The organism is Bartonella sp. AP258QHHD, from assembly GCF_042196145.1.
Taxonomy (GTDB): domain Bacteria; phylum Pseudomonadota; class Alphaproteobacteria; order Rhizobiales; family Rhizobiaceae; genus Bartonella.
This window is the reverse complement of record NZ_JBHIPR010000054.1, coordinates 1-113,147: the sequence shown is the minus strand read 5'-3', so window position 1 is coordinate 113,147 and position 113,147 is coordinate 1. Positions and strand designations below refer to the sequence as shown.

Genomic DNA, 113,147 nt, shown 5'->3' with positions numbered 1-113,147 from the left:
AAGATGAGAGAATCTTACGTTATTCAGGGTTCTCATTCAATATGAATAACGCTAGATTATGATTATAAATCAATATCTTGTTATATAAAAAAACCTAATCCGTAGGAGATTGTTGGAAATGTTGGAACTATCCTTGGTACTTTTGCTGGGCTTAGCAACATCAGAGCGAAAGAAAATATCGTACGAGTAGGGCAGCGAGATGGATACAAACTCTATGAGTATAACTACAGGGGCTATCCAGAGCGTTATCGCGGGGTGATGGCACAAGATGTTTTGAAGTCAAAACCTGAAGCTGTTTTCTTGCATAAGGCAATAGGTTTTTTGCATGTAGATTATAGCAAGCGTGGCTGTGAGATGGAAAGGGTGCAGTGATGGAACAAGAAAACACAAATTCTCTTTTAAAGTTGTTTGATCCAAAATTTTTGCGTCCTTTAATGTATCAGGTTATACCGCAGTTACCTAGATATTTATTGCAACAACGCTCGATGCCTCCAAGCACGCCGTTGGAAGGACGATACAAGCCAAGTTTTTTAGAACGGGCTGCTTGTCGCACAGACCCTTTTGATGCGAGCAATGGGGATAATACTCCGCAAAAATTGAGTCCTACAGAGCTTATTCGTGGTTCTCAAGCAGGGACAGAACAAGCTGGGAAAAAAACGCCAGCAGAATTGATTATGTCTACAGATGATTTAAAGCGCCAAATGCCTCCATTGCCGGATGTTTCAAAGGATACTGTTAAGGTACAAGAGGCGCCAGAGCAACAAAAGTATGACTTCTCAGAGCAGGGAGGTGTTGCATCAATGATTCCTCAATCTCCACTTGTTGGGAACATTGATCAGTCTAGTGGGGATGAAGCTGGGCGACAGCAAAAAAATGTGATGGATTATATTGCTCAACTTAATGAGAAATCTATAGCGGAAAACTCTTTGAAAAATGATTCTGGAAATGATGAGGAAAAGCTTTTTGATGCACCTATAGGAGAAGAAAAACATTTGAATGCACACTTACCAGAAGAGGAGCATTTAAAAGCAAATGATATGCCAGAACAGGCAACCGATTATGTAAACGCCGTTGGGAACTTTATTCATAAAGATGCAAATCCAAGCAGCTTATGGGAGCGTTTTAGAAAATCAGAATTTTCCGAGCATCTCATGGATTTTTTTGCGGGGTTAGCATCAGGAAAAACACCACAAGAAAGTTTTTCAAATGCATCTATCCTTATGCGGCAGGGCAACAAGGAACGCGCACAACATAAACAAACTTTGCAATTTTTACGCTCTAAAGGGTATAGCGATGAAGATGCGCAAGCACTCACGCAATATCCAGATCTTGCCATGAAAATCATAGGCAACACGTTAAGCCCTCAAGAAGGCTATAGAACACTACTTAAAAGGCTTAATCGGGGGATTATGAATCTGTACCAACCGAATTGCAGAAATGGACCAAAGCAGGCGGGAAGCGTTTACAAGGTCTTGTACACCGGCGTGTAGCAGAGGCAGGACTATGGGCGAAAGGGGCTTATGTTTCTTCCAATTATCAAACAGTAGAAACGCAAGCACCAACGGGGGTTTTCAAAGCAGAAGCATTGGCACCGATTATTGGTTCTTTCTCAGGTCTTGGTGGATTTTTAGTGGGCAATGGACCCATTCAATGGGCTTTAGCCGCCATTATGGTTTTAGCCGCATGTACTGGTATTTTCTTTGTTGCTAAACGCTTTCAGGAGCACCGCCTATGATCTTATGGATGAAAAGAAACTTGATGGTAACAGGTGCGGCTTTAGCCGCTTTTTTTATTGCCTTAGCAAGAGCTTTTACTCTTGGGAAAAAAGCAGAGCAACAAAAGCAAACAGAAAAAGCTTTAAAAGCAGCCACAACACGGCTGGAGGTGGAAAGTGAAGTTAATCAAAAAAGTGATGCTGATGTGCATGCTGCTCTCTCTGACTGGTTGCACGACAAATAAATATGCTTCTTCTTGTGTTGGTTGGTTACCTATTTATTTAAGCCGGCAAGATCTGAACGCCATCAGTTCCAATTTAGCAAGAGAGATCTTAAAGCACAATAATCTAGGTGAATGCTTGTGTGGGTGGAAACATGGCTAGAAAAAAAACACAAGACGATATAGAGCTTATAGAATCAGAAAAAGAAATGATCATCACCTATCAAAGCGTGAAAATGATATCTCGCTTGATGAAGTGGATAGTATTTTTTCTTTTTTTGCTTATTCTTGATTTTGCACGCCTCATGGATGCGATAGACAACATCTTCGCTCATTTGAAGCAGTGGTTCTCAAAGAATTAGAAAAACTGTCATACAAGCAAAAACTTCGAAAAATTCTTTTTACTATGAATTGGAGATCCAATCATAAGCGTAGTTCAGAATGCAAACCAAGTCGTAAGAGCTCTAGTGTTTTGGTATTCGGCTTTCGATAGATCACAACTAAATCTGGCTTGATATGACAATCACGACAATTGCGCCATTGACCTGTTAGCGCATGATCTCTCCAATGCGCTTTTAGCGGTTCATTCTCCGCTAACGCTTTGACCACAAGCAGCAAATCCTTCTCTAGTGTATTAGCATACCTACCTTTGCTTTCACGTTTAAGGTCAGACCGGAATGAACGCGTATAGACAATATAGCAAGCTTAGGTTTTCTTTTCAGATTTACGCATTTCGGTTCTATCTTCCCGTATCATGGTCCTTAAGCTGTCTAATGATGTATGTTCGACGCATCCCATTTCGGCATCCTCGATAGCTCGTAATGTTTCCGGATTTGGTTGAAAGATCCAAGCGGTAATGTTCGATCTCTAGCAATGCGCGTCATAAACATGCGTACTGCATCCGATACAGTTAAACCCGTAGACTTAATAACTGCACTTGCAATTTCTTGAACTTGATCAGGTATGCGGGCTTGAATTTTTCCCATTTCTAAATCCCCTATTCAATTGTAGTACAATGTACTGCACGTTAAGTCTATGTCAAGAGTTTCAACAATAGCTTTTCACAAGAGAACTTAGCAAAATTCAAAAAATTATTAGAGAAAGTTAGAAGAATAAGATATGTTTTGTAGAAGAATATTGGAAAATCCTATTCCCTAACCTTTATTTATGAACCCCATACTTAAAAAAACATATAAATCAATGTGATATATGAATAAAAAAGAGCATAATATCACTAAAAGAGTGTTATAGAAATGATGTGTCATGACGATTCTACCACTCGATAGTGCTTCGATAAGAGAGGCAATAGCGCTTCTTGAACAAGGGAAGTTAGTAGCGTTACCAACGGAAACTGTTTATGGATTAGCGGGCGATGCAACCAATGGGAGGGCAATTTCTTCTATTTACTCTACAAAGGGTCGTCCACAAATTAATCCTCTTATTGCGCATGTTAGCGGCATCGAAATGGCGGAACGTTATGTTAAAATTGACTTTCTTTCACGCCAATTAATAGAGGAATTTTGGCCAGGGCCTTTGACATTGGTTTTGCCTTTAAAGGAACAGCATAATATCCATCCTTTAACAACCTCTGGTTTGAATACCTTGGCTGTTCGTTTTCCAGACAGTCGTTTTGCGGAAGTGGTACAACATTTTGGCCGTCCACTTGCTGCTCCTAGTGCGAATCAATCGGGGCGTCTTAGCCCTACTTCAGCTGAGGCTGTTTTTGCATCTTTGGGGGAATCTGTTCCTTTGATATTGGACGGAGGACCTGCTAAAATAGGGCTGGAATCAACGATTATTAAAATTTGTGGTGAAAATATTTATCTTTTGCGTCCAGGGGGGCTTGCGGCTGATAAAATTGAAGAGGTTGTGGGGAAGCCTTTAAAACGGATAGATCAAAGGGCGGCGATTGAAGCTCCTGGGATGTTAAAATCGCATTATGCTCCCAATGCTACGGTTCGTTTGAATGTAGAAAAGGTGGAAAATGGTGAAGCGCTTTTAGCATTTGGTTCAAAGCGTGTTATGGGGGCTGAAAATGCCGTTTCTATTTTAAACCTTAGCGAAGATGGAAAGTTGGAAGAGGCAGCCTCTCATTTATTTCAATATATGAAGGAATTAGATTCATTTAAAGTGAGATGTATCGCAGTAGAACCTATTCCATCATACGGATTAGGAGAGGCTATCAATGATCGTCTTATACGGGCTGCGGCTCCAAAGGAGAAATGAACATGGAGCAGGAATTAATTGAAGGGTTTAGGGAAATTGTTGGTGCTAAGCATGCTATAACGGATCAAGCTTTGATTGCACCGTATTTGCTTGAAGAGCGTGGGCTTTTTCATGGAAAAACACCTTTACTTTTACGTCCATCTTCTTGCGCAGAGGTCTCATCGATTATGCAGTTAGCGAGCAAAACGCGCACACCGATTGTGCCACAGGGTGGAAATACAGGGCTTGTGGGGGGACAACAACCAGATGAAGGAGGAGGGAGCGTTCTTTTATCCATGGAGCGATTAAATAAGATTAGAGCTATAAATCTTGAGGGAAATTTTGTTGTTGTAGAGGCTGGTGTTATTTTACAGGATTTACAGAAAAAAGTGGATGAATCAGGTCGTTTTTTCCCTCTTTCTTTGGCATCTGAAGGTTCTTGCCAAGTAGGAGGAAATCTTTCGTCGAATGCTGGAGGGACAGCTGTTTTAGCTTATGGCAATATGCGTGATCTTTGTCTTGGTTTAGAAGTTGTTTTACCGGATGGGCGTATTTTAGATGATTTGCGTTTTGTTAAAAAAGACAATAGCGGTTATGATTTAAAAGATCTTTTTATTGGTGCAGAAGGCACATTGGGAGTTATAACCGCAGCCGTTTTGAAGATGTTTCCAAAAATAAAAGGAAAAGCTGTTGCTTTGGTGGGATTATATAGTCCGGCGAAGGCCTTAGAGTTTTTATCTCTGGCTCAAGAATATGGAGGAGGGATGTTGACAGGTTTTGAGCTCATGGGAAATCCCAGTTTGCAAATGGCTTTAGATTATAAGATGTGTGAGAAGCCTCCTCTTCAGCGGAAACATGAATGGTATGTATTAATGAACATTTCATCGTTGCAAGGCAATGATGAGGCGTTATCGGTATTGAGTACTATTTTAGAAGAAGCTTTAAAGAACGCGGTGATAGAAGATGCAGTTGTTGCGCAATCTTTAAAACAGCAAGATTTTTTTTGGCAATTACGAGAAAGTATATCATCAGCACAAAAGTTAGCAGGAGGGTCCATTAAGCATGATATTGCAATCCCACTTGCTTCTATTCCTGATTTTATTGCTGAGGCAGCGCTCATTGTTGAAGATATTGCTCCAGGAGCACAGGTGATTTGTTTTGGACACATGGGCGATGGAAATTTACATTATAATATTACACAACCTGTAGGAGCTGATACGACAGTGTTTTTGCAGTTATGGTCAACAATGAATCATCGCATTCATAGTTTAGTGGTGGACTATAGAGGTGCATTTTCTGCTGAGCATGGAATTGGTCAGCTTAAGCGCGAAGAACTTCGTTCTTTTAAATCGCCTGTCGCATTGGATATTATGCAAGGGATTAAAAAAACACTCGATCCTTTAGGGATAATGAATCCTGGAAAAGTATTATAATTCAAGAATGGTGATCATGCATTTTTGTTTAGATTTTAATAACCAAAAAAGAAACCAGTTGTTTTTTATTCAAACTTTTAATAATCCAATGAGAAAAAGCTGCTAAAGGGTGTATGTTATTTAAGATAAATTGGGATAATGTATATGGCTAATCAATGCTTTAATCAGGCAAAAGCGGTGCTTGAATTTCGGTTAGATCCGTGCCATTTGCCACAAACGACGACATATTTTTCATCCAAAACGGGTAATCAGGTTATTTGTTCGTTAAATGAGCGTGGTGTTTCTTTTAAAACGGATATGCCTTCAAGCTTATCGCATTTAATACCCCCTTATCATTTTCAAGGAATTGCAGCACGTACCGTAAAAACGCGTTCAGGAGAAAGAGCTGTTTCATTAGAATTACTTCATGCCGATGAGGAAGCTTGTATACCGCTTTTGGTTTCCAGAGATTTGAATAATGTTCTTCTGGATTGGCGGTTATGGGCGGATACTTATGGCCTTCCCATGCTTATGATCAATGAAGATAATCGCATTCTGGTTGTAAAAGATCGTTCTGATTTACATCGATTTTTTGGTACAACAGCACATTCTAAACAAAAGCATTTTTTACTTCGTTATAGCAATCCGTTAGGCTTGCGTTTGGTGATTGCGAATCGAATTGCACTCCAGTAAATTAACATGCATTCATTTTTGTACGACCGTCAGCATTTATCTTGTTGTGCTGTAAAACATCGTTGTTTGGGGAGGTAACATAAGGCATGTAAACTTCACACATGAAGTGTTGTTAGAAGATATGGCGAATATTCTTAAGTTTGCTTGTAGGTCTTTGTGTAAGTGCAGCATATGAGTGGGAAGCAAGAGGAACCCGCTTAATGAGAATTCAGACCTTTACAGACGGGATTTGGTGTGACTTTTGGTTCTTGAAAACAAAGAGAAAGTCAATGATTGTAAATGAGAGTTTTTTGACACCATACATTGGCAGCAGGAATCGATGATATAAAACGCTTTTTTCAGAGAGGTAAAAACGGTTTTCATAACAATAGAAACTGTTTTTTTGCGGTATAATTTTGGGTTTTTGCCACATTATTAAAAACACCAGAAGATTACTGGAAGTGTTTTTGAATTTTTTTTTATAAATCATTTCTCCATGTTGAATGAAAGCTTTGAATATTGCAGAATATTCTTATTTCATCTCTCTTTTATAATCAAAATCATTTAGATAGAAAGGGTTATCGTAATATTGAGAATTGGAAAATACAATGATGGTATAGGTTTTTATTTTTATTCCAGAAAGCTGGCAGAATGGATTTATACTATTTGCAGGTAGTGTCGTAAAATGGGAATGATAAGCATGAGAGATATTGTTTAAGAATTTGTATGTGAATAACATAACTATCTTTTTTGGGCATTTTATTTTTCGTAAAAGCGGAATTTCACTAAAAACGCGATAAATAAAAGGAATGATAGTATATACGTTTTTCCTCAGGATTTTATAAGAAAGAAAGTGTTTATAAAAATGATGAGAAAATGCGTTTAAAGTAAAGACAACAGTAAAATGATTATTTTATATTACATCTTCAGATTCAGAAAATTTTCCTATTTTATCATGAGTAGATATCCTATTTACAATATTTGATTGTTCAAAGGAAAGCACACTTATTTTTTCAAAGTTATGGTCAACGTAAAACAGTGAGAAAGTTTTTGTATCATGCTCTTATATAAAATAAGAAAATCGTAAAAAAAGAATATTCAAAGGATTTAATTTTCTCGCGCAACGGCTCTCCATCCGATATCTCGACGAACAAAACCTTCTGGCCAATCAATACAATCAACAGCTTCATAAGCACGTTTTTGTGCATGCGTAATCGTTTTTCCTGTTGCAGTTATATTGAGTACACGTCCACCATTTGCAATGAGTTCTCCATCACGCAACACTGTACCAGCTTGAAAAACTTTCACATCGGGAAGAGTGTTTACTTGATCAACGTTACGGATAACAGTACCTTTTTGGGGAGAGTCTGGATAACCACTAGCAGCCATAACAACGGTGAGAGCTGTTTTTTCAGACCACCGAAGAGGCTTATTTTCAAGTTTTCCTTGAGATGCAGCAAGAAAAATTGGCAAAATATCATCTTTGAGGCGCATCATTAAAACTTGACATTCAGGATCACCGAATCGTACGTTAAATTCAATTAATTCGGGTCCTTTTTGCGTTATCATTAATCCGACGAAGAGAATACCTTTAAAGGGGGCGCCCATTTCTTTCATGCTTTTTAAAGCTGGTTCAACAATTTCTTTGAGAGTACGATTCACTATTTCTTGGGTCATGATGGGCGCTGGTGAATAAGCACCCATACCACCGGTGTTTGCTCCAGTATCCCCATCACCTACACGTTTATGATCTTGAGCAGATCCAAAAGGAAGAGCAACTTTACCATCACAAAGGCAGAAGAAGCTTGCTTCTTCACCTTCAAGAAAAGATTCTACAACAATTTTGTTTCCTGCATCTCCAAATGTACTTTTGAAGCAGGCATCAACTGCGTTAAACGCTTCTTCCATAGTTGTTGCAACCACGACACCTTTGCCAGCTGCTAAGCCATCAGCTTTAATAACAATGGGAACACCTTGTTGCTGAATGTAAGCTTTAGCTTTAGAGGCATCATTAAAGCATTGGTAACTTCCTGTAGGAATGTTATTCTTCCGACATAAATCTTTTGTAAAGGCTTTTGAACCTTCTAGTTGAGCAGCTTTTTGAGTAGGACCAAATACACAGATGTTAGCGCTATTAAGAGAGTCTGTTATACCCGCCACCAAGGGTGCTTCTGGTCCTACAATTACAAGATCAATAGAATGTGCCTTACAAAAATCAATAACAAGGGGATGGTCATCAATGTTTAAATTAATATTTTCACCAAATTCTGTTGTTGCAGGATTTCCAGGAGCACAATATAACTTTGTTAGCAGTGGTGATGCTGCTATTTTCCATGCTAAAGCATGTTCTCGTCCACCTGAGCCAATAAGAAGAATATTCATTGCTTGCTCCTCTCATAAAAGATAATTAATCTCATCCCCTTCTCATAAGAATGAAATGTCTCTATCGCAAGACCAAAGGTAAATCATTTGATGAAAAAAAATAAAAATATCGCGCATGTTCAGTCCTATGATAGCCAAGGACGGGTTATGGATGCATCTTCCAAACAATGGGTCTACAGCTTCCTTCCCCGTTCTTTATGGTTTTATGCGCAATTGGCGCGTTGGGATCGACCTATCGGTTGGCAATTGTTGATGTGGCCTTGTTTTTGGTCAACAACAATGGCTTTTTTCTCTTATAACATGCATTACGATACTCTTTTATCAATGTTTCTTCATTGGGTTTGGTATCTTTTTCTTTTTTTTCTGGGGTCTATTGCTATGCGAGGGGCAGGATGTACTTGGAATGATCTTATTGACCATAAAATTGATGCTCAGGTAGAAAGGACACGTTCTCGCCCATTGCCAACAGGTCATGTGAGTCGGTTTCAAGCGAGAGTTTTTATCCTTGTGCAATGTTTTGTTGGTTTAGTCGTTTTATCACAATTTAATAGGTTTAGTTTTTTTCTAGGTATTTCGTCATTGATAGCTGTTGCATTTTATCCTTTTATGAAACGCGTAACATATTGGCCGCAGTTTTTTTAGGCGTTGCATTTAATTGGGGGGCATTAATGGGGTGGGCTGTTGTCTTTGGAAGTTTAAGCTGGGCACCAATCTTGCTTTATGTGGGATCAATTTTGTGGACCATAGGATATGATACAATCTACGCACATCAAGATAAAGAAGATGACATTACTGTTGGTGTCCGTTCTACGGCTCTTCTTTTTGGTAAAGCAACCAAGCGTGCTTTAGTATTTTTGTATGGTGGTTTTGTGATGTTCGTTAGTCTAGCATTTTATTTAGCTGGAGTTCCTGTTCTTAGTTTTTTGGGGATTTTTGTGGCAAGTATCCATATGTTTATTCAAATTAAAGTCATTGATATAGATGACAGTTCACAATGCCTCAGGCTTTTCAAATCTAATTCGCTTATTGGTTTTGTGATTTTTGCTGGTTTAGTATGTGGGGGTATATGGATGATATTTTATCCTGCGGTCTAAAAATAAGTTAGCTAAAATCATAGTTTCTACTGAATACAGTATGTTTTTTTTTAATAAGCTTGTTGCTAATCTATTTTTAAGCAATACAGTAGAAAATATCACCAATTAACCTTTACAGTGAAAATAAAATTCTTCTATTTAAATAAAATAAATCATCTTCTTTTAGAATTTTTCGAATAAAAAATATTTGTTTAATTGTTGCGAAGAAAAAATCTTCATAACGATGAAGTTTGAAGGATTAGGGATAAAGTTTTTGTCTTTTCCAATCGCTGTGTTCAACACAATCCCGTGTAAAAAGCAAACGATCATGTAAACGAAATGGGCGATCGCACCAGAACTCTATAGAAAGGGGTTTAACACGAAACCCAGACCAATAAGGTGGTCGTGGAATATTGCCTAGAGCATAACGCGCAGTATATTGAGCAATTGCTTTTTCGAGCACAAAACGATTGTCTAAAGGTTGAGATTGTTTAGAGGCCCATGCACCAATTCGACTACCACGTGGTCGCGATTGGAAATAGGCATCGGCTTCCTGTTGACTTACTTTTTCAACGATTCCTCTAATTCTGACTTGACGACGGAGTGATTTCCAATGAAAACCTAAGGATGCTTTCATTGATTTTAAAATTTCTTGTCCTTTACAGCTTTCATAATTGGTATAGAAGACGAATCCTTGGGGACTGTAGTCTTTGAGGAGAACCATACGAACATTAGGGAGTCCTGTTTCGTCAACTGTTGCTAATGCCATAGCATTCGGATCATTTATTTCACTTATCGTTGCCTCTTCAAGCCACTTTGCGAAAAGTTCAAAAGGTTTTTGCATTTGCATAAAATGATCATCTGTTGGTATTTTTTTGCTCATAGTTTCTCCAAATATCAGTGAGCATGGGTGAGGCATTTTCTCATTTACTTTATCATCAAGAAGTCACAGTACCATTTTTTCTTATTTTCAAAAAGCCAATGCTATCGTGTATTTCTATGGTAGTTTAATTATTTTTTACTTTAGCATAGACTACAAGGAGCTATATTAAATAAATATCTCATTTTATCTGGTATTTTAGTTTATTGATAGACATATAAAGAGAAAAGAAGAAATTATTCTTTAGAATAGACTGATGAAGCTATAAGGGATATTGAACAACGTATCAGTTGATATTTTGAAAACGAAGAAATTGAAAAGAGGGCAATATGCGTGATCCCTACACGATTTTGGGTGTGGCACGTACCGCAAAATCGCAAGAGATTAAATCGGCATTTAGAAGATTAGCGAAGAAATATCATCCAGACCATAATAAAGATGATACAAAGGCTAAAGAGAAATTTGCTGAAATTAATCAAGCCTATGAAATTATAGGTGATAAAGATAAAAAGGCACAATTTGACCGCGGTGAAATTGATATGGAAGGAAAACCGCTTTATCAAGCCTATGGTGCTGGTGAAAATTTTAGCAATAAACAAAATCCCTTTTCAGGAGGAGCAAAGGGATTTGATTTTTCCTCTTCAGGTGGTGCAGGTTTTGATACGAGTGATATTTTTCGGGATCTGTTTGGAGGAGGTGGTAGCTTTTCGAATTCCACACACTATAACCGTCCCCAACAAGGAGCACATGTTCGTGCTAATCTTGCCATAACATTAGAGCAGATGGTTGGCGCAGAAAAGGTGGAGGCTGTTTTTCCAAATGGGAAAAAGTTAAAAATTAAACTTCCAGATTATATTGAAGACGGACAGGTTATTCGTTTAAAAGGTCAGGGAGAAGCGGTACCTCACGGGCAAGCAGGAGATGCGTTAATAACCATTCAGATTCAAAAACATCCTCGTTTTCGGGTTGAAGGAAGAGCACTCCATCTTGATTTACCAGTTTCTCTTAAACATGCTGTTTTGGGAGCAAAAGAAGAAGTTGAGACGTTGGAGGGGCGTGTGGTTTTAACGATTCCTGCGTGGTCAAGTTCTGATCGCGTTTTACGGTTGAAAGGGAAAGGGCTTCGTTTAAAAAATGGTACAAGAGATGATCTTTATGTGCATGTTCGCATTATGTTGCCGGGAGATGAAAATGCCGCCGCACTAGAACAGTTTTTGCAAATGCAACAAGATTAATTTTAAAAATTTTATATATAAAAGCGTAGTTTTTGTTTGATTTTAAACCAATTGCTTGAAGAAAAAGTTGACCTGTGTCATAGGCAGGTGAATAATACTAATTTTAAGTAACAATGGGGCAGTGCTGATGGCTAAGGGTAATGGTTTATTGTACGGTAAGCGTGGTTTAATTTTGGGGTTGGCCAATAATCGCTCCATCGCTTGGGGAATCGCTAAAGCGGCAAGTAGCGCAGGGGCAGAGCTTGCTTTTACCTATCAGGGTGAAGCAATGAAAAAGCGTGTCGAGCCTTTGGCTGAAGAATTAAAGGGATTTGTTTGTGGACATTGTGATGTTTCTGACAGTGTCTCTATTGATACGGTCTTTAGAGAAATAGAGAAGAAATGGGGAAAACTTGATTTTTTAGTTCATGCTATTGGTTTTTCTGATAAAGATGAATTAAGTGGTCGTTATATTGATATCAGCGAATCAAATTTTATGATGACCATGAATATTTCCGTTTATTCCCTAACAGCTCTAACGAAGCGTGCAGAAAAATTGATGCCAGATGGTGGTTCAATCTTGACACTAACCTATTATGGTGCAGAAAAGGTTGTTCCCAATTATAATGTAATGGGGGTTGCCAAAGCCGCTCTTGAAGCGAGCGTGAAATATTTAGCGGTAGATTTAGGTCCCCAAAATATTCGTGTTAATGCTATATCTGCTGGACCAATTAAAACGTTAGCGGCTTCTGGTATTGGTGATTTTCGTTATATTTTAAAATGGAATGAATATAATGCTCCATTACGTCGTACGGTAACAATTGAAGAGGTTGGTGATTCTGCGCTTTATTTTCTTTCAGATTTGTCTCGTTCTGTTACCGGTGAAGTCCATCATGTCGATTCGGGTTATAATATCATAGGTATGAAAGCAGTTGATGCACCAGACATTTCTGTCGTTAAAGAATAAAGTTTGGTTATAAGATTTTATTAGACAGCAGTAATTTGACCAAATTTAAGGTGTCCAAGAGTATTTGGGAGAAAAGAGCTGTTTTGTGTATAGCACACAACATACGTTATCGTTGTATATATTTGACAGAGAAATGGATCTTTTTTCATGTCGCATAATACATTTGGTCATTTGTTTCGTGTAACAACATGGGGTGAAAGTCATGGTGCTGCTCTTGGTTGTGTCATTGATGGTTGTCCACCTGGAATTATTTTTACTCTTGCAGAAGTTCAAGCTTATCTTGATAAACGCAAGCCAGGACAATCAAAATACACAACGCAGCGCCGAGAACCAGATGAAGTAGAGGTCCTTTCAGGAGTTGTTGTTCAAGACGATGGAACGACATTGGTGACAACAGGTACACCAATTTCTCTGTTGATTCGAAACACAGATCAACGCTCTCAAGATTATGGAGCAATTGCTCATCAGTATCGTCCAGGACATGCGGATTATACTTATGATATTAAATATGGCATTCGTGATTTTCGAGGCGGGGGACGTGCTTCGGCACGGGAGACGGCAGCACGTGTTGCAGCAGGTGCATTTGCTCGTAAAATCGTTCCTGGTTTGATTGTACGAGGAGCAGTGATAGCAATTGGTCCTCATAATATTAATCGTGATCGTTGGGATTGGTCAGAGGTCGATAATAATCCTTTTTTTACAGCTGATGCAGAGATGGTTCAAATTTTTAGTGACTATATCAGTAAACTCCGTAAAGAGGGGACATCTGTTGGTGCGGTTGTTGAGATCGTTGCAGAAAATGTTCCGGCAGGTTTAGGAGCCCCTATTTACGCAAAGCTTGATCAAGATATTGCCTCGTTACTTATGTCGATTAATGCGGTAAAAGGTGTGGAAATTGGTGATGGTTTTGCGGCAGCCCGCTTGAGGGGAGAAGAAAATGCGGATGAAATGCGAATGGGAAATGATGGAAAACCGCTTTTTTTATCAAATCATGCGGGAGGTATTTTAGGGGGAATATCGAGTGGACAGCCAATTGTTGCGCGTTTTGCTGTAAAGCCTACTTCATCAATTTTAACACCTCGTCGTTCCATTGATGTTGATGGTCATGATATAGACGTTATAACAAAGGGACGTCATGATCCATGTGTTGGGATTCGTGCCGTTCCTGTTGGTGAAGCGATGGTTGCTTGTGCTATTGCTGACCATTATCTAAGACATCGCGGTCAAGTTGGGTGATTGAAAAGGTGAACAATGGCGTATGATGAAAAAAAAATTGTTTCTGCACTTAAAGCTTTTGAACGCGGTGAAATTGTTGTGGTGACAGATGATGATGACCGTGAAAATGAGGGTGATTTAACTGTTGCTGCAGCGCATTGTACAGAAGAAAAGATGGCGTTTATTCTTCGTCACACAACAGGTATTGTGTGCACACCTATGCCAAAAAAAGAAGCAAAACGGTTTAATCTTTCTCCTATGGTACCAGATAATAACTCTGCACATGGGACGCAATTTACGGTTACTGTTGATTTTAAACACGGCATAACAACAGGGATCTCAGCACATGACCGTACATTAGCTGTACGTAATCTTGCGAATTCAAATGCAAGTGCGGATGATTTTGTTCGTCCAGGGCATGTTTTTCCTTTAATTGCGCATGAAGGGGGAGTGCTCATGCGTTCAGGTCACACGGAGGCCGCTGTTGATTTATGTAAATTAGCTAATTTGCCGCCGGTTGGTGTTATCGGTGAGTTAGTTAATGATGATGGAAGCGTTAAACATGGCGATCAGATTATGAAATTTGCGCAAGAACATCGGTTGCATATTATAACGGTTGCAGATTTAATTGCTTACCGCCAACGTAAGGAAATATTGATCAAGCATGTTGGAGAAATGCCTATTGAAACATTCGTAGGTCCCGCTATTGTTCAAAGTTATCAACTCCCTTGGGAAGTCGTTCAGCATATTGCAATTATTTTTGGTGATGTCCGTGAGGGTGAGAATATTCCTGTGCATTTACATCATGAAAACATTATAAGTGACGTTTTTTGTCAAACTTCAGATATTATGGTGATGATGCGGCGTATGATGGAAAAAGAAAAACGTGGCGTATTTATTTATTTGCGTGAAGGATCTGTTATACAATCAACTGTTGGTATTCAAAACATGACAAGAAACAGTTCAGAAAACCATGTGCAGGCGATTGCACGCGAAGAAGAATGGCGCAAAATTGGTTTAGGATCACAAATTTTAAAATATTTAGGAATAGGCTCTGTTATTGTTTATGCTTCTAAAGAGCATCATTATGTAGGTTTGGAAGGTTTTGGAGTTCGTATATCCAGAACAGATATTTTTTGAGGTTCATATGAAAAAAGAGATACAAGAGGGGGATATTACGACCTTAAGCTTTGAGCAAGCGCTTAAGCAACTTGAAGTTATTGTCGAAAATTTGGAACGTGGCGATGTGCCTTTGGAACAATCCATTGATATTTATGAACGCGGTGAAGCGCTTAAAAAGCATTGTGAAAAACTCTTAAGAGTTGCTGAAGCTAAAGTTGAAAAAATCCAGCTTTCAGAAGAAGGTTTTCCAGAAGGAGTGGAACCACTTGATGCTAAATAATTTAAATCTTTTTGGATATTTATTGTGGGACTTAAGAGAAGCAATAACCTTAGTTTATAAACAGAAAGTTTTATTGATTTCTTTTTTATAAAATAAGTTAAAAATGAGGAAATTATAGCTCATCTCAAATAGAAAAGAGCATTTTCAGTAAAAAAGATGCAAAACTGTAAATAAAAGAGTAGAGAAGATATATTTTTATCATTGTGTTTTCTTGAGTTAAGATAATAGGAAGGATTTTTTTTGTCTCAGGTCTTAACACCATTGCTTGACCGTGTTTGTTTTCCGCAAGATTTGCGGGCATTACCTGAGTCTGATTTGGTACAGTTGGCTGATGAGTTGCGGACCGCAACAATTGATGCGGTTTCTGTAACAGGTGGTCATCTTGGGGCGGGACTTGGTGTTGTTGAGCTCACTGTTGCATTACATTATATTTTTAATACACCAGAGGATAGGATTATTTGGGATGTTGGTCATCAAACCTATCCACACAAGATTTTAACGGGGCGTAGAGAAAAAATTCGCACATTACGTCAGGAGGGCGGATTATCTGGTTTTACAAAACGTTCAGAAAGTGTGTATGATCCATTTGGAGCGGGGCATTCGTCTACTTCTATTTCAGCGGGGCTTGGTATGGCAGTGGCAAGTGCTTTGAAAGCAGAGACAAGACGCAATATCATAACTGTCATTGGTGATGGTGCAATGTCTGCGGGCATGGCTTATGAAGCCATGAACAACGCTGGTGCTTTGAATGCACGCTTGATTGTTGTTCTTAATGATAACGATATGTCTATAGCACCACCTACAGGTGCTATGAGTGCACATCTTGCACGATTAGTGTCTCGTCCTTCTTATCGTCATTTGCGTGAACGCGTAAAGATGTTGAGCGAAAAATTGCCAAAGTTTTTTTTGGATAAAGCTCGTCGTTCAGAGGAATTTGCGCGTGGCCTTTTGGTTGGGGGAACTTTATTTGATGAGCTTGGCTTTTATTATGTTGGACCCATAGATGGGCACAATTTGGGGCATTTATTGCCTGTTTTTAAAAATGTTCGTGAATATCCTAATGGTCCTGTTTTGGTGCATGTTGTAACCCATAAGGGAAAGGGATATCCACCTGCAGAGGCCTCGTCTGATAAATATCATGGTGTTAATCGTTTTGATGTCACGACAGGAAAACAGGTAAAAGCATCAAGTAATATTCTACCCTATACCAAGGTATTTTCTAAAGCTTTAATAGAAGAAGCTCGCCATGATGATAAGATTGTTGGCATAACAGCAGCGATGCCAACAGGGACAGGCCTTGATTCTTTTGCGAAAAAATTTCCTGAAAAAATGTTTGATGTTGGTATCGCTGAGCAACATGCCGTAACTTTTGCGGCAGGACTTGCTTGTGAAGGGTATAAGCCTTTTGTTGCAATTTATTCTACTTTTTTACAGCGTGCTTATGATCAAATTATTCATGATGTATCAATTCAAAAATTACCGGTACGTTTTGCTATTGACCGAGCAGGTTTTGTGGGGGCAGATGGTGCAACACATGCTGGAAGTTTTGATATTGTTTTTTTGGCCACTCTTCCTGAGTTTGTTGTTATGGCACCTTCTGATGAGCTTGAACTGATGCATATGGTGCGTACAGCTGCAGCTTATGATCAGGGACCAATTTCTTTTCGTTATCCGCGTGGTGAGGGGATTGGTATAGATTTACCGCAACGTGGTGAGTTATTAGAAATTGGAAAAGGGCGCGTTCTGCGTGAAGGAAATAGAATCGCTTTGGTTTGTTTTGGAACGCGGATGTCAGAAGTGTTGCAAGCTGCTGATGCGTTGGAGGCTGAAGAATTGTCTACAACGGTTGCAGATGCACGGTTTGCAAAACCTTTAGATAAAGATTTGATGCGTCGTTTGGCACGTGAGCATGAGGTATTGGTGACAATTGAAGAAGGGGCAATCGGTGGATTTGGAGCGCACATATTACAATTTTTAGCGCAAGAAGGGCTCTTAGAGCATGGTTTGAAAGTTCGTACACTAAAATTTCCTGATGAATATTTGAATCATGGTTCACCAGAAAAAATTCTTTCACGTGTCGGACTTGACGCTATGGGTATTTTAAACACGGTTTTTGCTGTTTTGGGACGCGAGATTCGAACAGGATAGAAAATTCGAGTATGAGATGGCTTCCAGAAAAAGACTCGATATTTTTTTAGTTGAAAAAAACTTTTTTACGACACGTTCACGCGCACGTGATGCAATTATGCGCCAAACTGTTAAAGTTAACGGAGAAATCGTTTTTAAAGCTGGGCAAATCGTTTTTGATGATGCAGAGATTACCGTTTGTGATCCAGCGCAGAATTATGTTTCTCGGGCAGCGTTAAAATTGATTGCTGCACTTGATGCATTTCCAATTGTAACGGACAAAGTGACAGCCATTGATGTTGGTGCATCAACAGGTGGTTTTACGCAAGTTCTCTTAGAGCGTGGAGCAGATCATGTCATTGCCGTTGATGTTGGGCATCATCAATTTGATAAACGTTTATTGGGCAACAGTGCTATAACGTTATTAGAAGGCTTGAATGTCAGAGATTTTAAACAGGAACATTTAGGTGGGCGAGAAATTGATCTTATCGTTTCAGATGTTAGCTTTATTTCGCTCAAACTTGCGTTGCCTCCCGTGTTGTCTTTAGCCAAGAAGGGTGCCCAAGCTGTTTTACTGGTAAAGCCTCAGTTTGAGGTTGGTCGTAAACACTTTAGTAAGGGAGGAATATTAAGTCCATCAAGTGCTAAGGAAACTGCTGAGGCGCTTTTTGTTTGGTTAAATACACAAACAGGGTGGAGTGCAAAAGGTTTAATTTCTTCCCCTATTACAGGTGGTGATGGCAACGTGGAATATTTACTATTCGGAGAAAAACAAGAGTGAATGACAATGTCATAATCGATCATATCGGAGCAAATGGTTATGGTATTGCTAAGACGTCTCACGGCTTCGTTTCTGTTCCTTTTACTTTACCAGGAGAGTGTGCTGAAATTACTGTTCATGGAAAATATGCAACATATATAACATTAAAAGAAAAATCATCAGAACGCATTGATACTCTTTGTCAGCATTTTGGAGAATGTGGAGGGTGTACTCTTCAGCATTGGCATATGGATGCTTATCGCGTATGGAAACAACAATTGGTTGTTGAGGCGCTTAAAAAGTATGGACTTAATAATGTTGTTGCGCCTTTAATAGAATGTAAACCTTATAGCCGACGGCGGATTACTCTAACAGCATCCATGACCCCACAGGGGCAAAAAGTTGGTTTTAACCGTTATCTCTCTCATGAGATTGTAGCTCTTGAGGAATGCCCAGTAAGCCGTCCAGAGCTTATTTCTCAGTTGCATAATATCAGAGAGCTCTGTGCTTTTCTAAAGAGCTCTGCAAAACGGTTTCATGTTACGATAACATGTGTTGAAAATGGTTTAGATGTTGCTTTAAGCGGTTGCATTATACACCATGAATCACTTCGTCAGAGAATGATCAGTGCTGCTCTTTCATATGGGATTATACGTTTATCTGTTGACGGTGAAGTTTTGGTTGAACGAGAAAAACCAGAGATTTACTTTGGAGATGTCCGTGTTGAATTTCCTTCTGGTGGTTTTCTGCAAGCAACTTGTGAAGCTGAAAATATAATGGGCAATATTATTTTGACTCATTTAAAAAAAGCAAAGAATGCTGTTGATTTGTTTTCAGGGGTAGGAACATTTACCTTGCGTATGGCAAAAAAGATGAATGTTCATGCAGTAGAAAATAATGAAGATGCATTAAGAAATCTAAATACAGCAGCACGTTTTGCGACTGGTTTAAAAACGGTCACTTGTGAAAAACGTGATCTTTTCCGACATCCCCTTTCTGTAAAGGAACTTGAATGTTTTGAGAGTGTTGTTTTTGATCCTCCCCGTGCTGGTGCAGAGCAACAAGTACGTGAATTAGCGAAGACAACAGTATCACGTGTTGTGGCAATTTCTTGTAATCCTACTACATTTGCTCGTGATTTATCTCTTCTTGTTGCAGGGGGGTATACTGTAGAAAAAATCATACCGATTGATCAATTTTTATGGTCACCACATGTCGAAGTTGTTGCTGTTTTGAGAAAAAAGAAAAAAAAGAAAGGTTGGAAACTTTAGCCTGAAAGTTTTTTAATACTATGAAGATTTTTTAAAAGTTGACCTGTGTATTATTATAAAATTTCTCCAAAATTTATCTATAATAATAACCTTTTTCTCGTTGAGCTAAGAGCACTGAATGTAGAAAGTGCTTTTTTCTTTTAAGCTTTTTTATTATGAAATATAAAAGACAAGTTACCCCACACAAAAAAACACACAAAAGACTAATATCTTACGAAAAAGATGTGTCTGAATAAGCCTGTGCCGTCGTTATATTTGCCATCCCCTAATGTTTCTTAAAACTCTTGGTACTTGAGACGGCCCATAAGAGGAATCTTTAGTCTTTTCTTGTACAGTTTTTATCCATATAACTCTCCCCGCCTGTAACGTATAAACGAATGATTTTGATTGATCCAACAGACACAGATTTAAAATGAGAGAATCTTGCGGTATTCAAGGTTCTAATACAATATGAATAACGCTAGATTATCTTTATAAATCAATTCATTGTAATCTCCCCCTCACAAAATGGTCATAATAGACGAGAAGGAGGCAATACTGGGAAGGAATGAGCAAGCTTATTCCTCTATAAGCGCAGTTCCACCGATTGTCATATTATTGATTCGAAGATGAGGTTGACCAACACCAACAGGGACATTTTGCCCTGCTTTTCCGCACATACCAATACCATTATCTAGTTTACTATCATTACCAATCATTGTGATACGTTTCATAGCATCCGGTCCATTTCCAATAAGAGTTGCACCTTTGATTGGTGCACAAATTTTGCCATTTTCTACTCGGTATGCTTCAGTACATTCAAAGACGAATTTTCCAGAAGTAATATCAACTTGTCCTCCACCAAATGAAACAGCATAGATACCACTTTTAAGTGAAGAAAGGATTTCTTCAGGTGTTTTATCTCCTCCTAGCATGATTGTATTGGTCATTCGTGGCATTGGTGCATAAGCATAAGATTCACGCCGTCCATTTCCAGTTGATTTACCTCCCATAAGCCGTGCATTAAGCCTGTCTTGCATAAAACCAACGAGCTTTCCATCTTCAATGAGAACGTTATATCCTGAAGGGGTCCCCTCATCATCAACAGTGAGAGAGCCACGGCATTGTGGAATTGTTCCGTCATCAACAACTGTAACACCTTTTGCTGCAACTTGTTGTCCTAAAAGTCCAGCAAAAGCGGATGTTTTTTTACGGTTAAAGTCACCTTCTAAACCATGACCTACGGCTTCATGGAGCATAACACCAGGCCATCCGTTGGCTAAGACAACATCAAAAGATCCAGCAGGTGCTGCTTCTGCTTCTAAATTTGTTAAAGCCATACGTAAGGCTTCATCTGCGGCTTTTTTCCAATTGTCTTCATGAATAAATTGGTTAAATGCTTGTCTCCCTCCACACCCATAAAAACCATTTTCACGTCGATTGCCTTCAGCTACGACCACAGATATAGAAAGTCGCACAAGGGGACGAATATCACGAACCAAATAACCATCTGCACGTAAAATTTCAACATGTTGTAGCGAGCCGGAAAGAGAAACAGTCACCTGATGCAATTTATCATTTTTAGCACGTAAATAGGCATCAATTTTTTGCAAAAGAGCACTTTTTTCTTCAAATGATGGAGCATCAAGGGGATTATGCGGTTGATAAAGCCTTTTGTTTGTTTGTTGAGGTGCTATGCTATAAGTCCCTGCATGATTATTATAGGTAACAGCTTTAGCAGCTTCACTGGCACGTTTGAGTGCAGCAGCTGATAACTCACTAGAGTGAGCATATCCAGTAGCCTCTCCAGCAACAACGCGTAGTCCAAATCCCATATCTTGATGAAATGAGCCGTTTTTAAGCTGTCCATTATCAAATAAAAGAGCTTCGCTTTCTGTGTACTCAAGGTAAAGCTCACCATCATCAGCATGATGAAGTGTTTCCTGTATAAGTGATTGCACTTTAGAGGAAGCAATATCAAAATGATCAATCAGCGATTTCATAAGAATTATCCTATTTTTATGGGGGCTCAGAAGATTTTTATCAATCTAATTTTAAGAATCTTTCAAAATATACGATGAGATTTTGATTGTTTAAAATGTATTGATTTCATTCATGTCGGTAAGGTTGCATAGGCGTCGCCAAGACCATGAAGGTCAACAAAACCTCCAATCCCTTGTTCCGGAGTTGTAAAGATAAAATAGGTTGCCATTTTTCCTTTTAAAAAGAGCTGCAATATGTCTTCTTTAAGAAAGGCTTCAGCAACACAATTATCACCAAGACAACGACGATATTCCATTCTGCCCATATTTTTATCGTCAATTTTAATTCCAACGCCAGGACGTAATTCAACGCGAATCGGAACAAAAACACGCATCAAAGCACCTTGCTTTTGAGGAAGTTTATAAAATGTAACGCGCAAGGTAATATCTTGACGCCCTTGTGTGTGAACGTTTTGTACAACTTCACACTGTATGTTAGGTGTACCTGGTGGTAGAGAACACACTTTTGTCCATGCACCATAGGTTTGCGGAGCAGGGACATCTTGTGCATAGGGTGTTTGTGCAAATGCATGACTGATAAAACTACTATAAAGCGTGTAAAGAACAGCACCAATAAAAAAAGTTTTTTTGAGTAATTTATAAAGTATCACAGAAAATCCTATCCGACTCAACACCCACAACCATGCATAGATTTACATAAAAAAATGAATTCCCCATAAAAAACCATAACACAAAATCAGTATTTACCCAAATATATTAATTCATATGATATATTTTTATGATACATTTGTAATGTGGAGAGAACGTTGATTGAAAAAATGTATTTTTATTGCCAATATTTCCATTTACTTTTAGGGGATACGTGCGAAAGAGATATTTCATATTTTCTCAAAAATACGATTGGTCTTAATGGGTCATTTCCATACGCTAGATAATATTTGTCAGATAATATTGGATTTGTGAATGACAGAAATGGAAAAGGGCTTTGAGTGGAATGTCAGTTTCAGAAGAGTTATCGGTTGTGAATGGTAAATCAACGCCACCAAAATCCGGTATTGGTGATTACATCACATTATTAAAGCCACGTGTTATGTCTCTTGTGGTCTTTACGGCTCTGGTTGGTTTGCTTGTATCGCCTGTTCCTATCAATCCGTGGTATGGTTTTTTAGCAATTTTATGTATTGCTGCTGGTGGCGGTGGTGCGGGAGCACTGAACATGTGGTATGATGCTGACATTGATGCTGTGATGGAACGGACTAAAAAGCGTCCTATTCCCATGGGTAAAATCAGCTCCCAAAAGGCATTTATTTTTGGCATGGTTCTTTCTATGCTCTCGGTATTGGTTATGGGGAGCTTCATTAATTGGTTTGCGGCATTTTTTCTTGCGTTTACGATTTTCTTTTATGTCGTTATCTATACAATTTGGTTAAAGCGTATCACACCACAAAATATTGTTATTGGTGGTGCTTCTGGGGCTTTTCCACCAATGATTGGATGGGCCGTGACAACAGGGACAGTGAGTATTGATAGCTTTTTATTATTTTTAATCATTTTTATGTGGACCCCCCCTCACTTTTGGGCTCTTTCTTTATTTTCATCTCTTGATTATGAGGCTGCAGGTATCCCTATGATGCCTAATGTACGAGGTGAACATTCAACAAAAAAACAGATTTTATTTTATACTGTTTTGATGGCATTGTGTGCTGCTGCTCCTTGCTTTACTGGTCTTGGCGGAATTTTTTATGGTATTTTTTCAACAATTTTAAGCATTATCTTTATTTATTTTGCCTATCGTTTATGGAAAGCTGATACACATAATGAAACTATTTTGATGGCCAAAAAAACGTTTTTCTTTTCGTTACTTTATTTGGCAGCTATCTTTGGAATTCTTTTGATTGAATCTCTTGTTTGGTATTTTATCGCTCTTTAGTTGCGTAAAATGAAAGAGCAAATTTTAAAAGAGCTTTTCTTCAAGAAAATGCTGTAAGAAAACACGATAGAGTGTGTTCTTATGCAAAAGATGATATTGCACGTTTTTTTACATTGCTTATTCATGTATAATAATAGGTTGTTTGAATATATAGCTAAAACTATAGAGATTAAGGATGATTTATGTCTGGACTTCCCCCTTTAACGATACGTCTTTGTGGTCCACGTGGATTTTGTGCAGGGGTTGATCGTGCTATCCAGATTGTTCTGCTTGCATTAAAAAAATATGGTGTTCCAGTATATGTTCGTCATGAAATTGTACACAACCGCTACGTAGTTGAGGGATTACAGCAACGGGGTGCTGTTTTTGTCGAAGAACTTAATGAGATTCCAGAAGAACATCGCAATCAACCAGTTGTTTTTTCTGCTCATGGTGTACCAAAATCTGTTTCAGAAGAAGCACAATACTATAATTTGTTTTATCTCGACGCAACATGTCCGTTGGTCTCGAAAGTTCATAAACAAGCGATACGACATCAACGTCATGGTCGTCATGTTATATTGATTGGTCATGCTGGTCATCCTGAGGTGATAGGGACAATGGGACAGCTTGAAGAAGGGGTTGTGACGCTTATTGAAACGATAGAAGATGCTTTGCATTATCAACCCAATGATCCAGATAAATTAGGATTTGTTACACAAACAACGCTTTCTGTTGAAGATACTGCAGGAATTATCGATATATTACAACAACGTTTTCCTACATTAGCAGCACCAGCGGCTGAATCAATTTGCTATGCTACAACGAATCGACAAGATGCGGTTAAAGCAGCGGCAAAGGGGAGTGATTTGTTTTTGATTGTTGGAGCACCAAACTCTTCTAATTCACGACGTTTAGTAGAGGTTGCCGAAAAGTCTGGTGCGCGGCAAGCTATTTTAGTTCAGCGCGCTGATGAAATTAATTTTGAAAACCTAAAATCTCTTTCTATAGTCAGTCTTTCAGCAGGGGCTTCGGCTCCTGAAATTATTATTGATGAAATTATTTCAGCATTTCGTGAGCGTTATGATGTCACAATAGAATTAGCTGAAACAGTGGTAGAAACGGAAAAATTTTTAGTGAGTCGCGAATTACGCGACGTCATTTTAACGTCTCAAGATATGGCTTTCGTTAATGGTCAAGCAAATAATGCAAAAAATGAAAATCAGAATACAGACATGTCTACAACGAAAGCAGAATAATGGCCGTTTATACAGATATTCACCCAAATGATTTAAAAGTGTTTTTAACACGTTATGCAATAGGATCACTTTTGTCTTATCAAGGTATAGAAGAGGGGATTGAAAATTCTAATTTTATGTTAGAGACAACACAAGGGCGATTTATTTTAACACTTTATGAAAAGCGTATTTCAAAAGATGATTTACCTTTTTTTTGTCGCTTGATGCAGCATTTAGGACAGCGTGGAATTCCTTGTCCTCAACCTGTTATTCAAAATGATGGAATGATGATCTGTGAACTAGCAGGACGTCCTGCTGCTATTATTACTTTTCTGGAAGGAGAGTGGATCCGCCAGCCCAATATAGATCATTGTGGCGAAGTGGGGACGGGGTTAGCACAATTACATTTAGCAGGACAGGATTTTACACTCAGTCGTAAAAATACTCTTTCTGTTATGGATTGGAAGGTATTGTGGCAACGTTGTCAAACCAAAGAAGATGCATTGTTAAAAGAATTTGGACAAAAAATTGAGTTGGAATTGGCTTTTTTACAGGAAAATTGGCCATGTAATTTACCAATAGGCATTATTCATGCAGATTTATTTAATGATAACGTTTTTTTTGTGAATCATCGTCTTTCTGGGATGATAGATTTCTATTTTGCTTGTAATGACTTTTTTGCTTATGATTTAGCGATCTGTTTAAATGCTTGGTGCTTTGAGCCTGATCATTCCTATAATCTTACCAAAGCACGTAAGTTATTGGAAAATTATCAAAAAATAAGACCATTGATCCCTTTAGAATTGGACAAGATGGTCTTATTAGCTCGTGGTGCATCTCTACGTTTCTTACTCACACGTCTATATGATTGGTTTAATACACCGCCTAATAGCTTTGTTATTAAGAAAGATCCATGGGAGTATTGGCATAAGCTTTGTTTTTTCAGTAATGTAAATTCGCTAAGTGAATTAGGTTTTTAAATTTTATGGCAACTCAACAAAAAGTCGTTGAAATTTATACAGATGGTGCTTGCTCAGGGAATCCTGGAGTTGGAGGATGGGGAGCAATTTTACGCTGGAATGGTCATGAACGGGAGCTTTATGGCGGTAAGATCCATACGACAAACAATCAAATGGAACTCATGGCGGCAATTTGTGCATTAAAGGCGCTTAAAGAGCCCTGTTTGGTCGATCTTTATACAGACTCAGTTTATGTACGTAACGGTATATCTAAGTGGATTGAAGATTGGAAAAAGAATAATTGGCGCACTGCATCAAAAAATCCTGTTAAAAATATGGAGCTATGGCAAGCTCTTGAGGATGCTAGTTCTTGTCATACAGTTAGATGGCACTGGGTAAAAGGGCATGCGGGACATCCAGAAAATGAACGCGCAGATGCCCTTGCTCGCAAAGCAATTACTCAATATCGTGAAAATGGACGTTTTCCAGCATAATTGCTTTTTGAGAGCTTTTTCTTTTATCACGGAGACGCAAGAGGGGTTGGCTGCGTATGGAATATGAATGTTCCACTTAAGGCGTGATCTTTAAAAGCAACTGTATAAAAAATTTTTTGGTTTATTTCTTCTGGTGTGAAATAGAGTGGAGCACTGAAGAGTGTATATTCTGCGTTATCACTGACTTTTCTTGCTGCTCCAATTTGCATTTCTCCTCCATCTAAAAAGAGAGAGGAAGGAGTGGTTTTGTTGTTATTTTGTATTTTTATAAGAAGGGTACTATTATTTTTTTCAGCACTTATTTTTAGTGCATTCTGCGTCATGCGGGGCAAAGAATTTTGCGCCTTTTTTAAGAAGGAAGCAGGAAGCTGTTTATTTTTAAGAGCAGATGGCGAAAAATCAAAGTTAACAGTAAATGGAAGACAGATTTTGTGACATAATCCAAGAGTGAAAGCACCACTTAAATTTTTGCTTGAACCAGAAAGATTGAAGGGCAATATTACTTTATCTTTATAACCTAATGACCAATCATTTTCTGTTTCAAAAAGCTGTGGAGTAGGATAAAAGATTTCATAAGAAATCTGTTGGTTGAAATTAAAAAATGGTGCCATGCCAGAATTACCTGGATTACGCCAGTAAGTTTTCCATCCTGGTTTAAGCTCAATTTCAATAATGCCTTCTCTTATTCCAGAAAGAGAAGGTTCAGTGATCGCTAATCGGATACGACCACCATCTGATTCATACCAAGATGTTGCGAAAAGCTGGAGTTTTTGTTCTGTTTGAGCATTTACAGGAATGTTAAGTAATTCTAAAACTATGAATGTTAAGCTTAAAGTAACTAAAAGCTTTTTATAAAAGAAAGTTGCGATATTTTGTAAATTTGTAAATATATAACTTTTTTTCATTGGAGTTTTATTTTCCTAGTGTGCTAAATGAACAAATTTTTATCATGTCAATTATGGAGAATAACAGATTAATGAAGCGGTGTAATGGCTTTTTAGGTGGACAATTACTCATAGCAATGCCTGGGATGAATGACAAACGCTTTATTCGTTCTGTTATTTATATTTGTGCGCATTCTGATGCCGGTGCGATGGGCATCATTCTCAATCAATTGCATCACATTGATTTTCCAGAGCTTTTGCTTCACTTAGGAATCATAGACAGTGGCCAAAAAAAGTCTTTCTGAACCAATAAAACAGTTTCCAGTTCGCTATGGTGGTCCTGTTGATCCTTCGCGTGGTTTTGTCCTTCATTCAGATGATTATGCTTGTGAAGAAACTGTTTTTATTGCGGATAAGATCTGTTTTACTGCGACAATTGATATATTAAAAGCGATCAGTTGCGAACAAGGTCCGCAACATGCACTGGTCGCATTAGGCTATGCTGGATGGAAAGCGGGGCAACTTGAGGCAGAAATTTCTACAAATGGTTGGCTAATCAGTTCTACATCACCTAGTTTTCTTTTTGAAAGCGATTTAAGCTGCAAGTATGATAAAAGTTTAACACGCATGGGTATCGATCCAACTTATCTTGCTTCTGAAATGGGACACGCGTAGAGTTTTTTCTAAGCTTTTTAACTTTACACGTTATTTTATCCCTTATGTTTTTATTTTATAAGGGAAATGGCTCTGAACGAGCGTAATTAATTCTTCTATGGCAATCGGTTTCGTCACAAGTGTACTTTGAACATATTTACAGCCTTCTTGACGGAGGAAGATTGCTTCTTTTTCATTTTCAACACCTTCTGCGATAATTTGCAAATTAAGATCTGTTGCCATATTAATGATAGACTTTAGAACAATTTTCTTCTTAAGAGAGTCGATTGAGATAAGTGAACGATCAAGTTTAACCATATCAAATGGATAACGTACGAGATAGGTCAGAGACGAATAACCTGTTCCAAAATTATCGAGTGCGAGATTCATTCCAAGTGTTTTAATTTGTTCAAGAAAGTGCGCTGATTGTTCAGGATTATTTCTTAAGACAAATTCAGATATTTCAATCATCAGACGCCCTTTGTGGAGCGGATGGCGAAGCAAAGCGGCACGCAATTGACTGATAAAACGAGGATGAATCATTTCTGCGCTTGGTAAATTAATTGAAATAAAGAAAGATTGTTGGGAAAACTTTTCTTGTACATTTATAAGATCAATAATGGCATTATCGATGATAAATTGTGACAAATCCATAACAATTTGTTCATTTTCTACGATTTTTATGAAATCAGAGACATTTAAATTTCCATAAGTGGGATGATGCCATTCTACAATTGTTTCAAAACCAATAATATGTCCGTCTGATAAATTAAGAATAGGATGGTAGAGGATTTTCATCTCATTACGTTTTATGGCATAATGGACATCTTTCTCCAGAGTATTATGTTCGAGACCCAAAGTGCGAAAATTAGGACGAAAAGGTTCAATATGGTTCCCACCCATTTGTTTTGCGCGAATCATCGCTAACTCACTATCATTAAAAATATCTTTAGCCGTCGACCGGCTTTCACTCCATGTAACCAATCCGATAGAGGTTGAAAGGATTATTTTATTTTCTGAAAGTGAAATAGGTGCTGAAATTGTTTTGTGCAAATGATCTGCAAATGCTGCAATTTTTTGTGGTTCGGTTTCACTGAGTAAAATAATTGCAAAGCGGTCTGCTGAAAGACGCGATAAGGTGTCTTGAAAGTTAATGAGACGATTTAAACGACGTGCGATTATAAGCAGTACAGTATCCCCAACTGCTATGCCTAATTTGCGATTAATTTGGCGAAAATTGTCAAAATCAATCATAAAGACAGTTGGTCTAATTTTGATATTTGCTTTCGCTAAAGAGGTATAATTTTGTAGTCTATCAAAGAAAATTTGTTGGTTAGGAAGTCCAGTTAAGCTGTCGTGGATTGCATCATGCAATAAGCGTTCTTCGGATTTTTTATGGTTAGTAATATTGACAATAGTTCCAATGACACGTGTGATTTTTCCATCTTTTTGCATAGCCGGACGTGCACGAAGAGAAAACCAATGATAATAACCACCACCGGAAGAAAGCCGAAAAATTTGATCAATGCGCCCTTTTTTATTTTTAAGAATGATATCCAATACGGCTTGAAAGCGTTCACGATCATCATGGTGCAAGGCTGAAATCCAGTTGCGCATAGGTCCATTGAGGTTATGAATTTCAGTACCAAAAAGGGTTGCCATGTTTGGATGTACAACAATACGATCACGCTCAATATTCCAATCCCAAATAATATTTCCAGCTCCCTTTGCTGCGAGTACTTGTTGTTCAAGGTCGGAAAATATTCCTTCATGGAAAGCGTCATTAGAAAAAGTTTGTTGCAGGACAGTAAAGCTTATGAGAAGAACAATGAGCACTAATCCTCCCGCTAATGCTGGCTGGATAATATCATTGTTTAAATGTCCAGCTATGCAGGCATAGGCTCCAACGCACCAAAAGCTAATGAGCAACCATGTTGGAATAAGCATAATGGCGCGGTCATAGCTTCTGATTGAGAAATAGATGATTAATATTATACCAAGCACAGCGGTAAGGCCAAAAGACAAACGCGCAATTCCAGCTGCTCTGATGGGATCATAAATAGCAAAGGCTCCTAGACTGCAAAACGCAATGGTCCAAGCGATAGCACCGTAACTAAAATGATAATGCCAGCGGTTAAGGCTGAGATAGGTAAAAAGAAAAATGAAGAGTGTAGCAGTAAGTGCTACTTCTGTACCAGCACGCCAGATTGGTTGGGTTGTGAGTGTAACTGCAAAGAATTTATTTAAAAAGTTGAAGTCAATACCAATATAAAAAAGCACTGCCCAAGCAACTGCCGCTGTTGCAGGAAACAGCCCTGTTCCACGGACGACGAAGAGAACAGTTAACAAAAGCGCTAAGAGACCTGATATCCCAAGAAGAATACCATGATAAAGCGTATAAGAATTAATTGCATCTTTATAAGCTTCAGGTTGCCATAAATAGATTTGCGGTAGATTTGCAGAGTTAAGTTCGGCCACAAATGTAATAACAGCACCAGGGTTAAGGGTAATACGAAAGATATCAGAGTTTGCACTAAGTTGACGATCGAGGGAAAAACCTTCGCTTGGCGTTATGGATTGAATCCTTGATGATCCAAGGTCTGGCCAAAAAAATCCAGAACGTGCCATGCGGTAATGGGGGGCAACGATGAGACGATCAACTTGTTCATCTGTTGGATTTGCAAGAGAAAAAACTGCCCAATTTCCGGAAAATTTTTCATTTTTTGCCTGCACTTCAATACGCCATACAATACCATCTGGTCCTGGTGCTGTACTTGTTTGAAAAATAGAGTTGTTTGTATGGTGAATTTCAATTGCTTTTGAGAGATCAAGAGCAGCATCTTGAGAAGAAATTTTAACTGGTTCAATTGCTTGTGCTGATGTAAGATGGACAAAAGAACTAACGACTACAATGAAAATGATGTCAATTATTTTACGCAAACTCTTCACAATGTCCCACTCTCAATATTTTAGGATGTTTAATTTTCATTTCGACTTTTGAGAAAAAACGTCCACCTTTTATAATTTATTTACATAATAAATTGTTATCACTTTTTCTTAAGTTATGTGATTTTATATACAAATAGACCACACACCCATTTGCTTCAATGGAACCTGAAGCGAATGAAGTTTTATATTTTAAAAGGGCAAAGTTAAACCATGAATTTCCAGATTTCACGGATATACCTTCACTTATTAGAATCTTTATCACATGAAGTATGAATTGGGTAGTTTTGTACGCCTATTTGCCCAATATTTCCAAAACTTATTTAATGAGGAGAGCTTTTGTGGTAAATTTTATGATAAAATATGTGATGTTATTGTGATGCTGCTTTGAAAAGAAGTTTTTACTTTAGCTTGTATGAAAGAGTTGACGTTAAATCATCAAAATTTATGAGGGGTCCTACAGGTCCGACAGCAGTTAGTGTTGGAGTGGAGTTTGTAAAAAGACGATGTGCTAAATCAGTTAATCTTTTAGGAGTGATGAGATTGAGGCGTTCAATTGTTTCCGATATTGGAATTGGTCGACCATAAAGGAGTATTTGGCGAGCAATGAGATGTGCTTGACTAGAGGGATTTTCCTGTGACATTGTCAGATTTGCACGATATTGCGTTTGTGCTCGTTGCAGTTCGTTGGCGTGAATATTTTTGCTGACCTTGGAAAGTTCATCAAGAATCACAGGAATAAGTTCTTTGAGCCCTTCTTGTCCGGTAGCTGCGTGAACACCAAAAAGCCCAGTATCTGAAAATCCCCAATGAAAAGCATAAATAGAATAGCATAATCCACGTTTCTCTCTTACCTCTTGAAAAAGACGTGAAGACATACCACCACCAAGAATGATAGAAAGAATTTGGGCTGCATAAAAATCACGCGCGTGATAAGCACGTCCTTCAAACCCTAGAACAACTTGTGTATCCATTAAATCGCGATATTCACGAAAGTCGCCACCGACATAATTTGCAAGATTAGTAAAAGGTGCGGTTGAATGGGAGCGAAAAGTACCAAGACGACTTTCAACTTCTCGCAAGAAACTTTCGTGCTTTACAGCTCCTGCAGCAACGACAATCATACGATCTGCACTATATTGTTTATTGATGAAATCATGGAGATCAGTAGATGTAAATGATTGAATAGTTTTAGCTGTTCCTAAAATAGAGCGTCCAAGGGATTGATGACGAAAGGCTGTTTCTGTAAAGTGATCAAAAACAATATCATCAGGAGTGTCATGGGCAGCACCAATTTCCTGAAAGATTACTTGTTTTTCTCGTTCTAGTTCATCGTCGTCAAATTTTGAATGCATTAAAATATCGGCTAAAATATCTATAGCAAGTGGGATATCGCTTTTAAGAACACGTGCAAAGTAAGCTGTTGTTTCAATACTGGTTGTAGCATTGATTTCACCGCCAACATCTTCAATATCGGTTGCAATTTGAAAAGCAGTACGGTTTTCGGTTCCTTTAAAAGCCATATGCTCAAGAAGATGAGCAATACCATGCTGTGTGGAGGTTTCATTGCGTGAGCCCACTTTAACCCATATTCCGAGGGCAACACTATCAATTTGTTGCATTGTATGTGTGGCGATAGTCAAACCATTACTAAGGCGACATATATCTACATCCATGTATTTAGAACTCCATTAAATAAGCTAAATACCTCATTGTAAGGGTATCAGAATATTCTTGATTTAAATTAATGCAGCTAACTTTAATAAGATGCACGCGATTTTAAAGAAATATAATCTTTTACTATTTTTTCATCATTAGCAAGATTTATAAAATGTTCTTCGTGTTTCATTACATCATTGAGATGAGATGGCCATGGAGCATGAAGGCCACAAGCACTTTTAATAGTATCAGGAAATTTAGCTGGATGAGCCGTGGCAAGAACGATCATTGGAATATGCGGTTTTTTGTTTTCACGCGCTACTTGAAGAGCGACCGCTGTATGTGGATCAACAAGATAGCCACTTTCCTTATAGACACTATCAATTGTTTGAGCTGTTGCAGCCATGTTGCTTTTTCCAGCGGAAAATAGGGAACGAATATTTTTGAGTTGCTTTTCATCAAGAGTAAAGAGACCCGTTTTTTTCAAGTTTTCCATTGCATTGCGAATCCACATTGGATCACGATTGCCACTTTCAAAGAGCAAACGTTCAAAATTAGAAGAGACCTGAATATCCATAGAAGGTGATGTTGTATGGACTATTGGTTGTGTTTTGTAAGTACCACTGGTCAATGTACGTACAAGGATGTCGTTATCATTCGTTGCGATGACCAGTTGAGCAATGGGTAATCCCATACGGGCTGCGACATAACCTGCAAAAATATCACCAAAATTTCCAGTAGGAACAGTAAATGAAACAGCTCTATCAGGTGCTCCTAAAGAAAGTGCAGATGAAAAATAGTAAACAATTTGCGCCATGATACGCGCCCAATTTATAGAATTAACACCTGAAAGTGCTCTTTTTTTACGAAAATTGTGGTCATTAAACATTGCTTTGACAAGAGCTTGGCAATCATCAAAATTTCCTTCAATGGCAATGGCATGAACATTGGAACAATGATTGGTTGTCATTTGCCGTTGTTGAACAGGCGATACACGTCCTTTAGGAAATAAAATAAAAATATCTGAGTGTTCTTTTCCAGCAAAAGCCTGTATTGCAGCTCCTCCTGTATCACCTGATGTTGCAGCAATAATCGTTGCACATCTATTTTTTTCAGTCAAAACATAATCCATCAGTCGAGAAAGAAACTGCATTGCTACATCTTTAAAAGCTAAAGTAGGACCATGAAAGAGTTCAAGGATAAATTCATCTGCTCCAGTTTGTCGTAACGGACAGATTGCTGGATGGTGAAAGGTTGCATAAGATTCAGCGATCATATTTTCAAAAGCTGTATATTCGATTTCGTTATTCACAAAGGGCCACAGAATAGTTTTAGCAATTGTTGTATAGGACTGACCACGAAGTGCTCGTAACGCATCAAATGATAGCTGAGGAAATTTATCTGGCAAATAAAGTCCCCCATCACTTGCCAACCCTGTCATGATTGTTTCCGTAAAGCTTAAAGCAGGAGCTTCACCTCTCGTGCTGATATATTCCATAAGTCTTATCCTTTTTTTATTTCTGGCAAATTGATGAAGTTATTTATTTCACGTTTTTCATAATATTTAAATTATTAAATGGATAGAGCTTCTTTTCTTCTTTTTAATTCAATAATGAAAGGAAATAGCCTTAAGCATTTTTATTTTTGAGATATAAACGCCAAATGTTCACAGAAAATCTGTTACAGTCAAAATTTTTTTCTCTATTATTCATTCACTTAAATTTTACAACGTATCTTCACTTGTACACCTTCTTAAATAATAAAATTAAATAGATAGAATGGTATTTATTGAAGAACTTTTGTATAAAACTCAATCATTCATAGTTATTTTATGCTCTTAATACTTTGTAACAATTAAATCTGCTAAACTGAATGTTAAAATGATACATCTCAGAACTCACATTGGAAGATTTATAAGGTAATTTTATGGCATTTCGTGCGCAAATCTATACTTTGAATAATCTTTTTTAGCTTAATTTATCACTTTGTGTAATAATAGATATTATATTTGTGCTATACAGTATGGTAACCTAAAGTTTATCCATAGAAAACATACAACAGCCTGCTAAATGATGGGAAGCAGGCTGTAAAGTATTTTCATTTTAAATAGAAAAAAATAACTAAGTATCTTTGAATTATTTGCCTTTAATTTTTCCTATTGCCCATCCGATTATCCCGCTAAATATGGCCATAACAGATCCAGTCAAGAATCCAAAACCCAAAGCTCCTACTGTAGAAAAAACTCCTAGCGTAATTGGTTCAAACACTTTCTCAAATTTTCCTTCAAAGGCAGATTCACTTTTTGCTTTATGAGTGAAACTTGGGACATAAAGAGCAGCTATATCGATAGCTTTTTTCTTTCCTTGTTCTATTAAAGAGACAGTTTCCCATTGAGTATCATTTTTCAAATGATTGGCATGAACATTTATAACTTGTGAAAGCAGAAAAGCAACTGCTATAAAAATATTTAATACGTAAGTTTTCAATACTTTAATCATAGTTTACCACCAATACTTTTATTTTAATCTGAATTGAATAGATGCATCGGCAGAATTAGTGCACATTGAGAGAAACAGAAGCATTTAAAGCTTTTTTCACTCTTAGTGTGATAATTCATTAGTTTTTGTCATCAACAATGGATAAACACGGAATATGTTCATAGTTTATATTTCATATGAGAAGGTCTTATTCTGATGAAATTTCAATTTTAACGAGATTTAAAATACAATATTATTTTACTTATTATCCATCCTAAAAACATGCCTATCGTACTTGATGCATATCCAAGTGCCATCCCCATACCAAAAGCCCCGAGTGTAAGAGGTTCAACAACCTTTTCAAATTTTCCTTCAATAGTAGCTTCATTACCCACTCCACGATTTAGACTAGGTCTATAGAGAGAAACGGTATGGACTGCATCCTTTCTTTTCTGTTCTATTGCAGAAACAAAAATATTCTCACGATGAGTACTATTTTGTAAAGAGTTTGCATGCACATTTACAACCTGAGAAAGAGAAAAGGCAGAAATAATGAAAATACTTAATATATGATTTTTAAATAATTTAATCATAATTTACCTCAAATATTTATACTATTCAATATATATGCGTAAATTTATACTTAATTTATACTTTGGATATTTGGATGTAATCTACAACATTTATATTTTGTAGCATAATGAGCTTCATTATGTAATTATTTACAATGAATTATAGCCACATAATAAAGCTATTATTATAGAGTTCTAGACGAGGTTGAATTATTTGAACATCAATACTATGTCCTTTATCCAACTTATTATCGATCCTATAAAGCTCATTACATGTCCAGTAAACAATAGCCCCATTCCTATAGTCATAGGCTCAACGACCTTTTCAAATTTTCCTTCACCTATTGTTCCATGTTCTGTTTGATAATTTACAGACGGAGCATAGAAAGCAGTCGTAGAAACTACATCGGATTTCGCATATTTTACTTGTTCCATTGGGAAAACAGAAAATTCCTCTTTTGGAGTATCGTTTTTCAAATAGTTTGCATTAACATTTACAGTTTGTGAAATAAAAAAAGTGCTCACTATAAAAATGCTTAAAATATAATTTTTAAATATTTTTACCATAACTTTACCTCAAATATTTTTAAGTTATATATGTAAGAAATATACATAATGTTTATGTATATCACACTATATACAAGCCATATAGTTCAATATGTATTTTTAGTCAATAATAAAAATACATATAAAAATATAACTATAATTTTTTATAAACGTTATTGTAAAAAAGTAACAGTCATAATTACAAATTATATTTTTTAAAAACTTTATACAATATTTTATTATGTGTTATATATAAAATAACATATGGTTATCGTATAATTTTTATAAAATGACATTAATATATTTTTTAAATACATTTATAGATAATAAAATTGATCAAAATTTTTACATATTAAATATATAAAAAATTATTTATTATCGATAGTATAATAGAAAAAATGAAAATTATGATGTGGTTATAAAAATATTATTAACAATTAAAATATGAATGGACACGCTAAAATTTTATTATTTATAGTATTTATTATAGATAGTCATTATTGTAGAATGTGTGTTCTATAGATATTATTAAATTATTATTCAATGGTTATTTAATTGCATCGTGATATCAGAATAATAATTCTTACTTTACTATTAAATATATACATTTATCTTATAGATAATAATATGTTATAGATACTAAAAAATGTACAATTTTCTCATAGTGTAAAGTAGAGCTCGAATTGGATAGAGATAAATGATATTATCTTTTTATCGCCAATGTGAACAGCATATTACTATGATGCAAGGCAGTGTATAGAAGAATATAATTTAGACATATTTATGAGTGCCGAAAGATCAGCATTAGATAATATTTTCAACACTTTCTTCTTTCCAAACTGAAAAGCCGCTTTTATTTTTAGAAAGTGGATTACTTTTGAAAAGATCTGATTTCATTGCTTATTTAAAAAGGCTATTAAGTGCTTTCGGAAAATTTTAAGCAACTATTGGTATCGCTGTCGCTTGTTTAACATGATTATATGTTTCATATTTATGTGCTTTTTTAAAGAAACCGTTCTCAAGGTACTCAAGCCTATTTTGCAATGATAGATATGATGATAAAGCCCCCATAATATAAAATTCTTAGGGCATCAGAATTTTTGACGTTTATAAAGAAGAAAGATGGCATTGCCATACACTTTTCTCGCTCCTAATGTTGCTACAATTTTTGCCTTTTGAGATGATTCATTAAAAGGCATTTTTATTTCTTTATTTATTTAATTCAGCATATCTAGGTTTGAAATGAGAGAATCTTACAATATTCGGTTTTTTTGCTTAATTTGAATCATGATAAATTATGATTATAAATCAATATATTGTCTGTAAATTACTTGGTATGAAATATTTTTTATAAAATGCACATCTTCATAAGAGTGTATTCTTTTTGTTTTTTGTAATCTTAGGGAGGTTGTACCAATTGATGCTGTTAAAATACTATTTAAGCAGCAAAGTAAATAAGCCTTCAACAAGTTTATGAGATTTGGATTGAGTAAATATAAGCCTTTGTAACTCAACAAGGACGCATTTGTCATTTTCAATAAAGTCTTGTGTTCCATAGATTCCGCGAATTTTAATATTTTTTCCATGATTAATAGGCACATCCCTTACAATTTTACCATAGTATGTGATTTTTTTGATCAGATGAAAGAGGCTAGCAATTCTCACATCTTATCGAGCAAGGCATCGTAATATTCCTTTTTTGACAAATATAATAATTTATCAGGATGAGCTGCTGAGGTTGGGAGTGGGATATCGGAGTTGAGATAGATAAGCAGGGTTTAATTTTCATGAGTTGGCACCCCTGTTTTTGGCTTTTTTTAAAGCACGTGCAATGGTTAACAGACTTATGATTTCAATGAGGCGCTATATTTTTCCTTCACATTGAGATGCAATTCACCCGTGTCGTGAATTACGCATTTATTGAAGTTATTATAAAAGGAGCAGCGAGAAGAGCAGGACATTTGAATAAAAATGCTTCTTACAAGAGTTTACAAATTGATATATTCAAGAGATTTTTTATAATAGATCTCGCCATACTGCCATTGCTTCTAAGACTTCTCCTAAATGAGCATGTTTTGCAATAACTGTTTCTGCACCAGCTTCTGCAAGTGCATTAGAGTGGCCAAGATAGCTATGTGATCCTCCCGTAAAGCCGATGACACGCATGCCTGCTGCTATGGCTGCGTGTACACCATGAAGTGAATCTTCTATAACGATAGTGTTTTGGGGCTCTGCCTGTAATTGTTGTGCGGCAAAAAGGAAAACATCAGGGGCCGGTTTCGTTCTTTTTGTTCCAACTTCAGGTGCTGAAAATATTTTACCTTCAAAAAGGTCATAGAGATCAACCGTGATGAGCATCTCTTTTATATCTACGCTTTTTGCATTAGAGCAGATACAGTAGGGATAGCGTGTTTGGATAATTTCTACAGCTTCTCTTACATCATCAATAGCCCGTAATTTAGTTTTTATTTGTGTACGAAAAATATTAGTCATTTGATCTATGAGATGAGCAGAAATAGGTTTTTCTGTTTCCTGTTCAACGTGTTTAAGAATATCGCGAAAGATAAGCCCTGCAAAACGCTCACTCAATTCTTCGGGTGATATTTCATATCCTGTTTGTTTGAGCAATTGAGATCCAATTTTTGCTGCAAGATATTCAGAGTCGACGAGAACTCCGTCACAATCAAAAATAATAAGATCTATCTGAGGCATAAGATATTCCTTTACATGTTACGAGATGGACAACTTTCATGAAAACGATATTGAGAAGATCTTATTTCATAAAAATACGCTTTGAAAATGATTCTTAATTCTTTTACGAAATAAAAGATATGGGAACAGTACATTGAAAAAAAAATTAAGGTTTCATTCATATGAAAGTTTTTTTTTACTAAAAAAACAAAAACAATCATCAATTTTGTAGAACTTTAACGATACGTTTACGCTATTTTGTAAATATAGATGGGTAATGCGGGCCTATAAACTATTTTGGTTGATTATAGGGCAAATTCAGTTAATTTTGTTGGGTTTTTCATGACAGTTATTCAGCTTCAAAAAGATTTCCTTCGTACTCCCTCACAAATGCCATGGCGCAATAAAATTTTTAAAGGAGATTGTGTTTCCGTTTTAGAAAAACTTCCAAAACATTCTGTTGATATGATTTTTGCGGATCCACCCTATAATTTGCAATTGGATGGAGCTTTATACCGTCCAGATCATTCGCTTGTTGATGCGGTTGATGATGCATGGGATCAGTTTGAGAGTTTTGCTGCTTATGATGCTTTTACTCGTGCATGGTTGCTTGCTTGTCGTCGTGTATTAAAACCCAACGGAACACTTTGGGTTATCGGATCTTACCATAATATTTTTCGGGTTGGGACGGCATTACAAGATTTAGGTTTTTGGATGCTTAATGATATTATTTGGCGCAAGAATAATCCGATGCCTAATTTTCGAGGGCGCCGTTTTCAAAATGCTCATGAGACGCTTATTTGGGCCGTGCGAGATCAAAAAGATAAAAAGTACACATTTAATTATGATGCCTTAAAAGCGGCAAATGAAGATCTACAAATGCGTTCAGATTGGCTTTTCCCTCTCTGCACTGGAGCTGAACGTTTAAAGGATGATTCGGGGCGTAAATTACATCCAACACAAAAACCGCAAGCGTTATTAGCGCGTATTATTATGGCTTCTAGTAAACCTGGTGATGTTATTCTCGATCCGTTTTTTGGTTCGGGAACAACAGGTGCTGTTGCCAAGCTTTTAGGGCGTGATTTTGTTGGGATTGAACGCGAGCAAGATTACATCGATGCAGCATGTGAGAGAATTGCGGCGGTTCAACCTTTAGCGCAACCAGAACTAGCGATTTTGGATAGAAAAAAAGCAGAACCGCGCGTAGCATTCAACAGTTTGCTTGAAGCAGGTTTACTCTATCCTGGAGAAGTTCTGTATGATCGTAAGAAGCAAGTATCTGCTATTGTAAGAGCTGATGGTACGATTATGCATGGTGGTGAAGCGGGCTCAATTCACGCAATGGGAAGAAAGGCTCAAGATTCGCAGAGTTGTAATGGTTGGACCTTTTGGTATTATGAGGAAAATGGACGGTTGAAGTCCATAGATCATTTAAGAATGATCATACGTTCACAAATGTTAAAAACGGGTGTTTTATGAACTAAGCTGATCGCTTCATTCTATTGACCACCAATATACCTGATCTTGATTGAGATGGACGTGAGGGTGTTTTAGCCTTTCTTAGATGTTTTTTATTGACACACTAAATCTCGCTTGTAAGCGACAAGCGAGTATTTTATGCTTCTTTTAGAAGAAATTAAAATGAGAAATTTTCAATCTATGTTCTCATTTTAGTTCCAAAACAGTAAAATTTCAATATAAGCTTATAAAAATGAAATATCAGAATTAAAAGGTTCATTCAGAAGTTCAAAATTAAGTGCTTTTTTGAATACGTACATCTGTAAAGTGCATATAATATATTGATTATAAAGATAATTTAGCGCAACTCATATCGAATTGCCCTCGGAATATCGTCAAGTTTTCTTATTTCAAATTTGTTCCATATTGAATCGATGAAAATTACTTTCTTGCATGTCATAAACGGGGTTGGCGTGTGAATAAAAATTGTTAACGAAAGAACTAAAAGTACCTCTTATAATCCGTTTCACGTACCAAGGGATGTTGAGGGAGCTGGTAAATATAACGATGGTGCTAACTTGCTCCGTCATAAGCGAAAAAAGGATAGATCCTGAAATTTAAATCTAAAGCTTCTAAGCGTTTCTATCGCTCCTTAATTTTTGTCTGTAGCAAAAATTGGTTATTTCATTTTTTAAAATTTTTCTTTTACAGATTAATAAATGATCGCTAGAGATACAAAAGTCTCCATTAGAAAACATTTTTATGAATAGGGAAGGTTATTTAAATCTAAAAGAATTGGGAAGTGCTACGGAAATGGCTTTTTTCATAACAGTAGGTAATGCTTCTTCGGCAAGATGTTGAATGTTACACCACCAACCATTTTCACAATTCATTTCATGAACATCTTCGGTATAGTAAACATCAAGTTTTAGAGAAAAGTGAGTAAAAACATGCGTAATTTGTCCTTTGAATTGCCAATTGGCAGTAAAGGGTGCGTTTTGTAGCCCATTTTCGTTGTTTATGCCAATATTGTTAGGAATTTGGGTCATTCCACCAAGGAGCTTTTGCGTCTGTCGTTTTTCCAAATAAATTTGTTTCTTTTTATTAAGGACCACAAAAGCAATACCTGTTTTTGAAGGGCGTTCTTTTTTAGGGGCTTTAACTGGAAAAGACTCCGGTTGTTGCATCTTTTCTGCTTTGCATAAACATTGAAGAGGGCAGGTATAACAAGATGGTTTGCGTGGAGTACAAATTGTTGCTCCCAAATCCATCATTGCTTGAGCAAAGTCACCAGGACGATTTAAAGCAGTAATTTTTTGTGTTTTTTCTTTAATTTCAACTTTTGCTTTTTGCAATATTGAAGTGATAGCAAAAAGTCGCGCTACCACACGTTCGACATTACCATCAACCACTGCTACAGGGTGGTTAAAAGCAATCGCAGCAATGGCTGCGGCAGTATAATCTCCAATACCGGCTAGAGTTCGCAATTCTTTTACAGATTGTGGAAATTGTCCCGCGTAGTTTTCAACAAGCTGTCGCGCACATTTTTTAAGATTACGTGCGCGTGAATAATAACCAAGTCCAGCCCATGCTTTCATGATATCATCTTGGGAGGCTTTTGCTAAAGAGGAAAGATCAGGCCATAGTTTTAGAAACTTTTTAAAATAAGGCTTAACTGTTTCAACGGTTGTTTGTTGAAGCATGATTTCAGAAAGCCAAACTTGATAAGGATCAGGACGGATACCTTGTTTTTGCTTTTCGGGGGTAATCCGCCATGGAAGATGTCTGTGATTTTGATCGTACCAAGCAAGGAGGTGCGAAGAAATTTCATACATGATTGCTTTCAAGCATAGGGAGATATAAAATGCAAAAGAAAAAATTATTTATTTTGTAATTCATGTTTTTTGCTCTTTTATTGTCAAGGCTCTGGTGAGAAAAGGCTTTTTATTTTGTTGATATTTCATAAATTGAGGAGGCAACAATTTTTAGATGAAACAAATGATTTTAATTTAGTAAGCGGTTGAACAATGATCTAAAAATGAGAAAACAACTTAAAAAACGTATCTTTAATTCTCTTTCTGAGGCGGTATACAAAATACTTGATCCAGTTTTACGCAAACGGACAGGGCTTAATGTAGCGCTTATAGAACATTGGCCACAGATTGCGGGCTATGATATCAGTGAACATACAATGCCGCTTAAAATTATTTGGAAACGTCGTGCAGATCAAGATGAAGTTTTTCAGCCAGCAACACTTGTTGTCGCATGTGAAGGATTTGCTGCGTTAAAATTGATGCATGAAACAGAGGAATTACTTCATAGAATTAACGGATTTTTTGGCTATATTGCTATTGATCGCATCAAGATTGAGCAAAGGAGTATGTCGGTTTTTATGAATCACTTGCCTCTAAAACCGCCTTTGAGTGAACAAGACAAAAAATGCGTGGAAAAAATGCTTGAAGGAATTGAAGATAAAAGTTTGCACCAAGCACTTTATCAACTTGGCTGTTGCATTTTTTTGGAAAAAAATAATAAATAGAAAGATATTTTATATATTTTTCTTTAATATATGAGAAAGCATTGGATTCCTATTCGTTAATAACAACAGAAAAGTATTATTTATGGTAAAATATCGTTCTTTTTTATCTTTCGGGATAATTTTTCTCTTCATAACGATTGTACAAAACAGTGTAACAGTTGCTTTAGCGCGTGATCCCAAATCAGTGGCAACTGTTGATATGGCAGAGCTTCTCCAATCGGGTAAAGTAAAGGATCGCTTTGAGGGAGAGGCGGATGCACCAGTCGTCATTGTTGAGTATGCTTCGTTGACATGTACCCATTGTGCGCATTTTTATAATGATATACTTCCCCAAATTCGTAAAAAATATATCAAAACAGGAAAAGTAAAACTTATTTTCCGAGAATATGCTTTTGATCCTCGGGCAACAGCAGGTTTTATGTTGGCACGGTGTGCACCGGAAGATCGCTATTTTCCTTTGATAGAAGTTTTATTTCAAAAACAAAATGAATGGGCTTTCGGAAAAAATGCTCTAACACCATTGAAGAAAATTGGCTTAATGGCTGGTTTTACAGATGAAAGTTTTACTGCGTGTTTGAAAAATCAGTCCATTTTAGATGAAGTAAATGCATCTTTTGAACGCGGTAAAGAGCTTGGTGTCACAGCAACACCTACTTTCTTTATTAATGGTAGTAAATATGAAGGTGCCATGAAAGTAGAAGAATTTTTTTCGGTGATTGATAGTTTTCTAAAAAACTGAATCTTAATCTTCCAGAAGATGGATAGTGATACTTTTGGTCATTATCTCTTTTGGAAGGATTAATATTATGCATTTATGAAGCGATATCGTTGAGCCAATTTTGAATCAAATCATTGCTTTTAAGTGAGCCTGGGTTGAATGATGTTTTGAAGCTGATATGGGAGGATTTGTACAGTGAAAAAATGGGTTTATAGTTTTGGAGATGGAAAGGCAGAAGGAAGTGCAAGTGAGCGTAACCTTCTCGGAGGTAAAGGGGCTAATTTGGCAGAAATGAGTAATCTTGGTTTGCCCGTACCACCCGGATTTACGCTGACAACAGAAGTTTGTAATTTTTATTATGCCCATGACAAATCATATCCAGAAGAGCTACAGGAATCTGTTAAGCAAGCACTAAGATACGTTGCTGAACAAACAGGACGTGAATTTGGGAATGAACAAAGACCACTTTTGCTGTCTGTTCGTTCAGGGGCTAGGGCTTCTATGCCAGGGATGATGGATACAGTGCTGAACCTTGGCATGAATGATAAAACTGTAAAAGCAATTGCTTTACAAGCCAATAATGAACGTTTTGCTTATGATAGTTATCGGCGTTTTATCCAAATGTATTCTAACGTTGTTTTGGGGCTAGACCATTCGTATTTTGAAGAGATTCTTGATGAAGTAAAAGCATGCAATGGTTACACTATTGATACAGAAATGACAGCAGATGATTGGAAGAATGTTATTATTTCTTATAAAGCCTATGTTGAAGAAAAATTAGGAACCCCTTTTCCACAAGATCCTGAACAACAGTTATGGGGGGCAATTGGAGCCGTTTTTTCAAGTTGGATGACAGCACGTGCAGTTACTTATCGCCGTTTACATAGCATTCCTGAAAGTTGGGGAACGGCAGTTAATGTGCAAGCTATGGTTTTTGGTAACATGGGAGAAGATTCGGCAACAGGTGTTGCTTTTACACGCAATCCATCGACAGGGAAAAAAGAACTTTATGGTGAATTTTTAGTTAATGCGCAAGGGGAAGATGTTGTGGCGGGCATTCGAACGCCTCAAAATATTACAGAAAGTGCGCGTATTGTTGCTGGTTCAAATAGACCGTCGTTAGAAAAAATTATGCCTGAGGCTTTTTTGAAATTATGTCAGATTGCGCAGAAGCTTGAGCAGCATTATCGGGATATGCAAGATCTCGAATTTACCATTGAAAAAGGTAAATTATGGATGCTTCAGACTCGTTCAGGAAAACGCACGGCTCGTGCGGCTCTCAAGACGGCAATTGAAATGGTTGAGGAGGGGTTAATAAACCGTGAAGAGGCTGTGATGCGTATTGATGCAAAGTCGCTGGACCAACTTTTGCATCCAACACTTGATCCTAAAGCAGAACGTTTTGTTATAGGACGTGGTTTACCTGCTTCTCCTGGAGCCGCAACTGGTGAAATTGTTTTTACTTCAGAAGAGGCAGAAACTGTGTCGGCGGAAGGTCGCAAAGTTATTTTGGTCCGTGTAGAAACAAGCCCAGAAGATATTCATGGTATGCATGCTGCAGAAGGAATTTTAACAACGCGTGGCGGTATGACAAGTCACGCTGCTGTTGTTGCGCGGGGGATGGGAAAACCATGTATTTCTGGTGCTGGCAGTGTGCGGATTGATTATAACACAAATACGTTGTTTGCCTCAGGAGAAAGCTTAAAAAAAGGTGATGTTATCACAATTGATGGTGGAAGTGGAGAAATTTTCAAAGGGAAAGTTGCAATGTTGCAGCCTCAGCTTTGCGGAGACTTTGCAAAATTAATGGAATGGGCTGATGGGATGCGACGTATAAGAGTTCGCGCTAATGCTGATACACCATCTGATGCCCGTATGGGGCGCTCTTTTGGGGCTGAAGGTATAGGTCTTTGCCGTACGGAGCACATGTTTTTTTCTGATGAACGTATCGTTGCCATGCGTGAAATGATTTTAAGTCATGATGAAAGTGGTCGTCGTAAAGCACTAGATAAGCTGTTGCCAATGCAGCGTTCAGATTTTAGTGAATTATTTGAAATTATGTGTGGTTTACCTGTTACTATCCGCTTGCTAGATCCACCGTTACATGAATTTTTGCCTAAAACGAAAGCAGAAATTCTTGATGTTGCAACAGCTATGGGTGTTTCTGCTGAAGTGCTTGCTGAACGCACTCAGCAGTTGCACGAATTTAATCCTATGCTTGGATTACGAGGATGCCGTTTAGCTATTACTTATCCTGAAATTGCAGAAATGCAAGCGCGGGCGATTTTTGAAGCAGCAGCAGAAGCTGCCCAAAAATCTGGATCTCCTGTTATGCTTGAAATTATGGTGCCACTGGTTGCACTAAAATCTGAACTCGATTTTGTGAAAGCGCGTATTGATCAGGTTGCTGAGGAAGTGATGAAAGAAAAGGGAAGCACTATTCAATATATGGTTGGGACGATGATTGAACTTCCAAGAGCGGCGCTTCGAGCAGATGAAATTGCTGAAACTGCTGAATTTTTTTCATTTGGAACAAACGATTTGACACAAACTACTTTTGGGATTTCCCGTGATGATGCAGCTCCTTTTTTGGCAACCTATTTTCAAAAAGGTCTTTTAGAGCAAGATCCTTTTGTGTCTATTGACCGTGATGGAGTAGGGGAACTTATTACCATTGCTGCACAGCGTGGACGCTCAAAGCGTGCAAAAATAAAATTGGGAATTTGCGGTGAACATGGAGGCGATCCTGCCTCTATTGCTTTATGCGAAGAAAATAACCTGGATTATGTTTCGTGTTCTCCTTTTCGAGTGCCAATTGCTCGTTTAGCAGCAGCTCAGGCCGCAATAGCAAAAAGGATGTAATGGGTTAATATTTTTTGTTGTATCGTTATTACTGAAATAAATTTTTATATATTCTTTTATTTTCTTTAATAAAGGGAATAAAAATGCTTCTAAAATGTACGGTAAGTTGTGTTACGCGAGAAAGTGTTTTTTTAGAGGTTTATGAGAGAAAATATAAAGCACAGGATAGACAAAGATGTATTATTAATGCACTTTTTATTGGCGAACCTCTTGATAGAGAGAAACGTGTTATTGTGCAGTCAATTTACGCGTTTGCTTTTTTATAGGGGAATGAGCTCCTCACGCAAAATAGAATGCTCCAAACAAATGCATTTTTTTTGCGCATCATGCTGTTTGAGATAGACATTTCTCAATGGATGCCCCATTTTACATTGATATTCGTGGAATGGGGATTATGTAAAACTCCCCGTAAGTTTATAAAAATCTTCCCAAAATTTATAAACTCCATTATGCACTCCCATCTTTACATTTATAAAGGAATATCAAAGTTACACAATCTATTGATTTATAAAGATAATTTTTTATTTCTCATATTGAATGAAAGCTGTAAATATCATAAGATTTTCTTATTTCGACTTCTTTTATAATGAATCAATCAAAACCATGTTTTTTGTATGTTACAGGCGGGATGAGCGTCTGTAGATAAAAAAATAAAGCAAGGATATGCCTCTTATGAAACGTCTCAAGTGTCAAGAGCTGTCACAAATTGAAGGTAGGTACAGTGTGTAATGGTGCCGGCTTGCTTCTTGACAAAAAGCGTAAAGATGATGCGCGGCGCGTGCAGTGGGACTACTATTATTATTCATGGGCGTTGTTGCGAAGTGGTTTTAGGTGCTTTAGAGATGTTTTTTAAGAAAGCCCGTGAATGGCAATCCAAGTATATTCCGTTTGGGACATTTTGTTTTAGGTGAGGGGGAGTGAGACCAAAAAGACATGTGATAAAGTAAGAGCATGAGGCAATAGGTAATTTCCGTTATTTTAAAGATATTGCTTTAGATGTCTTTGAAAGGCGTAAAGCTGAATTAAAAGGAAATGACAAAGATGAAAACTGGTTTTTACCTTAACTTTTCATATTTTTCCCAAATTAGGCTGTTTTCCTGTTTTAAGAGATTATACAAACAGAGATGCGTAATATTCTTGCCTCCATTTGGCATATAAAAGCTATAACAGCTGAGAGAAGTACTAAACTGTCTTAACATTTTTTTCAAACATACTGCTGCGGTAAGTTTGGATGTTGATTTATAGGCAATACTAAACGCACACGCTCTCTTAAGAAGACAATGTCATAAAACACATAACTTTCCAGCAATAGATTAGAGAGAAGTGCCGGTTTTTTATCAGACACTTTGCAAAACAACAACCATAACACAATTAGCTTTACGTCTATTTATCCTTACAGGTGTTTGCACAAATTCTTTGCATCATATTTATAAAGATCAAATTGACGATAATATATGGACAATTCGTGGTTCGATAATATGAAAGGTTTACATGATACTACAAAAATTTCGTGTCCTTTTATCATCAGAGGCAATAAAAATGCTAGAACAAGCGCGTTTGCTATTTTGCAATATTCTTTTTTCTGCAATCGGTTGTGGTTTTTTTGAAGAAAATTATACGGCTCAATATGTAATGTGTAAGAAAACCATTCTGATTGATTGAAAATAAGAGGGCTTGAGATGAAGGAATGTTTGAGGGGAGCATTAAACAAACGAAAGATGAATTATCATTATAAATTAAGAGATTATTATGATTAGCTTCAATTTAATAAACCAATTTCACGCATTTTCATTAAAATTGTGTGATTAATTTTACCTGTTACAGGAAGATCAAATGTTTTTTGAAACTGTTTTAAGGCTTCTATCGTCTTTTGATCTTCTATTCCTGTGACAATAACCTCCTCATTCCCAAAAATATGTAAAGCTTTTTGCACTTGTATAATATCTTCAACAGAAGGCTCTAAAATAGCTTCTTTTAAGTGTGTCATATTTTTTGTATTGTTTGTTTCTATTTCGCTTTGCTTAATTAATATCGCGATTTCATCTGCTGCGGGATTAGATAGAACATTCTTTTGCATTCTCTGAGCAGTTTGCTGTTTCCATAAAGTGATGGCTCGGCGTGTTTTAGGTCCTTCCAGTCCATCTAATGGTCCATCATAAAGTCCTAATTTTGCTAGTTCTTTTTGCTTTTCCAGCATGCTTGCTGATTGAGAGGGTAAAGGTGAATTTGTGTGCTTATGACTTTGAGAATGTACAGAAGTTACACGGGAGAGTTCTTGTGATTTTTCTTCTTTTTCCGATAAAGTAGAGCTCTTACCTATACTTTGAACAGAGGAAAATTTCATTTGAGTTAAAATATTTTGATGCGTTGTCATTTGCGAAAATAAAGCATTAAATGAAATAAATAAAAAACTAATGCTAAAAAGAAAAGATCCAACAAAAAATAAAGTATTTTTTCGTGTATAGAAATAAAGAGTTTTTGCACTCCAAAAAATAAAGTGAAAAATTATAAGAAGAAGTGTTATAACAATACTACTATAGTATTTACGGTGTTTTACAGTTTTTTTTCGGTAGGTCTTTCGTTTTGTTGCCATTACTTTTATTTTCAGTTGCGTTTATTTTTTACAAAGAAACAAATATAAATTAGGAAACGAATATGAATCAGTTTTTACTTCCAGCCAGAGAGAAGTGCATTGACATTATTGATTTTTCCTTTCAAACTCCTAAAATGAGCGGCTTCATTATATCAATTTATAAGTTGATAAATCAACAAGAGTTCTTATCAACGTTTATTCATTTTATTTTATACAAATCTTTAATGTGTATAAAGAGAGCACCAAATGATTAGCATTCAAGATCATTTTGGTGTTTGCAAACTGCATTATCACATATAATTATCTAAACAATAATGCCACGTTATTCTTCATTTTGGGGCATATGTTTGCCTATTATTTAAAATAAAATTGAAAATATTTGCCTATAACGCTAAAAAGATGACAATCATTATCTATTCTTTATAATTTACATATAGATGGTTACTTATCCATAAACGGTTTGGTAATAATAATTATCTCTTAATATTATTATATTTTGGTATAAATTCCTTCTATTAAATAATTTTCATAAGTATTAATTAAATTGATGTTTACAATGTTATAGAAAAAACTGGCTTGAGATGTAATCATAAGAGATGCAGTTATTTTTTGATGTTTTTATTGACAGGTTGACTATTTTCATAACATTCCAGTAAAAATTTTATAGATAATATAAATATTTTATCGACACTAGAGTCAGAATAACAGAGTTTACTCTTTTTAGCTTTTTCAACTAAGCTAAGATGGTGGACTATTATTTAAAATAATTATGTACACAACACGATTATCTCTCTCATTTTTTATCATAGTATGTTCATTAACATGACCAGCTTGTAAGTGTATAATTTTGATGTTAATTTTTTACTGAATAGACAATGTATCCCATTTTATACAGCGGAATTGTGCCATATTTATAAAAAAGCCAATGATATAGATCCAATACATGAATACTCAATTTTATAAAAAGCACATTTTATAAATTGTTTATAAAGCAACAGTGTATAAAATGCTTCTTTTATTGTATTTACCACTGCGGTACATTGATTGTCCATGATACGTTTTTTAATCAAATTATCATTTTTTTTATTTTTTATTTTTGTCATTATTTCATTTTTTGTAGCAGATCCAAGCAGTAACCATTCTTCTAGCCCCCAAAATAATGAGACAACAACGAGCGATGTGATTGTTGCTTTTAAGGAAGCCTTAAATGACTTAGGCGCATTTTGTGACCGTAATATAAAAACCTGCAAAGTAGGAAAATCCTTTTTAAGTTCACTTGGTGAGCGCGCATATTACGGTGCAAGAGCTGCTTATGAATATTTAGGGAACATATTAGGAAACAAAAATGATATCAGAGACTTCCCCTAATGTTTCTTACAAAATCGAAATACAAGAGTTCTTACAAAACCATGCAATGTTATCTTGAAATAAGGATTTTTAACGTTCTTCGTGTTATTTATGTTAGGAAGAATAAATATTTATTTTTTATAAGTGTATTCAAGAATGATTATTCAAACGAAACAGGACTAAAATAATGGCGGAAACAATCGGTAATATTATAGAGAACTTTTCGCTTTTGGATAATTGGGAAGATCGTTATCGTTATGTCATCGAGCTTGGCTATGAATTGCCACCTTTTCCAGAAAGCGCTCGAAACGATGCTCACAAAGTTCCTGGTTGTGTTAGCCAAGTGTGGCTTCTATCTTCACGTAATAACTCAAAAGATCCAATATTGACGTTTCAAGGTGATTCCGATGCTCATATTGTGCGTGGACTCATTTACATACTTCTTGCTTTTTATTCAGGCAAAAAAGCTTCTGAAATTCGCAATTCTGATGCTCAAGAGCTCTTTGAAAAACTTGGTTTAAATGAAAATCTTACACCACAACGATCAAATGGTTTGAAATCAATGATTAAACGGATTCGTAACGAAAGCTATATGTAATCCCCTTGGTAGAAATTGCTATATATACAAAAGCTTCACACAAAACATGTATACTAAAATCAACTTTATGCACGAAACCATTTTTTCGCAAAATAAGATTATTTAGTTTTTTTCCGTTTGCTTTTGCGTCCAAGCCCCATTTCTTTGGCCAAAGCCGATCGTGTTTTTGCATAATTAGGCGCCACCATAGGGTAAGAACTATCTAACTGCCATTTTTCACGATATTCCTCTGGCAACATTCCATAATGTGTCATGAGATGACGCTTTAGAGATTTAAACTTCTTTCCATCTTCAAGGCAAATGAGATAATCAGGAAATACTGAACGCTTCGGATTAACGGCAGGCCTTTGTTTTTCAACTTCGACTTCTGTTAACTCTAGATTCCCTGCTTTACGAAAAGCAGCATGGACATCAGCAATTAAACTTGGCACTTCAGTCGGTCGAATAGAATTATTACTCACGTAGGCAGCAACAATATCAGCAACCAATGTAATAACTAAATTGCTTTCAGTCTCTAAGACTGCACGATGTTCCATTCTTGTTTCCTTTAATTTAAAATTGAGTAATTCAAAATCGAGATATAGTGCATATACTCATGATATAAAGATCTCATGCACATGAGTTTCATATTGTACAAAAATCTTTTTTGTCAATTCAATTATTCTATAAAATTGCCAAAACACAAAAAAATCAAATAAATACCTATTTTTTGTCATAATATACAATAAGAAAAACGAAATTATTACATGCTAAAATATATTTTTACCCTATAACATATCATACATAATATATAATACATCACAAATATAAAAAAATATATGATAAAATTTATTTATTTTTTTTGAGAACGTAAAAATAAAATTACTAATTATAAAAATATAATATATAAATTATTATATTTTGTTTTGAATACTTATAGTTTAGTAAGTTTATGTTTAATAAGTTTTAAATTTGTTTTTATTATTTATATTTATAAAATTTAATAATAAAAAACATGATATATTATAAATATGACATAATAGTATTATTTATAATATAAAACTATTCATTAAAAGGAGATAGGACATTTTTATTTTTTATACAGTAATAATAATATTTTAGATATATTTATTCCTTTCTGTAAAATTATGCGATTATACTGTTTCAAAAAAAATCAATTCTTTTTCTAATAGTTTAATTGTTTTACCAGTCACTTTCATTATAAAAGTGGTGTTATATCCCTAGAAAACAATAGCTGTGATATGTAATGAACAGAAAGGTATTAGTTTTAAAAATTATCATGGTGCTATTTTTGCAAGTGAATAGAACTTATAGGTTTTTACACTTGCATCAATCATTGTGATTCTAACATATAAACGAAGCTATTAACATATTTTAATATAGGATTGTGTATGACTCGCACTTTTGCAATTCCTCCCAAAGCATCTAGAATCACTCATAAGGAAATATATCATGGTATTTTTCGTGATGATCCCTATCATTGGCTACGTGCGTCTAACTGGCAAGATGTTTTTAAAGATCCTAACTGTCTTGATCCCAATATTCGACATTATCTTGAAAAAGAAAATGCTTATCAATCAGCTCAAATGGCTGATACAAAACCATTACGAGATTTGCTTTTTACCGAAATGAAAAACAGGATCCAAGAGAATGATAGTTCTGTTCCTATAAAACATGGTCCTTTTGCTTACGGATTCTCTTATGTTACCGGAGGCCAACAACCACATTATTTTCGGACACCAAGGAATGGCGGAGAAAAAAACGTGTACCTTAATGGTGATGTCTTGGCAGAAGGCAAAGAATATTTCAAATTTGGTTCAGTTCAAGAATCTCCTGACCATACACATGTGGTATGGACCTATGATGACAAAGGATCAGAATTCTATACAGCTAAAATTCGTAATTTTGAGACATTGTCTGACTGTATGGACACAATTACTGATACATCTGGTCAAATTGTATGGGATGCTAGATCTGAAGGTTTTTTCTATACTAAGATGGATAAAAACCACCGACCTTCAGAGCTCTATTATCACCAATTAAACACAGATCAATCACAAGATAAGCTTATTTTTCGTGAAGACAATCCAGGTTTTTTCTTAGATGTAAGCGGTTCTAAGCTTAATGATGTTATTTATATTAATATTCATGATCATGAAACATCCGAGATCTGGTTAATTCCTGCTGAGGCGCCTTTTACTATTCCCCAATGTGTACGGAAACGACAAAAAGGTATTGAATATTCACTTACAGAAGGTGGTGATGTCTTTTATATTCTGACCAATTTAGATAATGCAAAAGATTTCAAAATTATGGTAGCGCCATATACATCTCCACAATCAGAAAATTGGTCTGAGTTTGTTCCACATCAGCTTGGGTGCCTAATATTATCCCATGATGCTTATCAAGATTTTCTTGTCTGGATCGAACGTTTTGAGGGGCTTCCACGTATAAAAGTAATGGAACGTACCACTAAACAAGTTAATTCCATTGCTTTTACTGAAGAGGCTTATTCTTTAGGTCTGCAAGGAGTTGCAGAATATAACAGTCCAACTATTCGTTTTTCCTATTCGTCTATGACAACACCTGATCAAGTGTTTGATTATGAGATGAAAAATTGTAAACGAATGCTTTTAAAAACGCAAATAATTCCCTCTGGGCATAATAAAGATGCATATGTAACACGACGTATTACAGCAATAGCAGACGATGGTGAGAAGATTCCTATTTCACTTTTTTATCACAAAAATACTCCCCTTGATGGTGGTGCGCCTTGTCTGCTTTACGGTTATGGTGCTTATGGGATCTCTATACCTGCCAGTTTCAATAGTAATGTACTTTCTCTAGTAAACAGAGGTTTTATTTACGCTATTGCTCATATTCGCGGAGGAAAAGAAAAGGGAGTAGAATGGTATGAGAAAGGAAAACATCTCTTTAAGCACAATACATTTACAGATTTTATTGCTTGTGGGCGTTACCTTGTAAACAATAAATTCACTTCTCACGACCGGCTGATTGCTCATGGTGGTTCAGCAGGGGGGATGTTGATGGGAGCCATTGCCAATATAGCTCCACAGGATTTTGCTGGGATCGTAGCAAATGTGCCTTTTGTTGATGTCTTAGCGACAATGTTAGATGCTTCATTGCCACTCACTCCTCCAGAATGGGCCGAATGGGGGAATCCTCTTGAATCAGAAGAAGATTATAAGCTTATTGCTTCCTATTCCCCTTACGATAATGTCAAAGCTCAAAACTATCCCCCTATACTTGTGATGGCAGGATTAACAGATCCTCGTGTAACTTACTGGGAGCCTGCAAAATGGGTGGCAAAATTACGAGACCTAAAAACAGACGATAATGCAATTTTATTACGTATTAATATGGATTCAGGGCACGCTGGTGCAGCTGGACGTTTTTCAAAGCTAGAAGAAGTTGCCTATATCTATGCATATATTCTAAAGATAGCAGGAAAAGACTTTTGCTAATCCATAATATTTTGGTATGAAAGTCTCCGATAATTTATTGGATTATAGGGACTTTCATACACTAAAAAATTATTGAGACAGTTTAAAATTCACATTCTTCATAAAGTTTCAAAACATAGTCCCAATTAATTAAATGGTCTACAAAGGCTTCGAGGTACTTCGGTCGAGTATTGCGATAATCAATGTAATAGGAATGTTCCCACACATCGACACCCAAAATAGGGTGAGCATTGTGAATTAAGGGATTTTCGCCATTAGGCGTTTTCATAATTTCAAGCTTGCCATCTTTAACAGCAACCCACGCCCATCCAGAACCAAATTGGGCACTAGCAGCAGCAATAAAATCAGCGCGGAATTTGTCGTAACCACCTAGATCAGCGTCAATAGCTTTTGCTAACTTTTCAGGAAGTTTTTGGCCACCACCATTTTTTTTCATCCAAAGCCAAAAGTGGTTATGATTGTAATACTGCGCTGCATTATTAAACAAACCAATATTTTTTCCAAAACTTTTTTTAACAATATCTTCAAGGCTTTCATTTTCTAAGCCTAACTCTTTCACAAAATTATTGGTGTTGGTAAGATAAGCGAGGTGATGCTTATCATGATGATATTCAAGCGTTTCGCGTGACATATAAGGCGAAAGGGCATCGTAATCATAAGGCAACGGGGGCAATTCAAAAGCCATTTAAAAATCTCCTCGATTCTAATTGTTAAGCTTATTTCATAAGCCTAATTTGCCATTTACCGCATTTAAAAGCAAATGTTGAATACCTAGTTTGTATGAAATAGTTTTAATGTCTCTCTTTTTGTAAAAGAAGCTTTTAGGAAATGTATATTCATCAATCAAAAAGGATATTGGTCTACATAAAGATTGCTTCTGAAGATTTTTTACATCTATGAGTGGGTAATAAATATCATTATCTTTTGAATAAAAAGTAAATGGAAATAGCTATTATTCCTTGTTTTTGTATCTCTATTTTTTCAAATACCATATAAAATGTTTTTAATTTTTGCAAAACTCTTCCAGTTTATGGGTGTATCATAATGTTTTCAACAGAATAATAAGTGTTATTTTTTAGGAAATATTTTTCAATGTGCTTGATTTTATTTTATGGTGCTACCCATGAATAATATAATGTAAAAATTAGTGGACATTACCATCTTTATGCTTAATGCAAGAGCACAGCAGCACTATCATACACTTACCGGTTGCCAATGTGGAGACAGTTTTTTTAATTGAGCAAGATGGGATTTTAATATATCAAGAAAAGTAAATCATATGCAAATTTATTAGATACATGAGTAAACTGCAAGATTTTCATTTTCTGTTCCTAGAAAATCAATACAAAGAGCAAAATAATTGATGGATAAATGGTTCCTACTTATGTTAAAATCACAACTGTATATCAGTTTCTGCTACGAATTTGTATCGATGGCAATGCCATACAAGACTCAGAAATTTTATGATAAAAAAGTAAAGTCTTTGATTTTCAGATATTGCGTCCAATCACAGGAATCGCTATAAGGTGCAGGAGTCGCTATAAAGCGTGTTTTTTTGGGGTATAGCCAAGCGGTAAGGCACCGGTTTTTGGTACCGGCATTCCCTGGTTCGAATCCAGGTACCCCAGCCAGTTCCGGTAAAATGTTAATAAAAGTTCGGCTTGAGAGTGGATCAATCCCCTTAACTATCTATTGCTATTCATAGAAAGTCTGGTAAGCTGAAAAACACCTATTTGTAGCGGGTTAGCTCTAAATATGGTAAGGTTCTCTTGCTATAGCTATCGCTTAAAGAGCTCTTTTAAAAGATTCTTTTCTATAAGACGAGGGGTAAATGATTTATGCGCACTTGCTTTAGAAAAACTATTTGGCTGGATTTTGCGCTCTATAGCAACACCAGCGTGCAATTTTTCGTATTCCACCATCTTCATTACGTCGTACAGCATAACAATAACGCTGATCAGGAAATATATTTCGTTGCATATCGCGTACAATATGAGCAGTATGGCCATAGGGTGCTACACAATCAATAAACCATACGTATTTTCCATTCTGCCAATTGGCATCAGGTAAAAATTCTCCCTTATCAAGCATAGATTGATGATTTTTCTCATCTAAAAAAGCCCAAGTGATAAAGGCACAAAATTCTCCACATTCATTTTTATAGAGCTTGTATTGCCCAGTCTGTAAAGCTGGTCCTAAATTTCGTTCGATATCCCAGATTCGCCAGCGGCGGTATAAGGGAGATGTGAGCATTAAAACAACCATAGCTCCTAACGCTGTAAGAGGATCTATGAGTGAAGGTGATGAATTTTCATTTACAGACATTATCTTTCCTTTAGAGATTGTTCTAAAACTTTGGTAATAGGTTCAAAGAAATAGGAAATGAGACGCCGTTTTGAGGTAATGACATCCGTTGCCACAGTCATGCCAGGGATAAATTTAAGATGTTTGTTATTCAAAGTGATGTGATCTTGGTCAATTTTGATTAAAACAGCATAGACACCATTAATTTCTTTATTATAGCGCGCTGTAGCGCCTACATTAACGACTGTACCGTGGATAACACCGAAACGTTCAGGTGGAAAGGCAGAAAACTTGATGTAAGCACGTTGACCCTTTTCTAAAAAACCAATATCTCGATTATCAAAAAACGCTTCAACAATGAGACCACCTGCATCAGGGACAATACGCATAAGCGTTTTACCAGCTTCTACAAAGCCGCCCAAAGTATGGATACTTAAATCATCGATATGTCCATCAACAGGCGCATAGAGTGATAAGTGGTCAAGATGGTATTGAGTGCTATCAAGCTTTGCTTTTAATCCTTGAAGATTCAGTTCTGTTTCACGCGAAAGTTGCCGATAGCGGGCGATTTCATCGGAAATGAGACTTTTCCGTTGTTGGCGGAGGGTGTTTATTTCGGCGGCATTTTCTTCCAAACGTCTTTGATTGGTTAAAATTTCATGCTCGACATTTTTAAAATCATGTAAACGCTCTAAATAAACGGCTTGGCTAATGACTTTTGTTTCCATCAGGCTTTTTGCAGCTTTTAATTTTCCTTGGCTTAATTGACGATCATCTTCCAACCTATCTAATTGCGCATGTTGTGTTGCACCGCTGCGCTCGACGCGGTCCGCCTGTGCTTTTAGCGCTCTTAATTTATCTTGGAGAGATTGAAGGGTAGCGCTAATGAGTTTTTCCCCTTCTATTCTTGCAGTCGTGTTGCCAGAAGGAGGAGCTGGCAGATAGGCAAGCCCTTTGGTTACAAAATCTTTATCCAAAGGATTGCTTTCAGCAAGAAGTGTTGTAGGTATGTTATAAAGAAAAGAATAACCGGTATTCCACGGTAGGTTTGTGCAAATCAAAAAGGCCACACAGTATGGAGTTGTCCAGCCTTTTTATGCAAGCAAATGGGAAAATAACGCTCACTTTACAGCATTTTCTTAGAACTGATAACGTATTCCACCAGAAAAGCTCGCTCCTGTTATACCCGTTTTTTGTAGCTTTTGTTGGTAACTAACATCACCATGAAGTACGATATTGTGGGAGAGTTGTGCATTGATGCCCAAACCGCCTTCAATGGCAGTTCCGGCAGGATCAAGGTCAAATTCCTTACCAATCTGTATTTTCCCATCATCACTAAAGGTTTTAAGAAAGTTCACTTTTCCATAAAAAGAAAAGGGATAATCACTTTCGGCAGAAACAGTTTTAGTTAAACGTCCGCCAATCCGAACCAACCATTGGGAAGGATTTTTCATATCAATTTCTAGATTATCAGCATCTTTCATGGTGTCAAACGACAATTGTTGATAAACAATTTGTGCTTGTGGCTCAAACTCTATCCCTGCCATTCCTGTAGCAAATTCTTTTCCAATGGTAACCAAAGCGCTCAAGGTTTTGGCACCCTTCAAGTTTGCGGCATTCTTGATATCAGCCGTAGTGATATTTCCATCGATCATGCCATAGGAAGTTAGGACATCGACATATAAGCCATTGTTGTGTTGTATACTGCCATAAGCTGTAACCGCCCATTTATTGAGTGTGCTTTTGTCTGCACCCTCCATATCCTTAGGTGTGAAAGAGAGTTTCCCATAGGTTCCCATAAGTCCAAAATGCATGGTGATATTTTGGCTTTCCATTGCAGCTAATGCACCACCTGCTTGTACGGCAGCATAGCGAATATCAGCGCCATAGCCATATTTGAAGGGACCACGCTCAGAGGTTAAGGTAGCATTGCTACCATAGGGTGAAAAGAAGAAAGAATAATTTTGTGTTGTACGGATATCAGCTAACAATTTGCTTTGCTTAGTAATGTCGGTAAAACCAGCGTAGAAGAGAGCGTTAGGCATCACGATATAGCTTGCCACTTGCGGTACGACAGCTTCCACATGTGGACCAGGGACAGAGCCACCGGAACCGCTACCGCCACCGGAGTCAAGAAATGCTTTATGCAAGCGAAAATCCCAGAAGTTTTCATTTTTTTCATCAAAGAGGTTTTGCTCAATATTGGCTGTGCCATGGCGTGATTCTGGTCCATAAGCAGTTAGTGTGTATTTATAAGGCAAACCATCTCTTGTGATATAACCATTGGCTAATTTGAAGGAGTCTTCCATCGCTTTTCCAGAGACTTGGATAAGGGAAATACCGCCTGTATTCGAGGGGGCCGCAGCATTTTCTACACTGTTTTTATCCCCTACATCACTCTTGATATAAACTGTTGTTGTACCTGATGCATCGCCATGAATGAGAACGCGATCGGTTTTTTGATCATCTACAGCAACCCCATCGTTCCATGCCATGTTAAAGTGGATTTCTGCGTTTCCAGAAGCGTTATAGATCTCTGGAGTATCTTTTTTACCAGAACCGATATGTAATGTGTGATAATGGTTTTCTACTGGCTTTTCAAAAACAATTTTGCTGTCATTGAGGTTGAGTGCAGAAACATCAGAACGTGATCTTTGAGTGATATCAAGTAACTTGCCCGCATCATCTTTTTCTTTTGTGCTGGTGTTCACAAACCATGTTGGATTGTTTTTGAGATCAAAGCTTGTTTGTCCATTTTCGTCATTTCTTACACCACCTTGTAAGACAGAACGGTCTGCGGAGAGTGAAAAGATTTGATTAGGTTTTGGTGTATCATGGATTATCCCTACGAATAACCTATCGGCTCTGATTTCTGAATCTTTGAGGTTGAGTTTACCATTTGATGAATTGTTGGCAACAATACCCGTTCCATCTTCGATGAGAAGGTTTGTATTGGTCAGGTTTATTTCTAAAGTTTGATCGTTTTTTGAGTTATCAAAGCGTATCCCATTGCGCTGTGCTTTTGCAGAAATATCTGTGACATCAATATGTCCGCCATCTTTTACGACAAATGCTGCTCCTTTTGCACTTACACTCCCTCCCGTCATTGTGATTTTGGCTTCTTCACCATCTACATGGAGTCCGTAATTTTTAGATGTTACTGTGACATTATCATTTAAAGTAATTGTGCTACCTTGCAGAGTTTGTACTTCTCCACCAAAGGAACCTCCGCCCATTACTGTTATTTGGGAATTATCATTAGCCAAGAGAGCTTTTTCTGCATTCTTAACGGTTACATTATTTAAAGAAACCATGCTTCCTTTGTCAGCACTTATTCCTTTCTCCATAAGAAAGCCATCTTTACCGCTTGATATTTTCACATCTTTCAGCGTGTTTTCTTTGCTTGTGGTGTCAAGGAATAATGCACCTACTGCTTCGCCTTCTGTGATTTCAATAGATCCTCCTGTCATCTTGATTGTCGCATTATCACTTTGGGCTTTAACACCGATCGTAGCATTTTTAATTGTTGTGTTTCCATTCAATTCAATGGTACTGGAACCTCTTGCAAATGCGCCGAATTTTGTTCCTTTTCCATTTGCTGTGAGAGCAACGTCTTTAACATTAATATATCCACCAGCTTTTGTATATAATACACTATTGCTACCGGTAACAGTTCCCCCTGTCATAAAAATTTTTGATTGCTCACCAATTGCATGGAGGCCATCACCCTCAGATGATGTGATTTTAGCCTCATTGTCCAAAGTAATGGTACTACCGCTTTGAGCATTGATTGCATCTTCTTTTGCCTCAAAAGATCCACTAGAAACCATTACTTGAGATTTGTTATCTGCATAGATGCTGCGTTTTGCTTTTGTGACGGTTACATTATTTAAAGTAATTATGCCTTTTATAGCGGAGATTCCTTTCTCCATAAGAAAGCCATCTTTTCCACTTGATATTTTCACATCTTTCAGCGTGTTTTTTTTGCTTGCGGTGTCAAGGAATAATGCACCTACTGCTTCGCCTTCTGTGATTTCAATAGATCCTCCTGTCATTTGAATGACACCATTGTCTTTTGCTTCAAGTCCAATAACAGTCTCTTTAATGGTTGCATTATTATGCAAATCAATCATGCTGTTAGGACCAGTGGATTTTGCGCCTGTTCCTTTGTTATATGCGGTGAGAGTGATATCGGCGACATCAATATATCCGCCATTTTCTGTCAACAGAGCACTTTTTTTCCCCTTTACAGTTCCTCCAGTCATTGTGATTTTAGATTGTTCACCATCTGCATGGAGTCCATCATTTTTAGATGTTACTGTGACATTATCGTTTAAAGTAATGGTACTGCATTGTTTAGCTTGTACCTCACCGCCAAAGGAACTGACAGATATTATCACATGTGCATCAGAAGATGCTGCTACGGATAAATCTGCTTCATTAACGGTTACATTTTTTTAAGTAATTATGCCTTTTCTAGCGGAGATTCCTTTGCTCATCGAAGTGTTGTCTTTACCGCTTGATAATTTCACGTTTTCCAATATCGTTGTGCCACTGTCATCAGTGTCTGATATAACGCCATAATCGGCTGCAATAACACCTCCTATCATCTTAAATGTACTACCATGCCATATTCCAACACCACTATGCAGCTGAGTATCGTTTGCACTTTTAATGGTTGTATCCCATAACTCAATTGAAGATTGGGTTCTAAGGACTACAGCATCCAAATCGTTGTTTATTGGATGACCTCCGGTCAGTGTTAAGTTTTTACCGATGACTTTTCCACCATTTGTTGTTTGAATATATTCATAAGTCTTGTTTGATACGTTTTTTACTTCTCCTTTATCAACTTCAAGAGATTCAGCATGTACGTTGAGATTTTTGCCAAAAAGCATAATTGCTGCGATAGCTGTACAGGAGAGTAAAGATTTTTTAGACATAGCTGTTCCTCCCTTATAAGCTCCGCATGTTCTCCCCGCTTAGAAGTAAGGAAAATAAACAATTTAAATTTTAATTACAATACTTACCTATTAGTTAATTTGTTATTATTTGTCAAATATTATAAATTTACTTTTTAATAAAATAAATCATTTTTATTGTTTAATACATAGTATATTAATAGTTAATATATATTAATACTTAAAATATTTTAAATAAAAACATCAAATGAGAGACAAAACAATATTTTTGTTATGAAATAAGTTAGGATTGAGATATTTTCGTTTAAAAGCTTTGTCCTGAAAGAGTAAAAGCACTTTCAGTAATAAGTAATAATAGTGCAAACAAATGACAGGTTGGTAGGGATTTTTCTGTTGGAAGTAAGTACAAGTTTCTACTCATCATCTTGAGAAAGAGGAAGTGACGAGATTTCTGTATCAAGCGCATCCATAAAATCGATAATAAAAACAGCATTAGTCCCCAAATCTCTTGGCGAATAACGAGAAGCAGAACGCATATCAACAAAAGTTGTATCCCCTTCACCAGTTAAACGAATAACAATATCTGAAATAAAGCCAAGGTAAAAAGTTTTTGCCATTGTTTCAATATAAAGCGCATCTTCTTCACCTTTAAACTTTTTTTGAGCCACAACTGGCCAATCATACGCAGCTAAAACATTGAGAACGGATTCGCGAATACGGTCAGGTGATCCATCATAACGGCGCCCCGATATTTCTGGCCATTGTGACATCTGTAATGTTGTTTGTTCAGTCAAAACACTTTTGAGCGGTAAAGCAATGCACAAGCTTGTAGGCATAATTATGTGTCTACAAACTTGACAGGAAGGTTTAGGTGCATAATTTTACAAAATTATATATTTAATTTGGATTTTTTTTATGAATGAGATTATTAGTATTATTGTAGAATTATTATTTTCTATAGGTGCTTTATTTATATTTTTCTATACATTGTTTTCATATTATAAATCTAAAGGTTATAGTAAAAAGGAAATTTGGAAAAAAAATTTTGTTAAGAATATTTTTGTTCGTTATATTATTTTCTATAATATTTTTTATTTATATACGTTATTTCTATGAACAATGATTATTCATTATTAATTTATAATTATAGATTAATTTGGAAATTTTATTTTTATATTATTTTACTTTATTAACTTTTGTATGATATAATATATATTAATGTTTATTGTTTTTATATATATTTAATTTGGATTTTTTATGAGTGATATTATTCGTATTATTGCAGAATTATTATCTTCTACATGTGCTTTCTTTATATTTTTCTATGCAATGTTTTTACGGTATAAATTTAAAGGTTATAGTAACAAAGAAATTGTGAAAAAAATGTTTTTAAGCACATTTTTGTTCATTATATTTGTTATATTACTTTCTATAACAGTTTTTATTTGTATACGTTATTTATATGAAAAATGATTATTTATTATCTTTATATAATAATATTTTTGATATTTTATTTTCAATATTTGTTTTTATATTTTTATTAAGTTATAGATAAAGTGGTGAAAGTTGGAAAAATAGTATAAAGGAAGCAATTAAGACATTTAGTGGGTTATTTTTGGCGTTTTGTTTTATTTATGTTGCGTTTAAATATATTAGATATTAGTATTTATATTTAAATTATGTTTGATGAAAAATTATTTTCATTTAAATAAGTTTCTATTATTTGTAATAATATATATATATTTTTTTTATTATGAAATTTCTTTATAAAATTGAAATAATCATTTATTGTAAAATACAGATGAATTTATGTGTATTTTATTGTTAATTTTTTCTGTAACTATATTACATATGCATCATATTTTATGATAAATGTATTTCATCTTTCTTGATGAGGGTGTATTTTTCTATTTTCATTGGAAAAATGCGCCTGTAAGAAATGCTTAATTTCCTTATTAGAGAAGTCTTCTTTCCTACTTTTATGATGAGATTTCTGAGCATAAAAAATATATGTAAAATCAATTATAGTATTTAAGTTTAGAATTTGAATTCAAATATTTTATCTATATGTCACGCGCTAAAAAGAGGCTATAAGTTGCTTTTGGGTGTTTAAAGAACTTGTCAGTAATGCTTATGGCCGTCGAGAGACGATAAATGTTTTGTGCGTTTCTGCACGTCTCAAAATTTATTTTTGAAATAAGCTAATTTAGTAAATGTAACTTACTATACTTCTAACCTCTACTCATTATCTTCAGCAAGAGGAAGTGAGGCGATTTCTGTATCAAGTGCATCCATAAAATCGATAATAAAAGCAGCATTTGTCCCCAAATCTCTTGGCAAATAACGAGAAGTAGAACGCATATCAACAAAAGTTGTATCCCCTTCATCAGTTAAACGAATAACAATATCTAAAATAAAGCCAAGGTAAAAAGTTTTTGCTCTCGTTTCGATATAAATTTCATTTTCTTCGCCTTTGAATTCTCGTTGCGCTACAACAGGCCAATCATACGCAGCTAAAACATTAAGAACGGATTCGCGAATACGGTCAGGTGAGCCATCATAACGGCGCCCCGATATTTCTGGCCATTGTGACATCTGTATTGCTGCTTGTTCAGTCAAAACACTTTTGAGTGGTAAAGCATCGCTGGGACGTATTGTGCGAAAAAAAGCCGGTGGTCTTTGTGTATCGGTAGAAACGTCGTAAAGAGCCGGTAAGGTAAACCAAAGTCCAAAAAAGAGCATCAATGGTGTGGCTGTTATCAACGAATAAATGATCCCTTTTAAAGCTTTCATTCCCCCTAGAGCACCATAGACCCACAAACTATGAAGTGCTTTAATAGCCAGAAAAAGAGAAATAATTACACAGCCAGTAGAGATTCCGATCAAAATTATGAAGTCAGTTACGTTAATGACGGAAAAACGTTGTAAAATGACTGAAAATAATAAAATAAAGAACGACAATCCACCAAATCGAGGGGACCATACTGCTGCTCTTGAAACGAACCGAACATATCTCTTCTTCATGAAGTTTTTCCCCTCGATTGTAAACTATAAGCCAAGTTTTTTCAGAGTGCTATCTTACAAAAAGCTTCTGCTCATAAACCAAAAATAAAGCACTTATTTTTGAGGTCAAGGATGCGTAATGTCTTATAAGTTTCCAGCGGTTATTTTAGCACTTCATTGAAAGTGATCAGTATTTCTTCTATAGTTTATCATGTTATTGATGCGAATTTTATGGGAATGTTTGTAAATAAAAAGAAATAAACTCAAATAACAAGTTCTACGGTTGTTAGCAGCATATATTTTTAGAACTTTACTCTTGATTTTTCTCTTCTGATTGCGGGGAGTTTTTTCTGTCAGATAATGCGTATCAAATAGGATATGATGATGTGCAATAGAGATTTCATTCTATCTCAATAAAAAATTTAGGGATCTACAATCAGATAAATCTGAATTCGAATATTTGATTAATAGAGAAAAAAGATAACCATTTTGATAGGCTTCATGTATTTTATAGAAAGGAAGGTGTTGTACAAATGAGAGGTTAGTCCGTTTTTATTCATAAAATATGCGGCAGGTTGCAGATGAAAGAAAAGCTTCACTTTCTTTTTTTGCAAGGGAAGAAGGGACAAAAATACGTAAAATAACAAACCCTTCATTCAAATTTTTAGCAACCAAAACTGAATTGGCATTTTTTTTTAGGTTTTGATTTTTTGAGTTCTATGATTTGTATTGGTTTTCCAATAATAAGATCGAGTGTCGCATCAGGGGCGGTTCGGTCATTAAGGCTATAGAAAATAATTCCGTCGTGTGTGTAGGCTGCTAGTGACCAAAATTGGCGTGTTTTCAAAGCTTTTAAATGAACAGGTCCATTTTCAAGATTAAATCTGCAGACTTTAAGAAGAAAGAGTGGATCAGCAGATTGCTGAATAGGATTATTGGGCGTAAAATCAACAAATTGATAAGGGGCTCCGGATTTTTTTAGTGCTGTCCATATATTATTTTGTGCCCAATAGGGGATGAGAAAGAGAACGCAAATATGAACGATAATAGCGCCAATGATTGCAAGAAGTGCGGTATAAATAAATCTAGTCACAATTTATTTGTCCTGATGGGATTTGTTCTATTGATGGCATTGTAAGCTTTTGTAATGCCGTTGCAGAGATGATTGAGGTATCGTATAAGGTAAGAATAAGCCCGAATTCTTTTTGACTAACTGTTGCAAGCCAATTGCCGGCTTGCGGTGTGGGTGAAATATTGATGCGCAATGAGCCATCATGCTCATAGATAATATTGTCAGTGTGGAGTTCAAAAGGTATTTCTTTGGATGAAGTATAGGGTTTAAGGGATTTGTCAGCTGTATAAAGGGTAAAAAGACGGGTTTCAGGGATGGTGCCTTTGAGCAAATAATGACAGTGAGGATGAAGTGGACGCCCTTGGTTATCTTGCCAAATCTGGAATTGAATACCTTCAGTTCGTCCGAGTGAAACAATGCCTCGTTTAGCGGTGTGGGCGCGGGTATAAGGATCCATATTAGCGGTTCCCACCTGTGGATAAGCACTCCATTTTCCAATTCTAAAGAGTCCAAAATGAGGAAAGGAATTGAGCACATAATCGACACTCAGTGTTCCACATAAAATGGAAAAAGCGAAGATAAAAAAGAAAATGGTGATATTAAAAAACATCAGTGAATATCTTGAATTCAAAATGTTGAATCTCCAGTTGTTTTCATTTTCAAAGAAATTACAGATGTTTTTTTCAGATCTTTGTTAATCAATCGCACAATATTCAATGTTTCAGGAGAAAGCGTAGAGGGTATTGGAGGAGGAACTTCAGAATCTGCATGGGAAGAAAGTACTGGGGGCTGATAAGGAAGGAGAGAATCTTTAACACCATAGAGCTGTTTGAGCATGATATTTTGATGTGCAGCAAGCATGATGCGATGCCATATCATGGCAGGAACGCCACCCCCAAAAGCACGATTCATCGGTGAAAAGTTATCATTTCCCATCCATACCGCTCCTGTATAATTGCCTGTAAAGCCAACAAACCAAGCATCACGATAAGATTGTGATGTTCCAGTTTTCCCAGCGACGAGAGTCATGGGTAGAGCAGCACGCTTACCAGATCCTCGTGTCGTGACACCCACCATCATTTGGTTCATATAAGCTGTTGATTGTTCATTCAGAACTCGGTGTAGTTTTTTTCCGTTATGTTCGAAATCCCACACGACACGACCATCAATTGTTTTGATTTGCGTAAACCCATGACGATTACCAGCTATCCCGCCATTCGCAAAGACATTAAAGCCAGTTGCTTGATCCATGGGGGTCATGTTGGAAGTGCCCAGAACCATCGTTTTGTGTGATAAAATATGCGCGTTAATCCCCATATTCTTGATGAGATCTATGATGGGTTGGGTATCACGGTTAAGATATTGATAGGTGAGATACACAGGGACTGTATTAATAGAAAAAGCTAAAGCTGTTGCTAAATCAATTTTCCCCAAATAACGGCCAGAATTATTTTTTGGTGTCCAACCTCCCCAATTGATAGGAGCATCTAAAACGATTGTCGAGGGAGACAGTCCGTGTTCCAGTGCGGTTGCGTAAACATAAGGTTTGAATGAAGAACCAGTTTGCCGTCCGCCTTGTGTTGCTCTGTTAAATTGGCTCTTTTTATAATCTTGTCCTCCAACAATTGCGCATACGGCACCGTTATTATCGAGTATAACGGTGGCAGCTTGGGTTACGCGATATTGTTGACCATATTGATGTAAATGATATGCGATTGATTCTTCTGCTGCTTTTTGAATATTCGGATCAAGGGTCGTTTGAATAATGAAACTATGGCTTGGAAGTTGATTACGCATTTTTTTGACTTCCTCGAATGCCCAATCAAGAAAATAATCTGGCTGATTATTTTCTCTTTGGGGAAGTGCCTTAGCAGGGTGGCGATGCGCATTGATAATTTGGCTCTTCGTCATAAAGCCACTATTAACAAGATTAGAAAGGACGATATTGGCACGTGTTTGAGCTGCAAAGAGATGACTATGAGGAGCATATTTTGTTGGAGCTTTAAAGAGTCCTGCTAACATAGCAGATTCACTTAAAGAGACATGACGTATGTTTTTTCCAAAATAAAATTTTGCCGCTGCGGCAATACCAAAATTGTTTCCTCCCATATAGGCTCGGTCAAGGTAAAGTTGTAAAATCTGCTTTTTGCTAAAATTTGCTTCTAGCCAAAGAGCAAGATAAGCTTCTTTGATTTTACGTGTTATGGTTCTTTCGTTTGTTAAAAATAAATTTTTAGCCAATTGTTGTGTGAGAGTTGAACCACCTTGCACCACACCTTTAGCTTGCATATTTTGTGAAATTGCCCGTGTAAGTCCTTGAAAATCAATGCCCCAATGATCAAAAAAACGACGGTCTTCTGTAGCGAGAACCGCTTTAATAACAGTGTCAGGCATTTCTTCAACGGGGACAGAGATTGCCGGCAGTGCACCACGGTGCCCAATGGAATTTCCATAGCGATCTAGAAAAAGAATGGAAAAGTTTTTAGGAGAAGACCAATCTGTTTTGGTCAGTTCAAAAACAGAAATGCCCAAAATAGTGAAAAGAGTAAATCCCAACAACCCTAATGTCAGTATTTCATCGAGAACTTCAACGATAAAACGTTTCCATCCTTGAAGATGAAAATTTTGTGAGACGATTTTTGCCTTTTTCCAGAAAAAACTGTTAGCAGAACGAATGTGATAAAGCGCTGTGTCTAATCGTGCGTCTAATTCAATGAGAGCAGGACTATGAAATGGCTTACGGTGTTGCCCTTTCTTTTTTTTAAAAAAATCAAACATTTAAAGAGAGCCTATGGCAAAGCAATACAACCAAACAAATCTACAATAATTATATGGAGTAGAAGTATTTTTTTTCTATAGTTCTAACAGAGAAAGAATTTGTTTTAGAATTATGCATTTTTTGTAAGATAGTATATTAATATTTTATTATTTTATTGAATAAATTTTATTCTCATTATTAAAAATATTTTTTTGATTTTTTAAAAATTTGGAGTAATGTTAATATGTTCTTCTGTAAGATAGAGGATAAATTGTTTTCATTTGTGATTTTTTAATCGACTAAAAAAAACCATTATTTCTTTTATCCTTTATCAAGGAAGAGAAGAGATGGGTTATTGAAATATTTATGATGAAAAAAAAATTCTTGTTCGTAATAATAGCAGCTTTTTTAGGAGCAGATTCTGTTCTAGCTTCTGGGTGTGCTGAAGTAGGTAAGAAGGCTGCCGCACAAGAGAGCGGGGTTCTCGTCCGTTCAAAACCGGTTGTTCAGGATGGAAAGGACATGTGTGCAATTGTAGTTGTTGTACCAGCCCGTAATGGTGAAAAGTTACGTCGTGTTGAGTTTTTTGTTCCTGCTGATTAGTCTTTAGCAGATGGTGTTGTGATGCGTATCTTAATCGTTGAAGATGATCGGAATCTTCACCATCAATTAGCAGAAGCTGTAAGACGTGCAGGATATGTTTCCGATAGTGCTTTCGATGGTGAAGAGGCTTATTTTTTAGGGAGCACAGAGTCTTACGACGCGGTGATACTTGATATAGGTTTACCGCAGATTGATGGTATTAGTGTTGTTGAAAAGTGGCGTCAAGAAGGGCTCTCCATGCCTGTTTTAATGCTAACGGCGCGAGACCGTTGGTCTGATAAGGTGCGCGGTATTGATGCTGGAGCTGACGATTATGTTGTGAAGCCATTTCATTTGGAGGAGGTGATGGCGCGCTTGCGAGCATTAATTCGTCGCACTACGGGACATGCGACAAGTGCATTATGTTGCGGAAATGTTTTGTTGGATACAAAGACGTCTCGTGTTTTTGTGGATGGTCAATTGATTAAACTAACATCTTATGAATTCAGACTGCTTTCGTATCTCATGCATCATTGTGACAGGGTCATTTCAAGAACAGAGCTTACTGAACATCTTTATGATCAGGATTTTGATAAGGATTCGAATACGGTGGAAGTCTTTGTAGGTCGGTTACGGAAAAAGCTTGGAGTGAATTTGATTGAAACTATTCGAGGAATGGGATATCGCGTGAGAACGCGAGGTGATTAATGAATGTTTTTGAAGAGAATAATTGGTATAGGAGGTTCTTTTTTGTAATTACTCGATCTCTCAGTTTACGTGTTATGATCTTATCAACATTATGGGTTGTTATTTCTCTTTTATCGATTTCTGCAGTAAGTATTTTATTTTATAAGCGTTCGACTGAACAAAGCCTAGAGCGTATCCTTTCTGCTCAACTCTACAGTCTTATTGCAACAGTGACGGTGTCATCGGAAGGTACTTTGATAGGAGGGGCTGGGATTGATGATATTCGTTATTCTGATCCAACAACAGGATGGTATTGGGAAGTTGTTGCGATATCCCATAATTTAAAAGGAAGATTGACATCTCCCTCATTGGGAACAGGCGAGATATTTACACCAAGTGATGTTGATATACCTTTTGACAATAAATTCTTTCGCTCTTATCGGATAACGGGGAACAATGGTCAAAAGCTACAAGTGATTGAGAGTGATGTTGTTCTTGATAATAAAAATCATATTGCACGTTTTCGGCTTGTTGGGAATATCGATGAAGCTCATGCCCAGGTAAAGGAATTTAAGCGAACTTTGCAAATTTTTCTTTGGAGTTTCGGTATCGGGAGCGTTCTTATTAATATTGCTATTATTTTCTTTAGTTTTCAACCGTTGAAGCTTATTCGATATGCATTGAATGATATTCGCGAAGGAAGAGTTCATTATGTGAATACGGATTTAGTAAGCGAAGTGATGCCGCTTGTACAAGAGATGAATGCTCTCATTAATAATAATCAGCGTATTATCGAGCGATTTCGCACACAGGTTGGTAATCTCGCGCATTCATTGAAGACGCCTCTATCCGTGATTATGAATGAGACAGATAAGATGCGCGGAGAAAAGGCTAGTTTGTTGAGAGAGCAAACGCAAATAATGCAAGCTCAAATCAATCATTATCTTCAGCGTGCGCGGATTGCAGCACAATGCGATAGTGTTGTCTATCATACGTCTGTTCGCAGTGTGCTTGAACGCTTGGTGCGGGTTATGAAAAAGCTTAATCCTGAAAAACAAATTCAATTTATTATGGATGTTGATGATATTGTTTTTTCTGGAGAGAAGGAAGATTTAGAAGAAATTATAGGGAATTTGATTGAAAATGCTACTCAGTGGTCTCGCGCAAAGGTTTTGATCTCTTGTTGTTTAGAAGAAAATGCTGAAGAAACAGAATATTTTAGTATCTTTGTAGAAGATGATGGTCCTGGTTTAACAGAAGACAAAATTGATGAAGCATTAAAAAGGGGGCGGCGGTTTAATGAAAGTAAACTAGGGTCAGGCTTAGGGTTAGCAATTGTTTCAGATATGGTCAGTGAATATGGTGGGAATCTCTTTTTATCCCGTTCTGATTTGGGTGGGTTATATGCAAAAGTTTTATTACCTAAGATGGGAGAATAACATATTTTCTCCTTAAGCAAGAAATGTCTATAAAGTTTGTAAAGCAGTATTTTCAGATAATACATCAAAGAGTAGGGAAACATTGTTTTTAGTTTCTTTGTTTAATTGATATATATATAATAGATTTTATAATATTCTCCATGAAAAAATGAATTTTTATTAATTCACATCACTTTTCTCATGAAGAGGATAAAATGTAAGCGAGTTATTCTCTGTTCGTATTGGAAAAAAACGATATGCTCTTATTGATTTTTGCAGCATTTTTTCTGATTTTTCTGGCAAGTGTTCTTTTTCTTTCACTACGTTTTGATGATGAGATAAAAAAAGAATGGAAAGTTCAAACCGTGGATGGTTATAGAAGCCATAAGCGTATGATTGAGTTTAACAAGCTTTATATGCATTATAAAAAAAGAAATATTCTTAAGGCTTTAAGTATCTTGTTTGTTCTCCTTATGACATGGAATATTTATGGGCTGACAGGCAATCCAGAAGTGAAAAGTTATTTTTTTAGCGAATTAATGGATAAGGATCCTCAAACTCTTAGTAAGCAAGAAAAGCTTATTCGTTTACAAGTGCTTTTTTTCCGTGCACCTCATGATGGCAAGCTAGCAGATGCGTTAGCGGTAGGGTATCTCGAAGAAAGCCTTTTTCAAGAAGCAGTGAATACTTATTTAGATGCACTTCGTTTGAATGGAGAAACAGCTCCAAGGCTTGTAGGATACGGTTTAGCATTGGTTGGTTATGAAGGGGGAGTGATAACGCAAGAAGCGCAAAATGCTTTTCAAAAAGCAGCAGATTTAGCGCCAACAGATTTTTATCCACGTTTATTGTTAGCCGATGCATTGCATCAAGCAGGAAAAACTGCACAGGCAGTGCAATTTTTACAAAGCTTTCTTGATACAATGCCTGAAAATTTTTCAGGACAATCACGTGTTAAAAAAATGATGATTCAGTTACGTGATTTATCGAGTAAGCATACAAAGAAAAGAAATCTTGCACCTATGTAGAAGATGTGCAAAGCTCTTAAAAAATAAAATATTGATACTTAATTATAACGTATTTAAAATTTTTTCGCAGAGTGTCTATGAACAGTCAATCTTTAAAGAATTCTGCCTCATGGAAGGTTATTTTAGAGCAGCGAAAAAATAAGCGCTTACTGATCATATTATTATGTTGTTTGGTTATGACAATTGCAGCAAGTCTCATAGTGTATGCAATGCGTCATGCGGTCAGTTTTTTTAGAATGCCCTCTGAAATTACAAGAGAAGATATTTTAACGGAGCGCCCTTTGCGTTTGGGTGGCTTTGTTGAAAAGGGAACTGTTCAATATGTTGGAGAGAGAGGCGTTGTTTTTTTTGTAACGGATAACAAAAAACATGAAAAAGTAGTTTTCAATGGTGCCTTACCGGATCTTTTTCGTGAAGGTCAGGGGGTGATCGTAGAAGGGCATTTCGATAAACAGGGCTTTTTTATAGGGATGCGTATTTTAGCAAAACATGATGAAACTTATATGCCTAAAGAAACAGCTGATCGTTTGAAAAAACATTACATTATGGAGAAATAATTCGATTGTGCTTGTCGAACTGGGTCATATTTTTTTAGCTGCAGCATTTTCAGTAAGCTTATTAGGGGCATTTTTACCTGCTTTAGGTTTTTGGTGGAGAGAGCGTTTGTTAATGCAAACAGTTGTTCCTCTAACATATATCACTTTTACATTACTGCTTTTATCTTTTTTAGTGATAATTTATGCTTATGTCGTATCTGATTTTTCTGTTTTGAACGTTGTTGAGAATTCTCATTCAGAAAAACCGATGCTCTATAAAATTACAGGTGTTTGGGGCAACCACGAAGGCTCTATGTTGTTATGGGTTTTAAGTCTTGCTTTTTTTAGCGCATTGATGGCTTTTTTTAGCCAACATTTGCCAGAAGATTTTAAGACGCTTGTTTTAATTTGCCAAAGTTGGATTACAACTGCTTTTCTTTTATTTATTCTTTTTGTATCCAATCCATTTTTACGCGTAAATCCACCAGCATTGCAGGGAAATGGTCTCAATCCTCTTTTACAAGATATCGCATTAGCAATTCATCCACCGCTACTTTATTTAGGTTATGTCGGTTTTTCACTTTGTTTTTCTTTTGCCGTTGCGGCATTGATTATGGGACAGGTTGATAGAATTTGGGCGCGTGGGATTCGTCCGTGGCTTTTACTTGCTTGGTGTTTTTTGACATTGGGTATTATGGTTGGCTCTTATTGGGCTTATTATGAGCTAGGATGGGGGGGGTATTGGTTTTGGGATCCTGTTGAAAATGTTTCGTTTATGCCGTGGCTTTCAGGAACGGCTCTTTTACATTCTGCTCTTGTTCTCGAAAAACGAGAAATATTGAAAAGTTGGACTCTGTTTTTAGCGCTGCTTACTTTTTCCCTTTCTCTGATGGGAACTTTTCTTGTGCGTTCTGGGCTTTTAGTTTCTGTTCATAGTTTTGCTGTTGATCCAGCACGCGGGCAAGCAATTCTTGCTCTTTTATTTTTTTACGGGAGCTGCTTTTCTTCTTTTTGCTTTGCGTACCCCTATTTTAAAAACAGAAAGATTTTTTCAACCAATTTCACGTGAAGGGTTTATTGTTTTAAATAACTTGTTACTGACAACAATAACAGCAACAGTATTGATTGGTACGCTTTATCCTTATTTTATTGAGATATTAACAGGGCAAAAAATTTCTGTAGGGGCTGCTTTTTTTAATCTTACCTGTGGACCGCTAATGGTTTTGCTGTTGTTGTTTGTTCCATTTGGGACAATGATGGCATGGAAACGCGGTGATTTTCTTGCAGTTTTTGAACGCTTGTGGTTTGTTTTTGTATTGGTTGGTATCGTCTGTTTTATAATATTCTATGCGACATCTGTGCGTGATATTTTTGCAGTTTTAGGGATTGGGCTTTCAGCGTTTGTTTTTTTAGGCAGTTTAGCGGATCTATGGGGAAAGAGTGGATATGGCAAGAGAGCTTTTTCAGTACGCGTTAAGAGATTTCTTGGATTGCCATGGTCTACTTTTGGTGCAGCAATAGCACATATGGGATTAGGCGTTACATTATTTGGTATTGTTTGCGTAGCAAGTTTTGGGCAAGAACGTATTTTAATCATGAACGAAGGGGATAGGGTGACGATAGCGGATAAAACGCTTCATTTTGATGCAGTGTATGATGGTGTTGGTTCGAATTATTCGACAATGGAGTTTTATTTTAAAATATATGAAAATAAAAACATTGTAGGTCATGTAACAGCCTCAAAGCGATTTTATTCAAGCCAAAATACATCAATAACAGAAGTTGGTCTTAAAAATCATGGCTTATCACAGCTATATATTGTACCGGGACATATTGATAATCGGGGTCTCGTTGTGCACGTATGGTGGAAGCCTTATGTAATATGTATTTGGTTAGGGGCATTCATGATGGCTATGGGGGGATGTCTTTCTCTTTTGGGGTATTGGTTTCGCATTGGCATGTACAATAGGGTAGTGCTTGCTTTAAATTTTTGGAAAAGACATTGAGATGAAAAAAATTCTTTGGATTGTATTTTTTTTTAATTGCAACGTTTCCTTTTCGATTAGCAATAGCAGTAGAGCCGGATGAGATTTTAAAGAATAAGATTCTTGAAGCGCGAGCACGCCATATTTCATCGCATTTACGTTGTCCTGTTTGTCAAAATCAATCAATTGATGATTCAGATTCTGCTTTAGCACGTGATTTACGGCTTTTAATTCGGGAAAGGCTAAAAATGGGCTATAGTAATCAGCAAGTCACTGACTTTCTTGTTGAGCGATATGGTGAATTTATTCTCTTGAAACCACCATTGAATAAGATAACTTGGTTTTTATGGTTCTCGCCTTTGATCATTATTATCATTGGCGTAAGTATCATATTTTTCCACTTCAAACGAAATAATCATGAGTTATGTGAATGAAAAAGAACAGTCAAAAATGTCATTGCATTAAAAAAAATGTTACATAAAAGAAAAAAATCAGATCATCTGCAATGAGCAGACAATCTTATTGTAATTATATTAGGGAATACTGAAACCTTACAAAACTTTAATAATTTAGACAGAAAACGGTAAGGTCTGGTATTTTATAAGTGATCGGAATTGAAATAAAGGTATGATTGAATAGGAGCATAGAATAAATGGTTAAAAAGGCTTTCTTTAAAACATTTGTCGCAGTGAGTTTTTCTGCGATATTGGAAAGTGCACTGTTTTTTAGTGGATGTACATCAAGCTTGTGGATGACAAAGGCTCATGCAAGTTCTGTATTTACTTCGTTAATGCAACAACAGGGATTTGCCGATATTGTTGCTCAAGTGAAACCAGCCGTTGTAGCAGTACAAGTAAAGAGCAATAAAAAGAAAGAAGATAGGTTCTTTAGCAACTTTTTTAGTGGTCCAGGACTTGATCAATTACCAGATCAGCATCCTTTAAAAAGATTTTTTAAAGAGTTTTATGATTTTGATAAACCTAAAAATAAATTTCCGCACCAATCGCAGAGACTCCGTCCTGTTGCTTTTGGATCGGGTTTTTTTATTTCGTCTGATGGTTACATTGTGACCAATGATCATGTGATTTCTGACGGAACAAGTTATACTGTTGTTCTTGATGATGGTACAGAATTGAACGCAAAGCTCATTGGGAAAGACCCCAAAACCGACCTTGCCGTATTAAAAGTGAATGATAAAAGAAAATTTTCTTATGTTGATTTTGGTGATGATTCAAAGCTTCGTGTTGGGGATTGGGTTGTTGCCATTGGGAATCCATTTGGTCTTGGTGGAACTGTGACAGCAGGTATTGTTTCTGCACGTGGACGTGATATTGGCACTGGTGTGTACGATGATTTTATTCAGATTGATGCTGCTGTTAATAGAGGAAACTCTGGTGGTCCAACGTTTGATCTTAATGGAAAGGTTGTTGGGGTTAATACAGCAATTTTTTCTCCTTCTGGAGGAAATGTTGGGATTGCTTTTGCTATTCCAGCAGCGACTGTAAAACAGGTTGTACAACAACTTATTGAAAAAGGTTCAGTTCAACGTGGTTGGTTAGGTGTTCAGATTCAGCCGGTAACAAAGGAGATTTCCGATTCAATAGGATTGAAAGAAGCCAAAGGTGCTTTGGTTACTGATCCGTTAAAAGGACCGGCAGAAAAGGCTGGTATTAAAGCGGGTGATGTAATTATTTCAGTGAATAATGAAAAAGTTGCTGATGCGCGTGAGCTGGCGAAACGTATTGCAAATATTAAACCAGGAGAAATGGTAACCATAGGGATTTGGAGATCAGGTAAGGAGGAGAGTATAAAGGTTAAACTCGCTTCAATGTCTGAAGATGAAAGTAAGAAAGAGACTTCAAAATATTCAAATGGACAGAGTGATTTAGATGAAACATTGGAAGATTATGGTTTGATTGTTATGCCTTCTGATGATGGTGTAGGGGTTGTCGTAACGGATGTCGATACCGATTCAGATGCTGCAGATAAAGGGATACGCCCTGGTGATATCATTGTGACAGTAAATAATAAACCAGTTAAACGAGTCTCTGATATTATTAACACAATCAAAAATGCTCAGCAGTTAGGACGAAAGGCTATACTCTTACAAGTGCGAACAAATGATCAAAATCGTTTTGTTGCTCTTCCAATTTTCAAAAAATAAAGCTTTAGTTGTAGGACAAATATTTATTAAACATTTGTCCTACAACATAATAAAATAATGGAGATACGTTTTATGAAGATACTCGTTATTGAAGATGATCATGAGACGGGGCATTATCTCGAAAAAGCATTTTTGGAAGTAGGGCATTCTGTTGATGTTGCTTATGATGGAGATACGGGATACGCTTTAGCAACCACGGAAAATTATGACGTTATGGTTGTTGACCGAATGCTTTTGCATCGTGATGGTCTTTCTATTATTGCTGAATTGCGCGCTAAAGGCAATGAAACACCGGTTCTTATTCTGTCTGCTTTAGGGCAAGTTAATGATCGTGTAACGGGGCTGCGTGCAGGGGGAGATGATTATTTGACAAAGCCTTATGCTTTTTCTGAACTTCTTGCGCGTGTTGAAGTTTTACAACGGCGGAAAAATCCTAAAGAAGCAGAAACTGTTTACTGTGTAGGTAATCTTGAGCTTGATCGGTTAGCACATACGGTAAAACGAGGTGATAGAAACATTCTATTGCAACCACGAGAGTTTCGTTTACTTGAATATTTGATGCGTTATGCGGGGCAGGTTGTTACACGCACTATGCTTTTGGAAAACGTTTGGAATTACCATTTTGATCCACAAACGAATGTCATTGATGTCCATATCTCTCGTTTGAGAGCCAAAATTGAAAAAGATTTTGATGTTCCCCTTCTCCATACAGTGCGTGGAGCTGGATATATGCTGAAAGTACCAGATAACAAAGCATGAATCGTTTGATTAATATAATGCGCACGACGGCGCTAAGGCTTTCAGCACTTTACATTTTATTGTTTGGATTGGTGGCAACAGGACTTTCTATTTATATGACGGCATTTTCTGCTTCATTGTTAACAGAGCAAACTGAACAGGCTTTACATGAAGAATTAAAGTATATTGAAAATGCTTATAATTATGGGGGATTATCCTTATTAATGCGCACTATTGATTATCGTTCAAGACAACCAGGAGCATTTCTTTATCTTGTTACAGATTCTATGGGGCGTATTTTAGCAGGAAATGTAGCACGTATTGAATTAGGTCTTTTGAATCAGAGTGGTTTTATTTCTACCTCTTTTTTGTATTCCCGTTTTGGAGAACATGGCAAAACAAGTGAACATCGCGCTTTGGCGGTTATTGTTGATTTACCTAATGCTATGAAGATTCTTATAGGACGTGATTTGGATGAGCCAGAACGTTTTGCTGTTGTTATTCGCAAAGCTGTGATCATTGCACTTGCTGCAATGGTTGGAGGCGCTTTACTCATATGGTTTTTTGTTGGCAGGAGAGCTTTACAAAGGATTGATCATGTAACGGCTGCATCACAGCGCTTGATGGATGGTGATTTCAGTGGGCGTTTACCTGTTTCTGGAGTAGGGGATGAGTTTGATCGATTGTCAACCAATCTTAATGTTATGTTAGACCGCATTGAAGAGTTAAATATTGGTTTACGTCAAGTATCAGATAATATTGCTCATGATCTGAAAACGCCGTTAACGCGTCTTAGAAATCGCGCTGAAGAAGCGCTTTCAGGAAATAAGACAAAGCTTGAATATCGTCAGGTCCTTGATAGGGTTATTGCAGAATCAGATCAACTTATTTGTACGTTCAATGCGATTTTAATGATTTCACGTATTGAGGCCAGCAGTGCAATTGAACATCTTGAAATGATGAATATGAAACTGATTATTGAGGATGCTGTTGAGCTTTACGAACCTTTTGCTGAAGAGTCAGGTGTTTTACTTCAGTTGGGAGATATATTTGATAAAGAGCTAAAATTGAATCGTGAGCTTGTTGCACAATCAATTTTTAATCTTATAGATAATGCAATTAAATATGCGCCTAAAGGTGGAAGGCAAGCGAAGGTTTGCTTATCAATGGAATATCGTGATGAACATTTATTAGTTGTTGTGAGCGATAATGGACCAGGAATAGCAGAGGATAAACGTGAAAAAGTGACAGAACGATTTGTTCGTCTTGAAGAAAGCCGCACACAACCTGGGTTTGGGATTGGTTTAAGTATAGCAAAAGCGGTTATGAAGCTTCACGGGGGTGAATTGTTACTTGAAAATGCAAATCCAGGGCTTAGGGCTGTTTTGTTATTTCCTTAAAGATATTTTTCTTCACTTTCATACGTAACAACTATTTTAAAAGTATAAAGCAATAGAAAGGAAAGCAAAATGCTTTTCAAGGGAGCAGAGATGAAACAAGCTTTTTTAAAAACACAGCTTCTCCCTTTATGTCCTCTCGATAAAAGTGGTTCCCAATGGTTAAAAGACATGGAAGAACAAGCAAGGAAAGAAGGTTTAGAATCGCTTGTTTCCATCATTTCAGAGAGTGGAACGCAGATTGATTTTATCAGTTCGGTTATGACCTTATCTCCTTTTTTGCGTGAGGTTTTAATTGCCAACCCATCATATCTTAGTGCTTTATTAAATGTTGATATAGAAACAAGGCTGAGCGAAATTATAGATGATATTACAGCTATTGATAAAGATGAAGCTATAAATGAAACTTCATTGATGGCTGCTTTAAGGCGCAAAAAACGAGAAGCGCATGTTCTTATTGCTTTAGCTGATTTGGGTGGTGTTTTTACTTACGAAGTTTCATGTGCTTGGTTGACACGTTTGGGCGAAGCAGCATTAAGTGTAGCACTACGTTTTCTATTAAGAGAAGCGCATGATCATGGTAAGATCAATTTATTAAGCCGTGAGAATCCAGAAAAAGACTGTGGTTTAATTATTTTAGGGATGGGAAAGTTAGGAGCAGGGGAACTTAATTATTCTTCTGATATTGATCTTATTGTTTTCATTGATGAAACATCACCTCATATTGGTAATCTTTCTGAAAGTGTTGACGTATTTTCTAAAATGGTACGCCGATTAATCCGTATCATTCAAGAACGCACTGCGGAAGGATATGTTTTTCGTCTTGATTTTCGTCTTCGTCCAGATCCAGGTTCAACCCCTTTGGCCTTACCAGTAAGGACTGCATTGCGTTATTACGAAGGGCGTGGGCAAAATTGGGAACGAGCAGCCATGATTAAAGCACGTCCAGTTGCTGGTGATAAGAGGGCAGGTTTTAACTTTCTCAAAGAGCTTTTTCCCTATGTGTGGCGGAAATATTTAGATTATGCTGCTATTGCTGATATTCATTCGATCAAACGTCAAATTCATGCGCATAAAAATTACGGTCAAATTGCAGCTTATGGGCATAATATAAAGTTAGGTCGTGGTGGTATTCGTGAGATTGAGTTTTTTGTTCAGACACAGCAGCTCATTGCTGGTGGACGTTTTCCTCAATTACGTGGACGTCAGACAGTTGCAATGTTAGCAGAACTTCACACGCTTGGTTGGATCAGTGAGAAAACGAGAAATAGCCTTATAAAAAGTTATGCTTTTCTTCGAAATGTGGAACATCGTATTCAAATGCTTTTCGATGAACAAACACATCTTCTTCCAAATGATACTGCTCAATTCACGAGTGTTGCCTATTTAATGGGTTATCAAGACAGGAGCAGTTTTATCCGTGATTTATTAAAAACACTTCAGATTGTTGAAAAACATTATGCTGCACTGTTTGAGAATGAGCAAGAACTTGGTTTAGAAATTGGTAATTTAGTTTTTACCGGTGAAGAAGATGATCCGGAGACATTAATAACGTTAAGCCGTTTAGGCTTCGAAAGAGCAAGTGATATTTGTCGTATTATGCGCACGCTCCATTTTGGTCGTTATAAAGCAACGCAATCAGCCGAAGCACGCGAGAGATTAACGGAATTAACACCAGCTCTTTTGAAAGCTTTTGGTGGGACAAAACGAGCTGATGAGGCGATGTTACGTTTTGATGGTTTTTTACAGGGCTTACCTTCAGGAATTCAGCTTTTTAGTCTTTTGCAGTCTAATCCTTCTCTTTTGGATATGCTTGTCCTTATTATGGGGGCTGCTCCACGTCTTGCAGAAATTATTGCACGCAGGTCCCATGTTTTTGATGGAATGTTAGATCCGAATATTCTTTCAGAATTACCGACCAAAACGTACTTAGAAAAACGGCTTGAATATTTTCTTGAAAATGTTCTTTCTTATGAGGAAATTCTTGATCATTTAAGGATTTTTGCAGATGAACAACGTTTTTTGATTGGTATTCGAATTTTAAACGGTACAATTACAGGAGAAAGAGCGGGTTTTGCTTTTACTGCGCTTGCTGATCTTATGATTACAAAAACATTTGCTACCGTTCAAGAGGAATTTTCTCGTCTTCATGGTCGTATTAAAGGAGGGCGTGTTGGCATATTGGGTATGGGGAAGCTTGGAAGTCGCGAATTAACAGCAGATTCCGATGTTGACCTCGTTTTGCTTTATGAACACGATGATGATGCAGAAATATCTGATGGAGAAAAGCCTCTTTATATCTCTCAATATTATACGCGTTTAGCACAGCGCCTCGTTTCTGCTTTATCCACTCTTACAAGCCAAGGTATTCTTTATGTCGTTGATTTAAGGTTACGGCCATTAGGCAATAAAGGACCTATTGCTGTTTCTTTTCCATTTTTTAAAAAGTATTATCGCCAAGAAGCATGGATATGGGAATATCTTGCTTTAACAAGGGCTCGAGGCATTGCAGGAGACCCTGATTTTTTACAAAAGCTAGAAAATGAAGTGTGTGCAATTATTGCTATTTCTCGTGATAAGAAGGAAGTTGCAAAAGAAGTATGTGAAATGCGTGCCTTGATTGCAAAAGAAAAGCCGCCAAAAAATCAATGGGATTTAAAAACGATGTCTGGTGGCATTATGGATTTGGAGTTTATTGCTCAATTTTCTCTTATTACGCATGTCATTGAGTTTCAAATTGGAGCGACGACAGCGGATATTTTAGATCACTTACCAAACAGTTTTCTTAATCAGTCATGTATTGCTGATTTACATTATGCCTATCGTCTTTATACAAATTTGAGTCAAATTATACGGCTTTGCTTAAATGATTCTCTTGATCCCAATGACATGCCACCTGGATTAAGTGACCTTTTGTTGAATAGTGTTGGGGAACCTGATTTGCTTCGTGTTGAAAAATTAATTGCAGAAACTGGGCAATTGGTCTGTTCAGTTTTTACAAAAATCATGAAATATTAAAATAATTCTATAAGAATAAATAAAAATTATTAATTCCATTTTTATATATTAATTTTTGTCTTTCATTTCATAGACGCTTGAGAGGGTTAGAGTGAAGTTCTCTACTGTTTTTTCAAGTGTGATGAAAAAATTCTCCATTCTAGGTATCATTCTTTATACAAAAAGCGGTGAGTGATTAATTTAGTGAATCATATTTTTTATGAGCGTTATCTCATTTTTTCAAAAAATTGACATTATAATTATTTATATAATTCCAAGTAATAATGATCAATATGAAGCTATAAAAGCTACTATAGATTAATAGCTTCTGGAAATTATAAATAATATTTAAGCTTTATTTAAAACTAATTTTAATTTTTTAACTGTGTCATTTTTGCTATAGATTTTTTCAAAAAATTGTGAAACGATTTACCATTATTTATGTATCACATTAGCTTTTAGGGGAGCAATTATGATTACAAAGTATTTAGCCTCGACATCTATATTTTCTTTAATTTCAATTTCTGTAGTACAGGCGTCGGATATCGTTATTCCTGAACAACCTGTTCCTGTTATTCCAGCACCTGCTTTGTCTTGGACAGGATTTTATCTTGGAGGACAGATTGGTAACTTTTCAGGTAAAACAACTGCAAGTTATTTAAAACATGAGACAGGGATATGGAATCCAATTGGAAAGGAGAATTTACCTAAACTTTCTGGTTTTATCGGGGGAGTTTATGCAGGTTCCAATATTGATATCGATAATAGTTTTATTATAGGTATTGATACAGATATTATGTGGTTTGGTAAAAAGGATTCTAAAGATGTCAATCTACCGAAAAAAAGTCCAACTGAAGAAACACCAAAACTTGTAGAAAAAACAAGTCTAACAAGAGATTTGCATGAGGAGGATTCGACAACACCTATTAAAGCTGTACGTCATACTTTAAAACAAAAATGGGCTGGTGCTACACGGGTGAGAGTTGGTTTTGCGATTGAGCGTATGATGCCTTATATTTCTGGAGGGATTGCTTATACGCAGCTTCAGAATATTTTTGCGGCAGTAGCTGATAGCAAAAATGGAGAAGTTGATTTTTCTGATTGGTTGCATGATGAAAAAAAGACCATGATTGGTTATACCCTTGGAGGTGGTATTGATTTTGCAATGACTGATAATATTATTGTACGTGCAGAATATCGTTATTCAGATTTTGGCAAAAAGAAGTTCATACAGGATAAATTTGAAATGGGCTACAAGACAAATGATTTTCGTGTGGGTGTAGCTTATAAATTTTAATTTTTTGCAGAATTAAACACTTCAAAAGTCTCATTTTCGAATGAGGCTTTTATTTTTCAGATATGTTCTAGTAAATATCCTTTACTCAAAAGAGCTACTATTTTATTCGAACAATACTTTGATTTGTAAACATAAATTACTTTTTGTCATGTTGAGTGAGAGACCCAAGTGTCATAAGATTTTCTCATTTTAATTGAACCGATCAAAACCATGTCTTTTGCACGTCAAAAAGAGGGGGCGTCGTGAGATAAAAACATTAAAGAAAGAATAAAAATGCTTCTTATGAACCATTTTAAGTGCTAAAGGCTGTCGCTACATTAGGGGGTGGCAAAGTGTGAGATTTTGATACTAGCTTGCTTTTCCATAAACGTGAAGATGGTGTTGCTAAATGGACTTAACATTACATCATTCATAGGTACCGTCGGGAAATGGGTTTGGGTGCTTTAAAAGATGCTTTTTTAAACCAACATGTGAATTGGCAAGCTAATGGCATTTTATTTTATTTGAAAGATTTTTCATACAATCAACTTTTCTGTTTTGCGGTATCGTAAAATATTTTATTTAATAACAAAAAGCTCGCAAAAAAACTCTAAAGAACGTAAAATTACATCCGCAATATAATTCAATAATAAAATAATTATAAAGAGTATTATAAAGTGATTTATAGGAAAAAATAGAGAGAAAATTAGGAATTTATTGAGACATAAAAAACATTATTACCTATGTCTGTTATCGAAATATAATCTATTATTTTCCTAATTTTTTAATGTACGATAATAAATTTCGAGTGAAATAGTAATGGATCATTTCAAATCTATTTACGATAAATCAATCAACATCATTTGTTTATGAATCACAAGTAGGTTGGGTTATTTAAATTATATACTTTAGTTATTATTTGGCTTTTTTAGCCATTGATTTTCAGGTATAGAAGCTGAATGAGCTTCTCTATTATTCTATAAAATATCATCATTGTAATAATATAAGGATTTTAGGCATTAGATGCTTTTGGAGGAGTGGATGATGAAATTCAAAGCAGGGTTTATGTGTAGAGCTTTGTGAAGTAAATCACATGCGCAATTAGCAGCTGGAACCCGTGAGACAAGAATCCGAATTATTTATAAATCAGATGTGGTAGAATTTTCGTCCTTTAGAGCGGGAAGGAAGAAAACCGATAAGTTTGTAAAAAGCTAGTCACATAAGTGGGGCAGCAGATGGAACTGTCTGAGAAAAATTGATCTATTGACAGAGAAGGTGAAACTTTATCTTTTAAGGAGAAAAAGGGAAATAAGAATTATGATTTCCAAAGGGATGTGAAATAAAAATGTTTTTATTTTTGGTTGTTTGGGCAACTATGAAGGTGTTTAAAGATTAATTTTTTCAGTACATGCAATCTCGTTTTTGGGGTTGATAATGCTATAACGTTGTAATTGGCAATGCCATTGATTTTGTAAGCGTTCAATGGAAAATAAATTAAAGCCTGCGGGCGGTTTTTTATCACCAAAAGCTTGTGATGCGGAAGGAACACCAACAATAGGAATTTTTTTAATTGGTCCTTCAATGTAATTCAATGTGGGTAAATGAGTATGTCCGTGAAGAATAAGCTCACAACCGTGGTATTTGATAATGTCTAGAAAACGTTTTATATCCCGTAGTTTTTTATGCCAAGACGTTGCCTTTGGAAAGGGGGGGTGGTGAATCATGACGACACGAAAAAGGTTGCGCTGTGCTGCTTCCTTTAAAAAGAGCGGTAAAGTTTGCGCTTGCATTTTACCAAAATAGCCAGAAGCTTGAAAAGGCAATGTCGCAATGGCTGAAGAAGCTGCTATGATGGCAACATCTTTGCGAATGCGCATATAAGGAAAGGCACTTTTTTGAGGGATGTCACCTGTAATCCAAGGTTTAAAGAGAGTGCATGCTTTTTGTAAAGCGCCGCGGACATAGGCATCGTGATTTCCAAATGTCAAAGAAATATCTTGAGGTTTTCCTAGGTTAAGTAGCCAACGATGAGCTTGTACAAATTCTTTATCGAGAGCAAGATTTACAAGATCACCAGAGATCACAAGGTGATCAGGTTTTGTTTTGTTCAAGGCATCTATTAAAGTTTCTAGGACATCTGTTGCCATCTGACTCTTACGTTTTTTTTGCCAGTTCAGATAACCGGTAAGACGTTTCCCAGAAAGTTCAAAAAGGGAAGGTTGCGGGAGAGGGGAAAGATGTACATCCGATATATGGGCAAGATAAAACATAAAAGCTCGTAAAGTATTAAAAACGATTTAAAGAATAAACATAAGATAAGTTAGTGCTTAAAGGCAAGAAAGATTGTAAAATGAAAATTAGCTTGCAAAAAAGAATGTCTCAAGCGGAATGTTCCAAATAGAATATCCCTAATAAAATATCATTGTGTTGTAGATTCACATATTTGTAAAAAAAACATTTCTCAATGCGTTTGAGCTAATTTCACGATGGTACTCGATATTATAATGGAAAGCTTCTGTGAACTATATAGGGCTTACTGTACACTACCATCTCTACACTTATACAAGGTGCAAATAAAAAACATCATACTATTTTCCCCCAATTTTATGAAAATCCTTGCTTTGCTTTAATAGGATTCATAAGAGGTATTTCACTCTTTTCTTCAATGGTTTCTATCCATACAGCATCCCTTCTAATAATACGCAAGAGAATGTTTTTTATTGTTTTAATATGAGGATATTGGAAATAAGGAGAATTCCACTGTATTTTGAGTTATAAATCAATACGTTATCTAATTACAAAAGACAAGTAAATACGTAAAAAGATAAGCTGAATTTTAAAACTATTATACGAAATCTCAGACTTTTTAACGGCCTTCATAATACCACATGCTGCTCAACAGTAAAAGGCAAGCAAGCAGTGCAAAAAAACCAGAAAATATCGAAAAATAAAAGGTATTGATTAAACGGGTTTCTGTTGCTTCTTTCAGAACAATTGAATGTGCTGGGGAAGAGGACGGACTTGTTTTTGATTGAATCAGCTTAAATGGAGGAAGATGAATGTTTTCTTTTCCTTCAGGGTGTAAACGTCCGATGTAGCCACCAGTGTGCTTAATAATGGGGGCTAGTTTTTCTTGTGTTGAAATCAAGTCAAACAACTCAAGATTATCGAGCATCCCTACAGAAGAAAGTATTGTTAAACCGCCATTTTTAATGTTAAAAATTCCTGTCTCATCAGTGGTCACAGTTGCAGTAAAAAGGCCTTCTTTCTCTTTGGTCAGAGTAATATTTTCTTTTTTTCCAGAGGGAAAGATTATTTCAGCGGGTTCTGGATGGTCTTTTAGAGTTTGGCGGCGAATTGTTAAATGATGATGGCTGCTAGTCGCACTTAATTTTTCTTCCTCAAGTTCTGGTTCTTTCATGAGCCAATGGGCAATACGACGATAAAGAGCAGCATAAGGACCACCGCCTTCGAAACCTCGTGCCCAAAGCCAACTTTCATCAGAAAGCAACATGCCCACACGTCCTTTATCAACATGGGAGAGAAGTAAAAGTGGTTGTTCATCCGCTCCTTTCATGAGGGCGATTCCGTTATTTATGTTTTGAATAGCAATTTGTCGCAACCATTGCCCCCATTGAGAAGCGGGAAGGTTAAGTGTTGCAAGACCCCTTGTGACAGGATGGCGCTCACCTTCTTTGGTTAATGTGGGGCGAAAAGGTTTTTCAATAATAGTTCCATTGGGCAATGCCGGTAGAATGCTTATTAAAGGTGTTTTCGCAAGTGAGTTTTTTTGGGTAAATTCAGGTCCTGTTACCATCAACAATGCACCCCCCTTTTGTACATATTGGGCGATATAATCATAATAGATTAAGGGGAGAACAGTAGAGTGCTGGTAGCCATCAAGGATGATGAGATCAAAGTTATTAATTTCTTCAACAAAGAGTTTTCTTGTGGGAAAGACCACTAAGGATAATTGGCTTGAGGGCGTATTATCTGCTTTGGTGGGGGGACGCAAAATAGTAAAGTGAACAAGATCAATATTGGAGTCACCTTTCAAAAGGTCTCGCCATGTCCGTTCTCCATTATAAGGAGCACCTGAAATAAGAAGAACGCGTAAATTTTCTCTGATTCCTTCAATAATTGTTATGGCGCGGTTGTTTTCCAAGCTTAGTTCACCTTTGTGTGGATCAGTTATAACTTGGATAATATTTTTTTCAGCATGAGGAAGGGTAATTTCAGTTTGAAAAATCACGCCAGGAGTTACAGAATAATGGCCAATGTCTTGTCCATTGACGCTTAGTGTAATATTTGCTTTCTCTGATATTGTTTTTTTGGCGGGGCCTTTATCTTCTACCAAAATGGAGAGCGTTTGTGGTTTGTTGACAAGGGCAAAGCGTGGAGGAGAAATAAACTTGATTTGGCGATCAAATTCATCTGAGTATCCTGTAATCAGGGCATTGAGAGGTGCTTCATGATGAAGGTCTGATAGGTCAGGGATGTCATGCACTTGTCCATCGGTGATAAAAATGGTTCCTGCATAACGAGAGAACGGTACATCAGATAGTGCTTGTGTTAAAGCTTCAAACAAATTCGTTGAGGGTGCATATCGATTATCAGCAAGTTTCCCAGCTTCAATAAAGCGTGGTTCAAATTGTGGATAATGCGCCAGTGTTTCGACTAATTGCCTGCGCGCTTCATCACTATCATTTGTACGTGTTCCAAATGATTGGCTTTTGCTGCGGTCAATGACAATGCCTACTGTGCTTTTCAGTGGTTCGCGCTGTTCTTTTATGATCATTGGATTGAGCAAAGCAAGGATAAGGGCGCTTAATGCCATCAGACGAAATAAAGAACCTTGCCGTAGCGTAACAAGACCAACAACGACAAAAAGAATCGATATTCCGCTTAAGAGCAGAATCCAAAAGAGTGGTAAAAAAGGCTGAAAAGTGAAAAATGATATCATTGCCTTCTTTCTCTTTTAAAGCGTTCCAAGAGTGCTGGAACATGCACTTGATCCGCTTTATAGTTTCCTGTAAGCACATAAAGGACAATATTTAAACCTGCACGAAATGCCCATAGACGTTGCATTGGATCATTGGGAACAAGGGGATATTTCCATGCCCCTTTTTCATCGAGTGCCCAAGCCCCAGCAAAGTTATTTGCGGTGATGAGAAGGGAGCTTACGTTATCGCCGTTGGCAAGAGAGTTTTTATTTTTTTTGTTTGTTGATGAGGATTCAACCCATAAAGGTGAACCACGGTAGAGACCAGGAAAATCTGGCATAATATAAAAAGAACGTGCAACAACATGATCTGTTGATGCTGGCTCAATGGATGGAATATTTAACTTTTTTAAGATATCTCGTAATCTTTGCGTTTCTGGAGTAGCGTCTCCTTCAAGATTAAGATTGCTCTTTATCTGATCGCGCGTGTCAAATAAAATTGTTCCCCCATGTTTCATAAAGTTATTTATTTTTTCAAGGCTTTTGGGGGTTGGTATAGGACTCTTAACATCAATTGGCCAGTAAATAAGAGGATAAAAAGAGAGTTCATCTTTATCGAGATCAAGTGCTGTAACAGAGCCAAGGGTAAGCATTGTGCGCTCTGCGATAAATTGACTTAACGCTTCTAGACCACTTTTACTCGTTGTATCAATTTCATGATTATTGGTTATAACATAGGCAAGATGTGTTGCGCCAGCAGCTTGTACACTATCATGATGATTTTCTTTCGTTTGTGCATGAAGAGTTGGATCATATGAAAACAAGGCAATAAGACTTATAAAGGGGACGAGAAACATATTACGCCGTTTCATGAAAGAAAAAATATCTCCCATCCATAAAATGAGAAAATTGTCAAAGGCGAATAATAAGATGGCTAATCCTAAAAGTGGACCGATAAGATTTTTTTCTTTTGTATCGTAAGATAAAGGGCTTTTATTAAGAGAAGTTGGCAATGATGATTGTTTCATCAAGTGCGACGAATGAGTTAAGAGATTGAGTGCATAAAAATTGTTTTTGGCACCATAAAGTCCTGGGGGAGTATGGTAGGAAGGATGGGGTGGATTTTGAGAGTCAAAGATCAAAGGAACAACATCAGAGGGTGGTACTTGTAATTGTCCGTCAATGGCTATAGTTCGCCAAGGGTTTTGTATCACTGTTCTTTTTTCTCTGTGTGTTAGGTTTGTGTTTTCGTTAGAACCTAATGTGATTAATTTTTGCAGCATTTGTGCAAAAAAGCCAGAAAGAGGAAGGTTAGACCATGTTGGGTCAGGAGCAACATGAATGAGAATGAGGGTTCCTTTACCACGTTTTGCTGCGGTAACAAGAGGAGTTCCATCCGAAAGGCTAAGCCACGTTTTTTCAAAAAGATCTGGGGTTGGTTCTGCGAGGATTTGGCGCGAGACAGTAACATCTCCTGGAAAGGGAAGACCAAAGAAAAAGCTATTTTTTGCAAAAGGGGCAAGCTTTTGTGGTTTTGTCCAAGACATAATACTTCCAAGGGAACGTTGACCTGGGCGCAGTGGTATCGGAAGAAGGTTATCGTAATGTTCTGCGCTACTGAGTTTTTCTCCTGCAAAGCGGATGAGTGTTCCCCCTTTATTCACAAAATCAGAAAGTTTTTTTTCTGCTTTTGGGGGTATGTTAACAATGTCACCCATAATCAAAACAGATGGATTTTGTTTAAGCAAATGATCAATATCCGTTGAAAGTTCTCTTCCACCGGCTGTTATAAGCTGTGTATGACCTTGTAAGGCTTTGATAATGTAATAAAATGGAGCAAGTAAAGGCTGTGCCATTTCATTGGTATCGGGTGAGAGAAGAGCAACACGGCTTATCCTGTTATGGCTATCTACCAAGAAGGTTGCAGCAGCATGGTTTTGATTGTTTATTTTTATCCAAGCGATATCATTGCGTAGTTCAAGTGGTACATTAAAAGGAACAAGTGCTGTTGTTTCTCCTTCAGAGAACTTGTTCGTAAATTGACCGAGAAGTTGATTATTTGAATCGTAAAGGCTGAGTATAGCGGGAGTATTACTGTGTGTTGTTGAGCGGATAATACGCGCGCCCATGTTTCCATTATTATTTTCTATGGATGTTATGCCGGTTAAATCGGAAATATCAGTCAAATACCACAAGAAGTTTCTAGGTTTTAATTCTTCAAGAAGAGCAAAAGCTTGCTCATCTTCATTTGTTTGTAATCCATCACTTAAATAAGCAATATCAAGAGGTTTTCCTTTGGTTCTTTCGCTGAGTTTTTTGAAGGCATGCACACGGTTGACAGGCCAAGGACGCGGTTGCAAATGCATTAAATGCTGTTTTATAATCTTGGCTGGTTGGGGCTCTATATTGGAGATATTATTTTCAGCCGTTGCAACAAGATAAATATTTTTTTGCTGTTTTTCTGCCTGTGCAAGGAGCATTTCAGCGATAGAGATGCGCTGTTTCCATTCTTTTACAGAAACCCAACCATTATCAATAATGAGTGCAAGGGGTTGAGATCCGGAAAAGCTTATTGGTTTTTGATTCCAAGTGGGGCGTGCTAGAGCTATGATAACAAGTGCCGCTATGGTTAAACGCAACAAGAGCAACCACCAAGGTGTATGTTTTGCTGTTTCTTGTTGATGAGTTGGTTTGGGTAAGAAGCGAAAAGGGGGAAAAAGCTCTTTACGCGGAGATGGAGGAGTTATCCGCAACAGCCACCAAATGACCGGTAGGAACAAAAGCCCTAGTAACAGAAAGGGAGCAGCAAAACTCAAAGTGCCCTCCTTTTTTGCAATGGAGAGTCGCTCATTGTATTTGCAAGATGAAAAATGGTCTCTGTTAAAGGTTGATCTGTTGTACTAACGTGATAAGACCATCCTTGGCGTGCGCAAAAATTTACCAATTCTTGTCGCCTTGCGTGATATAGTTTACAATAGCTCTTACGAAGATCTTCTGCTTTAGTGGAAACATGTTTCTCTTTCGTTTCGGGATCCAAAAATTCTGTGTGACCTGTGTAGGGAAAGCTTTCTTCTGCGGGATCAGAAATTTCAATTAAATGCGCTGTCACTTGTTTTGTAGTTAAAACGGTTAAATGTTGGATGATTTTTTCAGGATAGTCGAGAAAATCACTCATTATAATGACATGTGAAAAGCGTGTAATCGTTGAAAAATCCGGAAATAAATTTTCATCTGAATGATTTTCTAAAGCAAAGGCTATTCGTTCTACGACATTGGATGTCATTGTGGGGGACATTAAGTTAGGAATAGCAATATGTTCGCCACTGCGTGCAAGAAGGGATGCCAAGGTAAGGGTAAGAATAATGGCATGATTACCTTTAGAGATTTTAGAAAAGCGCGAACAGTAATGCATTGATGCGCTCTGATCAGGACAAAGCCAAACGGTTTGTGTCATTTGCCATTCATGTTCACGGAGATATGTATTTTCATCACGCGCTGAGCGACGCCAGTCAATGCGGCTAATGGATTCTCCTTCCATATAGGGACGAAATTGCCAAAAGTTTTCCCCATTACCGCTTTTACGTTGTCTATGCCATCCGGTTATCAATGTATTAGCGATATGACGCGCTTGTAAAAGGAAATATGGCATTTTGCCAGTATCCTTATGCAGTTCATTTGCCAGCGACAATGGAGGCTTTTGTAAAACTTTTTTGCCAAGAGCCATTCAAAGAGCATCTTTCACAAGGTTATTAATAATATCTTTTACGGTTATATCTTCAGCACGGGCAGAAAAATTAAGAGCCATGCGGTGTTGTAATACAGGATAGGCCAATGCTTCAACATCATCAAGTGAAGGGGCTAAGCGTCCATAATAAAGAGCACGGGCGCGAACACAAAGTGAAAGGGCTTGTGATGCCCGTGGACCAGGTCCCCAAGAAACATAAGTATTAGCAAGGCTATTGTCTTTATGAGGGCGAGATGAGCGGACAATTTTTAAAATAGCTTCGATCACACTTTCTGAAAGAGGCATTTTGCGAACGATATTTTGAATTTTTTGCAATTTTTTGCCGGATAAAATTGGTTTTGCATTTGATTTTTTTTCTTTTGTTGTTTCTAAAATAATCCGTCGCTCTGTTGTGAGGTCAGGATAGTCAATATCGATTTGCATCAAAAAGCGATCCAGTTGTGCTTCAGGAAGTGGATAGGTCCCTTCTTGTTCGAGAGGATTTTGCGTTGCAAGAACATGAAAAGGTTGTGGCAAATCATAACGGTTACCTGCAACAGTAACATGATATTCTTGCATAGCTTGTAAAAGGGCTGACTGTGTCCGTGGGGAAGCACGATTGATTTCATCGGCCATGAGAAGTTGCGTAAAAATAGGACCTTGAATGTATCGAAAAGAACGTTTACCGTCTTTATCGGAATCCATAATTTCAGAACCAATAATATCCGATGGCATTAAGTCAGGAGTGAATTGGATGCGTTTTTCATCAAGCCCTAAGACTGTTCCCAATGTTTCAACAAGACGTGTTTTTGCAAGTCCTGGAGCACCGACAAGAAGGGCGTGACCACCAGCAAAAATAGCGATTAAAGCATATTCGATTACCTGATTTTGCCCAAAAATAACTTTGTCAATTTCTTTTTGTAAAATATCCAATTCTTTGTGTGCCGTATCAATATCATCAATAATGACTTGAGCTTCATGATTGATATTGACCTTTTTTATAGAATTGGATGATGGATCATGTTGACTCATATTTCTTCCTTAAGGCGTTTGTCGCAAAAATGGTAATTTTCTCTGCATGATAATGGATATCTTATTGTTTGTAACAGAAAATGAGAAGAAATGAAGTATCATATGCCGTTTTTTTTCATATTCGTATAGAAGAGAAAAGTTTCTTTGGAAGAATAGACGTGCTTTATAAGGGATGTCTTAAAAAATTTGTTTTATGAAGAGAGTTTTTTAAAGCAATGAAGACAACTTTTTTGAAAGGTTAAAGGGTGAATATAAGACAGAACTTCAAACAGGTTGCGTGGTTACAACAAAGTGATATCCAAACACTTCTTCGTGTTTTGTCTGTGGAGGGGGAAGAGGCGCGTATTGTAGGGGGAGCAGTGCGCAATCAACTGCTAGGGCAGCCTATTAGTGATATTGATATTGCAACAACCTGTTTGCCGCAACAGGTTATTGCACGTGTAGAAGAAGCAGGATTTAAAGCTATTCCTACAGGGATTGCTTTTGGTACAATAACAGTAGTTGCTCATTCATGTTCTTATGAGGTTACAACGCTTCGCTGCGATATTGAAACAGATGGTCGTCATGCAAAAGTGGCATTTGGTCGTGATTGGAAAAAAGATGCTGAACGGCGAGATTTTACGATAAATGCGCTTTATTGTGATGCTGCTGGCAACCTTTATGATGATGTGGGAGGTTTGAGTGATATTGCTAGCCGAACAGTTCGTTTTATTGGGGTTGCAGAAGATCGTATTGGCGAAGATTATTTGCGTATTTTACGGTTTTTTCGCTTTTTTGCGTGGTATGGAGCAGGGCGACCTGATGTGCAAGGATTGAAGGCATGTGTTCGTTTAAAACACGGTTTAAAAAAACTTTCTTCTGAACGTATTTGGGCAGAAATGAAAAAGCTTCTTGCGGCGTTTGATCCAACGCGTGCTCTTTTATGGATGCGACAAAGCAGAATTTTGGCACTCATTTTTCCTGAAACAGAACGATGGGGTATTGATGCAATTCACGCATTGGTGAAGACAGAACAGGATCTTGGTTGGAAAGTTGATCCATTGTTACGGCTAGAAAGCCTTCTTCCTCCTGATCCCATGCGTCTTCATGAAATGGCACAGCGCTTGCGTTTTTCTCTTAAGGAAACAACGCGATTAAAAGAATGGGCAGAGTTAGAAATAATAAACCAAAACTGTTCTGATCATTTTGTGCAAAAACTGATTTATTTTCATGGACGACAGCCAGTTTTAGATCAATTATCGTTGTCTGTCGCTGCATCACATCTTGATCATCTGGAAAAAAGTGATGCTTTGCAAAAAGCAGAGGGTTATGTCAAGCTTTATCAATTTGCCCAAAAATGGCAAATCCCAACTTTTCCTATTAATGGTAACGATTTAATAAAGAAAGGTTTTACAAAAGGTGTACTTTTAGGAAAAAAGCTTAAAGAGCTAGAAATGATATGGATTGAAAGCGGATTTTTAATGGATCGTCATGCACTATTAGAAAAAATTGATTTATAATATTTCTGTTTATAAACTCACTGTTGTTTATATTTTTTAAGTCAACATATTAATTTATAATAATCATTATTTATGTGAAATAAGAGTTCACAATATTGTAAGGTTATTTCAAACCTGTTCATATTACATCAATCAAAGTTATTGCCTTACACGTCACAAGTGAGGAAAAATGATTACAGAGAGGAAAAATGTCTCTTATGAATCATCTCAAAGATAAGGATTCTCGAAAATGAGAACGAATAAAGAGAATAGTGGTAGCGGTTTGCACCTTGTATGACCATAAAGAGGGGGATGTTCACTGGATTTTTACTATGAGGAGTATTTAATCATTCATAGGTGGTGATATGAGGTGATATGAAATGGATGTGATGGGCACTAAGAAATGTTTATTTTACCAGCACTTAATTGTTGGAAAATGATAGGCATTATACGCTCTAACTGTTCTTTATATGTTGTATTATTGTTTTTCGTGATAATTTATGTTTTTATAGATTACAGTTTCTTTCATGATAACCAATTTGGCGTAATGCTTCTCCTGTTGTTATGGCTACGCTCATGGCGAGATTTAGAGAGCGTGCCTGTGGTTGCATGGGAATTTTTAATGTGTAATCGGCCGCTTCATGAACATAATCGGGAACGCCAGCTGTTTCACGACCAAAAAGTAAAACATCATTTCTTTGATAGCATATCTGCGTATAGCATGTTTTTGCTTTTGTACTTAAAAGCAACAGGCGGCGGTTAAAGTGTTTCATGGAGCTTATAAAATGTTGCCAATCAATGTGTCGTTCTAAGGAAGCATATTCGAGATAATCCAATCCTGCGCGTTTGAGATTACGATCCGACAGATTAAAGCCTGCAGGTTCAATAATGTGCACATGTAAACCAAAGCAAGCGCTAAGACGTAAAATCGTTCCAGTATTACCAGCAATATCAGGTTGGAAAAGAGCTATATGAAGTGTCATGTTCTCTGTAATATGATTTTTCTTTCGACTTTGTAAAGAAGCACCACAATTTATTCGAAAAATATGCTTTGAGAAATACATGTTTTTTACGGTTCATTTTTATTCCCTTTAAATTTCAGGGAAAAGTTATGTATACAGGTCTGTTTGGGATCAGAGAGAAGCTCCCTATTAGGGACTTCCTTTTATTGAGCAATCCATGAAATGACTTGGCTCATTATGTTGAAAAGTGGGATATTTAATGAGGTTAGATCATCAATTTTAATTAAAATCAACAAAATATGCTTTTTATGCAAAAACAGAAGCGAAAAAAATACTCATGCAACCAGTTGGAATTGAGGGAGGGAGAGATGCTGTAAATGTGTTAAAGAAATAACCGATAAGCTCAACTTGTTTACTGAGATATGGTCATAACAAGACTATGTTTCTTTCTTTAGGAGTGTTTATTTACATGCTATCTCTGATTTTCACGGGCGGGGGAGTAATTTTGATTGATTAATATGAATAGGTTTGAAATGAAAAAACCTTACGGTGTTTAGGGATTTCATTTACTCTGTAAAACGATGAATTATCATTATAAAACAGTTTTTTGTATAAACCATACAAATGGCAGGAGTGTTTTACGGGGATGTTTTTATGGTTGAGGTAACGGAGTGATCAAGCATTGTACAATGGGAGAGGGTATGGTAAAAGAATGTTTTAGCAAAGTGTCTCTTTAAGTTAAGGCCATGGGTGAGCAAACGAGGCGGGATTTTCTGTTTTTGGTAACAGCTGTTGCAGGAGCAGTTGGAATGGGAGCGGTTGTGTGGCCTTTTATCCGTCAGTTGCGTCCAGATGAAGCTGTTTTGGCATCTTCCTCTGTTGAGGTTGATCTTTCTGGTATTGAAGAGGGGATGTCAGTAACGGTAAAGTGGCGAGGACAGCCTGTTGTTATTCGAAATCGTACGGCAAAAGAAATTGCTGATGCGCGCGCTACTGAATTGAGACTTCTAAAAGATCGTCAAGCGCGCAATCCTAATCTTGAAGGTGAAAAAGAAGCGACGGATTTTGCACGTTCAGCAGGTAAAGGACGTGAAAATTGGCTTATCGTCATTAATCTTTGTACGCATTTAGGCTGTATAACACTTGGGCAATCTGGGAAATTTGGAGGGTGGTTGTGTCCATGTCATGGGTCTGTTTATGATACAGCTGGAAGAGTGCGGTCGGGTCCAGCTAACTATAATTTGGCTATTCCTCCTTACCAATTTCTTTCTGATACTTTGCTCAAAATAGGATAAGGTTATGACAAGGTTTTCTCCTTATTGTCCTAAAAATGCACTTGCCCGTTGGTTTGATAAGCGTTTTCCTCTTCCTCGTTTTTTTATAATGCATTTGTGATTTTTCCTGTTCCGCGTAATCTTAATTACTTTTATACATTTGGCGGTATTTTGACCATTATGCTTTTATCACAGCTTTTGACTGGTATTGTCTTGGCTATGCATTATGTTCCGGATATTCATTTGGCTTTTGAAACCAGTGAACGATTTCGGCGTGAAGGGCAGTTTGGTTGGCTTTTTCGTCCATGGCATTGTGTAGGCTCTTCGTTTTTTCTTATTGCTGTTTATATCCATTTAGCACGTGGACTTTATTATGGTTCTTATAAAAATATGCGAGAAATGGTATGGGTTACAGGTATTTTTATTTATATCATCATGATGGCAATAGCATTTTTTGGTTATGTGCTTGTTTGGGGGATGATGTCTATTTCAGCGGCTTCAGTGATTGCAGGGCTTTTAAAAACGATACCTTTGGTGGGGACATGGTTGCATGAGACACTTCTGGGTGGTTATGTCGTAGGACAACCAACGTTGAATCGTTTTTATGTTTTCCATTATGTTTTATCATTTATTTTGCTTCTTTTTGTGGGGCTGCATATTTGGGCAATTCATTGTGTTGGGCAAGGCAATCCAACGGGTCTTGCTATACAATCAGATAAGGAAACAGTTCCATTTTCGCCTTATGCGCTTATCAAAGATATTTTTGCTATTACTGTTTTTCTCATCTTCTTTGCCTGGTTTTTGTTTTATATGCCCGATTATATGGGGCAGGCTGAAAATTATAGTGTGGCAGATCCTTTAAAGGCACCTCTTCGTGTGGTTCCAGAATGGTATTTTTTGCCTTTTTATGCGATGCTTCGTGCTATAACTTTTGATATCGGTATTTTCTCTTCAAACTTTGTTGGCTTTGTTTTATTCGTCAGTTCGATTTGCATTTTAATTTTTGTGCCATGGTTAGACCGCTCTAAAATATGTTCAGCAAGATATCGACCTGTTTATAAAATTTTCTTTTGGGCGTTGGTTATTGATGTCGTTTTTCTTGGTTGGTTGGGGTCAAGAGAAATAAGTGACAAAATTCTTTTATGGACACAATTGGCTACGGTTTATTATTTTATATTTTTTTTTGGTTATTTTGCCGATTTTGCCAGCGTTTGAAAAAAATTGTTCTCTTCCTTCTTCAATTATGCAAGATTTAAAACAGAAAAAAAAGAGACTATGGTAAATGTTTTTGTCGGGCTGGTTGTTATTGTTGCTATGAGTTTTTCTGCTCAGAGTTTAGCGAGTGATGCCTCTGATCAGGAAGAAGGATTTATTTCTTTTCCTTTACAGGTTCCTAAAAAACAAGAATGGAGTTTTTCAGGTCCATTTGGGCTTTATGATAAGGCGCAATTGAGGCGCGGATTAAAGGTTTATAGACAAGTTTGTTCCAGCTGCCATGGGCTAAAATATGTGGCTTTTCGCAATTTAAAAGATCTTGGGTATGATCAAGAACAGATCAAAGCTTTGGCGGGGCAATATGAAGTGCGCGATGGTCCTAATCGAGAAGGAAAATTTTTTAAACGTGCTGGGGTTGCAACGGATTGTTTTCCTTCTCCCTTTTCACATGAAGAAGAAGCAAGATTTATTTTGAATAGTGCTTATCCTCCAGATTTGACATTGATAGCACGTGCACGTGGGGTATCTTTGCCGTTTCCTGCTTTAATTACTGATGCATTGACTCATTATGATACAGCTGGTCCAGATTATATTACAGCTCTTTTAACAGGATATCAGAAGGCACCGAAGGAGATAAAAATTGCGAATGGTTATTGGTATAATCCTTATTTTATTGCCGGTAATTCTTTAACTATGGCTCCTCCTTTGAGTGATGGTATGGTTGCTTATGAAGATGGAACCCCAGAAATCATTGAACATTATGCGCGCGATGTTTCTGCTTTTTTGATGTGGGCTGCCGATCCTCATATGGAAATTCGTAAAAAAACCGGTTTTCGTGTTATTTTATTTTTAATCATTTTTGCAGGGTTTGTTTATATTTTAAAAAATCGTATTTGGTGTGGTTTAGAAGAAGAATTAGAGAAAGAAATAAAGAGAAAAGGGTAAAGCGATAAGGCTCAAAAGAGTATAGAGTATAAAGAGCATAAGGAACAAATCTTTTTATGATGCATTGAGGTTTTATAAAGTAAAAGCAAAGTAAAAATGGAGATGTTAAAATGAAAAAAATTGCATGTACTACTCTTATGTCAATTTTGATGGTTTCTAGTACTTATGCTCAGTCTTTTGAAGTGCCTTCAAAACCTGAAATGATCTCTTCGACGGGTATTGTACAGGTGGGGATAGATAAGTCTGTGCGTTATGTGACACCTTTAGCAACGGATTTTGTTGCTTCCAGTCTTATAGGCGCCAATGTATATAATATAGAAGATGAAAATATTGGTGAAGTAAAAGATATTATTTTACGTGAAAATAATATTGCAGGATTTGTTATTGCTGTTGGTGGTTTTCTTGGCATAGGCGAGAGTTATGTGGTCGTTTCTCCAGAAACAATCCAGATGACAAATGATTATGGTAAATGGAAACTTATTACAAATGCGACAAAAGATTCTTTAAAGAACGCTCCAACATTTAAATACGAAGGGCGTTGGACACGCTAATTTTATATTTCTATTCTTTAATGGACCAAGCTGTTGCTATCACAATCATATGCTAGCAACAGTTTTTTTGTTCTAAAAGCTCTTGAGAATTTTTGCGACAAGATTCCAAGGAGCTATTATCAAAGTTTTCAAGATAAACTATTAAGACAGAGTGAAGATTTAAGTATTATGTTTAAATAACATGATATCGCCATCTTGCACAATGTATTCCTTTCCTTCATCGCGGGCTTTTCCTGCTTCCTTTGCACCGCTTTCTCCACCCAGAGCAATATAGTCATTATAGCTGATGGTTTGGGCACGAATGAAACCGCGCTCAAAATCTGAATGAATAACACCAGCTGCTTGGGGAGCTTTTGTACCACGCGTAATTGTCCATGCTCGTGTTTCCTTAGGCCCACAGGTGAAGTAAGTAATGAGATCAAGTAAATGGTAACCAGCGCGAATGAGGCGATTGAGACTCGGTTCAAAGAGTTCTAGCGCATTGAGATATTCTGATGCTTCAGCATCACTCAGTTGTGTAATTTCCGCTTCGATAGAAGCAGAAATGATAATGCTTTGCGCATTTTGCTCTGTTGCCATTTTTTCAACTGTTTGGGTAAAGCTATTTCCACGAGCGGCGTCATTTTCGCTTACATTACAAACATAAAGTACAGGCTTGGAGGTTAAAAGATTCAAACTCTTAAGAATGTGGTGTTCATCGGAAGAAATATCTTTGAGTAATAACCGGACAGGGTTTCCCTGTTGCAGTATGTTTAATGCTTTTTCCATAATAGGTAAAATTGTGAGAGCTTCTTTGTCTTTTCCGGTTGCTCGTTTACGGATTTGTATGATTCGTCTCTCAAGACTTTCAAGATCCGCAAGCATGAGTTCGGTTTCAACCGTTGTCGCATCACAAACAGGATCAATACGTCCCTCTACATGGGTAATATCTTCATTTTGAAAACAGCGTAAAACGTGGACAATAGCATCGACTTCGCGAATATTGGCTAAAAACTTGTTTCCTAAACCTTCGCCTTTTGAAGCTCCTCGCACAAGCCCCGCAATATCGACGAAGTTAATGCGTGTAGGAATCATTTCTTTTGAACCAGCGATTGATGCAATTTTTTCCATTCGTAAATCTGGAACAGCAACTTCTCCGGTATTGGGTTCAATGGTACAAAAAGGATAATTGGCAGCCTGTGCAGTGGCTGTTTTTGTTAATGCATTAAAAAGAGTTGATTTCCCGACATTAGGTAATCCGACAATACCGCATTTAAAGCCCATGAGAGTCTTTCTTTTCTATTAATTTTATGGTCAAGATAAAGCTTCCTTTTTATAGCATATTTTCAGAAGAGTTATAGTCCTGGTCTTGCGATAAGTGAGAAAAAAGTCTAAAGTAATAGGTATCTACTTTTTTACCTTAGTTCTTCTTACCTTATTGTTCTCCTTAGTTACAAGGATAAGAAAACTTCGAATTAATGTTAATATTGTGCTAAGTTTTTCATGGTATGCAAATCTGCATAAATAATTAATCGGAGAAAATAGAAGAGTGTTATCTCGTTGTGCCTTTTTAATTGCAGCACTTTTGGCTTTGGCTGGATGTGCTACACGTCAGTCAGATATGTCATCGGTACCTTTTCAACAAGTTCGATACATTCCACCAGAAATACAGGCTTTGTATGGTCCTGTAACGAATGAGACCTATTCGTTACCTGCTGTTGATCTTGCGACAATTGATCCAAAATATTGGCGACAAGAGGTGATTTATTATACATCTTATGCGCCTGGAACATTGGTTATAGATACGCAAGAGTGTTTTCTTTACCTTATTGGTGAAAATGGAAAAGCTTTGCGTTATGGGATTGGTGTCGGTAAAGAAGGCCTAGCATTTGAAGGTGAGGGGGTTATACAGCGCAAGCGTCGGTGGCCAAATTGGGCTCCTACTGCAGCTATGATGGCTCGAGAACCAGAACGTTATGGTCATCTTGGGAAAGGAATGCCACCAGGGCCCGATAATCCATTAGGTGCGCGGGCACTTTATTTGTTCAAAAATGGGAAAGATACACTTTTCCGTATTCATGGCTCACACGAATCGTGGTCAATTGGGCGTGCTATTTCAAGTGGGTGTATCCGTTTGCTTAATCAAGATATTATCGATCTTTATGATCGTGTTCCCATTGGTTCGCGTGTTGTGGTATTGCAAAACAATAGGAGTATTCCTGCAGTTTATAGTCAACAATCAAATGGTTACGATCCGCTACAGTCGACCATTCAGCCAAATGATTTTTTTTAATTTAGGGGAGAAGATTGGAGAGAGCTGTGTTTGCTGTTCAATCTTCTCTTTCTCTCAAAAGAGAATATAAGCCTTTCTTCTTCAAAGGTGTATACAAGCTTGTATTCTGTTCTATTTTCTAGCTTCTCACGTTGCCAACAGATTTTGCCTTTGAGAAAGTTTATAAGAGGATTTTTTTAAGAGTTCTTATTCATATTCTTCACGCGACAGGGGCACGCAAGCTAATGGTTCTGATTGTGTTTTATCGTTTGTGAAACTTCATTCATAAAGAGGGATTTATCATCTTTTATAAGGAGAGCGATATTTTTTGCAATTGTCTCTAAGAGAGGGGATAACCATTCTTGATCAGATTTGGTAAAATTCCCCAAGACATGTTGATGAACAAGTTCTTTGCTTCCAGGATGACCAATTCCTATGCGTATACGACAATAGTCAGTACCACAATGGGCATCAATAGACTTAATGCCATTATGCCCATTATGTCCTCCACCAATTTTTATACGAACTTTCCCCGGTGACAGGTCTAGTTCATCATAAATGATGATCAAATTCTTTAAATCTAATTTATAAAATCGCAAAGCTTCACCGATAGCTTGACCAGAAAGATTCATGAAAGTTTGTGGTTTTATAAGAAAAATTTTCTCATTATTTATGAAACCATTGGAGATTTCTGCTTGAAACTTCTTTGACCATGGAGAAAAAGAGAAGGACTGATAAATGGCATCAACAGCCATAAAACCGATATTATGGCGGTTATTTTGATATTGTAAACCAGGATTGCCAAGACCAGCAATAAGCCACATGTGTATCTTCAGTCAAAGTATGAGTAAGGGTAATGTCTCATAAATTAAGGCGGAAAAATTCCCGCCTTTTGAGTTTTATGAAGTTTGTGTGTCTTCTTCATCATTTTCTTGTTCAGAAGTTTCATCGCTGACATCCATGCCAGCAGGAGCTGCAATGGTTGCAATGGTAAAGTCTCGATCTTGGATGATGGGAGTCACATCTTTTGGCAGTTGCACTGCTGAAATGTGAATAGAATCACCAATAGAGTAGCTGGAGAGATCAATTTCAATAGCTTCAGGAATAGCACTTGCTGGAGCTGTACATTCAATTTCGTGCCGAACAATATTGAGGACACCACCCTTTTTAAGTCCAGGTGCCGTATCTTCATTGAGGAAGTGGACAGGAATATTCACTTCTACAACGGATTTTGCTGAAATGCGCAAAAAGTCTACATGGAGGGGAAAGTCACGCACGGGATCTAATTGATAATCTTTTGGCAAAACCATAATTTTTTGCTTGTCAAGAATAATCGTTGCAATGGTGGTGCGAAAGCCACCAGCATGAATTTTGTAGAAAATTTCTTTATAGGGAACTGTTATTGCCAAAGGTGGTTGTTTTTCACCATAAATGACAGCAGGAATAAGACCGTTGCGGCGAAGTTCACGGGAGGACCCCTTACCAACCCGCTCGCGTTTTTCGGCCTTAAGAGTGTAGCTTTTGCTCATAATTTAAGTCCTTTTTACATGATTGGAGATCCTTCAAAAACAGTAATAGTTTTTGCATGGATATGAAGATATGCGCTAACCAACAGCGATCACTCCATTCTACGTTGCCTCCAAGGGTGTCTACGCAGAAGTTTGTTCTATAGTTCAAACTATTCATAGATGCAAGAGTTGTGGGAAAAATCGATGATTTCTACCGTTAAAAAGGAGGAAATGTTACAAATTACGGTGTGGATGGAGAATCAACCAATATGTGCTGGCACTGATATGTTCAAAATCAAACACTGGAGATGTTATGAAGGTTGAGATTGCCTTGGGTGAGATGTCAGAAAGTCGTGCTTTGCATAAATCGATGCCAGCACTTCTTGATTTGGAAGAATTATTGGCGACACGTCTTCTTGTACAAGGTAATTCTGGTTCAGGGAAATCACATCTTTTACGCCGTCTTCTGGAGCAAAGTGCTCAGTGGGTGCAGCATTGTGTAATTGATCCAGAAGGCGATTTTGTAACTTTGGCAGATAAATTTGGTCATGTTATTGTAGAGGCTCAACGGAGCGAACTAGAATTGACACGTATTGCGCATCGCATTCGACAACATCGGGTTTCGGTGGTATTTAATCTTGAAGGTTTGGACACTGAACAACAGATGCGTGCTGTAGGGGCTTTCCTTGGGGCACTGTTTGATGTGGAACGTGATTATTGGTATCCTATGCTTGTCGTTGTCGATGAAGCACAATTGTTTGCTCCAACTGCAGCAGGAGAAGTTTCTGATGAAGCGCGTAAAATTTCTTTGAGCGCTATGACCAATCTGATGTGTCGAGGACGTAAACGTGGTCTTGCTGGTGTTATTGCGACACAACGTTTGGCTAAGCTTGCCAAAAATGTTGCGGCTGAAGCTTCAAACTTTTTAATAGGGCGGACTTTTTTAGATATTGATATGGTGCGCGCCGCTGATCTTTTGGGGATGGAGCGTCGCCAAGCGGAAATGTTTAGAGATCTTGAACGGGGAAATTTTATAGCTTTAGGCCCTGCTTTATCACGACGTCCCTTACCAATTATTATCGGTTCTGTTGAAACTTTGGCACGCTCTTCTAGCCCTAAATTAATGCCACTTCCAACAGAGCGGGATGATGTGCAAGAGCTCGTTTTTACTGCTTCACCAGAGGAAATTTTAACGCCATTTAAACAAACACGAGAGCCGATGAGGGAAAAGTCAATGCACGAGATGTTAGAGGAGGTCGTGCATAAAAAACAAGAGTTGTTAGAAGAAAACCCAAGTTTATTTCCTGAACTTTCTGATGTTGAGCGTGACGGGCAAGCAGAACATATTATTCGGGAAATTCTTGAGGATTCTGAAGCTTTTTATCGTTCAACAGCGGTGCTTTATCAAGATTTTTCAGTTCGTTGCCGTATCCATGGGATGTCAAAGGTTCCTTTTAATCTTTCACAATTTCGGCGTAAATTGGCTATTGCTCAGGCTTTTGTTGATGAACAAACGGCTGTCAGTGAACATTGGAAACATATTTTGCAGATATCAGAAAGTTTGGAAGAAGATGTTCAAGGAGTCTTCTTGAACGTGGCACAGGCCGCATTAGGGGGAAAGCCATGTCCATCTGATGCATTTTTAGCACGTCTTTATGGGACTCATTCTTTAAGCCGTGCACGCCGACTTTTAACCTACTTTGAAGAGCGTGGACTTATTGTTATTCACACGCATTTTAGTGGTCAACGTATTGTTGCCTTTCCTGATCTTGGTGTTGAAACAGCACCGGGAGACCCCAAGGAACCACTTTAACCAAATAAGCTGGAAACCGATTGTTCTGCTGCTGTCCTTGCTATTGCTTCTCCCATAAGGTCGGCAATGGGCAAAACACGAATATTATGGGTTTTCTCAATAGCTTGTGTTGGCATAATTGAATCTGTAATAACCAATTCTTTCATCTCTGAATTAGCAATTCGCTCGATTGCATTACCAGAAAGAACACCGTGCGTGATATAAGCTGTGACACTATTGGCACCATGTTTAAGCAGAGCACTTGCTGCATTGCATAAAGTTCCACCTGAATCAACAATATCATCAAGCAAAAGGCAATCTTTTCCCGATACATCTCCAATGATATTCATAACTTCTGATTCACCGGGGCTTTCGCGACGTTTATCCACAATAGCGAGCAAACTGTTCAAGCGCTTGGCAAGCGCGCGCGCGCGAACCACACCACCCACATCAGGTGAAACAACGATAACATTTTCAAGAGAATAATGCACTTTGACATCGCGAGAAATGACAGGAACAGCATAGAGATTATCCGTAGGGATATCAAAAAAACCTTGAATTTGTCCTGCATGAAGGTCTAGTGTTAAAACACGATGGGCCCCTGCTTCAGTAATGAGGTTGGCAACAAGTTTTGCAGAAATAGGAGTTCGTGGTCCTGGTTTTCTATCTTGGCGGGCATAGCCAAAATAGGGGATAACAGCTGTAATACGACGCGCAGAAGAACGACGAAGGGCATCAATCATGATGAGTAATTCCATCAAATGATCATTTGCGGGATAGGATGTAGATTGCAAAACAAAAACATCTTGTCCACGTACATTTTCATGCAGTTCTACGAAAATTTCTTGATCAGCAAAGCGCTTTACAGTTGCTTTGCCTAAGGGGATGTTCAAATAATTTGCAACATCTTCAGCTAGGCGTGGATTAGAATTTCCGCAGAAAAGTTTCATAGTAGAACCTCTGAATCATCATGGTGGGAATGCGACACGGTTTTTAATTTCTTTTTATTAAATTGCAAGAGAGCAATTACAAAAGCCTTACAATTTTATCGATTATTATAAAAGAGCTATGCAGTATGTTTTCTCTTTTTCCAAAAGTTTATTACTTTTAGAGCAAAGTTTTTTCTCCATGCGGCAAAGAAATACATATTGATTAAGCTTTTTGGTTATTACTTTATAAAAATACTTTCAATATGGGGAATGTTTCATATTTAAGATGAATGAAGGGGAGTAATAAAAAGAAGTATCATCTTGCCTTCAATCATTATAACCAAACATTGAAAATGATCATAGCGAAGGCTATCATATTTTATGGGCTGGTAGATAATTTCGTGAAAAAAGCAAAGTACAATGGGGTTTATTTTTCCATTTGGGTAAAAAGTTTAGTTTTGCAGTTTTGGTATTGTTCTCAAGCATAAAAGGGGCTCATCTTTTGTTTTTCAGCATAATAGCAGAAATTTGCCGTCCGTAATCGGGTTCGTTGCGGTGTATTGCACGGCGATAGGAGAAAAAACGCTGTTCATCTTGATAGGTACAAAGCTCTACACAAGAAGCATTAACACCTGCTTCTTTGAGTTGGTTTATAATAAATGCCCATAGATTAAAATAAAAGCGATTTATTTTGTCTGTTTTTAAAAAATATTTTTGGTATTTGCTGTGGTAATCAATAAATTGGTCGTAAAATTCATTTGTTACTTCATAGTGATAAGGGCCAATACAAGGTCCAAGGACTGCTGTTATTGATTGTCTTTTGGCTCCTTGTTTTTCCATAACAGCAATTGTTTTCTCGATAATTCCATTTAAGCTTCCACGCCAGCCAGCATGAGTTGCAGCGATGACTCTAGCTTGTGGATCAGCAAACAGAATGGGTCCGCAATCTGCTGTAAGAACCCCAATAACGAGTTCTGGGGTGGTTGTAACCAGAGCATCAGCTTGAGGAGGTGCACCGATAGTTGCTTGATGAGCTACGACAACGTTACAGGAGTGTATTTGATTAACTGTGACTAAATTTTGCGCTTCAATAGAAAAATAATTGGCAATCAAAAGACGATTCTGTACAATATATTCAAGTTGATCATTTGAACCTTTCCCAACATTAAGACTATGATAAAGATTTTTTGAAACACCACCTTGACGTGTAAAAAATCCATGTTTTATTCCATGGGGGTGTAAAGTAGAAAGATTTTTTGCAAGAATGGGATGAGGGATAGATTTCATAAAAGTTCCTTATGGAGATTATTTAAAGTGAGGATGGAGATGTTCATATTTGTCAATGAATATTTCAGATAATGATGTGCTTATTGACAAAAGCGCCGATCATTAAAATTGGGGAGGTATGGAGATATTTTTATCACTGAAATGTAAAACTTTAAATAATTTTCCCATCTGATCTGGACTAGCGAGCCGTTCGATGTCTTGGCGGATTTTGTCTTGCAAAGGAGCACTTTTGCCAACTCCAAGCTGGTTTGCGCGCTCCAGTAGCCCCATTTTAAAAAGAAATTCTCCTTGCTCTAAGATTTCAGCAAAACAGCCCTGTTCAAGAGCTATGTTTTTTAAAAAAGAAAAATCAACATGGGATGTTAAATCATGTTCACCAGGGGCATCAAAAACATCACGAAATCTATGTTTTGAGAGTGCTTGCAAGGTATCGCCAAAGGCAAGCTCACAAGCACCATAGTCGATAAGTAAAGCAGAACCTGTCACTTGCACTAAATGGTGGCTGATTTGTTGCATGAATTGATGCCGTAAGGGGGCATGTTCAAAAATTGTTCCGTCAGGCACTTTAGAACAATAGGTTTGTAGACAAGAAGAGGGAAGTTTATGCGGGGCAGCAATAAAGATGAAATCTCCATTTTGATTGACTGTAATGCGGCGCTCTTTCCATTCTCCATTGACTTTAATATATTGGTTGATAGGGAGTGTATCGAGAAATTCATTAGCAATGAGGAAGAGAGGATTTGAAGGAATTTGATTAAAATTTTCAATGCTATGGATTTGTTTTTGATAAGAGAAAAGGCGCTTTTTTTGTTCTTTTGCAAGTTTTTTGCTTATTTCGATCAGAAAAATTTCAGCAGCATTAAATGCCGTTTGAGAGAGCTTTTGGATAGTTCGCAAAATGTCATCCATCAAAGTTCCTCGTCCTGGACCTATTTCAGCGAGAATAAAAGGGTGAGGGCACCCTTGAGCTTTCCAGCTTGCAAGAGTCCAAATGCCAATCATCTCTCCAAATAATTGGCTTATTTCAGGTGCTGTAATGAAATCACCAGCATGTCCAAAAGGGGTTTGTGTGTGATAATAACCAAATTGGGGATCGGTGAGTGCCAACGTCATATATTGGCTAACAGTGATTGGTCCATTAAGGACAATAATTTCTTTAATTTTTTCTTTGAGATTGGCCATTTTCTGTCGGTTTATATTTAAAGGCGTGGAGAAGAAGATAAAACCCTACAAGAAGCATGGGAAGAGATAAAGCCATGCCATAGGTAAAACCAGTAGAATGGAAAAGAGTCGAAAACCATTCTGGATCTTCTTGAGGCGCACGGTAAATTTCAGAAATGCTGCGTGTTACTGCGTAGCCTATAATAAATGTTCCTGATACAGTACCGGGACGTTTTAATGCTTTGAACCCAAAAATAAGAAGACACAGGATGATGAAGAGAAGAAATCCTTCCATAAATGCTTCGTAAAGCTGGCTTGGATGGCGCGGTAAATAGTAAGGATCGAGAGGAAAACAAACAGCCCAAGGACGTGTAGTAATATTACCCCATAATTCTTGGTTAATGAAGTTGCAGATTCGTACAATGCCGATACCAATAGGAGCACCTGCAGCAATGATATCAAACATGGCTCGTATGTTAATACGATTTTTACGGGCAAACCAGATCATAGCAATGATAATACCAATAAGTCCGCCATGAAAGGACATTCCCCCATCCCATACGGCAATAATAGCACTTGGATGGTTAAAATAGTAAATGGGATCCCATACAAGAACTTGTCCTAAACGCCCTCCGACAACAACACTTATGGCAGACCAGACAACAAAATCTCCGATTTTTTCTTTATCCATAGGAGGATAGTTTCTATACCATAGAGATGTTTTTTTTAATAATTTTTGCGCATACCACCAAGCAAAAAGAATACCCAGCACGTAACCAAGTCCATACCAATGAAGTGTTATGGGACCTAGCTGGATAATAACAGGATCAAGAAAAGACGGAAAAGCAATGGTTGGACAAGACAAATTGTTCATGAGTTAAGCATCTTACATTATACGAGATGAATATGAAGTGACTCTGATGGTCAGAAATGACAGATGAATACACAATGGTCAAGTCAGTAGGGAGGCTAGTCAGAAAGGGAGATAGATTTCCACTGATTTATCGCGGTAAAAAATATGGTGATAAAAGGAATATTAAAAAATCTTAAACAAAATCATTATGAAAAATCTGCACAGTATGTAAAATATAGAGTAAAAGGAACAAATTACAGTATCTAAATGTTATGAGAATACGCTATAATGCGTGCGTCAATAATTAAAATTTAAGGAAAAAGGTTATGCGTAATGGATCAAATCGTATTCTTGATGAATTAGCAAAATTAGCAACGGATGCTGCTGACGTTGCGCAAGGCATACGACGTGAAGCTGGAACAGCTTTTCGTGTGCAGGCTGAAAAGATAGCAAACAAACTTGATCTTGTTTCTCGCGAAGAGTTTGAGACTTTTAAGGAGATGGTGCTGAAAATCCATGCTGATAACGCTGATTTGAAAAGACGCCTTGATGATTTAAAAAAAGATGATTAAAAAAAACGCAGACACAAAAAAGTAAAATAGTTTAAAAAAAAGAATCTTCAAAAAAATATCCCCAATTTTTCAATATGATGCGTGAAACTAAAAAATGCTTAATCTTGAGTCTGTTAGAGCGGAGCATTTGTTTATTTTTGATTTTTTTTTGGGTAAAGTACATTTTTTTGAATCAGGGGGGCTGGCGCTATGAAATTGTATCAATACACTGAAAAGACTTGATGATTCGTTTTATGACTATCAGGTTGCCCTAAACAGCGCGATTGTGTTCTGGGTGTTTGTGTACTGTCGATGTTTTTATGTGTATTTGTTTGGTGTAAAGGTTCTGATTGTAGCAAAATATTGTTACAGTTGAGACGGTTTATATTCTGTTGACAATGTTTTAAGATGATTGAGGATTGTGATGAGGCTTGCATTTTGCGCCACAGAAAGAAAAGAGCACCCTGTTGACTTTATCGAACAGATTGCCTGTGAATATGATTGGTCGTTTGAGCGGGATGCACAAGATGAAATTAGCGTTTGTGTGGAAGGAAAACGCGCAAACTATCGTCTTGCTTTTTCATGGATGGAAGAGCATGAAGCACTTCATTTAGCTTGTTCGTTTGATCTCTCTATTAAAAATGCTCGAACAGCTGAAATACAGCGCTTATTGCTAGCAATTAATGAAAAGTTGTTGTTGGGACATTTTGATTACTGGCAAAGGAATAATTCAGTTATTTATCGACAAGGTCTTCTTTTGGCTGGTGGGATGCATCCATCTCATATACAGGTTGAAACATTGTTGATACATGCACTTAAAGCCTGTGAAAGCCATTATGTTGCATTTCAGATGGTTGCTTTGTCGGGAGAAAGTGCTTACAAGGCACTACAGTACACTTTGTTTGAAACTGTAGGGAATGCCTAAAATATACAGTCTGTTATTTTTACAGACGGTTTGCGGAAATATTGCTCATAGGGGGACATCAAGAATAGCGCGCACTCCCCCGAGTGGGCTCTCATCTAATTGTATATTGCCACCATGGCTGCGTGCTATGTCTTGAGCAATAGAAAGACCAAGTCCTGTTCCACTTGCATCTTGATTTCGCGCTTTATCAAGTCGAAAGAATGGCTTAAAAACTTCTGTGCGCATATTTTTATGAATTCCAGGTCCATTATCATCGATTATTAATATAAAAGATTCTTGTTGAGAGTTAGCGGTTAGTTTAACGGTCGTGCCGTAACAAAATGCATTTGATACAAGATTGCTGACCAAGCGTGTAAAAGCACGGGGACGTACTTGTATTTCTGTAGGACCTTCAATAGTGTAAGAAAATTGACGTTTGTGAAGACGAGCATCGGTGGAGAATTTTTGCATAAGAGCATTTAAATCAAAAGTCTTGACACTTTCACTTCCTTCACCACGAGCAAAAGCAAGATAATCTTCTAACATATTTTGCATGTCACTTACATCTTGCTCAAGCGGTTTAATATCAAAGTCAGTATTTACTAATGCCAGCTGAAGTTTAAAGCGTGTAAGAATGGTTCTTAAATCATGACTTACTCCTGAGAGCATCATGGTACGTTGTTCAATTTGGCGTTCAATACGTTCACGCATGCGTAAAAAAGCGATGCCTGCACGTCGGACTTCATCAGCTCCTTGTGGTTGAAATCCTTTTGGTAAAGGACGACCGCGTCCAAAGCTTTCTGCTGCTTCAGCCAATTGTTGAATCGGTTTGATTTGATTGCGTAAAAAGTAAATTGCTATCAGCAATAAAACAAGAGCTGTTCCTACCATCCAGCTTAAAAAAATAGCAGTATTGGAAGCATAGGCTTGGCTGCGTGGAGCAAAGACGCGTAAAATGTTGTGACCAAGGTGGATACGGATTTCAACAAGATCAGAATCTCCTACGGTATCGATCCAGAAGGGACGGTTAATTTGGCGGGTGATTTCTTCACTTAAAAAATAGTCAAGAATTGCAAAAAATGGCTTAGGTCCTGGAGGGGGTAAGGAGGTAGGAGATAGAATAGAAATATTTAATCCCATACGTTGTTGTGCAATACGCTTGATATCTTCATAGTTATCTTGTTGGGGATATGTTTCAAGAATATCAATAATGGCTGAAATATCATGCACGACAGCCGTTGAAAGACGCTCCGTTACCATTTGCCAATGGCGTTCCATAAAGACATAAGCAATCACCGTTTGCAGAAGCACCATGGGAGCAATGATAATGATCAAAGAGCGAGCATAAAGCCGTTTAGGCATTTTTTTCGTTAACCATCGAAGAAAAAATCTTAAAGGTTTGATCATTCTTGTGCCTATTCAATAGAGAGTTTATACCCTATTCCTCGCACGGTTTGGAGCCATATAGGCAGTGCTGGGTTTTTTTCGATCTTACGACGAAGGCGGTTGATCTGCACATCAATGGCACGTTCACTTATATTGCTGTCATCGGTCGCGAATTTATGGCGCGGAATTGTATCGCCTGCATTTTCGGCAAACATGACCATCATTTCTTGTTCTTTATCTGTTAATTTAATAATTTCTCCTCCTTTTTTGAGTTCGCGTCGTGAAATTGAAAATATATAAGGACCAAAAACTATTTGCTCAATTTTAGGTTGGTGAGGGGGAAAACCACGTCGTAAAATGGCGTTGATGCGAAGGAGAAGTTCACGAGGGTCAAACGGCTTAGCCAGATAATCATCTGCCCCTGCTTCTAATCCACGGATACGATTGTCTATTTCTGATAAAGCTGTTAACATAAAGATAGGGACATCTTTTGTTTGGCGGAGTGAATGAGTGAGATCAATACCGTTTTCGCCAGGCATCATGACATCAACAATAAGAAGATCAAAATCTAAACTTACTAACAGTCGTCTTGCTTCATTCGCATTAGCTGAAACTGAAACACGAAATCCATTTTTAATGAGAAACTGAAATAAAAGATTGCGAATACGTGTATCGTCATCAATCACAAGAAGGTGAGGGGCATCGTCACACAAAACTTGAACGTGATTGCTCATTCTTAAAAAAACCTTGATAAAAATTTAGTTTACACAAAATGCAAGTTTACATAAGTTGTATAAAGCTGTCGAGCAGCACCTTTACCTTAAAGGAAAGAAAGTTTTATTTATAAATTTAAAAAAGTTATTTTTGAAAAGGATATTATGGGTAGTCTTAATATACATATTATTCCAGTTACGACATTCCAACAAAATTGCACTTTGCTTTTTGATAGTGAATGTAAAACGGGGGTTCTCGTTGATCCTGGTGGTGATTGGCCACGAATTCAAGACGTAATCGAAAAGAATGGTGTTATCGTTGAGGCTATTTGGATAACACATGGTCATTTTGATCATGTAGGAGCAGCAATGCAAGTGAAAGAAGCGCTTAATGTAAAAATTATCGGTTCACATCGCGATGATAAGCCTGTGATGGATGCCGTGAGCGAAAGCGCAAAAAATTATGGCATCACTGATGCTTGCATCTGTATTCCTGACCAATGGTTAGAAGATGGTGAGTGCGTTCATTTTGCTGGACATGTGTTTAAGGTTTTTCACACCCCAGGACATTCCCCTGGTCATGTTATTTATTTCAATGAAAAAGAGCGCTTAGCTCTCTTGGGTGATGTTCTCTTTCGTGGTTCTATTGGACGTACGGACTTCCCCTTCTGTTCTTATGAAAAATTGATGCAATCT

The 113,147-nt window shown here is 37.0% G+C and carries 83 protein-coding genes, 1 tRNA gene and 10 pseudogenes; 52 read left to right on the top strand and 42 right to left on the bottom strand.

The window, feature by feature from the left end:
- Positions 1-371: 371 nt before the first annotated feature.
- From ACFIMM_RS06440 to ACFIMM_RS06425, 4 genes and pseudogenes are all read left to right on the top strand, one after another.
- Positions 372-1,385, top strand: a pseudogene (locus ACFIMM_RS06440) (hypothetical protein); the annotation flags it as partial.
- Positions 1,380-1,735, top strand: a pseudogene (locus ACFIMM_RS06435) (glycoside hydrolase family protein); the annotation flags it as partial. The pseudogenes ACFIMM_RS06440 and ACFIMM_RS06435, both read left to right, overlap by 6 nt.
- Positions 1,732-1,959, top strand: coding sequence for a hypothetical protein (locus ACFIMM_RS06430; protein WP_375613036.1), 228 nt, complete (start codon positions 1,732-1,734; stop codon positions 1,957-1,959). The pseudogene ACFIMM_RS06435 and the gene ACFIMM_RS06430, both read left to right, overlap by 4 nt.
- A 131-nt stretch (positions 1,960-2,090) precedes the next feature.
- Positions 2,091-2,297: a hypothetical protein gene (locus ACFIMM_RS06425; protein WP_375628327.1), complete on the top strand. Its 207-nt coding sequence runs from the start codon at positions 2,091-2,093 to the stop codon at positions 2,295-2,297.
- 61 nt (positions 2,298-2,358) lie between these two features.
- Here ACFIMM_RS06425 and ACFIMM_RS06420 read toward each other — a convergent pair whose 3' ends face one another.
- Entirely contained in the window at positions 2,359-2,631 is a 273-nt protein-coding gene (locus ACFIMM_RS06420) for a type II toxin-antitoxin system YafQ family toxin (protein WP_375628329.1), read from the bottom strand.
- 9 nt (positions 2,632-2,640) lie between these two features.
- Positions 2,641-2,921, bottom strand: a pseudogene (locus ACFIMM_RS06415) (type II toxin-antitoxin system RelB/DinJ family antitoxin).
- Between the two features lie 277 nt (positions 2,922-3,198).
- Here ACFIMM_RS06415 and ACFIMM_RS06410 point away from each other — a divergent pair.
- The 3 genes from ACFIMM_RS06410 (at position 3,199) to ACFIMM_RS06400 (ending at position 6,245) form a co-directional block, all read left to right on the top strand.
- The gene (locus tag ACFIMM_RS06410) at positions 3,199-4,161 is read left to right on the top strand and encodes an L-threonylcarbamoyladenylate synthase (protein ID WP_375611114.1); all 963 of its coding nucleotides are present in this window, start codon (positions 3,199-3,201) and stop codon (positions 4,159-4,161) included.
- A 2-nt stretch (positions 4,162-4,163) separates the two neighbouring features.
- On the top strand, positions 4,164-5,573 hold the full coding sequence (locus ACFIMM_RS06405) for an FAD-binding oxidoreductase (RefSeq protein WP_375611115.1): 1,410 nt from the start codon (positions 4,164-4,166) through the stop codon (positions 5,571-5,573).
- Between the two features lie 144 nt (positions 5,574-5,717).
- Positions 5,718-6,245, top strand: a complete 528-nt coding sequence (locus tag ACFIMM_RS06400) for a DUF6101 family protein (RefSeq protein WP_375638047.1) — start codon at positions 5,718-5,720, stop codon at positions 6,243-6,245.
- Positions 6,246-7,331: 1,086 nt separating this feature from the next.
- On the opposite strand, the gene purD is transcribed toward ACFIMM_RS06400, so the two are convergent.
- On the bottom strand, positions 7,332-8,606 hold the full coding sequence (purD, locus tag ACFIMM_RS06395; RefSeq protein WP_375638048.1) for a phosphoribosylamine--glycine ligase: 1,275 nt from the start codon (positions 8,604-8,606) through the stop codon (positions 7,332-7,334).
- Between the two features lie 90 nt (positions 8,607-8,696).
- On the opposite strand from purD, the pseudogene ubiA reads away from it, so the two are divergent.
- Positions 8,697-9,700 (top strand): annotated as a pseudogene (gene ubiA / locus ACFIMM_RS06390) (4-hydroxybenzoate octaprenyltransferase).
- Between the two features lie 238 nt (positions 9,701-9,938).
- Here the strand turns inward: ubiA and pdxH are convergent.
- On the bottom strand, positions 9,939-10,562 hold the full coding sequence (gene pdxH, locus ACFIMM_RS06385; RefSeq protein ID WP_375628318.1) for a pyridoxamine 5'-phosphate oxidase: 624 nt from the start codon (positions 10,560-10,562) through the stop codon (positions 9,939-9,941).
- A 326-nt stretch (positions 10,563-10,888) separates the two neighbouring features.
- Between pdxH and ACFIMM_RS06380 the strand changes: the two genes are divergently transcribed.
- The 8 genes from ACFIMM_RS06380 to ACFIMM_RS06345 all read left to right on the top strand — a co-directional run bounded on the left by ACFIMM_RS06380 (position 10,889) and on the right by ACFIMM_RS06345 (position 19,515).
- Entirely contained in the window at positions 10,889-11,794 is a 906-nt protein-coding gene (locus tag ACFIMM_RS06380; protein ID WP_375628316.1) for a DnaJ C-terminal domain-containing protein, read from the top strand.
- Between the two features lie 127 nt (positions 11,795-11,921).
- On the top strand, positions 11,922-12,740 hold the full coding sequence (gene fabI, locus ACFIMM_RS06375; protein ID WP_273787904.1) for an enoyl-ACP reductase FabI: 819 nt from the start codon (positions 11,922-11,924) through the stop codon (positions 12,738-12,740).
- A 147-nt stretch (positions 12,741-12,887) separates the two neighbouring features.
- Positions 12,888-13,976, top strand: a complete 1,089-nt coding sequence (aroC, locus tag ACFIMM_RS06370) for a chorismate synthase (protein ID WP_375613029.1) — start codon at positions 12,888-12,890, stop codon at positions 13,974-13,976.
- A gap of 15 nt (positions 13,977-13,991) precedes the next feature.
- Entirely contained in the window at positions 13,992-15,095 is a 1,104-nt protein-coding gene (ribB, locus tag ACFIMM_RS06365) for a 3,4-dihydroxy-2-butanone-4-phosphate synthase (protein ID WP_375682487.1), read from the top strand.
- Positions 15,096-15,102: 7 nt separating this feature from the next.
- Positions 15,103-15,357 (top strand): exodeoxyribonuclease VII small subunit, encoded by a 255-nt coding sequence (locus tag ACFIMM_RS06360; protein ID WP_375611123.1) that lies wholly within the window; start codon positions 15,103-15,105, stop codon positions 15,355-15,357.
- A 240-nt stretch (positions 15,358-15,597) separates the two neighbouring features.
- Positions 15,598-17,505 (top strand): 1-deoxy-D-xylulose-5-phosphate synthase, encoded by a 1,908-nt coding sequence (gene dxs, locus ACFIMM_RS06355; protein ID WP_375681154.1) that lies wholly within the window; start codon positions 15,598-15,600, stop codon positions 17,503-17,505.
- 16 nt (positions 17,506-17,521) lie between these two features.
- On the top strand, positions 17,522-18,265 hold the full coding sequence (locus ACFIMM_RS06350; RefSeq protein WP_375613026.1) for a TlyA family RNA methyltransferase: 744 nt from the start codon (positions 17,522-17,524) through the stop codon (positions 18,263-18,265).
- Positions 18,262-19,515 (top strand): class I SAM-dependent RNA methyltransferase, encoded by a 1,254-nt coding sequence (locus tag ACFIMM_RS06345; RefSeq protein ID WP_375692674.1) that lies wholly within the window; start codon positions 18,262-18,264, stop codon positions 19,513-19,515. The genes ACFIMM_RS06350 and ACFIMM_RS06345 overlap by 4 nt, the downstream gene beginning before the upstream one ends.
- 557 nt (positions 19,516-20,072) lie before the next feature.
- Here ACFIMM_RS06345 and tldD read toward each other — a convergent pair.
- Positions 20,073-21,497, bottom strand: a complete 1,425-nt coding sequence (gene tldD / locus ACFIMM_RS06340) for a metalloprotease TldD (protein ID WP_375668545.1) — start codon at positions 21,495-21,497, stop codon at positions 20,073-20,075.
- 110 nt (positions 21,498-21,607) lie between these two features.
- Positions 21,608-22,147 carry an invasion associated locus B family protein gene (locus ACFIMM_RS06335; protein WP_375628307.1) on the bottom strand — a complete coding sequence of 180 codons (540 nt, stop codon included), beginning with the start codon at positions 22,145-22,147 and terminating at the stop codon, positions 21,608-21,610.
- 344 nt (positions 22,148-22,491) lie between these two features.
- On the opposite strand from ACFIMM_RS06335, the gene cyoE reads away from it, so the two are divergent.
- The 4 genes from cyoE to rnhA all read left to right on the top strand — a co-directional run bounded on the left by cyoE (position 22,492) and on the right by rnhA (position 26,097).
- A complete protein-coding gene (cyoE, locus tag ACFIMM_RS06330) occupies positions 22,492-23,427 on the top strand; it encodes a heme o synthase (RefSeq protein WP_375613023.1) in 936 nt (311 codons plus the stop codon).
- A gap of 182 nt (positions 23,428-23,609) precedes the next feature.
- Positions 23,610-24,665 carry a 4-hydroxy-3-methylbut-2-enyl diphosphate reductase gene (gene ispH / locus ACFIMM_RS06325; protein WP_375682488.1) on the top strand — a complete coding sequence of 352 codons (1,056 nt, stop codon included), beginning with the start codon at positions 23,610-23,612 and terminating at the stop codon, positions 24,663-24,665.
- Positions 24,665-25,624, top strand: coding sequence for a homoserine kinase (locus tag ACFIMM_RS06320; RefSeq protein ID WP_375613022.1), 960 nt, complete (start codon positions 24,665-24,667; stop codon positions 25,622-25,624). Before ispH ends, ACFIMM_RS06320 begins: the two co-directional genes overlap by 1 nt.
- Before the next feature lie 5 nt (positions 25,625-25,629).
- Positions 25,630-26,097 (top strand): ribonuclease HI, encoded by a 468-nt coding sequence (rnhA, locus tag ACFIMM_RS06315; RefSeq protein WP_375613021.1) that lies wholly within the window; start codon positions 25,630-25,632, stop codon positions 26,095-26,097.
- Between the two features lie 26 nt (positions 26,098-26,123).
- On the opposite strand, the gene ACFIMM_RS06310 is transcribed toward rnhA, so the two are convergent.
- Complete coding sequence (locus ACFIMM_RS06310) at positions 26,124-27,002, bottom strand: protein-disulfide reductase DsbD domain-containing protein (protein ID WP_375628302.1); 879 nt, start codon at positions 27,000-27,002, stop codon at positions 26,124-26,126.
- 71 nt (positions 27,003-27,073) lie between these two features.
- On the opposite strand from ACFIMM_RS06310, the pseudogene ACFIMM_RS06305 reads away from it, so the two are divergent.
- A pseudogene (locus tag ACFIMM_RS06305) lies at positions 27,074-27,656 on the top strand (YqgE/AlgH family protein).
- A 42-nt stretch (positions 27,657-27,698) separates the two neighbouring features.
- Here ACFIMM_RS06305 and ACFIMM_RS06300 read toward each other — a convergent pair.
- The 7 genes from ACFIMM_RS06300 to ACFIMM_RS06270 all read right to left on the bottom strand — a co-directional run bounded on the left by ACFIMM_RS06300 (position 27,699) and on the right by ACFIMM_RS06270 (position 38,547).
- Entirely contained in the window at positions 27,699-30,584 is a 2,886-nt protein-coding gene (locus ACFIMM_RS06300) for an EAL domain-containing protein (protein WP_375606401.1), read from the bottom strand.
- Positions 30,585-30,982: 398 nt separating this feature from the next.
- Complete coding sequence (locus ACFIMM_RS06295; RefSeq protein WP_375681155.1) at positions 30,983-32,257, bottom strand: M16 family metallopeptidase; 1,275 nt, start codon at positions 32,255-32,257, stop codon at positions 30,983-30,985.
- A gap of 83 nt (positions 32,258-32,340) precedes the next feature.
- Positions 32,341-33,738 carry a threonine synthase gene (gene thrC / locus ACFIMM_RS06290; RefSeq protein ID WP_375631597.1) on the bottom strand — a complete coding sequence of 466 codons (1,398 nt, stop codon included), beginning with the start codon at positions 33,736-33,738 and terminating at the stop codon, positions 32,341-32,343.
- Positions 33,739-34,375: 637 nt separating this feature from the next.
- Positions 34,376-34,738 (bottom strand): hypothetical protein, encoded by a 363-nt coding sequence (locus ACFIMM_RS06285; RefSeq protein ID WP_375613017.1) that lies wholly within the window; start codon positions 34,736-34,738, stop codon positions 34,376-34,378.
- A 209-nt stretch (positions 34,739-34,947) separates the two neighbouring features.
- Entirely contained in the window at positions 34,948-35,310 is a 363-nt protein-coding gene (locus tag ACFIMM_RS06280) for a hypothetical protein (RefSeq protein ID WP_375628296.1), read from the bottom strand.
- 189 nt (positions 35,311-35,499) lie between these two features.
- The gene (locus ACFIMM_RS06275; RefSeq protein WP_375668543.1) at positions 35,500-35,856 is read right to left on the bottom strand and encodes a hypothetical protein; all 357 of its coding nucleotides are present in this window, start codon (positions 35,854-35,856) and stop codon (positions 35,500-35,502) included.
- A gap of 1,995 nt (positions 35,857-37,851) precedes the next feature.
- On the bottom strand, positions 37,852-38,547 hold the full coding sequence (locus tag ACFIMM_RS06270) for an HAD family hydrolase (protein ID WP_375613014.1): 696 nt from the start codon (positions 38,545-38,547) through the stop codon (positions 37,852-37,854).
- 369 nt (positions 38,548-38,916) lie between these two features.
- On the opposite strand from ACFIMM_RS06270, the gene ACFIMM_RS06265 reads away from it, so the two are divergent.
- A complete protein-coding gene (locus ACFIMM_RS06265) occupies positions 38,917-40,005 on the top strand; it encodes a site-specific DNA-methyltransferase (protein WP_375613050.1) in 1,089 nt (362 codons plus the stop codon).
- Between the two features lie 755 nt (positions 40,006-40,760).
- Here ACFIMM_RS06265 and mutY read toward each other — a convergent pair.
- Positions 40,761-41,819 (bottom strand): A/G-specific adenine glycosylase, encoded by a 1,059-nt coding sequence (gene mutY / locus ACFIMM_RS06260; RefSeq protein ID WP_375620664.1) that lies wholly within the window; start codon positions 41,817-41,819, stop codon positions 40,761-40,763.
- Between the two features lie 203 nt (positions 41,820-42,022).
- Here mutY and ACFIMM_RS06255 point away from each other — a divergent pair, with 203 nt between their 5' ends.
- The 4 genes from ACFIMM_RS06255 (at position 42,023) to ACFIMM_RS06240 (ending at position 47,765) form a co-directional block, all read left to right on the top strand.
- Positions 42,023-42,523, top strand: coding sequence for a DUF721 domain-containing protein (locus ACFIMM_RS06255; protein ID WP_375628293.1), 501 nt, complete (start codon positions 42,023-42,025; stop codon positions 42,521-42,523).
- 82 nt (positions 42,524-42,605) lie between these two features.
- A complete protein-coding gene (locus ACFIMM_RS06250; protein WP_375611143.1) occupies positions 42,606-43,262 on the top strand; it encodes a DsbA family protein in 657 nt (218 codons plus the stop codon).
- A gap of 174 nt (positions 43,263-43,436) precedes the next feature.
- On the top strand, positions 43,437-46,103 hold the full coding sequence (gene ppdK, locus ACFIMM_RS06245; protein WP_375613012.1) for a pyruvate, phosphate dikinase: 2,667 nt from the start codon (positions 43,437-43,439) through the stop codon (positions 46,101-46,103).
- A gap of 1,491 nt (positions 46,104-47,594) precedes the next feature.
- A complete protein-coding gene (locus tag ACFIMM_RS06240; RefSeq protein ID WP_375628290.1) occupies positions 47,595-47,765 on the top strand; it encodes a hypothetical protein in 171 nt (56 codons plus the stop codon).
- 97 nt (positions 47,766-47,862) lie between these two features.
- Here the strand turns inward: ACFIMM_RS06240 and ACFIMM_RS06235 are convergent, their stop codons facing one another.
- The gene (locus ACFIMM_RS06235) at positions 47,863-48,696 is read right to left on the bottom strand and encodes a peptidoglycan-binding domain-containing protein (RefSeq protein ID WP_375668540.1); all 834 of its coding nucleotides are present in this window, start codon (positions 48,694-48,696) and stop codon (positions 47,863-47,865) included.
- Positions 48,697-49,746: 1,050 nt separating this feature from the next.
- Between ACFIMM_RS06235 and ACFIMM_RS06230 the strand changes: the two are divergent.
- Positions 49,747-50,122, top strand: a pseudogene (locus tag ACFIMM_RS06230) (DUF5330 domain-containing protein).
- Positions 50,123-50,230: 108 nt separating this feature from the next.
- On the top strand, positions 50,231-50,641 hold the full coding sequence (locus ACFIMM_RS06225; protein WP_375611146.1) for a SufE family protein: 411 nt from the start codon (positions 50,231-50,233) through the stop codon (positions 50,639-50,641).
- Positions 50,642-50,739: 98 nt separating this feature from the next.
- Here ACFIMM_RS06225 and ACFIMM_RS06220 read toward each other — a convergent pair whose 3' ends face one another.
- Positions 50,740-51,177, bottom strand: coding sequence for a MucR family transcriptional regulator (locus ACFIMM_RS06220; protein ID WP_012754848.1), 438 nt, complete (start codon positions 51,175-51,177; stop codon positions 50,740-50,742).
- An 855-nt stretch (positions 51,178-52,032) separates the two neighbouring features.
- Here ACFIMM_RS06220 and ACFIMM_RS06215 point away from each other — a divergent pair.
- Positions 52,033-54,126 (top strand): S9 family peptidase, encoded by a 2,094-nt coding sequence (locus ACFIMM_RS06215; protein WP_375628285.1) that lies wholly within the window; start codon positions 52,033-52,035, stop codon positions 54,124-54,126.
- Positions 54,127-54,208: 82 nt separating this feature from the next.
- Here the strand turns inward: ACFIMM_RS06215 and ACFIMM_RS06210 are convergent, their stop codons facing one another.
- A complete protein-coding gene (locus ACFIMM_RS06210) occupies positions 54,209-54,811 on the bottom strand; it encodes a superoxide dismutase (protein ID WP_375628283.1) in 603 nt (200 codons plus the stop codon).
- 871 nt (positions 54,812-55,682) lie between these two features.
- On the opposite strand from ACFIMM_RS06210, the gene ACFIMM_RS06205 reads away from it, so the two are divergent.
- Positions 55,683-55,757 (top strand) — tRNA-Gln (locus tag ACFIMM_RS06205).
- A gap of 229 nt (positions 55,758-55,986) precedes the next feature.
- On the opposite strand, the gene ACFIMM_RS06200 is transcribed toward ACFIMM_RS06205, so the two are convergent.
- From ACFIMM_RS06200 to ACFIMM_RS06160, 9 genes and pseudogenes are all read right to left on the bottom strand, one after another.
- On the bottom strand, positions 55,987-56,451 hold the full coding sequence (locus tag ACFIMM_RS06200) for a toxin-activating lysine-acyltransferase (RefSeq protein WP_375628281.1): 465 nt from the start codon (positions 56,449-56,451) through the stop codon (positions 55,987-55,989).
- Positions 56,451-57,491 (bottom strand): HlyD family type I secretion periplasmic adaptor subunit, encoded by a 1,041-nt coding sequence (locus tag ACFIMM_RS06195; protein WP_375682489.1) that lies wholly within the window; start codon positions 57,489-57,491, stop codon positions 56,451-56,453. The genes ACFIMM_RS06200 and ACFIMM_RS06195 overlap by 1 nt, the downstream gene beginning before the upstream one ends.
- Positions 57,492-57,569: 78 nt before the next feature.
- The gene (locus tag ACFIMM_RS06190) at positions 57,570-60,830 is read right to left on the bottom strand and encodes an autotransporter outer membrane beta-barrel domain-containing protein (RefSeq protein ID WP_375692673.1); all 3,261 of its coding nucleotides are present in this window, start codon (positions 60,828-60,830) and stop codon (positions 57,570-57,572) included.
- 57 nt (positions 60,831-60,887) lie between these two features.
- On the bottom strand, positions 60,888-61,373 hold the full coding sequence (locus tag ACFIMM_RS06185) for a hypothetical protein (protein ID WP_375613004.1): 486 nt from the start codon (positions 61,371-61,373) through the stop codon (positions 60,888-60,890).
- Positions 61,374-61,765: 392 nt separating this feature from the next.
- A pseudogene (locus ACFIMM_RS06180) lies at positions 61,766-62,167 on the bottom strand (DUF1499 domain-containing protein); the annotation flags it as partial.
- 1,423 nt (positions 62,168-63,590) lie between these two features.
- Entirely contained in the window at positions 63,591-64,376 is a 786-nt protein-coding gene (locus ACFIMM_RS06175; RefSeq protein ID WP_375628221.1) for a DUF1499 domain-containing protein, read from the bottom strand.
- 531 nt (positions 64,377-64,907) lie between these two features.
- Positions 64,908-65,448 (bottom strand): annotated as a pseudogene (locus tag ACFIMM_RS06170) (hypothetical protein).
- Complete coding sequence (locus ACFIMM_RS06165) at positions 65,441-66,037, bottom strand: DUF1214 domain-containing protein (RefSeq protein ID WP_375668227.1); 597 nt, start codon at positions 66,035-66,037, stop codon at positions 65,441-65,443. The pseudogene ACFIMM_RS06170 and the gene ACFIMM_RS06165 overlap by 8 nt, the downstream one beginning before the upstream one ends.
- A 17-nt stretch (positions 66,038-66,054) precedes the next feature.
- Positions 66,055-68,205, bottom strand: coding sequence for a transglycosylase domain-containing protein (locus tag ACFIMM_RS06160; protein WP_375668226.1), 2,151 nt, complete (start codon positions 68,203-68,205; stop codon positions 66,055-66,057).
- 346 nt (positions 68,206-68,551) lie between these two features.
- Here ACFIMM_RS06160 and ACFIMM_RS06155 point away from each other — a divergent pair, with 346 nt between their 5' ends.
- The 12 genes and pseudogenes from ACFIMM_RS06155 (at position 68,552) to ACFIMM_RS06100 (ending at position 83,014) form a co-directional block, all read left to right on the top strand.
- Entirely contained in the window at positions 68,552-68,788 is a 237-nt protein-coding gene (locus ACFIMM_RS06155) for a hypothetical protein (RefSeq protein WP_273723886.1), read from the top strand.
- Between the two features lie 21 nt (positions 68,789-68,809).
- Entirely contained in the window at positions 68,810-69,475 is a 666-nt protein-coding gene (locus ACFIMM_RS06150; protein WP_375649356.1) for a response regulator transcription factor, read from the top strand.
- On the top strand, positions 69,475-70,893 hold the full coding sequence (locus tag ACFIMM_RS06145) for an ATP-binding protein (RefSeq protein ID WP_375668225.1): 1,419 nt from the start codon (positions 69,475-69,477) through the stop codon (positions 70,891-70,893). The genes ACFIMM_RS06150 and ACFIMM_RS06145 overlap by 1 nt, the downstream gene beginning before the upstream one ends.
- A gap of 236 nt (positions 70,894-71,129) precedes the next feature.
- Entirely contained in the window at positions 71,130-71,900 is a 771-nt protein-coding gene (locus ACFIMM_RS06140) for a tetratricopeptide repeat protein (protein ID WP_375652309.1), read from the top strand.
- 77 nt (positions 71,901-71,977) lie between these two features.
- A complete protein-coding gene (ccmE, locus tag ACFIMM_RS06135; protein WP_375692672.1) occupies positions 71,978-72,457 on the top strand; it encodes a cytochrome c maturation protein CcmE in 480 nt (159 codons plus the stop codon).
- 7 nt (positions 72,458-72,464) lie between these two features.
- Positions 72,465-74,442 (top strand): annotated as a pseudogene (locus ACFIMM_RS06130) (heme lyase CcmF/NrfE family subunit).
- 20 nt (positions 74,443-74,462) lie between these two features.
- Positions 74,463-74,855 carry a cytochrome c-type biogenesis protein CcmH gene (locus tag ACFIMM_RS06125; RefSeq protein ID WP_375692671.1) on the top strand — a complete coding sequence of 131 codons (393 nt, stop codon included), beginning with the start codon at positions 74,463-74,465 and terminating at the stop codon, positions 74,853-74,855.
- Between the two features lie 218 nt (positions 74,856-75,073).
- Positions 75,074-76,585: a Do family serine endopeptidase gene (locus tag ACFIMM_RS06120; protein ID WP_375611163.1), complete on the top strand. Its 1,512-nt coding sequence runs from the start codon at positions 75,074-75,076 to the stop codon at positions 76,583-76,585.
- Between the two features lie 72 nt (positions 76,586-76,657).
- Positions 76,658-77,344: a response regulator transcription factor gene (locus ACFIMM_RS06115; RefSeq protein ID WP_273791552.1), complete on the top strand. Its 687-nt coding sequence runs from the start codon at positions 76,658-76,660 to the stop codon at positions 77,342-77,344.
- Positions 77,341-78,723, top strand: coding sequence for an ATP-binding protein (locus ACFIMM_RS06110; protein ID WP_375610111.1), 1,383 nt, complete (start codon positions 77,341-77,343; stop codon positions 78,721-78,723). Before ACFIMM_RS06115 ends, ACFIMM_RS06110 begins: the two co-directional genes overlap by 4 nt.
- Before the next feature lie 90 nt (positions 78,724-78,813).
- Entirely contained in the window at positions 78,814-81,738 is a 2,925-nt protein-coding gene (locus tag ACFIMM_RS06105; protein ID WP_375649373.1) for a bifunctional [glutamine synthetase] adenylyltransferase/[glutamine synthetase]-adenylyl-L-tyrosine phosphorylase, read from the top strand.
- 451 nt (positions 81,739-82,189) lie between these two features.
- Positions 82,190-83,014 (top strand): outer membrane protein, encoded by an 825-nt coding sequence (locus ACFIMM_RS06100; protein WP_375612993.1) that lies wholly within the window; start codon positions 82,190-82,192, stop codon positions 83,012-83,014.
- 1,364 nt (positions 83,015-84,378) lie between these two features.
- Here ACFIMM_RS06100 and ACFIMM_RS06095 read toward each other — a convergent pair.
- The 5 genes from ACFIMM_RS06095 to ACFIMM_RS06075 all read right to left on the bottom strand — a co-directional run bounded on the left by ACFIMM_RS06095 (position 84,379) and on the right by ACFIMM_RS06075 (position 92,691).
- Positions 84,379-85,263, bottom strand: coding sequence for a metallophosphoesterase family protein (locus tag ACFIMM_RS06095; protein ID WP_375612992.1), 885 nt, complete (start codon positions 85,261-85,263; stop codon positions 84,379-84,381).
- Between the two features lie 596 nt (positions 85,264-85,859).
- Positions 85,860-87,956 (bottom strand): glutamine amidotransferase, encoded by a 2,097-nt coding sequence (locus tag ACFIMM_RS06090; protein WP_375675053.1) that lies wholly within the window; start codon positions 87,954-87,956, stop codon positions 85,860-85,862.
- A complete protein-coding gene (locus ACFIMM_RS06085) occupies positions 87,953-90,751 on the bottom strand; it encodes a DUF4159 domain-containing protein (RefSeq protein ID WP_375638068.1) in 2,799 nt (932 codons plus the stop codon). The genes ACFIMM_RS06090 and ACFIMM_RS06085 overlap by 4 nt, the downstream gene beginning before the upstream one ends.
- Positions 90,748-91,659 (bottom strand): DUF58 domain-containing protein, encoded by a 912-nt coding sequence (locus ACFIMM_RS06080; RefSeq protein ID WP_375638069.1) that lies wholly within the window; start codon positions 91,657-91,659, stop codon positions 90,748-90,750. Before ACFIMM_RS06080 ends, ACFIMM_RS06085 begins: the two co-directional genes overlap by 4 nt.
- A complete protein-coding gene (locus ACFIMM_RS06075) occupies positions 91,660-92,691 on the bottom strand; it encodes an AAA family ATPase (RefSeq protein ID WP_375612988.1) in 1,032 nt (343 codons plus the stop codon).
- A 245-nt stretch (positions 92,692-92,936) separates the two neighbouring features.
- On the opposite strand from ACFIMM_RS06075, the gene ACFIMM_RS06070 reads away from it, so the two are divergent.
- Positions 92,937-94,190, top strand: a complete 1,254-nt coding sequence (locus ACFIMM_RS06070) for a CCA tRNA nucleotidyltransferase (protein WP_375612987.1) — start codon at positions 92,937-92,939, stop codon at positions 94,188-94,190.
- Positions 94,191-94,675: 485 nt separating this feature from the next.
- Here ACFIMM_RS06070 and ACFIMM_RS06065 read toward each other — a convergent pair whose 3' ends face one another.
- Positions 94,676-95,152, bottom strand: a complete 477-nt coding sequence (locus ACFIMM_RS06065) for a tRNA (cytidine(34)-2'-O)-methyltransferase (RefSeq protein WP_375612986.1) — start codon at positions 95,150-95,152, stop codon at positions 94,676-94,678.
- Between the two features lie 725 nt (positions 95,153-95,877).
- On the opposite strand from ACFIMM_RS06065, the gene petA reads away from it, so the two are divergent.
- The 4 genes and pseudogenes from petA to ACFIMM_RS06045 all read left to right on the top strand — a co-directional run bounded on the left by petA (position 95,878) and on the right by ACFIMM_RS06045 (position 99,116).
- On the top strand, positions 95,878-96,426 hold the full coding sequence (gene petA / locus ACFIMM_RS06060; RefSeq protein ID WP_375611173.1) for a ubiquinol-cytochrome c reductase iron-sulfur subunit: 549 nt from the start codon (positions 95,878-95,880) through the stop codon (positions 96,424-96,426).
- Positions 96,427-96,430: 4 nt separating this feature from the next.
- Positions 96,431-97,687, top strand: a pseudogene (locus tag ACFIMM_RS06055) (cytochrome bc complex cytochrome b subunit).
- The gene (locus ACFIMM_RS06050; RefSeq protein ID WP_375682492.1) at positions 97,681-98,565 is read left to right on the top strand and encodes a cytochrome c1; all 885 of its coding nucleotides are present in this window, start codon (positions 97,681-97,683) and stop codon (positions 98,563-98,565) included. Before ACFIMM_RS06055 ends, ACFIMM_RS06050 begins: the two are co-directional and overlap by 7 nt.
- 110 nt (positions 98,566-98,675) lie before the next feature.
- The gene (locus ACFIMM_RS06045; RefSeq protein WP_375611176.1) at positions 98,676-99,116 is read left to right on the top strand and encodes a PRC-barrel domain-containing protein; all 441 of its coding nucleotides are present in this window, start codon (positions 98,676-98,678) and stop codon (positions 99,114-99,116) included.
- A gap of 159 nt (positions 99,117-99,275) precedes the next feature.
- On the opposite strand, the gene ychF is transcribed toward ACFIMM_RS06045, so the two are convergent.
- The gene (gene ychF / locus ACFIMM_RS06040) at positions 99,276-100,379 is read right to left on the bottom strand and encodes a redox-regulated ATPase YchF (protein WP_375611177.1); all 1,104 of its coding nucleotides are present in this window, start codon (positions 100,377-100,379) and stop codon (positions 99,276-99,278) included.
- Positions 100,380-100,644: 265 nt separating this feature from the next.
- Here ychF and ACFIMM_RS06035 point away from each other — a divergent pair, with 265 nt between their 5' ends.
- A complete protein-coding gene (locus ACFIMM_RS06035) occupies positions 100,645-101,388 on the top strand; it encodes a L,D-transpeptidase (protein WP_375638071.1) in 744 nt (247 codons plus the stop codon).
- Between the two features lie 221 nt (positions 101,389-101,609).
- Here the strand turns inward: ACFIMM_RS06035 and pth are convergent, their stop codons facing one another.
- Positions 101,610-102,191 carry an aminoacyl-tRNA hydrolase gene (gene pth, locus ACFIMM_RS06030; protein WP_375631640.1) on the bottom strand — a complete coding sequence of 194 codons (582 nt, stop codon included), beginning with the start codon at positions 102,189-102,191 and terminating at the stop codon, positions 101,610-101,612.
- 75 nt (positions 102,192-102,266) lie between these two features.
- A complete protein-coding gene (locus ACFIMM_RS06025) occupies positions 102,267-102,896 on the bottom strand; it encodes a 50S ribosomal protein L25/general stress protein Ctc (protein WP_375611180.1) in 630 nt (209 codons plus the stop codon).
- Positions 102,897-103,188: 292 nt separating this feature from the next.
- On the opposite strand from ACFIMM_RS06025, the gene ACFIMM_RS06020 reads away from it, so the two are divergent.
- Entirely contained in the window at positions 103,189-104,688 is a 1,500-nt protein-coding gene (locus tag ACFIMM_RS06020) for a helicase HerA domain-containing protein (RefSeq protein WP_375612981.1), read from the top strand.
- On the opposite strand, the gene ACFIMM_RS06015 is transcribed toward ACFIMM_RS06020, so the two are convergent.
- The 4 genes from ACFIMM_RS06015 to lgt form a co-directional block, all read right to left on the bottom strand.
- Entirely contained in the window at positions 104,685-105,617 is a 933-nt protein-coding gene (locus ACFIMM_RS06015; RefSeq protein WP_375606345.1) for a ribose-phosphate pyrophosphokinase, read from the bottom strand. The two genes, ACFIMM_RS06020 and ACFIMM_RS06015, sit on opposite strands and share 4 nt — an antisense overlap.
- A 474-nt stretch (positions 105,618-106,091) precedes the next feature.
- Positions 106,092-106,883 (bottom strand): peptidoglycan editing factor PgeF, encoded by a 792-nt coding sequence (gene pgeF / locus ACFIMM_RS06010; protein WP_375612980.1) that lies wholly within the window; start codon positions 106,881-106,883, stop codon positions 106,092-106,094.
- Positions 106,884-106,985: 102 nt separating this feature from the next.
- Positions 106,986-108,065 carry a class I SAM-dependent methyltransferase gene (locus ACFIMM_RS06005; protein WP_375620698.1) on the bottom strand — a complete coding sequence of 360 codons (1,080 nt, stop codon included), beginning with the start codon at positions 108,063-108,065 and terminating at the stop codon, positions 106,986-106,988.
- Positions 108,040-108,918: a prolipoprotein diacylglyceryl transferase gene (gene lgt, locus ACFIMM_RS06000; RefSeq protein WP_375628181.1), complete on the bottom strand. Its 879-nt coding sequence runs from the start codon at positions 108,916-108,918 to the stop codon at positions 108,040-108,042. Before lgt ends, ACFIMM_RS06005 begins: the two co-directional genes overlap by 26 nt.
- A gap of 305 nt (positions 108,919-109,223) precedes the next feature.
- On the opposite strand from lgt, the gene ACFIMM_RS05995 reads away from it, so the two are divergent.
- Positions 109,224-109,469: an accessory factor UbiK family protein gene (locus ACFIMM_RS05995; RefSeq protein WP_273791228.1), complete on the top strand. Its 246-nt coding sequence runs from the start codon at positions 109,224-109,226 to the stop codon at positions 109,467-109,469.
- 403 nt (positions 109,470-109,872) lie between these two features.
- On the top strand, positions 109,873-110,373 hold the full coding sequence (locus ACFIMM_RS05990; protein ID WP_273724125.1) for a YbjN domain-containing protein: 501 nt from the start codon (positions 109,873-109,875) through the stop codon (positions 110,371-110,373).
- 45 nt (positions 110,374-110,418) lie between these two features.
- Here ACFIMM_RS05990 and ACFIMM_RS05985 read toward each other — a convergent pair whose 3' ends face one another.
- Positions 110,419-111,759 (bottom strand): ATP-binding protein, encoded by a 1,341-nt coding sequence (locus ACFIMM_RS05985; protein ID WP_375611185.1) that lies wholly within the window; start codon positions 111,757-111,759, stop codon positions 110,419-110,421.
- 8 nt (positions 111,760-111,767) lie between these two features.
- Positions 111,768-112,472, bottom strand: coding sequence for a response regulator (locus ACFIMM_RS05980; protein WP_375638076.1), 705 nt, complete (start codon positions 112,470-112,472; stop codon positions 111,768-111,770).
- Between the two features lie 144 nt (positions 112,473-112,616).
- Here ACFIMM_RS05980 and ACFIMM_RS05975 point away from each other — a divergent pair.
- The coding region (locus tag ACFIMM_RS05975; protein WP_375675064.1) for an MBL fold metallo-hydrolase at positions 112,617-113,147 on the top strand (531 nt) is incomplete at its 3' end.

Bases quoted from the DNA above. Each gene is read 5' to 3' on its own strand.
- ACFIMM_RS06120 (WP_375611163.1), top strand. From the start codon at position 75,074: ATGGTTAAAAAGGCTTTCTTTAAAACATTTGTCGCAGTGAGTTTTTCT.
- ACFIMM_RS06005 (WP_375620698.1), bottom strand. From the start codon at position 108,065: ATGGCCAATCTCAAAGAAAAAATTAAAGAAATTATTGTCCTTAATGGA.
- purD (WP_375638048.1), bottom strand. From the start codon at position 8,606: ATGAATATTCTTCTTATTGGCTCAGGTGGACGAGAACATGCTTTAGCA.
- ACFIMM_RS06145 (WP_375668225.1), top strand. From the start codon at position 69,475: ATGAATGTTTTTGAAGAGAATAATTGGTATAGGAGGTTCTTTTTTGTA.
- ACFIMM_RS06175 (WP_375628221.1), bottom strand. From the start codon at position 64,376: ATGAAGAAGAGATATGTTCGGTTCGTTTCAAGAGCAGCAGTATGGTCC.
- ACFIMM_RS06045 (WP_375611176.1), top strand. From the start codon at position 98,676: ATGAAAAAAATTGCATGTACTACTCTTATGTCAATTTTGATGGTTTCT.
- ACFIMM_RS06350 (WP_375613026.1), top strand. From the start codon at position 17,522: ATGGCTTCCAGAAAAAGACTCGATATTTTTTTAGTTGAAAAAAACTTT.
- ACFIMM_RS06105 (WP_375649373.1), top strand. From the start codon at position 78,814: ATGAAACAAGCTTTTTTAAAAACACAGCTTCTCCCTTTATGTCCTCTC.
- ACFIMM_RS06275 (WP_375668543.1), bottom strand. From the start codon at position 35,856: ATGGTAAAAATATTTAAAAATTATATTTTAAGCATTTTTATAGTGAGC.
- ACFIMM_RS06285 (WP_375613017.1), bottom strand. From the start codon at position 34,738: ATGATTAAAGTATTGAAAACTTACGTATTAAATATTTTTATAGCAGTT.
- ACFIMM_RS06160 (WP_375668226.1), bottom strand. From the start codon at position 68,205: ATGTTTGATTTTTTTAAAAAAAAGAAAGGGCAACACCGTAAGCCATTT.
- ACFIMM_RS06065 (WP_375612986.1), bottom strand. From the start codon at position 95,152: ATGACACTTCATATAGCTCTTTTCCAACCTGATATTGCTGGTAATACT.
- ACFIMM_RS05995 (WP_273791228.1), top strand. From the start codon at position 109,224: ATGCGTAATGGATCAAATCGTATTCTTGATGAATTAGCAAAATTAGCA.
- ACFIMM_RS06015 (WP_375606345.1), bottom strand. From the start codon at position 105,617: ATGAAACTTTTCTGCGGAAATTCTAATCCACGCCTAGCTGAAGATGTT.
- rnhA (WP_375613021.1), top strand. From the start codon at position 25,630: ATGGCAACTCAACAAAAAGTCGTTGAAATTTATACAGATGGTGCTTGC.
- ACFIMM_RS06185 (WP_375613004.1), bottom strand. From the start codon at position 61,373: ATGTCTAAAAAATCTTTACTCTCCTGTACAGCTATCGCAGCAATTATG.
- ribB (WP_375682487.1), top strand. From the start codon at position 13,992: ATGGCGTATGATGAAAAAAAAATTGTTTCTGCACTTAAAGCTTTTGAA.
- ACFIMM_RS06200 (WP_375628281.1), bottom strand. From the start codon at position 56,451: ATGTCTGTAAATGAAAATTCATCACCTTCACTCATAGATCCTCTTACA.
- ACFIMM_RS06255 (WP_375628293.1), top strand. From the start codon at position 42,023: ATGAGAAAACAACTTAAAAAACGTATCTTTAATTCTCTTTCTGAGGCG.
- ACFIMM_RS06320 (WP_375613022.1), top strand. From the start codon at position 24,665: ATGGCCGTTTATACAGATATTCACCCAAATGATTTAAAAGTGTTTTTA.
- ACFIMM_RS06280 (WP_375628296.1), bottom strand. From the start codon at position 35,310: ATGATTAAATTATTTAAAAATCATATATTAAGTATTTTCATTATTTCT.
- ACFIMM_RS06075 (WP_375612988.1), bottom strand. From the start codon at position 92,691: ATGAGTCAACATGATCCATCATCCAATTCTATAAAAAAGGTCAATATC.
- ACFIMM_RS06240 (WP_375628290.1), top strand. From the start codon at position 47,595: ATGATACTACAAAAATTTCGTGTCCTTTTATCATCAGAGGCAATAAAA.
- ACFIMM_RS06410 (WP_375611114.1), top strand. From the start codon at position 3,199: ATGACGATTCTACCACTCGATAGTGCTTCGATAAGAGAGGCAATAGCG.
- ACFIMM_RS06050 (WP_375682492.1), top strand. From the start codon at position 97,681: ATGGTAAATGTTTTTGTCGGGCTGGTTGTTATTGTTGCTATGAGTTTT.
- tldD (WP_375668545.1), bottom strand. From the start codon at position 21,497: ATGAAATCGCTGATTGATCATTTTGATATTGCTTCCTCTAAAGTGCAA.
- ACFIMM_RS06020 (WP_375612981.1), top strand. From the start codon at position 103,189: ATGAAGGTTGAGATTGCCTTGGGTGAGATGTCAGAAAGTCGTGCTTTG.
- ACFIMM_RS06220 (WP_012754848.1), bottom strand. From the start codon at position 51,177: ATGGAACATCGTGCAGTCTTAGAGACTGAAAGCAATTTAGTTATTACA.
- ACFIMM_RS06155 (WP_273723886.1), top strand. From the start codon at position 68,552: ATGATGAAAAAAAAATTCTTGTTCGTAATAATAGCAGCTTTTTTAGGA.
- ACFIMM_RS06225 (WP_375611146.1), top strand. From the start codon at position 50,231: ATGGCGGAAACAATCGGTAATATTATAGAGAACTTTTCGCTTTTGGAT.
- pth (WP_375631640.1), bottom strand. From the start codon at position 102,191: ATGTGGCTTATTGCTGGTCTTGGCAATCCTGGTTTACAATATCAAAAT.
- thrC (WP_375631597.1), bottom strand. From the start codon at position 33,738: ATGGAATATATCAGCACGAGAGGTGAAGCTCCTGCTTTAAGCTTTACG.
- mutY (WP_375620664.1), bottom strand. From the start codon at position 41,819: ATGTATGAAATTTCTTCGCACCTCCTTGCTTGGTACGATCAAAATCAC.
- ACFIMM_RS06270 (WP_375613014.1), bottom strand. From the start codon at position 38,547: ATGCCTCAGATAGATCTTATTATTTTTGATTGTGACGGAGTTCTCGTC.
- ACFIMM_RS05985 (WP_375611185.1), bottom strand. From the start codon at position 111,759: ATGATCAAACCTTTAAGATTTTTTCTTCGATGGTTAACGAAAAAAATG.
- ACFIMM_RS06310 (WP_375628302.1), bottom strand. From the start codon at position 27,002: ATGAAAAAAAGTTATATATTTACAAATTTACAAAATATCGCAACTTTC.
- ACFIMM_RS05980 (WP_375638076.1), bottom strand. From the start codon at position 112,472: ATGAGCAATCACGTTCAAGTTTTGTGTGACGATGCCCCTCACCTTCTT.
- ACFIMM_RS06115 (WP_273791552.1), top strand. From the start codon at position 76,658: ATGAAGATACTCGTTATTGAAGATGATCATGAGACGGGGCATTATCTC.
- ACFIMM_RS06400 (WP_375638047.1), top strand. From the start codon at position 5,718: ATGGCTAATCAATGCTTTAATCAGGCAAAAGCGGTGCTTGAATTTCGG.
- ACFIMM_RS06210 (WP_375628283.1), bottom strand. From the start codon at position 54,811: ATGGCTTTTGAATTGCCCCCGTTGCCTTATGATTACGATGCCCTTTCG.
- ACFIMM_RS06295 (WP_375681155.1), bottom strand. From the start codon at position 32,257: ATGGATGTAGATATATGTCGCCTTAGTAATGGTTTGACTATCGCCACA.
- ACFIMM_RS06100 (WP_375612993.1), top strand. From the start codon at position 82,190: ATGATTACAAAGTATTTAGCCTCGACATCTATATTTTCTTTAATTTCA.
- petA (WP_375611173.1), top strand. From the start codon at position 95,878: ATGGGTGAGCAAACGAGGCGGGATTTTCTGTTTTTGGTAACAGCTGTT.
- ACFIMM_RS06165 (WP_375668227.1), bottom strand. From the start codon at position 66,037: ATGTTTTTTAATATCACCATTTTCTTTTTTATCTTCGCTTTTTCCATT.
- ACFIMM_RS06110 (WP_375610111.1), top strand. From the start codon at position 77,341: ATGAATCGTTTGATTAATATAATGCGCACGACGGCGCTAAGGCTTTCA.
- ychF (WP_375611177.1), bottom strand. From the start codon at position 100,379: ATGGGCTTTAAATGCGGTATTGTCGGATTACCTAATGTCGGGAAATCA.
- ACFIMM_RS06025 (WP_375611180.1), bottom strand. From the start codon at position 102,896: ATGAGCAAAAGCTACACTCTTAAGGCCGAAAAACGCGAGCGGGTTGGT.
- ACFIMM_RS06425 (WP_375628327.1), top strand. From the start codon at position 2,091: ATGGCTAGAAAAAAAACACAAGACGATATAGAGCTTATAGAATCAGAA.
- ACFIMM_RS06095 (WP_375612992.1), bottom strand. From the start codon at position 85,263: ATGTTTTATCTTGCCCATATATCGGATGTACATCTTTCCCCTCTCCCG.
- cyoE (WP_375613023.1), top strand. From the start codon at position 22,492: ATGTCAGTTTCAGAAGAGTTATCGGTTGTGAATGGTAAATCAACGCCA.
- ACFIMM_RS05990 (WP_273724125.1), top strand. From the start codon at position 109,873: ATGAGGCTTGCATTTTGCGCCACAGAAAGAAAAGAGCACCCTGTTGAC.
- ACFIMM_RS06215 (WP_375628285.1), top strand. From the start codon at position 52,033: ATGACTCGCACTTTTGCAATTCCTCCCAAAGCATCTAGAATCACTCAT.
- ACFIMM_RS06430 (WP_375613036.1), top strand. From the start codon at position 1,732: ATGATCTTATGGATGAAAAGAAACTTGATGGTAACAGGTGCGGCTTTA.
- aroC (WP_375613029.1), top strand. From the start codon at position 12,888: ATGTCGCATAATACATTTGGTCATTTGTTTCGTGTAACAACATGGGGT.
- ACFIMM_RS06360 (WP_375611123.1), top strand. From the start codon at position 15,103: ATGAAAAAAGAGATACAAGAGGGGGATATTACGACCTTAAGCTTTGAG.
- ACFIMM_RS06080 (WP_375638069.1), bottom strand. From the start codon at position 91,659: ATGGCTCTTGGCAAAAAAGTTTTACAAAAGCCTCCATTGTCGCTGGCA.
- lgt (WP_375628181.1), bottom strand. From the start codon at position 108,918: ATGAACAATTTGTCTTGTCCAACCATTGCTTTTCCGTCTTTTCTTGAT.
- ccmE (WP_375692672.1), top strand. From the start codon at position 71,978: ATGAACAGTCAATCTTTAAAGAATTCTGCCTCATGGAAGGTTATTTTA.
- pgeF (WP_375612980.1), bottom strand. From the start codon at position 106,883: ATGAAATCTATCCCTCATCCCATTCTTGCAAAAAATCTTTCTACTTTA.
- pdxH (WP_375628318.1), bottom strand. From the start codon at position 10,562: ATGAGCAAAAAAATACCAACAGATGATCATTTTATGCAAATGCAAAAA.
- ACFIMM_RS06140 (WP_375652309.1), top strand. From the start codon at position 71,130: ATGCTCTTATTGATTTTTGCAGCATTTTTTCTGATTTTTCTGGCAAGT.
- ACFIMM_RS06405 (WP_375611115.1), top strand. From the start codon at position 4,164: ATGGAGCAGGAATTAATTGAAGGGTTTAGGGAAATTGTTGGTGCTAAG.
- ACFIMM_RS06235 (WP_375668540.1), bottom strand. From the start codon at position 48,696: ATGGCAACAAAACGAAAGACCTACCGAAAAAAAACTGTAAAACACCGT.
- ispH (WP_375682488.1), top strand. From the start codon at position 23,610: ATGTCTGGACTTCCCCCTTTAACGATACGTCTTTGTGGTCCACGTGGA.
- ACFIMM_RS06250 (WP_375611143.1), top strand. From the start codon at position 42,606: ATGGTAAAATATCGTTCTTTTTTATCTTTCGGGATAATTTTTCTCTTC.
- ACFIMM_RS06150 (WP_375649356.1), top strand. From the start codon at position 68,810: ATGCGTATCTTAATCGTTGAAGATGATCGGAATCTTCACCATCAATTA.
- ACFIMM_RS06380 (WP_375628316.1), top strand. From the start codon at position 10,889: ATGCGTGATCCCTACACGATTTTGGGTGTGGCACGTACCGCAAAATCG.
- fabI (WP_273787904.1), top strand. From the start codon at position 11,922: ATGGCTAAGGGTAATGGTTTATTGTACGGTAAGCGTGGTTTAATTTTG.
- ACFIMM_RS06265 (WP_375613050.1), top strand. From the start codon at position 38,917: ATGCCATGGCGCAATAAAATTTTTAAAGGAGATTGTGTTTCCGTTTTA.
- ACFIMM_RS06090 (WP_375675053.1), bottom strand. From the start codon at position 87,956: ATGATATCATTTTTCACTTTTCAGCCTTTTTTACCACTCTTTTGGATT.